The sequence below is a fragment of the Azorhizobium sp. AG788 genome, assembly GCF_004364705.1.
Classification (GTDB): domain Bacteria; phylum Pseudomonadota; class Alphaproteobacteria; order Rhizobiales; family Xanthobacteraceae; genus Azorhizobium; species Azorhizobium caulinodans.
Map to the genome: position 1 here is coordinate 1 of NZ_SOBM01000013.1, position 90,554 is coordinate 90,554.

General features: G+C 67.4%; 80 protein-coding genes, 1 tRNA gene and 2 pseudogenes. 37 read left to right on the forward strand and 46 right to left on the reverse strand.

Annotated elements, in window-relative coordinates:
• The 3 genes and pseudogenes from DFO45_RS24175 to DFO45_RS24185 form a co-directional block, all read right to left on the reverse strand.
• Window positions 1-668 (reverse strand): annotated as a pseudogene (locus tag DFO45_RS24175) (hypothetical protein); the annotation flags it as partial.
• Between the two features lie 62 nt (window positions 669-730).
• On the reverse strand, window positions 731-1,957 hold the full coding sequence (locus tag DFO45_RS24180; RefSeq protein WP_012169276.1) for an argininosuccinate synthase: 1,227 nt from the start codon (window positions 1,955-1,957) through the stop codon (window positions 731-733).
• Window positions 1,958-2,060: 103 nt separating this feature from the next.
• Window positions 2,061-2,888 (reverse strand): phosphatase PAP2 family protein, encoded by an 828-nt coding sequence (locus tag DFO45_RS24185; RefSeq protein WP_133866886.1) that lies wholly within the window; start codon window positions 2,886-2,888, stop codon window positions 2,061-2,063.
• Between the two features lie 121 nt (window positions 2,889-3,009).
• On the opposite strand from DFO45_RS24185, the gene DFO45_RS24190 reads away from it, so the two are divergent.
• Window positions 3,010-3,636, forward strand: coding sequence for a 2-hydroxychromene-2-carboxylate isomerase (locus DFO45_RS24190; RefSeq protein WP_012169278.1), 627 nt, complete (start codon window positions 3,010-3,012; stop codon window positions 3,634-3,636).
• Window positions 3,637-3,646: 10 nt separating this feature from the next.
• Here DFO45_RS24190 and DFO45_RS24195 read toward each other — a convergent pair whose 3' ends face one another.
• The 6 genes from DFO45_RS24195 to DFO45_RS24220 all read right to left on the reverse strand — a co-directional run bounded on the left by DFO45_RS24195 (window position 3,647) and on the right by DFO45_RS24220 (window position 7,639).
• The gene (locus DFO45_RS24195) at window positions 3,647-4,129 is read right to left on the reverse strand and encodes a hypothetical protein (protein WP_012169279.1); all 483 of its coding nucleotides are present in this window, start codon (window positions 4,127-4,129) and stop codon (window positions 3,647-3,649) included.
• A 176-nt stretch (window positions 4,130-4,305) separates the two neighbouring features.
• Window positions 4,306-4,794 carry a hypothetical protein gene (locus tag DFO45_RS24200; RefSeq protein WP_133866887.1) on the reverse strand — a complete coding sequence of 163 codons (489 nt, stop codon included), beginning with the start codon at window positions 4,792-4,794 and terminating at the stop codon, window positions 4,306-4,308.
• A gap of 89 nt (window positions 4,795-4,883) precedes the next feature.
• Complete coding sequence (locus tag DFO45_RS24205; RefSeq protein WP_133866888.1) at window positions 4,884-5,381, reverse strand: hypothetical protein; 498 nt, start codon at window positions 5,379-5,381, stop codon at window positions 4,884-4,886.
• A 4-nt stretch (window positions 5,382-5,385) separates the two neighbouring features.
• Window positions 5,386-5,772, reverse strand: a complete 387-nt coding sequence (locus tag DFO45_RS24210) for a VOC family protein (protein ID WP_133866889.1) — start codon at window positions 5,770-5,772, stop codon at window positions 5,386-5,388.
• Window positions 5,773-5,793: 21 nt separating this feature from the next.
• Complete coding sequence (gene rlmN, locus DFO45_RS24215) at window positions 5,794-7,002, reverse strand: 23S rRNA (adenine(2503)-C(2))-methyltransferase RlmN (protein ID WP_245518252.1); 1,209 nt, start codon at window positions 7,000-7,002, stop codon at window positions 5,794-5,796.
• Between the two features lie 100 nt (window positions 7,003-7,102).
• Window positions 7,103-7,639, reverse strand: coding sequence for an invasion associated locus B family protein (locus DFO45_RS24220; protein WP_133866891.1), 537 nt, complete (start codon window positions 7,637-7,639; stop codon window positions 7,103-7,105).
• Window positions 7,640-7,911: 272 nt separating this feature from the next.
• Here DFO45_RS24220 and DFO45_RS24225 point away from each other — a divergent pair, with 272 nt between their 5' ends.
• Complete coding sequence (locus DFO45_RS24225; RefSeq protein WP_133866892.1) at window positions 7,912-8,892, forward strand: NADPH:quinone oxidoreductase family protein; 981 nt, start codon at window positions 7,912-7,914, stop codon at window positions 8,890-8,892.
• Between the two features lie 6 nt (window positions 8,893-8,898).
• On the opposite strand, the gene DFO45_RS24230 is transcribed toward DFO45_RS24225, so the two are convergent.
• The 3 genes from DFO45_RS24230 to DFO45_RS24240 are packed head-to-tail and all read right to left on the reverse strand — an operon-like array spanning window position 8,899 to window position 15,641.
• Entirely contained in the window at window positions 8,899-9,288 is a 390-nt protein-coding gene (locus DFO45_RS24230; RefSeq protein ID WP_133866893.1) for a YkvA family protein, read from the reverse strand.
• Between the two features lie 60 nt (window positions 9,289-9,348).
• Window positions 9,349-13,653 (reverse strand): translocation/assembly module TamB domain-containing protein, encoded by a 4,305-nt coding sequence (locus DFO45_RS24235; protein WP_133866894.1) that lies wholly within the window; start codon window positions 13,651-13,653, stop codon window positions 9,349-9,351.
• Window positions 13,653-15,641 (reverse strand): autotransporter assembly complex family protein, encoded by a 1,989-nt coding sequence (locus DFO45_RS24240; RefSeq protein ID WP_245518250.1) that lies wholly within the window; start codon window positions 15,639-15,641, stop codon window positions 13,653-13,655. Before DFO45_RS24240 ends, DFO45_RS24235 begins: the two co-directional genes overlap by 1 nt.
• A gap of 389 nt (window positions 15,642-16,030) precedes the next feature.
• On the opposite strand from DFO45_RS24240, the gene DFO45_RS24245 reads away from it, so the two are divergent.
• Complete coding sequence (locus DFO45_RS24245) at window positions 16,031-16,945, forward strand: NAD(P)-dependent oxidoreductase (protein WP_133866895.1); 915 nt, start codon at window positions 16,031-16,033, stop codon at window positions 16,943-16,945.
• Window positions 16,946-16,960: 15 nt separating this feature from the next.
• Here DFO45_RS24245 and DFO45_RS24250 read toward each other — a convergent pair whose 3' ends face one another.
• On the reverse strand, window positions 16,961-18,895 hold the full coding sequence (locus tag DFO45_RS24250) for a sigma 54-interacting transcriptional regulator (protein ID WP_133866896.1): 1,935 nt from the start codon (window positions 18,893-18,895) through the stop codon (window positions 16,961-16,963).
• Window positions 18,896-19,069: 174 nt separating this feature from the next.
• Between DFO45_RS24250 and DFO45_RS24255 the strand changes: the two genes are divergently transcribed.
• The 4 genes from DFO45_RS24255 (at window position 19,070) to cynS (ending at window position 22,812) form a co-directional block, all read left to right on the forward strand.
• Entirely contained in the window at window positions 19,070-20,431 is a 1,362-nt protein-coding gene (locus DFO45_RS24255) for a CmpA/NrtA family ABC transporter substrate-binding protein (RefSeq protein ID WP_133866897.1), read from the forward strand.
• A gap of 4 nt (window positions 20,432-20,435) precedes the next feature.
• Window positions 20,436-21,290 carry a nitrate ABC transporter permease gene (ntrB, locus tag DFO45_RS24260; RefSeq protein ID WP_133866898.1) on the forward strand — a complete coding sequence of 285 codons (855 nt, stop codon included), beginning with the start codon at window positions 20,436-20,438 and terminating at the stop codon, window positions 21,288-21,290.
• Window positions 21,291-21,293: 3 nt separating this feature from the next.
• Window positions 21,294-22,181 carry an ABC transporter ATP-binding protein gene (locus tag DFO45_RS24265; RefSeq protein ID WP_133866899.1) on the forward strand — a complete coding sequence of 296 codons (888 nt, stop codon included), beginning with the start codon at window positions 21,294-21,296 and terminating at the stop codon, window positions 22,179-22,181.
• Window positions 22,182-22,329: 148 nt separating this feature from the next.
• Window positions 22,330-22,812 carry a cyanase gene (cynS, locus tag DFO45_RS24270; RefSeq protein WP_133866900.1) on the forward strand — a complete coding sequence of 161 codons (483 nt, stop codon included), beginning with the start codon at window positions 22,330-22,332 and terminating at the stop codon, window positions 22,810-22,812.
• Window positions 22,813-22,909: 97 nt separating this feature from the next.
• Here the strand turns inward: cynS and DFO45_RS24275 are convergent, their stop codons facing one another.
• Window positions 22,910-23,698, reverse strand: a complete 789-nt coding sequence (locus DFO45_RS24275) for an IclR family transcriptional regulator (protein ID WP_133866901.1) — start codon at window positions 23,696-23,698, stop codon at window positions 22,910-22,912.
• Window positions 23,699-23,795: 97 nt separating this feature from the next.
• Here DFO45_RS24275 and DFO45_RS24280 point away from each other — a divergent pair, with 97 nt between their 5' ends.
• The 3 genes from DFO45_RS24280 (at window position 23,796) to attM (ending at window position 27,485) form a co-directional block, all read left to right on the forward strand.
• Complete coding sequence (locus DFO45_RS24280; RefSeq protein ID WP_133866902.1) at window positions 23,796-25,250, forward strand: NAD-dependent succinate-semialdehyde dehydrogenase; 1,455 nt, start codon at window positions 23,796-23,798, stop codon at window positions 25,248-25,250.
• Between the two features lie 168 nt (window positions 25,251-25,418).
• The gene (locus DFO45_RS24285) at window positions 25,419-26,585 is read left to right on the forward strand and encodes an iron-containing alcohol dehydrogenase (protein ID WP_133866903.1); all 1,167 of its coding nucleotides are present in this window, start codon (window positions 25,419-25,421) and stop codon (window positions 26,583-26,585) included.
• Window positions 26,586-26,693: 108 nt separating this feature from the next.
• Window positions 26,694-27,485, forward strand: coding sequence for an N-acyl homoserine lactonase AttM (gene attM, locus DFO45_RS24290; RefSeq protein WP_166657246.1), 792 nt, complete (start codon window positions 26,694-26,696; stop codon window positions 27,483-27,485).
• 113 nt (window positions 27,486-27,598) lie between these two features.
• Here the strand turns inward: attM and DFO45_RS24295 are convergent, their stop codons facing one another.
• Window positions 27,599-29,005 carry an MFS transporter gene (locus DFO45_RS24295; protein ID WP_133866904.1) on the reverse strand — a complete coding sequence of 469 codons (1,407 nt, stop codon included), beginning with the start codon at window positions 29,003-29,005 and terminating at the stop codon, window positions 27,599-27,601.
• A gap of 170 nt (window positions 29,006-29,175) precedes the next feature.
• Window positions 29,176-30,024, reverse strand: a complete 849-nt coding sequence (locus DFO45_RS24300) for a fumarylacetoacetate hydrolase family protein (RefSeq protein WP_133866905.1) — start codon at window positions 30,022-30,024, stop codon at window positions 29,176-29,178.
• Between the two features lie 249 nt (window positions 30,025-30,273).
• On the opposite strand from DFO45_RS24300, the gene DFO45_RS24305 reads away from it, so the two are divergent.
• Complete coding sequence (locus DFO45_RS24305; protein WP_245518253.1) at window positions 30,274-31,011, forward strand: GntR family transcriptional regulator; 738 nt, start codon at window positions 30,274-30,276, stop codon at window positions 31,009-31,011.
• A gap of 87 nt (window positions 31,012-31,098) precedes the next feature.
• On the opposite strand, the gene ggt is transcribed toward DFO45_RS24305, so the two are convergent.
• The 7 genes from ggt to DFO45_RS24340 form a co-directional block, all read right to left on the reverse strand.
• A complete protein-coding gene (gene ggt, locus DFO45_RS24310) occupies window positions 31,099-32,685 on the reverse strand; it encodes a gamma-glutamyltransferase (protein ID WP_133866907.1) in 1,587 nt (528 codons plus the stop codon).
• A gap of 30 nt (window positions 32,686-32,715) precedes the next feature.
• Window positions 32,716-33,666: an ATP-binding cassette domain-containing protein gene (locus tag DFO45_RS24315; protein WP_133866908.1), complete on the reverse strand. Its 951-nt coding sequence runs from the start codon at window positions 33,664-33,666 to the stop codon at window positions 32,716-32,718.
• Window positions 33,663-34,694: an ABC transporter ATP-binding protein gene (locus DFO45_RS24320; RefSeq protein WP_133866909.1), complete on the reverse strand. Its 1,032-nt coding sequence runs from the start codon at window positions 34,692-34,694 to the stop codon at window positions 33,663-33,665. Before DFO45_RS24320 ends, DFO45_RS24315 begins: the two co-directional genes overlap by 4 nt.
• A gap of 10 nt (window positions 34,695-34,704) precedes the next feature.
• On the reverse strand, window positions 34,705-35,595 hold the full coding sequence (locus DFO45_RS24325; protein WP_133866910.1) for an ABC transporter permease: 891 nt from the start codon (window positions 35,593-35,595) through the stop codon (window positions 34,705-34,707).
• Entirely contained in the window at window positions 35,592-36,536 is a 945-nt protein-coding gene (locus tag DFO45_RS24330; RefSeq protein ID WP_012169306.1) for an ABC transporter permease, read from the reverse strand. Before DFO45_RS24330 ends, DFO45_RS24325 begins: the two co-directional genes overlap by 4 nt.
• A gap of 18 nt (window positions 36,537-36,554) precedes the next feature.
• Complete coding sequence (locus tag DFO45_RS24335; RefSeq protein ID WP_012169307.1) at window positions 36,555-38,069, reverse strand: ABC transporter substrate-binding protein; 1,515 nt, start codon at window positions 38,067-38,069, stop codon at window positions 36,555-36,557.
• Between the two features lie 81 nt (window positions 38,070-38,150).
• A complete protein-coding gene (locus DFO45_RS24340) occupies window positions 38,151-39,560 on the reverse strand; it encodes an ABC transporter substrate-binding protein (protein WP_245518254.1) in 1,410 nt (469 codons plus the stop codon).
• 378 nt (window positions 39,561-39,938) lie between these two features.
• On the opposite strand from DFO45_RS24340, the gene DFO45_RS24345 reads away from it, so the two are divergent.
• The 9 genes from DFO45_RS24345 to DFO45_RS24385 all read left to right on the forward strand — a co-directional run bounded on the left by DFO45_RS24345 (window position 39,939) and on the right by DFO45_RS24385 (window position 47,517).
• On the forward strand, window positions 39,939-40,244 hold the full coding sequence (locus DFO45_RS24345) for a hypothetical protein (RefSeq protein WP_133866912.1): 306 nt from the start codon (window positions 39,939-39,941) through the stop codon (window positions 40,242-40,244).
• 134 nt (window positions 40,245-40,378) lie between these two features.
• Window positions 40,379-40,798, forward strand: a complete 420-nt coding sequence (locus tag DFO45_RS24350) for a hypothetical protein (RefSeq protein ID WP_043879999.1) — start codon at window positions 40,379-40,381, stop codon at window positions 40,796-40,798.
• Between the two features lie 29 nt (window positions 40,799-40,827).
• Window positions 40,828-41,427 carry an OmpA family protein gene (locus tag DFO45_RS24355; RefSeq protein WP_012169311.1) on the forward strand — a complete coding sequence of 200 codons (600 nt, stop codon included), beginning with the start codon at window positions 40,828-40,830 and terminating at the stop codon, window positions 41,425-41,427.
• Window positions 41,428-41,585: 158 nt separating this feature from the next.
• Window positions 41,586-42,680 carry a substrate-binding domain-containing protein gene (locus tag DFO45_RS24360; protein ID WP_133866913.1) on the forward strand — a complete coding sequence of 365 codons (1,095 nt, stop codon included), beginning with the start codon at window positions 41,586-41,588 and terminating at the stop codon, window positions 42,678-42,680.
• Complete coding sequence (locus DFO45_RS24365) at window positions 42,677-43,684, forward strand: ABC transporter substrate-binding protein (RefSeq protein WP_133866914.1); 1,008 nt, start codon at window positions 42,677-42,679, stop codon at window positions 43,682-43,684. Before DFO45_RS24360 ends, DFO45_RS24365 begins: the two co-directional genes overlap by 4 nt.
• 321 nt (window positions 43,685-44,005) lie before the next feature.
• Window positions 44,006-44,824 (forward strand): ABC transporter permease, encoded by an 819-nt coding sequence (locus DFO45_RS24370; RefSeq protein WP_133866915.1) that lies wholly within the window; start codon window positions 44,006-44,008, stop codon window positions 44,822-44,824.
• 5 nt (window positions 44,825-44,829) lie between these two features.
• A complete protein-coding gene (locus DFO45_RS24375; RefSeq protein ID WP_133866916.1) occupies window positions 44,830-45,624 on the forward strand; it encodes an ABC transporter permease subunit in 795 nt (264 codons plus the stop codon).
• An 8-nt stretch (window positions 45,625-45,632) separates the two neighbouring features.
• Window positions 45,633-46,682, forward strand: a complete 1,050-nt coding sequence (locus tag DFO45_RS24380) for an ABC transporter ATP-binding protein (RefSeq protein ID WP_133866917.1) — start codon at window positions 45,633-45,635, stop codon at window positions 46,680-46,682.
• A 4-nt stretch (window positions 46,683-46,686) separates the two neighbouring features.
• Window positions 46,687-47,517 (forward strand): phosphodiesterase, encoded by an 831-nt coding sequence (locus DFO45_RS24385; RefSeq protein WP_012169317.1) that lies wholly within the window; start codon window positions 46,687-46,689, stop codon window positions 47,515-47,517.
• Window positions 47,518-47,527: 10 nt separating this feature from the next.
• Here the strand turns inward: DFO45_RS24385 and DFO45_RS24390 are convergent, their stop codons facing one another.
• From DFO45_RS24390 to uraH, 3 genes are read right to left on the reverse strand one after another with little or no spacing between them, the layout of a single operon-like run.
• The gene (locus DFO45_RS24390) at window positions 47,528-48,781 is read right to left on the reverse strand and encodes an allantoate amidohydrolase (RefSeq protein ID WP_133866918.1); all 1,254 of its coding nucleotides are present in this window, start codon (window positions 48,779-48,781) and stop codon (window positions 47,528-47,530) included.
• Window positions 48,781-50,220 (reverse strand): allantoinase PuuE, encoded by a 1,440-nt coding sequence (puuE, locus tag DFO45_RS24395; protein WP_133866919.1) that lies wholly within the window; start codon window positions 50,218-50,220, stop codon window positions 48,781-48,783. The genes DFO45_RS24390 and puuE overlap by 1 nt, the downstream gene beginning before the upstream one ends.
• 7 nt (window positions 50,221-50,227) lie before the next feature.
• A complete protein-coding gene (uraH, locus tag DFO45_RS24400) occupies window positions 50,228-50,581 on the reverse strand; it encodes a hydroxyisourate hydrolase (protein WP_012169320.1) in 354 nt (117 codons plus the stop codon).
• Window positions 50,582-50,792: 211 nt separating this feature from the next.
• Between uraH and DFO45_RS24405 the strand changes: the two genes are divergently transcribed.
• Window positions 50,793-52,178: a nucleobase:cation symporter-2 family protein gene (locus tag DFO45_RS24405; RefSeq protein ID WP_133866920.1), complete on the forward strand. Its 1,386-nt coding sequence runs from the start codon at window positions 50,793-50,795 to the stop codon at window positions 52,176-52,178.
• Window positions 52,179-52,417: 239 nt separating this feature from the next.
• Here the strand turns inward: DFO45_RS24405 and DFO45_RS24410 are convergent, their stop codons facing one another.
• Complete coding sequence (locus DFO45_RS24410) at window positions 52,418-53,344, reverse strand: LysR family transcriptional regulator (RefSeq protein WP_245518251.1); 927 nt, start codon at window positions 53,342-53,344, stop codon at window positions 52,418-52,420.
• Between the two features lie 122 nt (window positions 53,345-53,466).
• Here DFO45_RS24410 and DFO45_RS24415 point away from each other — a divergent pair, with 122 nt between their 5' ends.
• Together DFO45_RS24415 and DFO45_RS24420 are read left to right on the forward strand one after the other, a co-directional pair.
• Window positions 53,467-54,690, forward strand: a complete 1,224-nt coding sequence (locus DFO45_RS24415; RefSeq protein ID WP_133866922.1) for a urate hydroxylase PuuD — start codon at window positions 53,467-53,469, stop codon at window positions 54,688-54,690.
• A 94-nt stretch (window positions 54,691-54,784) separates the two neighbouring features.
• The gene (locus DFO45_RS24420) at window positions 54,785-56,014 is read left to right on the forward strand and encodes an ArgE/DapE family deacylase (protein ID WP_133866923.1); all 1,230 of its coding nucleotides are present in this window, start codon (window positions 54,785-54,787) and stop codon (window positions 56,012-56,014) included.
• A gap of 116 nt (window positions 56,015-56,130) precedes the next feature.
• Here the strand turns inward: DFO45_RS24420 and DFO45_RS24425 are convergent, their stop codons facing one another.
• The 4 genes from DFO45_RS24425 to def form a co-directional block, all read right to left on the reverse strand.
• Window positions 56,131-58,188, reverse strand: a complete 2,058-nt coding sequence (locus DFO45_RS24425) for a HAMP domain-containing methyl-accepting chemotaxis protein (protein WP_133866924.1) — start codon at window positions 58,186-58,188, stop codon at window positions 56,131-56,133.
• A gap of 292 nt (window positions 58,189-58,480) precedes the next feature.
• Entirely contained in the window at window positions 58,481-59,257 is a 777-nt protein-coding gene (gene truA / locus DFO45_RS24430; protein WP_133866925.1) for a tRNA pseudouridine(38-40) synthase TruA, read from the reverse strand.
• Window positions 59,258-59,279: 22 nt separating this feature from the next.
• The gene (gene fmt, locus DFO45_RS24435; RefSeq protein WP_133866926.1) at window positions 59,280-60,203 is read right to left on the reverse strand and encodes a methionyl-tRNA formyltransferase; all 924 of its coding nucleotides are present in this window, start codon (window positions 60,201-60,203) and stop codon (window positions 59,280-59,282) included.
• 34 nt (window positions 60,204-60,237) lie between these two features.
• Entirely contained in the window at window positions 60,238-60,756 is a 519-nt protein-coding gene (gene def, locus DFO45_RS24440; RefSeq protein ID WP_012169329.1) for a peptide deformylase, read from the reverse strand.
• 82 nt (window positions 60,757-60,838) lie between these two features.
• Between def and rmuC the strand changes: the two genes are divergently transcribed.
• From rmuC to DFO45_RS24465, 5 genes are all read left to right on the forward strand, one after another.
• Window positions 60,839-62,005: a DNA recombination protein RmuC gene (gene rmuC / locus DFO45_RS24445; protein ID WP_133866927.1), complete on the forward strand. Its 1,167-nt coding sequence runs from the start codon at window positions 60,839-60,841 to the stop codon at window positions 62,003-62,005.
• Between the two features lie 137 nt (window positions 62,006-62,142).
• Window positions 62,143-63,024: a bifunctional DNA-formamidopyrimidine glycosylase/DNA-(apurinic or apyrimidinic site) lyase gene (gene mutM / locus DFO45_RS24450; RefSeq protein ID WP_133866928.1), complete on the forward strand. Its 882-nt coding sequence runs from the start codon at window positions 62,143-62,145 to the stop codon at window positions 63,022-63,024.
• An 83-nt stretch (window positions 63,025-63,107) separates the two neighbouring features.
• Window positions 63,108-64,127, forward strand: a complete 1,020-nt coding sequence (locus tag DFO45_RS24455) for a hypothetical protein (protein WP_133866929.1) — start codon at window positions 63,108-63,110, stop codon at window positions 64,125-64,127.
• Between the two features lie 208 nt (window positions 64,128-64,335).
• The gene (locus DFO45_RS24460) at window positions 64,336-65,106 is read left to right on the forward strand and encodes an enoyl-CoA hydratase (protein WP_012169333.1); all 771 of its coding nucleotides are present in this window, start codon (window positions 64,336-64,338) and stop codon (window positions 65,104-65,106) included.
• Between the two features lie 170 nt (window positions 65,107-65,276).
• Window positions 65,277-65,361, forward strand: a tRNA-Leu gene (locus tag DFO45_RS24465).
• 119 nt (window positions 65,362-65,480) lie between these two features.
• Here DFO45_RS24465 and DFO45_RS25145 read toward each other — a convergent pair.
• Together DFO45_RS25145 and DFO45_RS25050 are read right to left on the reverse strand one after the other, a co-directional pair.
• Entirely contained in the window at window positions 65,481-65,804 is a 324-nt protein-coding gene (locus tag DFO45_RS25145; protein WP_208299865.1) for a hypothetical protein, read from the reverse strand.
• Window positions 65,805-65,806: 2 nt separating this feature from the next.
• On the reverse strand, window positions 65,807-65,974 hold the full coding sequence (locus DFO45_RS25050; RefSeq protein WP_166657248.1) for a hypothetical protein: 168 nt from the start codon (window positions 65,972-65,974) through the stop codon (window positions 65,807-65,809).
• 483 nt (window positions 65,975-66,457) lie between these two features.
• Here DFO45_RS25050 and DFO45_RS24475 point away from each other — a divergent pair, with 483 nt between their 5' ends.
• Entirely contained in the window at window positions 66,458-67,777 is a 1,320-nt protein-coding gene (locus tag DFO45_RS24475) for an NAD(P)/FAD-dependent oxidoreductase (RefSeq protein ID WP_133866930.1), read from the forward strand.
• Between the two features lie 8 nt (window positions 67,778-67,785).
• Here the strand turns inward: DFO45_RS24475 and DFO45_RS24480 are convergent, their stop codons facing one another.
• The 8 genes from DFO45_RS24480 to DFO45_RS24515 form a co-directional block, all read right to left on the reverse strand.
• Window positions 67,786-68,400: a YitT family protein gene (locus tag DFO45_RS24480; protein WP_133866931.1), complete on the reverse strand. Its 615-nt coding sequence runs from the start codon at window positions 68,398-68,400 to the stop codon at window positions 67,786-67,788.
• Window positions 68,401-68,471: 71 nt separating this feature from the next.
• On the reverse strand, window positions 68,472-69,653 hold the full coding sequence (locus DFO45_RS24485) for a M20 family metallopeptidase (RefSeq protein ID WP_133866932.1): 1,182 nt from the start codon (window positions 69,651-69,653) through the stop codon (window positions 68,472-68,474).
• Entirely contained in the window at window positions 69,650-71,059 is a 1,410-nt protein-coding gene (locus tag DFO45_RS24490; RefSeq protein WP_133866933.1) for a M20 family metallopeptidase, read from the reverse strand. The genes DFO45_RS24485 and DFO45_RS24490 overlap by 4 nt, the downstream gene beginning before the upstream one ends.
• 195 nt (window positions 71,060-71,254) lie before the next feature.
• Window positions 71,255-72,232 (reverse strand): oligopeptide/dipeptide ABC transporter ATP-binding protein, encoded by a 978-nt coding sequence (locus DFO45_RS24495; RefSeq protein WP_133866934.1) that lies wholly within the window; start codon window positions 72,230-72,232, stop codon window positions 71,255-71,257.
• Complete coding sequence (locus DFO45_RS24500; RefSeq protein WP_012169340.1) at window positions 72,229-73,209, reverse strand: ABC transporter ATP-binding protein; 981 nt, start codon at window positions 73,207-73,209, stop codon at window positions 72,229-72,231. The genes DFO45_RS24495 and DFO45_RS24500 overlap by 4 nt, the downstream gene beginning before the upstream one ends.
• Window positions 73,210-73,212: 3 nt before the next feature.
• On the reverse strand, window positions 73,213-74,058 hold the full coding sequence (locus tag DFO45_RS24505) for an ABC transporter permease (protein WP_245518255.1): 846 nt from the start codon (window positions 74,056-74,058) through the stop codon (window positions 73,213-73,215).
• 68 nt (window positions 74,059-74,126) lie between these two features.
• A complete protein-coding gene (locus tag DFO45_RS24510; protein WP_043878867.1) occupies window positions 74,127-75,044 on the reverse strand; it encodes an ABC transporter permease in 918 nt (305 codons plus the stop codon).
• 202 nt (window positions 75,045-75,246) lie between these two features.
• The gene (locus DFO45_RS24515) at window positions 75,247-76,731 is read right to left on the reverse strand and encodes an ABC transporter substrate-binding protein (protein WP_245518256.1); all 1,485 of its coding nucleotides are present in this window, start codon (window positions 76,729-76,731) and stop codon (window positions 75,247-75,249) included.
• A 203-nt stretch (window positions 76,732-76,934) separates the two neighbouring features.
• Here DFO45_RS24515 and DFO45_RS24520 point away from each other — a divergent pair, with 203 nt between their 5' ends.
• Window positions 76,935-77,864, forward strand: a complete 930-nt coding sequence (locus DFO45_RS24520; protein ID WP_133866937.1) for a LysR family transcriptional regulator — start codon at window positions 76,935-76,937, stop codon at window positions 77,862-77,864.
• A gap of 19 nt (window positions 77,865-77,883) precedes the next feature.
• Here the strand turns inward: DFO45_RS24520 and DFO45_RS25055 are convergent, their stop codons facing one another.
• Both DFO45_RS25055 and DFO45_RS24525 read right to left on the reverse strand, forming a co-directional pair.
• Window positions 77,884-78,027, reverse strand: coding sequence for a hypothetical protein (locus tag DFO45_RS25055; RefSeq protein ID WP_166657249.1), 144 nt, complete (start codon window positions 78,025-78,027; stop codon window positions 77,884-77,886).
• Between the two features lie 110 nt (window positions 78,028-78,137).
• Window positions 78,138-78,572: an Lrp/AsnC family transcriptional regulator gene (locus tag DFO45_RS24525; RefSeq protein ID WP_133866938.1), complete on the reverse strand. Its 435-nt coding sequence runs from the start codon at window positions 78,570-78,572 to the stop codon at window positions 78,138-78,140.
• A gap of 121 nt (window positions 78,573-78,693) precedes the next feature.
• On the opposite strand from DFO45_RS24525, the gene DFO45_RS24530 reads away from it, so the two are divergent.
• The 7 genes from DFO45_RS24530 (at window position 78,694) to DFO45_RS24560 (ending at window position 87,231) form a co-directional block, all read left to right on the forward strand.
• Window positions 78,694-79,839, forward strand: a complete 1,146-nt coding sequence (locus DFO45_RS24530; RefSeq protein ID WP_133866939.1) for a saccharopine dehydrogenase C-terminal domain-containing protein — start codon at window positions 78,694-78,696, stop codon at window positions 79,837-79,839.
• 85 nt (window positions 79,840-79,924) lie between these two features.
• Window positions 79,925-80,773, forward strand: coding sequence for a transporter substrate-binding domain-containing protein (locus DFO45_RS24535; RefSeq protein ID WP_012169347.1), 849 nt, complete (start codon window positions 79,925-79,927; stop codon window positions 80,771-80,773).
• A 69-nt stretch (window positions 80,774-80,842) separates the two neighbouring features.
• The gene (locus tag DFO45_RS24540; RefSeq protein WP_012169348.1) at window positions 80,843-81,505 is read left to right on the forward strand and encodes an amino acid ABC transporter permease; all 663 of its coding nucleotides are present in this window, start codon (window positions 80,843-80,845) and stop codon (window positions 81,503-81,505) included.
• Window positions 81,506-81,516: 11 nt separating this feature from the next.
• A complete protein-coding gene (locus DFO45_RS24545; RefSeq protein WP_133866940.1) occupies window positions 81,517-82,302 on the forward strand; it encodes an amino acid ABC transporter ATP-binding protein in 786 nt (261 codons plus the stop codon).
• Window positions 82,303-82,348: 46 nt separating this feature from the next.
• Complete coding sequence (locus tag DFO45_RS24550) at window positions 82,349-83,479, forward strand: enolase C-terminal domain-like protein (protein WP_133866941.1); 1,131 nt, start codon at window positions 82,349-82,351, stop codon at window positions 83,477-83,479.
• A 22-nt stretch (window positions 83,480-83,501) separates the two neighbouring features.
• Complete coding sequence (locus DFO45_RS24555; RefSeq protein ID WP_133866942.1) at window positions 83,502-84,767, forward strand: FAD-binding oxidoreductase; 1,266 nt, start codon at window positions 83,502-83,504, stop codon at window positions 84,765-84,767.
• Between the two features lie 322 nt (window positions 84,768-85,089).
• Window positions 85,090-87,231 (forward strand): methyl-accepting chemotaxis protein, encoded by a 2,142-nt coding sequence (locus DFO45_RS24560; protein ID WP_043878870.1) that lies wholly within the window; start codon window positions 85,090-85,092, stop codon window positions 87,229-87,231.
• A 58-nt stretch (window positions 87,232-87,289) separates the two neighbouring features.
• Here DFO45_RS24560 and lldD read toward each other — a convergent pair whose 3' ends face one another.
• The 3 genes and pseudogenes from lldD to DFO45_RS24575 form a co-directional block, all read right to left on the reverse strand.
• Entirely contained in the window at window positions 87,290-88,432 is a 1,143-nt protein-coding gene (gene lldD, locus DFO45_RS24565) for an FMN-dependent L-lactate dehydrogenase LldD (RefSeq protein ID WP_133866943.1), read from the reverse strand.
• Window positions 88,429-89,220 carry an FCD domain-containing protein gene (locus DFO45_RS24570; protein WP_133866944.1) on the reverse strand — a complete coding sequence of 264 codons (792 nt, stop codon included), beginning with the start codon at window positions 89,218-89,220 and terminating at the stop codon, window positions 88,429-88,431. The genes lldD and DFO45_RS24570 overlap by 4 nt, the downstream gene beginning before the upstream one ends.
• A 954-nt stretch (window positions 89,221-90,174) precedes the next feature.
• A pseudogene (locus DFO45_RS24575) lies at window positions 90,175-90,459 on the reverse strand (SDR family oxidoreductase); the annotation flags it as partial.
• Window positions 90,460-90,554: the final 95 nt, after the last annotated feature.

Here is a 90,554-nt window from a genome sequence, read left to right on the forward strand (position 1 = left end):
TCCATCAGCGCATCCAGCTCCTTCTGGGAGAGGGGCTTATCGGACTTCGGGGCGGGCGCGGGTTCCTCGGCCTTGGGCTCTGGCTTCTTGCGCGGGGGCGGCGAGAAGCCGCCATCCATCAGCGCATCCAGCTCCTTCTGGGAGAGGGGCTTATCGGACTTCGGGGCGGGCGCGGGTTCCTCGGCCTTGGGCTCTGGCTTCTTGCGCGGGGGCGGGGAGAAGCCGCCATCCATCAGCGCATCGAGCTCTTTCTGGCTGAGCGGCTTGTCGGATTTCGGGGCGGGCTTGGGCGCCGGCTTGGGCTTGGGTTCCGGTTCGAACTTGCGGCGCGGCGGCGGGCTGAAGCCCTCGTCCAGGAGCGCCTTCAGGCTCTTCTTGCTGAGCGGAACATAGTTCGAATCACCCTGATCGCCGCCGTCGCCCTCGTCGGGATCTTCCGGAGCGGTGCCGTCCGGCGACGCTGCGGTCGCGTCGGAGCCGGAGGCCTTGGTGTCGTCAACGGCGAAATGGCGGACCGGCCCTTCGGCACGGAGGGCGTCCATGGCGAGCGACATCGCTCGCTTGAGCCAGGAGGGCAGGCCAAAACGCGGCAGCCGGAGCGCAGGCTCCGGCAGCCAGAACGTGAACTGGTACTCCCTCAGCGAAGCGACGCTGGAGGTCACCGCCATGACATCCGCCCTTCTTCACGGGGATACCTCCCCCTGGAAGGATGGATATAGCGGCCCGAGCTTTATTGAGCCTTGCGTGCGCGGGCGGCGGTCGTCCGCAGGCGCAAGGCATTGAGCTTGATGAAGCCGGCAGCGTCGCGATGGTCGTAGGCGACGGCGCCTTCCTCGAACGTGACAAGCTCCTGATTGTAGAGCGAGTACGGGCTCTTGCGGCCGATCACCGTGGCATTGCCCTTGTAGAGCTTCACGGTCACTTCGCCGGTGACATAGGCCTGCGAGTGGTCGATGGCCGCCTGGAGCATCTCGCGCTCGGGGGAGAACCAGAAGCCGTTGTAGATGAGCTCCGCATAGCGCGGCATCAGCTCGTCCTTGAGGTGGGCGGCGCCGCGGTCGAGCGTGATGCTCTCGATGCCGCGATGGGCGGCGAGCAGGATGGTGCCGCCGGGGGTCTCGTAGACGCCGCGCGACTTCATGCCGACGAAGCGGTTCTCCACGAGGTCGAGGCGGCCGATGCCGTTGGCCTTGCCGAGCTCGTTGAGCTTCGCCAGCAGGGTGGCCGGGCTCAGGGCCTCGCCATTGATGGAGACCGCGTCACCCTTCTCGAAGCCGATGGTGATGACGGTGGCCACGTCCGGGGCGGCCTCGGGGGAAATGGTGCGCTGGTAGACATATTCCGGCGCGTCCTCGGCCGGGTCTTCCAGAACCTTGCCCTCGGAGGAGGAGTGCAGGAGGTTCGCGTCCACCGAGAAGGGGGCTTCGCCGCGCTTGTCCTTGGCGATCGGGATCTGGTGGGTCTCGGCGAATTCCAGCAGCTTGGTGCGGGAGGTCAGGTCCCACTCGCGCCACGGGGCGATGACGGTGATTTCCGGCTCCAGCGCGTAATAGCCGAGTTCGAAGCGCACCTGATCGTTGCCCTTGCCGGTGGCGCCGTGGGAGACGGCGTCGGCGCCGACCTTGCGGGCGATCTCGATCTGCTTCTTGGCGATCAGCGGGCGTGCGATGGAGGTGCCCAGCAGATACTGGCCCTCATAGACCGCATTGGCGCGGAACATCGGGAAGACGTAGTCGCGCACGAATTCCTCGCGCACGTCCTCGATGAAGATGTTCTCGGGCTTGATGCCGAGCAGTTCCGCCTTCTTGCGCGCCGGCTCCAGTTCCTCGCCCTGACCGAGGTCGGCGGTGAAGGTCACCACCTCGCACCGGTAGGTGGTCTGGAGCCACTTCAGGATCACCGAGGTGTCGAGCCCGCCGGAATAAGCGAGCACAACCTTCTTCACGTCGCGCGACATCTAATCACTCGAAGGCTTGAGCGGAGCCCGGCAAGGGCGCCCGCTGCGGTTGGGTCGAAGGCCACCCGCGCCATCCGGGGCGAGGGGCGAAAATCCGCGCGGACTATAGGCCCGCGCCGCGCCGTGGCAAGTAGCGTGCGGCAAGACGCGACGCCTGCCGCCACAGGAAGCGTGCCGTAGCGGCGCTCCACCGCCAGAGGCGGGCGGCGAGCCGGTGCAGGGCGACGCCGATCCGCGCCACCCAGGCCTCCGCCTCGGCATCCGTCGGCGCCCCGCGCCGGTCGAACAGCCACCAGCGCAGCAGCACGATTATCATCACCACCAGCACGCCGGAAAAGATGACGTCGGTGAAGAAATGCCCTCCAAAGGCGAGGCGCAGCCCGCCGGCGGCAAGTCCGAAGACCACCGCGGCCCCCAGCGCTACGGGGCCGAGGGGGCCGGGCACGAGGCTGGCCGGCGCTACCGTCCAGAAGCCGAGCGCGCCTTCGCCGGAGACAAAGGAGCAGTTGGCGGGGCAGGTGCCGGCGGTGGAGTACCAGGGCGTGAAGGCCTTCTGCCCCCCGAACTCCTCCACATGCACCGGGCGCGGCCGGCCCCACTTCTCTTTCAGGATGCCGTTCACCATGAGGCCGGGGCCGAGCGCCATGGCGAGCGCCAGCAGCAAGGCAGGACGGGCCGGCATGAACATGCGGCGCGCCGGGAACAGCAGCTTCAGGATCAGTGCGGCGAAGGCTGGGGCGGCGATGACCCAGGGCAGGACGTTGCCCGCCTGCCGCAGCATCTTGCCCCAGCCCGTGCCGGCCCAGGGGAAGCTGTTGGTCGTCTTGTCCCAGAACCAGGCGGTGATGGTGAGGTCGAGGCTCGGAAACAGCGTGAAGAGGATGAGAACGGCCGCACCCGCCAACAAGGTGAGGAACACCAGCCACCGCACGCCGCCCACTCCCGTCTTGCCGGCCGCCGCCGGCGGCGGGGACGATGGATTTTGATCTCGGTCGTTGCCGGATGCACGATCCGGCGCGACAGTCGGCCCGATGTAAGCGGAGGAAACGGCAATGAGAAGGCCAAGCCTGGATTTCTATTACGAGTTCTCCTCCCCCTATTCCTACCTCTCGGCGGTGCGCATCGGCCCCCTGGCCGAGGCGGCGGGCGTGCATGTGACGTGGAAGCCCTTCCTGCTCGGTCCCATCTTCGCCGAACTGGGCTATTCCTCCTCGCCCTTCGTGGACGTGCCGTTGAAGGGGGAGCACATGTGGCGAGACGTGCAGCGCCTCGCCGTCCATTACGGACTGCCGGACGTGGTGCGGCCGGACTTCTTCCCGCTGAACACGCTGCTCGCCGCCCGCGTGGCGCTCCATCTCAACGACGCCTCACGCCCGGGCTTCACGGTGGCCGCCTTCAAGGCGCTGTTCGCGAAGGGCCGGGACATTTCGGACCGGGAGGTGGTGCGGCAGGTACTGGCCGGCCTCGGACACTATTGCGATCACGTGATCGATGCGGCCGAGACGGCCGAGAACAAGGCGGCGCTCAAGGCGCGCGTGGAAGAGGCGCGCGCGGCGGGCGTCTTCGGCGCGCCGACCTTCATCACCGATGACGGGGAGCTGTTCTGGGGCAACGATCGGCTGGAGATGGCCATCGCCCATGCGGCGGCCGGCGGCGCGACGGCGGCCAAGGCCTCCTGAGCGGCGACGCTCAGGCGAAGGCGCGGGAGAAGCCCGAGGGGGCGCGCTGGAAGCCGGCATTCCAGCCCGCCACCGCCCAATAGGCGATGCCGCCCACGAGGCCTGCGGTCAGGAGGTTGTCGGCGCTGATCGCCGGCAGTCCGGCCGCCCAGCCCAGCGAGAAGAGCTGGCCGGTCAGCCAGCCACAGGTGGCGCCGTTGGCAGCGTGGAACATGAAGGAGCGGACGCCGAAATATTCGGACACGGCGATGCCGACGATTGCGAGCTTCCAGATGGTCACCACCTGCGTGGCGGCGCAGGCCAGCAGCAGCGAGAAGGGCAGCTTGCGCGAGGCGAAGATCTCGCTCGGGTCGCGCAGCCAGATGCTGTCCACAGGGGGCTTCGGGGTGATGAAGGCGCCGTAGGTCGCAACCAGCGCACCCGAGAGGGCGGCGAGGACGAGGCCGATGCTGATGACCAGCAGGCGCGTCAGAAGTGGGCTGTGCGACGGCAAGGCGATCCCCGCTTGAGCTGTCCGGACGACCCGGTCCCCGATGCCGCTGGCCGAAATCGGAGGCTCGGGATCAGCCCGGGACTCGATCCGTATCCAGTCGTGTCATCATAGGCCGCGCCCCAAGGCTGGCCAAGGCGCGTAAGGGCCGAGGCTTGGCTCAGGCTTGCATCCGTATCTCAGGCCGGCGGCGGGGGCCGGTCTCCGGGGCCTGTCTTATCGTCGTGTCCGATCTTGCGTCGGCTGCCGGCGCCGCGCCCCGCGATCAGCCAGTAGGCGAAGCCTCCGGCGGCTGCGGTGGCGAGGATGTCCATCGGGAATGGGCCGGCGGGGTTGCCGACGTCCAGCAAGGCGAGGAAGCCCGCGCTCGCGAGGCCTGCGGCCAGCCAGCATCCCATGTGAAAGAGGATGGAACTCTCGCCGCGCACCTCCGCCACCACCGCGCCCGCGACGCCCATCTGCCAGACCAGATACGTGTTCATGTAGGGCTGGACGGCAGTGAGCACGAGGCTGACGGGCAGCAGGATCGCGGCCACGATGACGTCGCTCGCGGTCCATTCCGCCGGCGTGGAGCCGGGCGGCGGGCCGAGCACATGCAGGGTCATGAAGTGCAGCGAGACGAACGCGCAGGCCGCCAGCGCCCCCGCGAGCCCCAGCACCACGACCACGATGCGTGGCAGGAAATCATCGAGCTTGGGCAGTGGATTCTCCCAGGGGCGTGGGGGAAGCCGGATGCGATGGCACCCGGCCGAGCCAATCAGGCCGCTGAGGCAGGGGGCTGCGGCGTGGAGGACGGGCGTGAGCGCACAGGCTTCCAGAAGCCCGCGCTCCAGCCGGCTACGAGCCAGTAGACGAGCCCGCCCGCGAGGCCGGCCGCGAGGATGTAGAAGGGATCGGCTGGGGCCGTGGCCTCTCCGCTGATGCGAGGGAAGAGCCGCGCGCCGACGAAGGCCGAGACGGCGCCGTTGGCCACGTGGAACAGCCACGAGCGGACCGCGAACACCTCGGCGAACAGCACGCCCACCAGTGCCACCAGCCACATCACGCTCACCAGGAAGGTGACGAGGAAGGTGCCCGTGAACAGCGCCTCCATGATCGCCACCCAGGTTTCCGGTGCCAGCCCGAGCGACTGGTTGGCGAGCGCCCCGATGCGCCACTGGCCGAACAGGATGACGGCCACGCCGGCGAGAATCGCGGCGAGCAGGCCGATGGGAATGACGAGGATGCGCAGCAGGAGGCGGAAGACAGAATCCAAGGGATCAGACCGGATGGTGACACACCGCCTCGACATTGTTCCCGTCGGGATCAAGGACGAAAGCGGCGTAGTAATTCGGATGATAGTGGAGGCGGAGGCCGGGCGCGCCGTTGTCGCGTCCGCCCGCCGCCAGCGCGGTCGCGTAAAAGGCATCCACCGATGCCCGGTCCGGGGCGGCGAAGGCCACGTGCAGCGGACCGCTCACCGGCCTGGCATCGCTGATCCAGAAGGAGGGCTTGCCCGCGGCGCCGAAGCCGATATGGGCGTGCCCGCCGGTCTCCTGCGCGCTCACCTGCATCTGCACCGTGGCGCCGAGCGGGCCGAGCGCTGCGAGATAAAAGGAGCGGGAGCGCTCAAGATCGCTGACGGCAAGGCCCAGATGGTCGATCATGCCAACTCCCTTGGCCGGGTGCTACTCCGCCGCGGCCGCCATGGCCCGGAGTGCGAGGCGCTCGCGGGCGGAGAGTTTCTCGGTCTCGCTCTTCAACTGGCCGCAGGCGGCGAGGATGTCGCGCCCGCGCGGGGTGCGCACCGGGCTCGCATAGCCGGCGCGGAAGACGATGTCCGAGAACTTCTCGATCGTCTCCCAGTCCGAGCACTCATACTTGGTGCCGGGCCAGGGGTTGAAGGGAATGAGGTTGATCTTGGCCGGCACGCCTTCCAGCAGCTTGACGAGCGCGCGGGCATCCGCCGGGCTGTCGTTCACGCCCTTCAGCATCACATATTCAAAGGTGATGCGCTTGGCGTTGGAGGCGGCCGGATAGGTGCGGCAGGCCTCCATCAGCTCGGCGATGGGATACTTCTTGTTGATGGGCACCAGCACGTCGCGCAGGTCGTCGCGCACCGCGTGCAGCGAGATGGCGAGCATGGGACCGACCTCGCGGCCGAGCTTCTCGATCTCCGGCACCACGCCCGATGTGGAGACGGTGATGCGCCGCTTGCCGAGGCCGAGCCCATCGCCATCCGACAGGATCTCGATGGCCTCCGCCACCGAATCATAGGCATAGAGCGGCTCGCCCATGCCCATGAAGACGATGTTGGTGACGAGCCGGTCGCCTTCCGTGGGCAGGCCGGGGCCGGTCGCGCGCTCGCGGCCGGGATAGTCGCCCAGCCGGTCGCGGGCGACCAGCACCTGCGCCACGATCTCGGCGGCGGTGAGATTGCGCACCAGCCGCTGGGTGCCGGTGTGGCAGAAGGCGCAGTTCAGCGTGCAGCCGACCTGGCTGGAGACGCACAGCGTGCCGCGATCCCGCTCGGGGATATAGACCGCCTCCACCTCGTGGGGGCGCTCGCCGGGCGTTTCCGCCGGCAGGCGCAGCAGCCACTTGCGGGTGCCGTCCTGCGACACCTGCTCCACCACGATCTCGGGCCGGGCGAGGGAATAATGCTCCGCCATCTGCGTTCGCAACGTCTTGGAGACGTTGGTCATTTCCGCAAAGTCGGTGGCGCCGCGCAGATAGATCCAGTGCCAGAGCTGGTTGACGCGCATCTTCCGCTCGCGTTCCGGCACGCCGATGGCGGCGAGCGCAAGCCCCAGCTTCTCCCGGTCGAGGCCGGCGAGGGAGGGCAGAACGGAAAGCGCCGCCACGGGGGCGGCCACGGCAGTCGGCGAAGGCATCATGGGCGCATACATAATGAATTCCCGCCCGTCCGGCTACCGCGCTTCAAGCATGAGGGGCCTGCCGGCGCAGCCGGCAGGCGGGTCGGGCCATTTCAGGCGGTCAGCGGCATTCCTGCGCCACGCGGTCGAGCGCCTGACCGATACCGTTCAGCGAGTATTTGTCGGTGGTCGGATTCCCACGCGAGGAGCTGGACACCACGATGGCATCGCGGCCCTTGCGCAGGGTGTCCACGAGACGCCCTTCGTCCGCCACGTTCCGGACCCAGGCGCCTTCGGACTTGGTGTAGAGCTCGAATGTGGTGCCGCCAACGGTGACCTTGGCCTCGCTGCCCTCCTTGAGCGGGAAGCCCATGGTGAAGCTCACCTCATTCTTCACATTCTCGCCGGGGCGGGTGCTGATGAAGAAATAGGCCGGATCACGCTTCAGGCCGCCGGGCTGGCGATCCTTCGGCTGGGAAATGGCGTAACAGACCTTCGGAGCACTCGTGCTCACATAGACGCTCCAGTCGCCGAACTGGGCGACGGCCTTGGACGAACCCTGGCCCTGGGCCGAAGCCGTGCCGGCCGCGCAGGCCATCAAAGCGGCGGCCATCAGGGTGAGGCGCGCCCGGTTGAAGCTGGCACGATGGTGAGCCATGGCATCTCCTGAACGAGGTATGCGGTCCGCGCGCATTGACGCAAACATGAAGTCCGTTGCGGGTAACGGTGCCTCCGTAATGGGGGAGGCGGCCGAAAAAATGGCACACACAACGTTTCCCTTTTGATTAATCTCGCGCAAAAGGCGCCGAAAAAGGACGCCGGTTACAGGTTTTTGATGGGAGCCGGTTCCAGGGTGTGGCGTGCCTGAGGCAGCGCCCGCGTCTGATGGATCAGGGGCGCTCATCCACGGAAGGGGAGACGAATCGTCCCATGAAGGCTGTCCTGTGCGTCCGCCACGCTCCGCCCGAGGCTCTTGAGATCGTGGACCTGCCCGATCCCGTGGCCGGGCCCGGCGAGGTGGTGGTGGAAGTGGCCGCCGTCGGCCTCAATTTCTTCGACACCCTCATCATCCGCAACCTTTATCAGCAGAAGCCCGATCTGCCCTTCTCGCCCGGTGGCGAGTTCGCCGGCCGTGTCCTAGCGCTGGGGCCGGGCGTGACCGGGCCGAAGGTCGGCACCCGCATCTGCGGCAACGTCGGTTATGGCGCCGCCCGCGAGCGCCTCGTGGTGCGCGCCGACCGGCTTGCGATCGTGCCGGACGATCTCGATCTCGTGCGCGCCGCCGGCCTCATCATCACCTATGGCACCAGCCTCTATGCCCTGCGCGACCGCGGCGAGCTGAAGGCCGGCGAGACGCTGGTGGTCCTGGGAGCCGCTGGCGGCGTCGGTCTCGCGGCGGTGGAACTGGGCAAGATCCTCGGCGCCCGCGTCATCGCCTGCGCCTCGTCCCCGGACAAGATCGCCTTTGCCCGCAGCCATGGTGCCGATATCGGCATCGATTACACCACGGAAAACCTGAAGCTGCGCCTCAAGGAACTCACCGGCGGTGAGGGCGCGGACGTGGTCTACGACCCGGTGGGCGGAGACCTCTCCGAACAGGCGCTGCGCTCGCTCGGCTGGTGCGGGCGGCTGCTGGTCATCGGTTTCGCGGCCGGGGAGATCCCTAAGCTGCCGCTGAACCTGCTGCTGCTCAAGAATTGCGACGCGCGCGGCGTCGCCTTCGGCACGCAGGCCATGCGCGATCCCGCCTGGCTGACGGCGACCATCACCGAACTCATGGGCTACGCCCGCTCGGGAGCCATCTCCGCCCATGTGGACGCCACCTTCCCGCTGGAGCGCTGCGCCGAGGCGCTGGGCGAGATCGCCGGCCGGAAGGTGAAGGGCAAGGTGGTGCTCACCACCGGCCTGTGACCGGCGTCAGCGCTCTCGGGCCCGCCGCAGGGCCTCATCGGCCGCTTCGCGATGGTGCGGCTTGATGTGGTTGGCGAGCAACTGGAGCGCGCCGAACAGCACCGCCGCATCGTCCCCGAAACCGACGATGGGGATGAAGTCGGGCACGGTGTCGATGGGCAGCACGAAATAGGCGAGGGCACCGAGGAGCGCAGCGCGCACGCGCAGGGGTGTCTCGCGGTCGAAGGCGGCGTAATAGGCCGCGATCGCGTCGCCCGCGAAGGGCACGCGCGCGGCACCGCCTTTCAGCTTCTGCCAGAAGCCCAAGCGGACCCGCGCTTCGTCTTCGGCCGCACGGCTGCGGTCATCGCCGGGAAGGTCGCCCCAGTCGGTGTCGGAGGTGTGGCTGGTGTTCATGACCGATCACATGGGAAAGGCCGGCCCGGCGCGCAAGACGGGTGCCACTGAAGGCCCGTCTCAATAATCCCACTGGGCACCGACGCCCACTTCGCCGGAGCCGTCCGCCCCGGCGCCGCCCTGGATGCGGATGTTCTTGGTCACGTCCACATCGATGGTGGCGCGGCTGGAGCCGGCCGTCGTGCCCTGCCGCACGCCGAGATAGACCTTGTCGTTGATGCGCCGGCCGAAGCCCACCTCGCCGCCATTGCCCTCGGCATTGGCACCGATGCTGAGGCTGTCGAGGCCGAACTGACGGCGCAACTGGTCGATCTGCGCGCCGCCGCCCGAATATTGCGCCAGCGCCTGTGCGAGCTGGAGGGCCTGGCCCGTGGAGAGCTGGCCCGTGGGCTTGCCGAACAGGAGGCGGGCGATCACCTCGTCCTCCGGCAGGCTGGGCGAGGAGGTGAAGGTGATGTCGGGGTCCGAGGCGCTGCCGGTCACGTTCACCCGCGCGGTCACGTCGGAGGCGCTGCTCTCGGCGGTGAAGTCGAGTTCCGGGTCTGTGGAGCCCCGGAAGGTCAGGATGCCGCGTGTGAAATCGAGCCGGCGGCCGAGGATGTCGAAGCTGCCGCGCCGCATCTGGAAGCCGCCGTTGGCGATGGGATCGGCATTGGTGCCGGAGAGTGCGATCTGACCGCCCAGCTCCGCATCGATGCCCATGCCGCGCACGAACACCCGGCTCGGTGCGGCCACCGTGAGATTGAGGCCCAGAACGAACGGACGGGGAGCGCTGGCGCGGGCGGTGCGCCGACCGCGATCATTGGCCCGCATGCCACGGGCCTGCGTCGCCCGCGGCTCGCTGACCTTAGTGCCGGGCGCCACATTCACGTGCCGCACGTTGATCTGCGCGCCGGCGGAGGTGAGGCGGTCGGGAATGTTCACGTCGAGGCTGCGCACGTCGATCCGCCCGCCGACGGTGGGACGGGTCGCGAGCGCGCCGGTCACATTCAGTCGGCCGTCCACAACGAGGCGCATGAGGTCGCTGTTCACGACGCCCGCATTCTGGAGCGTAATGTCCGCCTGTCCGGGGAAACCGGCGGCGGGGTCCAGCGCCACGCTGCCGCGCCCGGTGATGCTGCCGCCATTGAGGGTGCGGGCGCTGAAGGAGGAGAGCGTCACCGAGCGGTCGGTGCCGGTCAGCGTCGCCTCGATGCGGTCGATGGTGACGCCGTTAGGTGCGTCATCGTAGCGGCCGTTGGTGACGCGCACCGTGCCGCCCGCGCTCGGCGCCTCATAGGTGCCGCGCAGGGTCATGTCCACGGCGGCGTTGCCGCTCGCCCGTGCGCCGGAGACAGCAAGCACCGCATTGGCGATGCCGAGGCTCACCTGACCGCGCAGCACCAGATCCATATTCCCCGCGCCCATGGGCACCGAGCCGTTCAGCGTCACGCCCGAGAGCGAGGGGCCGCTGATGCTGGAGCGGATCGTTGCCCGCCCGTCCGCGAAGGTGCCGTCCGCCCGGATGTCGAGCTGGCTGACGCCAGCGCTCTGCATGTCCGGCTGGGTGATGCGGGCGATGATCAGGTTGTAGCGGCCGGTGGGCGCGCTGGCCGGGCCGGAGATTTGGGCCTGACCCGACAGCGTGCCGGCGAGGCCCTGCGTGGGCGTCGCGATCGCCAGCAGCGAGAGGGGCAGGTTGCGGATGTCCGCCGAGAGATTGAGCGTGTCGCCCACGCGACCCTGCACAACAGCCGAGCCGCCGCCGCTCTGGAGGGCGAAGCGGTCCACGGCGATCGCCCCATCCGCGGAGGTGAAGGTGGCGGGGGCGGTGAGGGTGGCAGTGGCTCCGCCATTGGCGAGCCGCAGCGTGTCGAGCCGCAGGGCATAGCGCGCCGGGTCGGTGGTGGCGCGGCCGGAGGCGGCGATGGTCGTGCCCTGCACCACGCCGTCGAGCCTCAGGTTCGTAGTGTTGGCGCCGGCCGGGCTGGCGTCGAGGGTCGCGCGGTCGATCCGGAAACCGTTGCTGTCGATGCCGGTCAGCACCGCACGTCCGGTGAGGCTCGGCGCCTTCGCGGGGTCGAGCAGGGTGAGATTGATGTCGCTGCGGTCGAGCCGCACGCCCGGCGCGGTCACATTGTTCGCATTGGCCTGAAGGGCGATGCGCTGGCGACCGGCATCCACATCAAGGACGAGGGTGGCATTCACCGCCCCGCCCATCTCCGTGAGGGCCAGAGCGGAGAGGTCCGCCACATTCGGAGCGGCGAGCTGAAGCCGACCGGTCATGAGGCCGGAGGCGGCGCGGGAGACGGCGCCCTGCGCGCGGGCGGTGCCGAGCGTGAGGTCGAGGCCGTTCAGGCTCTGGCCGCCGTCCGCCGTGGTGGCAAAGGCGCCCTTTCCGGTGAGCGCCTTGCCACCGATGGTCCCGGAGGCCGCCAGCGTGCCCGCAGGCAGATGGGTGAGGTCGCTGCCGGTGACATCAATGCGAAGGTCGCGCACCTCGCGGCCCATGGCCTTGCCCTGCGGCACGGCGAGCCGGGCGGTGACGCCGAGCTTTTCCAGCGAGCCGGAGAAAGCGGCGTCCGCCTCAAGCCGCCCGGCGACACGGCTGTCCACCTTGCCGATCTCGGCCAGCGACATGACGGCCCGAAGGTCGGCGGCGGTGCGGTCGATGCGGCCGTTCACGGCCACGTCGAGGCCGTTGGAATTGAGCTTGAGGTCGCGCACCGCCACTGCGCCGTCGGCGCCATAGGCGAGCGCGCCCGTGAGACGGGCGGTGCGGCCGAGCATGCCGTCGATGAGAGGCTCGGACGTGGTGATGCCGCGGCCGGAGCCGGAGATATCCGCCGCGAATCCGCCGCCGCTCGGCCGGCTCAGCTTGGCGGTCAGCATCATCTCGCCGGTCAGCGGCCGGCCCGCCAGCGGCGAGAAGGCGGCGAGGTCGAGGCGGGTGATGGAGAAGGTGCCGTCCAGCGCATCGCGGGCGGCCCGGCCATCGAAGGTCATCTCCAGCGGCAGCAGCGCGGCCTTGGCGGTGCGCACATAAGGCGCGCCGGTCTGCGGCAGGCCGCCGGCGGCGGAAATCGTGCCACCTGCCGGGCCGAGGGCCGCATTCACCTTGGGATCGGCGGCGCTGAGCCCCTCCACCGTCGCATCCACCATCCAGCCATAGCCGGCGGCGTCGGGCGTGAGGCGCAGCTTGGCCTTGGTGCTGCGCGCGCCATAGCCTTGGCCGCTCGCGCCGGTCACGGCCGCATGGGCGACGAGGCGGGGCGTCGCCAGCGCGCCGTCCAGCGTGCCGTTGAGGGTCAGAGCCTGGAAGGAGGCGTCCGGCAGCGCCGCTGAGAAGCGCGAGCCGTCCGGCACTTCGGCGGAAAAGGTGAGGGCGATCGTCCCCCCCTTCAGGTCCGCCGTGCCGCTGGCCCGCGCATTGCCGGCGGCGGCATAGGCCACCACGCGGGAGAGCGAGAGGGCGAGGTCCTGCGTGATGCGGGCATCGCCTTCGAGCGTGACACGATCCCCCGCCAGTGGCCGATAGGCTGGCGGCAGCGCCCGCGCGACATCGCCTTCGGCCGAGAACTGGAGGCGATGGGTTTCGTCCTCGCTCTTGATCCATGCGGTGGCCTGCACGCTGGCGAGCGTGCCGGCGCGCACCTGCAGATTGCCCTGCCATGCGTCGATGGGGCCAACACCACGAAGCTCCGCATCGAGTGCCGGCAAGCCTTCCAGCCCCAGGAGGCGCGCCACGAGGCCGCCCGGCGGCTCATGGGCCTGCATCTCCAGCATCAGGATGCGGGCATCCGGGGCGTAGCTCGCCTTGCCGCCCACCGTGCCGGACTGGTCCTTGCGCGTGAGGGTGAAGGCGAGGGAAAGGCCGCGCTGCGGCTCCATCAGCGAGGCGGAGCCGTCGAGCGCGAGCTGTGCGCTCTGCCCGGCAACCGGCTCGGCGAGGCGAATGTCCGCCGCCGCGAGGTGCTGGAGGACGATCCGCGGCAGGGGCGCGGAGCCGCCGCGTGCAGCGGGGCTCGGGGGCAGGTCGGGCCGGCGCAGCACATCCACCCTCTCCGCCGTCAGCGCATGCACCTTGACGGTGCCGGAGAGAAGGGCGGCCGGCGCCCAGGAGAGTGAGAGGCCCTCGATGCGGGCGAACGGTCCCTGCGGATCGGACAGGGCGATCTCGCCGATGCCGATGTTCCACGGCACACCGCCCGTGAGGTCGCGGATCTGGACCGTGAGGCCGTTGCCGGAGGCGAGACTGCCGGCAAGCTGGGCCAGCAGCGCCTTGCCGGGCGGCGTCTGCACCGCGCCGAAGAGCACGAGCACGAACAGGATGAGCCCGAGCACGGCACGGAACAGGACGCGGGCGAGAAGATCGAGCGCGCGCATCAGAAGGCCTGCCCCAGGCTGAGATAGACGCCGTACTTCGAGCCGCCCGGAATGGGATTGAGCGGCACCGCGAAATCGAGGCGCACCGGACCGACGGCCGTGTAGTACCGAAGGCCGAGGCCCACGGAATAATACATGGCACTGAAGTCGGGCACATCGGAGGCGAAGGCGGCGCCCATGTCGAAGAAGGGCACGACGCCGATGGTGTCCGTGATCTTCACCCTGAGTTCGGTGGAGGCCGTGAAATAGCTGAGACCGCCGACGATCAGCCCGGTGGGCGTGCGCGGGCTGGCGGACTGGTAGTCGAAGCCGCGCAGCGTGCCGCCGCCGCCCACATAGAAGCGCCGCTGGGCCGGCACGTCGAGAAGCTCCGGCCCGATGATGGAGCCGGCGGCCACCCGCCCGGCGAGGATCCAGCGCTTGTCCTCGTCGAAGGCGTGATAGGCGGAGAGCTGGGCCTTCAGCATCACCGGCCCGGCGCCGCTTTCGCCAAAGGCGACGAAGGGTTCGACGGTGGCGCTGAACTTGTAGCCTTTCGAGGCGTCGAGGGGATTGTCGGTGGTGTCGGCATTGAGGCCGAGCGGAATGCCGGCGATGAAGGGGTCGGTGGTGCCGAAGGCGTCCTGTACCGTCGATTGCTCGAGATCGACGCCGATCTGCCCGTTCCAGTCATCGTTGAAGCGGTGCTTCACGGCGGCGGTGAAGGTGCCGCCTTCCCGCACATAGGCGTCCGTCACTTCCCGCAAGGCGGCCGCCTCGGCCACAAGGTCCTCATTGGCGGTCAGGATGCCGGGCTTGGTGAAGGTGGCGGCCAGCCGGTAGCCGAAGGGATCGGCGGTGGGCACGGAGTCGGAGCCCTGCGCATACCAGGTGAGCTGAGCATCAAGGCGCAGCGTCTCGCCCCCGCCGAACAGGTTGCGGGCGCCCCAGAAGGCATTGGCAGAGGAGCCGTCGGTGTTGGAATATTTGGCGCCGAAGCCGACATAATGCTGCTCGCGCTCGGAGATCTCCACCTGGATGGGCAACTGGCCCTGCGCGTTCAGATGGTCCGCTTCCCGGAATCGCACCGAGCCGATGATTTCGTACGACGCGAGGCGGCGGCGTAGCGCGTCCAGCCGTTCGGGCGAATAGGGCTCGCCGGGACGGATATCGATGCGGTCCAGCACGAATTTCGGATCGACGGACTTCGTGCCCGAGACCGTGAAGGGGCCGAAGGTGGCGACCGGGCCGGGATCGACCTTGAAGGTCACGTCCAGCGTCTGGGAGGCGTGATCGGCCACCACGTCCTTGCCCAGAACCTTGGCGAAGGGGCGGGACTGCGCGCGCAGGCGATCCACGATGACGCGCTCGGCAGCCGTGATGGACGTGGCGCGGGCCCGCTCGCCGGGTATCACCCGCATCTCGCGCGGGGTGGGCGCCCCGGCCACGGGGCGGCCGGCGGGATCGATGACGCGCACCGCGCCGAAGGTGAAGGCGGGGCCGCTGTCCACATCCACGACAACCGGGACAGGGCCGGCTTTCCGGACCCGCTCCACCGTCTCGAAGACGGTCGGGGCATCCACAGGCACGCCCGCGACGGTGATGGTGATGCGGCCGCCGTAATAACCCTCGGCATAGAGGGCCGCGATGATGCGCTCGCGGTCCGCCAGCGCCCGGCGCACGAGACCGGCGGCGCCCGAGGGAGCCGTGTTCCGCAACCGCTGGAGGTTGGAGGCATCGGTGATGGCGCTGCGAACGGAACTGTCGCCCGTGACGCTCAGCGTCACCGTATAGGGCGTCGCGTCCGGCACCGGGGCGGCGGATTTCGCGCGGCTGGGATCGAACCAGGCGAGCGCCTTGTCGAAGAAGGCGGCGGCATCGTCGGCGGGAGAGGAAGTGCTCTGCGCGCGTGCGTCGGACGCGGCCAGGAGGGCTGCGGCAATGAGCGCGGGCGCGCAGGCGTGCGAGAGCGCGACGCGAGGGCCTCGAAGCCCGCGCGGTCGTCCCAACGCCTGTGACCGCCGCCGCTTCAGTCCCTGCCGCAAACCGCCCCCACTACGCAACGAGCCCTTATTATGGTCCAAACGCGCCAGGGATTTAACCCCATGGGCCGAATCAGCCGGACCGCTGCCGCGAGCGGCATTTGCTGAATTGAACCTTGCGCCAGGACAGCTAGGGACCTTCCGGCGCCCCCCGACAACCCCTGCCGCCGAACAAGGTTAAAGCTCCGGCGCGCAAGCCGGTTCCTCTGCACGCGGAAGGAGGTGGCGTGGTGAGGGCGGGCGTGGGTGTTCTGCCACACGAGGCGTCCGCATCGCTACCCAAGCGCAAGGCCTCGCTCTAGAACGGCTGACGGGCAGATGCCCGCCTTGAGGTTTTCTTCGCCGAGGAGTTGCCGATGCGTGCCGTATTCGTGGATGCCAGCCCGACCCTCGCCGGCGTAGCCGAGCGGCTGCACCGTGCCGACGACATTCCCCTCGGCATCCATCGCAATCCGGACGTGACGCCGGCCGAACTGCCCGCCGTGCTCGATGGCGCCGAGATCGCCATCATCGACCACACCGCCTTGCCCACCGACATCGCCCGCACCTGCAACGGGCTGAAGCATGTGGTCTTCCTCGGCACCGGCGCGCGCAGCTACATGAACCCGGAGGAACTGGCAGCGCTCGGCATCTCCGTCCACATCATCAAGGGCTATGGCGACACGGCGGTGGCCGAATGCGCCTTCGCCTTGATGTGGGCCGCGGCCAAGGGCTTCGCTTACATGGACCGTGGCGTGCGGGCCGGAAAATGGCTGCGGACCGACGGCGTGGAACTCACCGGCAAGACCATCGGCCTCATTGGCTATGGCGGTATCGGCGCCGAGATGGCGCGCCTCGCCAAGGGCGCGGGCATGCGCGTCATCGCCTGGAACCGCACGCCGAAGGACGAGCCGGGCGTGACTTTCGTCCCGCTGGAGACGCTGCTCGCCGAGAGCGACGTGGTGTCCCTGCATCTCCTGCTCAATGACGAGACGCGCGGCTTCCTTTCCCGCGAACGGCTCGCGCAGCTCAAGCCCGGCGTCATCCTCGTGAACACGGCGCGCGGCGCCCTGATCGACGAAGAGGCGCTGGTGGAGGCGCTGAAGTCCGGCCACGTGCGCCATGCGGGGCTCGACGTCTTTGTGACCGAGCCGCTGCCGGCGGATCACCCCTTCACGACGCTCGAGAACGTGACGCTCTCCGCCCATTCCGCCTTCCGCACGCCGGAGGCCAGCGATAACCTCATCGAAGCCGCGCTCAACCACTGCCGACGAATCGCTGCCGAAGGGTGAGCGTCTGCGACCGTTTCAGGCGCCGGAGCGTGAGGCACGCCCCGGCGCGATCCCGAGCGTCTTCATGCGGGAGGCGAGGGTCGTCGGCTTGAGGCCGAGGCGTTCGGCAGCCCCGCCGGGACCGGAGACCTTGCCGCCCGCCGCCTCAAGCGCCGCGAGGATGCTGGCCCGCAGCCGCAGGCGGCGGTCGGCCTCGGTTTCCAGTTCGGCGGACGGCGGCACCGGCTGCGCGGTGGCAGGGGCCTCGCGATCCGGCAGATCGATGTGCAGGCGGCCATTGCGCGCGAGGATGATGCCGCGCTCGATCACGTTCTGAAGCTCGCGGACATTGCCGGGCCAGTCATAGGTCTGGAGGCGGCGCATGTCGCCGGCGCTGAGCTGGAGCGGTCCATCGGCCGGCTTGCGCCGCACGCCGTCGAGGAAATGCGCCGCAAGGAGCGGGATGTCCTCCCGCCGCTCGCGCAGGGGCACGGATTCGATGGGCATGACGTCGAGCCGGTAGAACAGGTCCTCCCGGAAGCGCCCGGCCCGCACGGCGGCCTTCAGGTCGCGATTGGTGGCGGCGATGATGCGCACATCCACCTGCCGCGTGCGTTCCTCGCCGATGCGCTCGAACTGGCCCTCCTGAAGCACCCGCAGCAACTTGGACTGGAGCTCCAGCGGAATCTCGCCCACCTCATCGAGGAAGAGCGTGCCCCGGTCGGCCAGCTCGAACCGGCCGACGCGATCGCGCAGGGCACCGGTGAAGGCGCCGCGCACATGGCCGAAGAACTCGCTCTCGAACAGCTCGCGCGGGATGGCCGCGCAATTGACGCGGATGAGCGGGCGCTCCCGTCGCTCCGATGCATCGTGGATGGCGCGGGCGATCAGCTCCTTGCCGGTGCCGCTCTCGCCCGTGATGAGGACGGTGGCGTCGGTCGGGGCGACAAGGTCCACCTGCCTCAGCACCTTCTTGATGGCCTCCGAGCGGCCGATGATGCCGCGATGGCTGGTCTCGGCGCGGATTTCCTCCTGAAGGTAGGCATTCTCCATCTCCAGCCGCTCGCGCAGGCGATCCACCTCGGCCAGCGCGGCCCGAAGCTGCTCGTTGGCCTCCCGCTTCTGCGTCACATCGCGGAACACCACCACGGCACCGATGAGGCGGCCCCGGTCGCGCAGCGGGGTTGAGGTGTATTCCACCCACACCGGCCGGCCGGAGCGATGCCAGAACACCTCGTTCTCCACGTGGTGGACGGCGCCATCGCGGAAGGCCGCATAGATGGGGCATGCGGTGTTCGGATAGGCCGAGCCGTCGTGATGATGGTGATGCACCATGGCGTGCATGTCGCGGCCGATCATCTCCTCTGCCGTCCAGCCGAGGATCTGCTCGGCGGCGGGATTGACGAAGGTGGTGCGGCCTTCCGCATTCACCCCATAGATGCCTTCGCCCACCGCCCTCAGGATGAGCCGGTTCTCGCGCTCGATGTCCGCGAACAGCCGGTCGGCCCGCTGCCATTCCGCAAGACCTTCGTGCATGAAGGCCTCGGCCCGCGCCTCTAGATCGCGCCGGTGGCGGGCGTCGAGATCGCAGAGGGTGAGCAGGAGCAGCCGGCCCTCTGCGGTGGGCATAAGCGTGCCGGCACACTCTACGTCCAGCTGCCGGCCGTCGGCGTGCTGGGGCTGGAGCGTGCGGGTCCAGAAGCTGCCCCGTTCCAGCACCGCCTGCGTGAAGACGATGAGCGGCCCGGTCTGCTGCGGATGCAGGTCGAACACAGTCATCCCTTGCAGTGCGAGGCGCCAGTGGCCCAGCAGCCGACAGGCGGCGGCATTGGCGTCGCGGATGCGCGCGGTCTCGAGATCGACCACCAGCGCCGGTTCGGCGCCGTGCAGGAAGGCCGGGCCGAAAGGCGAGGGCGGCGTTGCTGTCTCCGGCAACTGCGCAGCGAGCAGTGCGGCCTGCGGGATCGTCATTACGAATTTTCGCCAGTGGGATCTGAAATATCGTAAATCACGAAAAATCGTAAATCCAGTCGCTGGCTTGAAATCCTTCGCGGTCCTTGATCGCACGGCTCGGTGGGCGCTGGCACGTCGCTTGCTTAGCGTAAGGACCCACTCCGGCATCTCCTTCTGCGAGCGAGGCGGTTCATGGCGAGCTTTGATCCTGTGCGGCGGTTTTCACGCCTGTTCTCCGGCTGCTCCTGCGGCCGGCATCGCTCCGCGGCCGAACATGACGGCGCGGCCGCCGCGCGTGACGCGGAAGCGCGTTATGCGGGTGCCGTCGAGAAGACCGTGCTTCAGGCCCTCTTTCCGCAGGCGGTGCAGCGCCGCGCCTTCCTCAAGGCCATCGGCGGCTCCTCGGTGGCGGCTGCGCTCGCGCCCTTCCTCAATCTCGGGGCGGTGACGGACGCATTCGCGCAGGGCGCCGGGGCCATTGAGAAAAAGGATCTCAAGATCGGCTTCATCCCGATCACCTGCGCCACGCCCATCATCATGGCCCACCCGCTCGGCTTCTATACCAAGCAGGGGCTCAATGTGGACGTGGTGAAGACCGCCGGCTGGGCGGTGGTGCGCGACAAGACCATCAACAAGGAATATGACGCCGCGCACATGCTCTCGCCCATGCCCATCGCCATCTCGATGGGCCTTGGCTCCAATCCCATTCCCTTCTCCGTCCCGGCCATCGAGAATGTGAACGGGCAGGCGATCACGCTCGCCATGAAGCACAAGGACAAGCGCAATCCGAAGGACTGGAAGGGCATGAAACTCGCCGTGCCCTTCGATTATTCCATGCACAATTACCTGCTGCGCTATTATCTGGCGGAGAACGGCATCGATCCCGACACGGATGTGCAGATCCGCTCCGTGCCGCCGCCGGAGATGGTCGCCAACCTGCGCGCGGACAATATCGACGGCTTCCTGGCGCCCGATAATGTGGCCCAGAGGGCGGTCTATGACGGTGTGGGCTTCATCCACATCCTCTCCAAGGAAATCTGGGACGGGCACCCCTGCTGCTCCTTCACCGCCAGCCAGGAGTTCGTGACCGCCAATCCGAACACCTATGCGGCGCTGCTGCGCGCCATCATCGACGCCAGCGCCTATGCGCAGAAGCCGGAGAACCGCAAGGAGATCGCCGACGCCATCGCCCCGGCCAATTATCTCAACGCGCCGCCCATCGTTCTGGAGCAGGTGCTCACCGGCACCTATGCGGACGGCCTCGGCAACATCAAGAAGGATCCCGACCGCATCTCATTCGATCCCTTCCCCTATGAGAGCTTCGCGGTGTGGATCCTCACCCAGATGAAGCGCTGGGGGCAGGTGAAGGGCGAGGTGGATTATCAGGGCATCGCGAAGAAGGTCTTCCTCGCCACCGAGGCCTCCAAGGTGATGAAGGAGATGGGTCTGACGCCGCCGGCTTCCGCGACCAAGACCTTCTCGGTGATGGGCAAGCCCTTCGATCCGGCCAAGCCCGAAGACTATGTGGCGAGCTTCGCCATCAAGCGGGCCTGACGCCATGGGGCTGCCGCTGCGTCTCAGGGCCGGGTTGCTGTCGGTCCTGATCCTTGCCGTCTTCCTGCTCGCCTGGCAGGCGGCCACCGCCGGTTTCGGCGGGGGCTCCGCCAGCCTGCCGGCGGGGATGGACCCGGAATATGCCAAGCTGATGGGGCTGACCGCCACTGCCGGCAAATCGGCCATGCCCAGCCCGGTGGAGGTGGGGCGGCAGCTCTGGACGCTGCTCTCCAACCCCTTCTATGACAAGGGACCGAACGACAAAGGCCTCGGCATCCAGCTCGCCTTCTCGCTGGCCCGGGTGCTTGGCGGCTATGGTCTTGCCGTGGCAGTGGCGATCCCGCTCGGCTTTGTCATCGGCATGTCGCCGCTCATGAGCCGGGCGCTCGATCCCTTCATCCAGGTTATGAAACCCATCTCGCCCCTCGCCTGGATGCCGCTCGCCCTCTATACCATCAAGGATTCCAGCATTTCGGCGGTGTTCGTCATCTTCATCTGCTCGGTGTGGCCGATGCTGATCAACACCGCCTTCGGTGTCGCCAGCGTGCGCAAGGAGTGGCTGAATGTCGCCCGCACGCTGGAGGTGGGGCCGCTGAAGCGCGCCTCCACCGTCATCCTGCCCGCCGCGGCGCCCACCATCCTCACCGGCATGCGGATCTCCATCGGCATCGCCTGGCTGGTGATCGTGGCGGCCGAGATGCTCGTGGGCGGCACCGGTATCGGCTATTTCGTCTGGAACGAGTGGAATAACCTCTCGATCACCAATGTCATCATTGCGATCCTGGTGATCGGTGTCGTCGGCATGATCCTCGATCAGATCCTTGCTGCGGTCGCGCGGCTCGTGACCTTCCCGGAGTAGGCCATGGGCGAGCGTTATCTCTCCATCGAGGGCATTGCCCGTCGCTTTCCCTCGGCAAAGGGCGAGACCACCGTGTTCGAGGACCTTTGGTTCTCCATGAACAAGGGCGAGTTCGCCTGCATCATTGGCCATTCCGGCTGCGGCAAGACCACGGTCCTCAACATCCTGTCCGGGCTCGAGGCGCCTGACGACGGCGCGGTCATCATGGATGGCCGGGCCATCGAGGGGCCCTCCCTCGACCGGGCGGTGATCTTCCAGAGTCATGCGCTGCTGCCCTGGAAAAGCGTCCTCGGCAATGTCGCCTATGCGGTGGCCTCCCGCCATCGCGACTGGTCGCGCGACAGGGTGCGCGCCCATGCGGAACGCTTCGTGGAACTCGTGGGCCTCAAGGGCTCGGAGCACAAGAAGCCCGCCGAACTCTCCGGCGGCATGAAGCAGCGCGTGGGCATCGCCCGCGCGCTCTCCATCGAGCCGAAGATGCTGCTCATGGACGAGCCCTTCTCCGCTCTCGATGCCCTGACGCGCGGCACGCTGCAGGACGAGGTGCGGCGCATCTGCCTTGAGAGCGGGCAGACGGTCTTCATGATCACCCATGATGTGGACGAGGCCATCTACCTTGCAGACCGCATCGTTCTGATGACCAACGGGCCGCAGGCCTGCATTGCCGAGATCGTGGACAATCCGCTGCCGCGCGAGCGCCGGCGGCTCGATCTGCACAAGCAGCCGGACTTCTACGCCGTGCGCAACCACCTCATCGACTTTCTGGTGGAGCGCTCGCGCACCTTCAAGAATAGCCTGCCAGCGGGCTACGACCGCCGCCGCCCGCCCGTGGTGCGGCCGTCGCTGGCGGGTGAGCCCGTCCTTCCGGCCACCCGGAGATCCGTCGTCTAGCGGGGCATCGTCGCGCTGGGCCGCCGGTGCCGGTCGCCGTGTCATCCTTCCCTCTCCTGTTTCCGGGAGCGGGCTTTTGCCGGCCCGTGTGCGCACGGGAGCCGATGTCGCATGAAGACCCCAAGAAACGACCATAGGAGCGCGTCACATGAAGCGTGAACAACTCACCGAGAAGATCCTCGACATCAAGCGCGAGAAGGGCTGGACCTGGAAATACATCACCGATGAGATCGGCGGCATGTCGCCGGTGCTCGTGGTGGGCGCGCTGCTCGGCCAGATGAAGCTGGTGAAGCCGCTCGCCCGGGCTGCGGCCGAGTTGTTCGGCCTCTCCGAGGTGGAGGAGCGCATGCTCAACGAGGTGCCTTATCGCGGCACGCCCATGCCCCCCACCGATCCGCTGATCTATCGCTTCTACGAGATGGTGATGGTGAACGGCCCGGCGTGGAAGGCCCTGATCGAGGAAGAGTTTGGCGACGGCATCATGTCGGCCATCGACTTCGACATCGATATCGGCCGTCTCGAAAATCCCAAGGGCGACCGGGTGAAGATCACCATGTCCGGCAAGTTCCTGCCCTACAAATACTATGGCGCGGAGCAGGGCACGCCGGAATACGGCTTCAAGGAAGCCTGAGCAGCAGGCGTCTCAAGGACCCGCCTCGCCTCGGCCTTCCTCTCCCCCGGTCGATGCGAGCAAGGGCGCGGCGTGCGGGCGCTGCGCCCCTTCCCTTTCAGGCGCCACGGTCGGCACCGAGCCGTGTGGACAGGGCCGAGGCGATCCGCTGCAGGCCGGCCCCCAGCTCGTCCATCCGCTCCCGCGAGGCCTCGGCTTCCAGCAGGCTGATGGCGATGCCCGCCACGGTGCCGCCCGTGTAATCGCGCACCGGGATGCCGATGCACACCATGCCTTCCCGGATCTGGCCGTCGTCGATGGAATAGCCGCGGGCGCGGGTCGCCTCCATCTCTTCGAGCAGGGCTGGCAGCGAGGGCGTGCTGTTGGAGGTGAGACGCTCGGGCCATGGTCCGGCGAGCAGGGCGCGCACCTTTTCCGGTGAGAAAGTGCTCAGCATGGCCTTTCCCGTGGCGGTGAATGGCGCCGGCAGGCGCATCCCGATGCGGAAGGTGAAGCCGAGCGGTGCCGCGCTGTTGCGGCACGCCAGATAGACCACGTCCGGCCCTTCGAGCCGCGTCAGGGTGATGGTGTAGTTCTCCAACGCCGGCACGTCGGCGAAGACACGTCTGAACTCTCCCACCAGATCCGATTGGCCCAGGAAGCCGCTTGCCCAGCGCATGATATGCGGTCCGAGGCGGTAGGTACCCTCGCTTGCCCGGTCGAGAAGCCCGAGGTCCAGCAGTGCCGAAATGAGCCCGTGCGCACTGCTCTTGGGCAGTGCAAGCGCGCGGGTGATTTCCGCTGCCGTCAGGGGCGCATTCGCACTGCCCACATGGTCGAGGATGCGCACGGCCCGCCGCAGCGCCGGCACGCTGTCCCCGGGAGAAGTCAAACCGTCAGTTGCCATGATCACACCCTTGACGAACGAGCTTGGTCGATAAATAGTTCATTACAAAGAACATAGTTCAACTAATTGAACTTGGGAAGCGTCAGGGAGAGACCGCGTGCTGCATCTCAAAAATCCGTCGCTGCATCAGGACGCCTGTCTCATCAACGGCGCGTGGCGCAAGGCGGCGAGCAACGCGCATATTGTCGTTCATAATCCGGCAAACGGGGCGTTGGTCGGTCATGTGCCGGACCTCTCTGCCTCCGAGGTGCGCGAGGCGGTCGATGCCGCCCAGGCGGCGTTCGGTCCGTGGTCGCGCAAGGCTGCGAAGGAGCGCTCCGCGCTGCTGCGCCGCTGGTTCGACCTCATCATCGCCAATGCCGATGACCTTGCGGCCCTCATGACCGCAGAGCAGGGCAAGCCGCTGGCGGAGGCGAAGGGCGAGGTCGTCTATGCCGCCTCCTTCATCGAATGGTTCGCGGAAGAGGGAAAGCGCGTCTATGGGGACGTGATCCCGGCTCCCACAACGGACAAGCGGCTCATCGTGCTGAAGCAGCCGGTGGGCGTCACCGCAGCCATCACGCCCTGGAATTTCCCTGCCGCCATGATTACCCGCAAGGCCGCGCCGGCGCTTGCGGCGGGTTGCGTCATGATCATCAAGCCGGCGGAACAGACCCCGCTCACCGCGCTGGCGCTGGGCGTTCTGGCGCAGGAGGCCGGCATTCCGGCCGGCGTCATCCAGGTGGTGACGGGCGATGCGCGGGAGGTGGGCGGCGTGCTCACCGGCAGCGATGTCGTGCGCAAGCTCTCCTTCACCGGCTCAACGGAAGTGGGCCGCATCTTGATGAGCCAGTGCGCCCCCACCATCAAGCGCCTGTCGCTGGAGCTCGGCGGCAACGCGCCCTTCATCGTGTTCGATGATGCGGACCTTGAGGCGGCCGTGGAAGGCGCCATCGCCTCGAAATATCGCAACGCCGGCCAGACCTGTGTCTGCGCCAACCGCTTTTATGTGCAGGCCGGCATCTATGACGCCTTCGCCGCCCGCCTCGCGGAGCGCGTGAAGCAGTTGCCCGTGGGCGTGGGCACCGAGCCCGGCGTCCTCATCGGCCCGCTCATCGATGAGGACGCCATCGCCAAGGTGAAGGCGCATGTGGCGGATGCGGTGGAGAAGGGCGCGACCATTGTGCTGGGCGGAAAGATGCACGCCCTCGGCGGCACCTTCTATGAGCCGACGGTGCTGACCGGCGTCACTTCCGACATGCGCGTCGCCCGCGAGGAGACTTTCGGCCCCGTCGCCCCGCTCTTCCGTTTCGAGACGGAGGAGGAGGCGATCTTCCTCGCCAACGATACGGAATTCGGTCTTGCGGCCTATTTCTTCACTGAGAACGCCCGCCGCGCCTGGCGGGTGGCGGAGGGGCTGGAATACGGCATGGTGGGGCACAACACGGGCCTCATCTCCAACGAGGTCGCGCCCTTCGGCGGCGTGAAGCAGTCCGGCATCGGCCGGGAAGGCTCGAAGTACGGCATCGAGGAATATCTCGAGATCAAATATCTCTGCTCGGCGGTGGGCTGAGACAGCGACCCCTGCTGGCCCCGCATGGGGCCGGCCGCGTGCCATGCGCCGTGGGAGACGGATCGTCTCGTCCCGGCCCCAGATCACCATTCCGCATTCATAAAGCGGCGGCGCGAAGCCGCCCCATCGTGCCGGTCAAGGCACGCCCTGTGAGGAAGGAGGACCCCCATGAGCGACGGTCTCAATCCGTTTGAATTCCGCACCGTTCCCGCCATCCAGCTTGAATGGTCGGGCGCCAAGCGCCTTGGCGAGGTGGTCGGCGCGCGCTTTGCTGCACGCAAGGTGCTGCTCGTCACCGACGGCGGGCTGGTGAAGGCCGGCATCATCGCGCCCATCGTCGCCAGCCTTGAGGCGAGCGGCTTTGCCGTGACGCTGTTCGACGAAGTGGTGGCGGACCCGCCGGAGCATGTGCTGCTCGCCTGCGTCGCCAAGGCGAAGGCGGCGGGCGTGGATATCGTCATCGGCCTCGGCGGCGGCTCCTCGCTGGACGTGGCGAAGCTCGCGGCCGTGCTCCTCGTCTCCGAGCAGCCGCTGGCCGACCTCTATGGCATCGGCAAGGTGCAGGGCTCGCGCCTGCCGCTCATCCAGGTGCCCACCACCGCCGGCACAGGCTCGGAGGTGACCAACATCACCATCCTCACCACTGGCGAGACCACCAAGATGGGCGTCGTCTCGCCCCAGCTCTATGCGGACTTCGTGCTGCTGGACGGCGAACTCACCGTGGGCCTGCCGGCGGTGCATACGGCGGCCACGGGCATCGACGCCATGGTGCACGCCATCGAGGCTTACACCAGCCGCCACAAGAAGAACCCGGTCTCCGACGCTCTGGCCCGCGAGGCGCTGCGCCTTCTCTCTGCCAACCTCATCGCCGCCTGCAAGGACGGCACGAACCGCAAGGCGCGCGAGGCCATGCTGCTGGGCGCCATGCTGGCGGGCCAGGCCTTCGCCAATTCGCCGGTGGCCGCCGTCCATGCGCTCGCCTATCCGCTGGGCGGGCACTATCACGTGCCGCACGGCCTCTCCAATGCGCTGATGCTCGGCCCGGTGCTGCGCTTCAACGCCAAGGCCGCCGCCCCGCTCTATGCGGAACTGGCGGACGTGATCGCCGGCCCCGGAGCGGGCGGCGCGGAGGCGCGGGCGGATGTGTTCGTCGCCACCATGCAGAAGCTCATGGACGAGAGCGGCGCGCCCCGCCGCCTGCGCGATGTGGGCGTGACCGACAACACCCTCGCCATGCTGGCCTCCGACGCCATGAAGCAGACGCGCCTGCTGGTGAACAATCCCGTCGAGGTGACGGAAGCCGACGCACTCGCGCTCTATCGCGAAGCGTTCTGAGCATCGATGGCCCCGGCGCGCGGCGCCGGCGCCTTCTCTCCTTCTCGGACAATCGAAATCCCCCCGCATTGGCCGCGTGCCGGTGACGGGGGACCATTGGAGGAAACCATGACCGACATCCGCCTCTATATGCTTCAGTCTGGCTCGCTGAAGTGCAAGGTTCACAACATCAAGATGAACCAGGGCAACGGCGCGGACTATGAGATCCCGGTGCCCTTCTTCCTCATCACCCACCCCAAGGGCCACACCATCATCGATGGCGGCAATGCGGTGGAAGTCGCCACCGACCCGCGCGGACACTGGGGCGGCGTCTGCGACGTCTACTGGCCGGTGATGCGCGAGGACGAGGGCTGCGAGGCGCAGGTGAAGGCGCTCGGCATCGATCCGGCGGATGTGAAGTATGTGGTGCAGTCGCACCTGCATCTCGACCACACCGGCGCCATCGGCCGCTTCCCGAACGCCACGCACATCGTGCAGCGGCGCGAATACGAATACGCCTTCACACCGGACTGGTTCGCCGGCGGCGGCTATATCCGCAAGGATTTCGATCGTCCCGGCCTGCGCTGGCAGTTCCTGAACGCCGACGTGGATGACTATTACGACATCTATGGTGACGGCACGCTCACCACGGTCTTCTCGCCCGGCCATGCACCGGGGCACCAGTCCTTCCTGGTGCGCCTGCCGAAGTCCGGCCCGCTGCTGCTGACCATCGACGCCGCCTATACGCTGGACCATTGGAACGAGCAAGCCCTGCCCGGCTTCCTCGCCTCCACCGTCGATACGGTTCGTTCGGTGCAGAAGCTGCGTACGCTGGCCGAGCGCACGGGCGCGCAGGTCGTGACGGGCCATGATCCGGATGCCTGGCCGTCCTTCAAGAAGGCCCCCGGCTATTACGACTGAGCCTCCGGTGGCCCATCGGGGCTACCAGTCCGACCGCAAGACATAAAAAGCCGGGACGGTCAGCGCCGTCCCGGCTTTCCTTTTGCGTGGGAGCCTCGTTCACCCCGTGCGGTTTAAGGAGAAAGCTCCTCCAGAACGCGCCCCTTGGTCTCCACGGCGAAGGCACCGACGAACCCGCCGGTCACCAGGATGAGCGCCGAGAAGATGACGAACACCCACTGGATGGCGCCGAAGCCCGAGAGCACCGCGCCCACCACCAGCGGACCCGCCGATGATCCAAGCCGCAGCCAGGCGCTGCCGAAGCCGGTGGCGATGGCGCGGATGCGGGTGGGATACAGCTCCGCCGAGTAGAGATAGAGCGAGAAGGTGACGCTCTGGGTGATGGCATAGGTGATGGCCGCGAAGACGAGCACCTGCGTGGCCGATGTGGCGCCCAGCCAGCCGAGCAGGCCCAGCGGCACCGCCGCGAGCAGCAGGGCGTAGGTGTACCAGCGCTTGCGACCCACCCTGTCGATGAACATGGCGCAGGTGAGCGCACCCACAACGCCGGCCCCCGATGTGGTGAAGCCGTAGGCGAGGCTGGTGGAGAGGGGCAGGTTGAACACCTGCCGGTACAGCGTGGGCAGCCACGTGGCCATGCCGTTGTTGACCACATGGGTGGCGAACCACAGGGGCCAGATCATGAGCGTGCGCTTCAGGTAGATGCCCCGGAACAGCTCCCGCCAGTCGCCCTTGCCGGCCTGCGCGGGGCGCAGCGCGAGGGGGCGGGGCTCTTCCAGCACATGGCCGGCAGCGGTGGCGCTGCGCTCCAGATCGGACACGATGCGGTCGGCCTCCGCATAGCGGCCACGGGAGGCCAGCCAGCGCGGGGATTCGGACAGGAACCAGCGCAGCGGGATCATGAGCACCGATGGCACGAGCCCGACGATGAACATGGCCCGCCAACCGTAAACCGGCACAAGGAAATAGCCGATGACTCCCGCGCCCACGAGGCCGAGCAGGAACATGACCTCATAGAGCAGGAAGAACCGCCCGCGCGTCCGCGCTCCGACATATTCGTTGATGTAAGCCGAGGCCACCGGCACCTCGCCGCCGGTTCCGATGCCCTGCAGGAAGCGGAACACGATCATGGAGGTGGCGCTCCATGCGGTGAGGCAGGCGATGTCCATGCTGACGAACAGCAAGATGGTGAGCAGAAGCACATGAAGCCGGCCAATCCGCTCCGCGAGCCAGCCGAAGAAGATCGCCCCCACCAACTGGCCGATGTAGCCCAGCGAGAGGATCATGCCGATTTCCTGCGGCGAGAGCCCCCATTCCTTCACCAGAACCGGCATGGCATAGGCGATGGCAATGACGGTGTAGCCATCGAAGAAGGTCGCTGCGCCGATGATGTTGCGGGTCCAGAAGACCTTCCGGGTCATCGGCAGGCGTTCGATCCGGGCGCTGATATCCGCCTGGCCATCGAAGGCTGGATGTAAGGGTGTGGCCGCATGGGACGCGGCAGAGGCTGGCGTCGACATTCCTCGCTCCTACAGAGTTGTTTATTGGCCGGCGCAGCCTTGAAGGGCCCCGGCGGACGGAATGTGGAGAAGCGGGCGCGCGCCGGCCTTCACGTCCGGCTGGAGAGCCGCGCGCCCGTCAGGTCTGCTTGGGGTTGCGGATGGGGCCTGCCATCCGCCGCCGTCATCGGTCAGGCTTCGTCGGCAACGCCATTGCGCAGGAGGCCGAGGCGATCGATCTCCACCTCGACGATGTCGCCGGGCTTCATCCAAAGCGGCGGCGTGCGCTTGGCACCGACGCCGCCCGGGGTTCCCGTGACGATCACGTCGCCGGGTTCGAGGTTGGTGAAGGTGGAGCAATATTCGATCTGGCAGGGGATATCGAAGATCATCTGCGAGATGAGCGCTTCCTGCACCACCGTCCCGTTCAGCCGCGTCTCCAGCTTCATGGTGGTGATGTCGCCCGCCTCGTCCGGCGTCATCATCCACGGGCCGAAGGCGCCGGTGCCGGGGAAGTTCTTGCCCGGTGCGAACTGGTGGGTGTGGCGCTGGAAATCGCGGATGCTGCCTTCATTGTAGCAGCTGTAGCCGGCGATGTGGCTCCAGGCGTTCTCGCGCGTGATGTAGCGGCCGGGCTTGCCGATGATGATCGCAAGCTCACCTTCGAAATCGAGGTGCTGGGACACGCGCGGTCGGATGATGTCCGCCAGATGGCCGATCTGGCTGTCGGCGAAGCGGGTGAACACCGTGGGGTGTTCCACCACGGCCCGCCCTGTCTCCAGCCGGTGCATCTCGTAATTGAGGCCGATGCAGAGCACCTTGTTGGAATCCGGGATGACCGGCAGCCAGGTGATCTGCGACAGGGGGTGGCGCGCGGCCTGCGGCATGGCCGCTTCCACCTGAGACAGCGCATCGGCTGCCAGAACGGCCTTCAGGCTTCCATAGCGGTCCTGAAGCACGGAGCCCACGTCGAGTGCTTCATCTCCCGCGATGACGCCCCAGGTCGGCTGGGCGCCGATTTTGAATGTTGCGAGCTTCATGTCTGTCCCTTCCGCGATCCCAAAACTGATCGTCTCGCCGTGTCGCGCTCCGCTCGATGGGCGGCGACGGCAGGACGAGACTATATCGCTAAAAATCCATTCAGCCAGATTTTATGTATAAAATTGATATGTGGCGCTTAAAAAATATATATTGACGCAGATCGGGTTCGCGAATATTTTTCGCGGCCCATGGCGTGTCCGTGCGGCACCGCACGTGCCGCTTTTCGGGTGGAGTTGAGTCTTTTGAAGATGGATCCCCGGCGCCGCAGCGACAGCGACAGCACGGAAAAAGGCGCTACTCCGGCCAATGATGTGGCGGCCCCCGTGTCTGCCGCGCCCGGCACGGTGACGATGCAGCTCTATCATCGGCTGCGGGAGGACATCATCCGTGGTGGGCTGGCGCCCGGGCAGAAGCTGAAGATCGACGAGCTGTGCCGCAGCTATGAGGTCGGCTCCAGCCCGCTTCGCGAGGCGCTCAACCTGCTCACCTCATTCGGCTTTGTGGAGCGGCTCGAACAGCGCGGCTTCCAGGTGAAGCCCATCAGCGCGGATGAGTATGACGACATCGTCAGATGCCGCTGCTGGATCGAGGAACGGGCGCTCCGGGAAGCCATCGCCCACGGCGATGGCGCATGGGAGGAAGATGTCACGCTGGCGCTTTTCCGGCTGGACCGGGCAGCCCGAACCCGGCAGGCCGCCATTGATCCCGAGTGGGAGAAGCTGCACCACGCCTTTCACAGGACGCTTCTGGCGCCCTGCGGCTCCAGCATCCTCATGGAATATTGCGAGCACCTGTTCACCCAGAGCATCCGCTACCGGCAGATCGCCGGTCTTCTGGAACTGTCCGTGCGCGATCCGCAGGCGGAGCACGCCGAGATTGCCAAGGCTGTTCTGGAGCGCGATGCCGATGCGGCGGTCGCCCTGCTGTGCGCGCACTACCGCCGCACGCAGGATGCCCTGAAGGCGAAGCTGTTCGCTGCCGGGTGAGCCGTCAGTGGAAGCGGCCGCAGGGGCGGCCGCTTCGCGATTCCGAGCAGGGCAGAGGCATCTGCCGCGCCTCGCCCGCCGGCGTCATCAGTAGCCGAGCGCCATGCCGTCCTTGCGGGGTTCCGAACCGGCGGCGAGGATGCCGGTCTCCTGGTCGATCCAGATCATCTGCGCGCCGCCCAGCGGGTCCGCCGACCACTTGGCCGCGTGGCCGCGCTTCAGCATCTCGTCGAGCAGGCCGGGTTCATATTCCGGCTCCAGTTCCAGCGCACCGTTGTAGGCAAAGCTGCGCGGCGCCTCCATGGCCTGCTGCACGTCCATGCCGCGATCGATGATGTTGGTCAGCAGTTCCACATGGCCCATGGTCTGGTACTGCCCGCCCATGACACCGAAGGGCGCGACGGTCTTGCCGTCCTTCATCACCATGCCCGGAATGATGGTGTGCAGCGGTCGCTTGGAGGGGCCGATGGCATTCGGGTGGCCCTTGATGAGGCGGAACTGCGCGCCGCGATTGTGCAGCAGGAAGCCGGACTTCGGTGCCGTGATGCAGCTGCCGAACTGGTGGAAGATGGAGTTGATGAGCGAGATGGCGTTGCCGTCCTTGTCCACCACGCAGAGATAGACGGTGTCCGTGTGCGCCACCTTCGGCCACACGATGGGATCGGCCGCCTTGGCCATGTCCACGCGCGAGCGGGCAAAGGCCGCCCATTCCGGCGACAGCAGTTCGGCGACCGGCACGGAGGCCTGAACCGGGTCCGCGAACAGATGGTCGCGGTGGTGATAGACCTGCTTGTTGATCTCCGCGAAGAGGTGGATGCGATCCGCCTCCCCAAGGGCGTCGGGCGAGAGGTCATAGCCCTCCAGCGCGTTCAGCATCATCAGCACGCCGAGGCCCTGGCCATTGGGCGGGCACTCATAGACGTCATAGCCGCGATAGTTGGTGGTGACGGGCGTCACATATTCCGCTTCGGCCGCAGCGAAATCCTCCAGCGTGTGGAGCCCGCCCAGTTCCTTCAGGCGGGCCACCGCATCCTCAGCCACCTCGCCCGTGTAGAAGGCATCGCGCCCGCCTTCCGCGATCCTGCGCAGCGTGGCGGCGAGCTTGGGCTGGCGGTGGACGTCGCCCTGGCCCGGCGCTTTGCCGCCCGGCAGGAAGATCTCGACGCTCACCGCGTCGCGCTGGAGGCGGTGGGCATATTGCGCCCAGTCGCGCGCCACGCGGGGCTGCACCACATAGCCCTCTTCCGCGAGGCGGATGGCGGGGGCGAGCACATCGGCCAGCGAGCGCGTGCCGTGGTCCGCCAGCAGCTTCGTCCAGGCGGCGATGGCGCCGGGAATGGTGACGGCATGGGGCGAATCGAGCGGGATCTCGGTGATGCCCTGCTCGATGAACCAGTCCACGTTCGCCGCCGCCGGCGCCTTGCCGGAGCCGTTGAGGGCGATGGGCGCGCTCGCGCCCTTCGGCGTGTAGAGCACAAAGCAGTCGCCGCCGATGCCGGTCATGTGCGGGTCCACCACGCACTGCACGGCCACGGCAGTGATGGCGGCATCCACCGCATTGCCGCCGGCGCGCAGCATGTCGAGCGCGGCAAGGCTGGAGAGCGGATGGGAGGTGGCCACCGCCGCACTGCGCGCGAACACGGTGGAGCGGCCGGTCTTGAAGAAATTACGCACGGGGACGTTTCCTTGGGGTTCTGCTGGCCATTAGCCGATGGCGGCCTGGGCGACGAAATGCCCGGGCGCGGCTTCCACGAGCGCGTGGCTCGCCTCGTCGTCGGGCAGGTTGGCGATGGCGGGCAGGCGCGTGCGCGCCCGCTCGACGGCGGGGTCCGGCACCGGAACGGCGGAGAGCAGCCGGCGCGTGTAAGGGTGGAGCGGATTGGCGTACAGCATCTCGCTCGGCGCGATCTCGACGATGCGCCCCTTCCAGATCACCGCGACCCGGTGGCAGAGGTAGCGCACCATCCGCAGGTCGTGGGAGATGAAGAGATAGGCGAGGCCGAGTTCCTCCTGCAGATCCTGCAACAGGTTTACCACCTGCGCCTGGATGGAGACGTCGAGCGCCGCGATGGGCTCGTCCGCCACGATGAAGGAGGGCTTCACCGCAATGGCCCGCGCGATGCAGATGCGCTGGCGCTGGCCTCCGGAGAACTGGTGCGGGAAGCGCGCCATATAGCGCGGATCGAGCCCTACCTTGGCGAACAGCTCCGCCACGATGTCCCGCCGCTCGGCGCTGCTCGGCGCGATGTCGTGGATCAGCAGGGGCTCGGCGACGAAATCGCCCACCGTCATGCGTGGGTTGAGCGCGGAATAGGGGTCCTGAAACACCATCTGCATGCGCTTGCGCATGGCCCGCATCTGCCGCTCGCTCTGCTGCGTCAGGTCCGTGCCCTCGAAGGCGACCACGCCGGAGGTGGGTGGGTTCAGCATGGTGACGGCGCGGCCGATGGTGCTCTTGCCCGAGCCGCTTTCGCCCACGAGCCCTAGCGTCTCGTTGGGCAGGATGTCGAACGAGACATTCTCCACCGCCTTGAAGGCGGTGGTCTTGAAGCCCCAGCCGCTGCGCAGGGGATAGTGCTTGCACAGGTTGCGCACGGAGATGAGCGGATAGCCGCTTGGGGCGGCGGTCTCGGGGGAGGGGGAGTGGGCGGTCATGGCGTCGCCTCCGCGGCGAGAAGCTTCGGCAGGTCATACCAGGCGGCCACAAGATGCCCGGCCTCGGCACCGGGCGCCTGTGCGAGCGGCGGGCGCTCGGTGAAGCAGCGCGGCGTCGCATAGCGGTTGCGCGGCGCGAAGGGGTCGCCCGGCGGGGGAAAGCGCATGTCCGGCAGCGTGCCGTCGATCTGGGTGAGGCGGCGCCTTTTGCCGGCGGGCGCGGTGAGATCGGGCAGCGAGCGCAGGAGGCCGAGCGTATAGGCGCTGCGGGGATCGTGGAACACGTCATCCACGGGCCCGCGTTCCATCACCCGGCCGGCATACATGACCTGCACCGTGTCGGCGATGCCGGCCACCACGCCGAGGTCGTGGGTGATCCAGATCACCGCCATGCCGATCTCGCGCTTCAGCTCCTTCACCAGCTCGATCACGTCCGCCTGCACGGTCACGTCGAGGGCGGTCGTGGCCTCGTCGGCGATCAGTAGCCGGGGACGGCAGGAGATGCCCATGGCGATCATGATGCGCTGGCGCTGGCCGCCGGAGAATTCGTGCGGAAACTGGTCCACGCGCCGGGCGGCATCGGGCAGACGCACCATGTCCATCAGCTCGATGGCGCGCTTGCGGGCGGCATCGGCGCCGAGGCCGAGATGCAGCATCAGGGGCTCCATGATCTGCCGCCCCACCGTCATGGACGGGTTGAGCGAACTCATGGGGTCCTGGAACACGAAGCCGATGGCGCCGCCCCGGATCTTGCGCAGCTCGGCGTCCGAGAGGGTGAGCAGGTCGCGCCCCTCGAACAGCACCTGCCCGCTGGCGATGCGGCCGGGCGGCATGGGGATGAGGCGCAGCATGGCGAGCACGTGCACGCTCTTGCCCGAGCCGCTCTCGCCCACGATGCCGAGGGTCTCGCCCTCCTTCAGCGTGTAGCTGACGCCGTTCACCGCATGGACGACGCTGTCCTTGTCGGCGAAGGCGACGCCGAGGTCGCGGATCTCCAGCAGCGGGGGCTTGGAGGAAAGATCGGTCATCGGTCTCTCCTCAGTTGCGGTGGCGCGGGTCGAGCGCATCGCGCAGACCATCGCCCAGCAGGTTGAAGGAGAGCACGGCGAGGAAGATGGACAGGCCGGGCCAGATGGCCATCCAGGGCGCCTGCGTGAGGAAGTTCTTCGCCGTGTTCAGCATGGAGCCCCAGGAAGGATCGGGCGGCTGCTGCCCGAGCCCGAGGAAGGACAGGCTCGCCTCCGCGATGATGGCGGCGGCGATGGTGAGCGTCGCCTGAACGAGGATGGCGGGGATGATGTTTGGCAGGATGTGCCGCAGCACGATGCGCAGCGGCGTCGCGCCGGCCGCGCGCGCGGCTTCCACATACTCTTCCACCTTGGTGGACTGCACTTGCGCCCGCGTGAGGCGGATGAAGATGGTGGTGGCGGACAGACCGATGGCGATCATCGCATTGGTGAGCGTCGGGCCGAGGAAGGCGGCGAGCGCGATGGCGAGGATAAGGAAGGGGATGGCGAGCAGCGCATCGGTGAGGCGCATCAGCGCCGCCTCGATCCAGCCGCCCGCATAGCCCGCAATCATGCCCACCGGCAGGCCGATGGCGACCGCGAGGGCCACCGAGACGAGCCCGGCGGAGAGCGAGGCGCGGGCGCCGAAGATGACGCGGGAGAGCACATCGCGGCCCACCTCGTCGGTGCCGAAGGGATGCTCCCATGTGGGCGGCTTGCGCACGGTGAGCCAGCTCGTGGCGGTCGGGTCATAGGGAGCGATATAGGGTGCGAACACCGCGATGATGATGAAGAACAGCACCACGGCGAGGCCGATCATGGCGCCGCGCCGGCGCACGAGGCGGCGCATGGCCTCCTCGAAGGGCGTGCGCTCGCGCGGCACCGCGGCGGTGGGGGCGGGGGAGGAGGACAGGGTGCTCATGACCGCCGCAGCTTCGGATTGACGAGGAAATAGGCGAGATCGGCCAGCAGGTTCAGCAGGATGTAGGTGGTGGCCGTGCACAGCACAACGCCCTGCACCACCGCATAGTCGCGGTTGAACACCGCATCCACCATCAGCTTGCCGAAGCCGGGCACGGAGAAGACCTGCTCGGTGAGCAGCGCGCCCGAGAGCAGCGCGCCGAACTCCAGTGCGCCCAGCGTGATCACCGGCACGGCGGCATTGCGCAGGCAGTGGCGGATGATGACCGAGCGCGGCGCGAGGCCCTTGGCGCGGGCCGTGCGCACGTAATCGGAGGAGAGCACCTGAAGCATGGCAGCGCGGGTGTGCCGCATCATCACCGCCGCGATGGAATTACCCAGCACGAAGGCGGGCAGGATCATTGCCCGGAGGTTCTCCAGGAGGTTCTCGGTGGGCGGCACATAGCCCGAGGCCGGCAGCCAGCCGAGCTGAACCGAGAACAGCAGGATGAGCATGATGCCCAGCCAGAAATTCGGCGTCGAAAGGCCCCACAAGGCAATGACGTTGGCGATGTAGTCCATTGCCTTGCCATTATGGACGGCGGAGAGGATGCCCATGGGCACGCCGATGAGCAAAGCGATGGCCATGGCCATGACCGCCAGTTGCAGCGTCACCGGAAACTTGGAGACGATGAGGCTCGCCACCGGCTGCTGCAGGCGGATGCTTTCGCCCAGATCCCCCCGGAGTACGCCGCTGATCCAGTAGCCATAGCGCACCGGCAGCGGTTCATTGAGATGGTACTTCTCGCGGATGAACTCGATGGCGGCCGGGTCCTTCTCCTCGCCGGAGAGGGCGATGGCAGGATCACCCGGCAGCAGTTGCTGCAGGGCGAAGATGATCATGGAGGCCAGGATCACCGTGGGGATGATCGTGGCCAGCCGTTTCAGGAAGAAGCGCAACATTGTGCGGGGTCGATCCCGTCAGTCGAGTTTCAGGCCGGTGAAGCGCACGAGGCCATCGGGATAGTCAGCCTCGGTGAAGCCCTTCAGCTTGGGCGTGTAGGCCCACATGAGCTTGCGGTGATAGAGATAGATGAGCGGATCCTCGGTCAGCACCACTTCCGCGAGATTCTTCCAGGCTGCCGCCCGCGCCGCCGGATCGCTGGTGGCGCGCTCGGCATCCAGAGCTGCCTGCGCTTTCTCGTTGCAGAAGCGCGTGTAGTTCAGTGGCGCCTTGCAGGCGAGGAAGTTGTAGGTGTTGCCGTCCGGATCGGGCCGGCCGCTCCAGGCATAGAGGAAAGCTTCGAAATTGCCCTGGTCTGCGGCATTGAGCGCAGTGCCGATGTCGGTGGTCACGAGCTTCACCTCAAAGCCTGACTCTTTCGTCATGGCCTGCACCACTTGTCCCACCTGCGCGGCCTCATTGGTGGAATAGACGATGAGGTTCACGGGCACCGGTGTCTTTACGCCCGCGTCCTTCAGCAGCGCCTTGGCTTTTGCCACGTCGCGCTTCGGGATGGGGAAGGCGGAGACATAGAAGGGGTTCTTCGGGCTCACCCACTGGTTTCCGGGCAGGTATTCGCCGTTGAAGACCACCTGGCTCAGGGCCTCGCGGTCGATGGAAAGCTCGAACGCCTTGCGCACGCGGGCGTCGCCGCCGATCACCGAATCCGCCTTGGCGGTGTTGAAGATGATGGACTGGAAGCCGAGCTCATACCCCGTTCCCACCTTCAGCTTGCCCTGGGACCGTACCTCCGGCAGGTCGGTCGGAGCGAGGCGCTCCAGCAGATCGAGCTGACCCGAGCGCAGGTTGGTGAGGCGGACCGTGCTGTCCGGAATGGTGCGGAAATCCACCTTCTGGAGGAAGATGTTGTCCTTGTTCCAGTAGCCGTCGAACTTCTCCAGCAGGATGTGGTCCTGCGCGACGCGCTCGACGAACTTGAACGGTCCGGCGCAGACCGGCGCGGTGGCGAACTTGTCGCCCAGCGCCTGTGCCGCCTTGGGGGAGACCATCATGCCCGCCCGGTCGGTGAGCTGAGAGAGGAAGGGAGCCGAAGGCGCCTTGAGATGCAGGCGTACCGTCACCGGGTCCACCACTTCCACCGTGTCGAGCGCGGCAAGCTCGGAGCGGCGCTGGCTGCCGGGCATCTTCTGGTGGCGTTCGAGATTGAACTTCACCGCTTCGGCGTCGAGCTTCTCGCCGTCATGGAAGGTGAGGCCGGGACGGATCTTCATGGTCAGGGTCTTCTGGTCGGCGGACCAGGACCATTCGCTCGCCAGCTGCGGTATGATGTTGAGCTTGGCGTCAATGTCCACGAGCTTGTCGCAGAGGGCGGCGAAGACCATCCGCGTCGTGTAGTTGCGGGACAGGGTCGGATCGAGCGCGTCCGGATCATCCATCAGGCCGAAGCGCAGCGTCTGGGCCTGCGCGCCGGCACCAACGGCTCCCGTGAGCCCTCCCACGATGGTGAGGGCCGCAAAAAACTGCTTCCACATGGCCTGTCCTCTGGAGGTTCTATTTTATTTCAGGATCAGCAGCGGCGCCCCCGCCGGCGTCGGGCGGGGGGGCGGTCACGGTCAGTTCAGCTTGAGTCCCGTGAAGCGCACAAGACCGTCCGGATAATCGCCGAAGCCCGTGAGCTTGGTGGAGTAGGCCCACAGCAGCTTGCGGTGGTAGAGATAGATCAGCGGACGATCGGCCAGCACCTGCGTGGCGAGATCCTTCCAGGCGGCCTTGCGGACTTCCGGATCATTATTCTGCCGTTCGGCCTGGAAGGCCGCATCCGCCTTCTCGTTGGAATAGCGCGGATAGTTCAGCGGTGCCTTGGTGGCCAGGAAGTTGTAGGTGTTGCCGTCCGGATCGGGCCGCCCGCTCCAGTTGTAGAGCATCAGGTCGTAATTGCCCTGATCAGCCAGATTGAGCGCGGTGCCGAAGTCGGTGGCCTGGATCTTCAGATCAAAGCCAGCCTCCTTGGCCATGGCCTGGATCACCTGCGCCGACTGCTGCGAGAGATTGTCGGAGAAGACGGTGAAGTTCACGACCAGCGGCGTGGTGACCCCCGCCTCCTTCAGCAGCGCCTTGGCTTTCGCGACGTCGCGCTTGGGGATGGGGAAGGCCGAGACATAGTTCGGGTTCTTGGGGTTCACCCACTGGTTGCCCGGCAGGAACTCGCCGTTGAACACCACCTGGTTGATGGCGTCGCGATCGATGGAGAGCTCCAGCGCCTCACGCACCTTGGGGTTCTTGGCGAGGGGGCCGTCCTTGGAAAGGTTGAGCAGCAGCGTCTGGTAGCCGAGCTCGTAGGCCATGCCGATCTTGAGCTTGCTGTCGCTCTGCACCTGCGGCAGGTCGGTGGGGGCGAGGCGCTCCAGAAGGTCGAGCTGGCCGGAGCGCAGGTTGGTCAGGCGCACGGTCGTGTCCGGGATGACCTTGAACTCGATGCGCTTGAGGAAGATGTTGTCCTTGTTCCAGTAATTGTCGAATTTCTCGACAACGATCCGGTCCTGCGCCACGCGCTCCACGAACTTGAACGGACCGGCGCAGACGGGCGCTGAGGCGAACTTGTCGCCGAGCGCCTGTGCCGCCTTGGGCGAGACCATCATGCCGGCGCGATCGGTGAACTGCGCGAGCAGCGGCGCGAAGGGCGTCTTCAGGTTGATCTTGACGGTCAGCGGGTCCACCACCTCGACGCTGTCGATGGCGGCGATTTCGCCGCGGCGCTGCGAGCCCTGCATCTTGAGGTGGCGTTCCAGATTGAACTTCACCGCCTCGGCGTCGAGCTTCTCGCCATCCTGGAACAGCACGCCGTCGCGGATCTTCATGGTCAGCGTCTTCTGGTCGGGCGACCAGGACCATTCGGTGGCGAGCTGCGGAATGATGTTCAGCTTGGCATCAATATCCACCAGCTTGTCGCACAGCGCCGCGAACACCATGCGGCCGCTGAAGGTGCGGGCGAGCGTGGGATCGAGGGCATCGGGATCTTCCATGAGGCCGAACCGGAGCGTCTGCGCCTCAACGCTCGCTGCCAGTCCCGTGGCCAGTCCCGTGCTCAGGACGAGGGTGGCCAGAGTCCGCTTCCACATGGGCAATGGATCCTTCTTGGGCCGAAATCGGGCCCGGTTGCAGGGAGATGGCGCGCACGCGCCGCGCTGCGGCCGATCAGGACGGCCCATCATAATGCCAAACATTGTATGCAATCCACGGGCCATCGCATATTCCCCGATGCCCGCTCCCAGGGTTTCTCTCCGGGAACAGGATCGTTTGCACGCCAATGCAGCGTCATGCTGTGGATTGTTGCATGGGAACGCCCAACGTGTGACCATTCCCTTCCGGCACGGGGGAGCCGGAAGCTAGGATTGGCGCCCATGCCGCAACTCGTCCGCTTCCTCATCCGGCACGCCCTCATCGGGTTTGCCGTGGCCATCGGCTTCGTCGCGCTCTTCCTCGCGTTCGACCTGCATGGCCTGCGCACCCTCATCGTGCAGTCGCCGGAAGGGCTTCTGGCCGCGGCGGTGCTCTCTTTTGCCATGTGCCTCACCTTCGGCAGCGTGCAGATGGGCGTCGCCGTCATGCTGCTGCCTCGCGAGGAGGACGACGAGGAGCCGCGCGGTGGCAAGGGCGAGAGATCCCGCCTCCGGCTGCGGCCGGCCCAGGTGCGCGTTCGGCGATGAGGTCGGCGCCATGCGGGCGCAACGGCCGTTAGCGAGATAGGGCCTGTTTTCAAGCGTTTGGGCAGCAGCGCTGCCCTATGTTCCTCTTCACGCATCTGTTACACCCATACCGTGTCCTTGACGCGGGGGTGTTCATGGTGAAGTTCAGAACTTGGCTCGTGGCCGGCCTTCTGGTCGCGGCGGCGAGCGGCGCGCAGGCTCAGACGATGAGCTACCAGCAGGCGGGCGCCCTGCTTGCGAAGAGCTGCGGCCCCGACATCATGAAATATTGCGCCGATGTGAACCTCGGCGGCGGCAAGCTGCTCGGCTGCCTCGATGCCAATGCCTCCAAGGTCGCGCCCAAGTGCAAGAGCGACTTTGCGGCGGCGAAGGCGTCCATCGGCAAGCGCATCGCGGCCCAGCAGGCCATCTTCAAGGTCTGCAATGCCGATGCCGCGCGCCTGTGCCAGGGCGTGGTGCCGGGTGACGGCAATCTCATCAATTGCCTGGTCGATGCCAGCAAAGCGGTGAGCAAGGCCTGCAACCAGACCATCACCGACGCCGGCTGGCGCTGAGCGCAACCGCAGAAAGAAGGACGACGCCCATGAAGTCGTTGATGCTCCGCGGCGCGCTTACGGCCGCCCTGCTCGTGTCCGCCGCCGCGCCTCTGGCCGCGCAGACGGACCTCTCCAACGCCCAGATCGTTCAGGGCCTGAACAATCTCACGCAGGACGCGCCGGTCGTCACCGCCGCCAGCCTGCGCCAGGCCGCGCTCGATCACGCCACCATGTATTCCGGTCCGCCCTCGCAGCGCCCGCCGCTGGCGATCCAGCTCGATAAGCTTGCGCAGATCAATGTGCAGATCCAGTTCAAGCTCAACTCGGCGATCATTCTGCCGGACAGCTACGCCACCATCGGCGCCATCGCCGACGCGCTGCACAATCCGGTGCTTCAGGGCTACCGCTTCATCGTGACGGGCAATACCGACACGACCGGCACGCGCGAGCACAACCTCAAGCTCAGCCAGGAGCGCGCCGATGCGGTGGTGGAGGCGCTGACCACCACCTTCAACGTGAATCCGGCGCGTCTTGAGGCCGTCGGCCTCGGCGAAGAGGCGCTGCAGGATACGAAGAATCCGGAATCGCCGGTGAACCGCCGGGTGCAGATCTTCAACGTCGGACCCCTGCCGCCCCGGCCGCGCTGAACCAAATCCGGTTTCCGGCGTTTCACTCACATGACCTCACCTTGGCGCCGCCCCACCGGGCGGCGCCTTTTTCTTTGCCGGGCAGGCATCGGCGCGTGTCACAGGGCTGTTGCAGAGGCGCGATAGGAGAGCCGTGAAAACGATTTCACGGACCCCTCGTGCCCCAGACCGTCACCATACGCACCGTCGCTGAACATGCCGGCTGCTCCATCGCGACCGTCAGCCGCGTGCTGAACGGGACCGCGCGGACCAGCACGGAGGTGGAGGCCCGCGTCCGGGCGGCGGTGGCGGAACTCGGCTTCCGGCCCAGCGAGATCGGGCGTTCCTTGAAGACGTTGCGCACGCGCACGCTCGGCGTCGTCATTCCGAGCCTCACCAATCCGGTTTTCGCGGGCTCGGTGGCGGGCATGGAGGCCGAAGCGCGCCACCGTGCCCACACCCTGCTGCTGACGGCCACCGACTATGATGCCGAGCGCGAATGGGAACTGGTCGGCACGCTGGTGGCCCAGCGGGTGGCGGGCCTCGTGCTCACCGTTGCCGATCCGGATAACAACGCCACGCTCGATTGGCTCGATGCGGAGCGCATCCCCTATGTGCTCGTCTATAACGAGCCACAGGGCGCGAGCCGCGCGTCGGTCACCGTGGACAATGCGGGTGCCAGCCGCGCGCTGACGCAGGCCTTCCTCGCCGCCGGCCACCGGCGCCTGCTCTTCATTGCCGGGCGCTTCTCCACCTCGGACCGCTCGCGCCTGCGCCATCAGGGCTATCTCGCCGCCATGGCCGCTGCGGGCCTCGAGCCCGAACCCGTGCTGGAACTCGACTATCTCGCCGACACTGCCGCCCACCGCGCCGCCCTGGCGGGCCTGCTCGCGGGGCCGGACCGGCCGACGGGCATCATCTGCTCCAACGATCTGCTCGCCCTTTCGGTGATCGCTGCCGTGCGCGAGATGGGGCTCGCCGTTCCGGAAGACATCTCGGTCGCCGGCTTCGACGGCATCGCCATCGGTCGCCTCGTCACGCCGGTGCTGGCGACCGTGGACCAACCCACCCGCCGCATGGGCGAGCGGGCTGTGGCGCGGCTGTTCGACCTGATTGAGGGCGAGCGCGCGCGCACCGTGGAGCATCTGCCGTTCGAACTGCGCGCCGCCGGCACGCTCGCCCCGGCGCCGCATCTGCCGCCGGCCGCCCCCAAGGGCCGGCGCGCCGCTATCCCTTCACCCCGCCAAACCGCCTCAGGAAAGGCACCGCGATGAAGTCCCTGCTCACGACCGTTCTGCTCGCCACCGGGCTTTCGCTCGGCGCGGCGTCGGCCGCTTCGGCCGCCGATGCCATCTGCTACAACTGCCCGCCCGAATGGGCCGACTGGGGCTCAATGCTCAAGGCCATCAAGGCCGACACGGGCGTCGAGGTGCCGCCGGACAACAAGAATTCCGGCCAGGCCATGGCCCAGATGATCGCCGAGAAGGCAAGCCCGGTGGCGGATGTCGCCTATCTCGGCGTCACCTTCGGCATCAAGGTGAAGGATGCCGGCCTCACGCAGGCTTACAAGCCCAAGGGCTTTGACGAGATCCCCGCCGGCCTCAAGGACGCGGACGGCCACTGGTTCACCATCCACTCCGGCACGCTCGGCCTGTTCGTGAACAAGGATGCCCTTGGTGGCGCGCCGGTCCCGGCCTGCTGGAGCGATCTCCTGAAGCCCGAATACAAGGGCATGGTGGGGTATCTCGACCCCTCCAGCGCCTTCGTGGGCTATGTGGGCGCGGTGGCGGTGAATACCGGCCTCGGCGGCTCGCTCGACAATTTCTCGCCGGCGATCGACTTCTTCAAGAAGCTTCAGGCCAACCAGCCGATCGTGCCGAAGCAGACCTCCTACGCGCGCGTCGTTTCGGGCGAGATGCCGATCCTGTTCGATTATGACTTCAACGCCTATCGCGCCAAGTACACGGAGAAGGGCAACTTCGCCTTCGTGATCCCGTGCGAGGGCACCGTGGTGGTGCCTTACGTGATGAGCATGGTGAAGAACGACCCGCATCCGGAGGCGGCGAAGAAGGTTCTCGACTACGTGCTCTCGGACAAGGGGCAGGCCATGTGGGCCAAGGCCTATCTGCGCCCCGCGCGCAACGTGGAACTGCCGAAGGAGGTCGCCGACCGCTTCCTCCCCGCCGCCGACTACGCCCGCGCCAAGGCGGTGGACTACGGCAAGATGGAGGCCGTGCAGAAGGGCTTCTCGGACAAGTATCTCTCCGAGGTGAAGTGAGGCGCGGGAGCGCATCCTGTCGCGAACTCCCTCCCCCCTTGTGGGGGAGGGCTGGGGAGGGGGGTAATGCCCTCTCCGACTATGCGTCTTTGGCTGCGGAGAAGGGATGCCCCGCCCGGTCGTACCCCCTCCCTATCCCTCCCCCTCAAGGGGGGAGGGGACATGTCGCGCGGTGGGCTGGGTTGGGTTTGACGCCATTCGCGCGGTCCCACTGTGGGCTGTCCAGCGTACCCGCGACCGCCTGCCGCCGCCTTCCCTTGAGCAAGCCTTCGACCCGTCCGCCGGCGTGCCGCGCGCCGGCACCTTCGCAAAGTGAAAGCCATGCCCAGCGCTGATCGTCTGGCCCGTCTGTTCCTCTTGCCGCTCGGCCTGTTCGTGCTGGCCTTCTTCCTGCTGCCCATGGCGCGGCTCGTGGCCGTCGCGGGCTCGGGTCCTAACGGGCTGGGCGAATATCTGGTGCTTGTCACCAGCCCGCGCCATTTCTCCACTCTCATCGCGACGCTGGTCCTTTCCGCCACCGCGACGCTGGCGACGCTCGCCATCGGCGTCGTGGTGGCCCTGTTTCTCGGACGCACAAGCTTTCCGGGGCAGAACATCCTGATCGCCATGCTCACCTTGCCGCTCGCCTTTCCCGGCGTGGTGGTGGGCTTCATGATCATCCTGCTCGCCGGCCGGCAGGGCCTCATCGGCGGCTGGACGCAGGCGCTCGGCATGGGGCGGCTGGTGTTTGCCTATTCCATGGCCGGCCTGTTCGCGGGCTATGTCTATTTCTCCCTGCCGCGGGTGATGGTGACGCTGCTGGCTGCCGTCGAGAAGCTCGATCCGGCGCTGGAGGAGGCCGCCCGCTCGCTCGGCGCGAGCCGCCTTCAGGTGCTGCGGGATGTGATCCTGCCTGGCATCGCGCCTTCGCTCATGGCCTCGGGCGCCATCGCCTTCGCCACCGCCATGGGTGCCTTCGGCACCGCTTTCACGCTCGCCACCCGCATCGATGTGCTGGCGATGACCATCTATACGGAGTTCACGCTCAACGCGAACATCGCCAGCGCGGCGGCGCTCTCCATCGCGCTCGGCCTCATCACCTGGGTGGTGCTGGCGGCGACACGCAATCTCGCGGGTGACCGCGTAGCGGCGGCGGGGTGAGGCCGATGAAACGTTCTCCCCTCGTTTTCGCCCTGCAACTCGTCATCACGCTGCTCGCCACGGCCTTCCTGGTGGTGCCAGCGGGCACCTCCATCCTCGCGGGCGTCACCGTCAATTATTTTCAGGGCGTGCGCTCCGGGCTCACGCTGGAGTGGGTGGCGCAGGTGTGGGGCCTATATGCGCCCACCATCTTTCGCTCCATCGCGCTGGCGCTGGGCACGCTCGTCGCCACCCTGCTGCTGGGCGTGCCGGCGGCCTGGGCGCTGGCCCGCAAGCCCGGCCGCGTGTCGCGCCTTGTGGAAGAGGTGGTGACGCTGCCCGTCGCCATTCCCGGCCTTGCACTCGCGCTCGCCCTCATCATCGCTTATGGCGGCATCCGCGAGTTCCGCGCCAGCATCCTGTTCATTCTCGTGGGCCACGTGCTCTACACGCTGCCCTTCATGCTGCGCTCGGTGATGGCGGTGCTCGCCGCCGTGGATGTGCGCACGCTGGAAGAGGGGGCTGCGAGCCTCGGCGCCACGCCCTGGCAGCGCTTCATTCAGGTGGTGGTGCCCAATGCCCGCGGCGGCATCATCGCCGGCTCGCTCATGGTGGTCACGCTCTCCATCGGCGAGTTCAACCTCACCTGGATGCTGCACACGCCGCTGACCCAGACCCTGCCCGTGGGCCTGGCCGACAGCTACGCCTCCATGCGGCTCGAAATCGCCAGCGCCTACACGCTGGTCTTCTTCATCATGATCGTGCCTTTGCTCGTGGCCATCCAGCTTCTGGGTGGCGAGCGGCGGGCCGCCAAGCGCTGAGTGATCCCGTGACCGAGAAACAAGCGCCCACCGGCGCCGCCATCACCCTTGAAGCCTGTGGCAAGACCTTCGCCGACGGCACGCGGGCGCTGGAGCCCGTGAACCTCGCCATCACGCCGGGCGAGACCATCGTCCTGCTCGGCCCCTCCGGCTGCGGCAAGACGACGACGCTGCGCATCATCGCCGGGCTGGAAAGCCCCGACAAAGGCGGCCGCGTGCTGTTTGACGGGCAGGACGTGACCCATCTGCCCATCGAGAAGCGCAACGTGGGCATGGTGTTCCAGTCCTACGCCCTGTTCCCCAACATGAGCGTCATCGAGAACGTCGCCTATGGCCTGCGTGTGCGCGGCGTCCCGAAGGCCGAGCGCCTCGCCCGTGCCCGCGAGGTGCTGGAGATGATGCGCATCGACCAGTTGGCCGACCGGCGCATCGACCAACTCTCCGGTGGGCAGCGCCAGCGCGTGGCGCTTGCCCGCGCGCTCGCCGTGCGGCCCCGCGTCATCCTGCTGGATGAGCCGCTCACCGCTCTTGATGCCGCGCTGCGCGAGCACCTGCGGGCGGAGATCGACGGCCTGCTGCGTCGCCTCGCCATCACCGCCATCTATGTGACGCACGATCAGGCCGAGGCGCTGGCGCTGGGCGACCGGATCGTCGTCATGCGCCATGGCGCCATCGCCCAGATCGGCAGCCCGCGCGACATCTATTTCCGCCCGGCGGACGAGTTCGTGGCCTCCTTCGTCGGCGTCACCAACCGCATCGAAGGCGCGGTGCGCAACGGCGTCTTCGAGAGCGCGGCGGGCCGCGTCCTGCTCACCGGCGGGGATCGCGATACGGCGACCCTCGCCTTCCGGCCGGAAACCGCCGAGCTGTGCGCGCCGGCGGAAGGCGCCTTGCGCTTGCGCGTCGATCAGGTTCACTTCCAGGGTGCGCGTCAGCGCGTCCAGCTCTCCGCTCCGGATGGCAGCCGCATCATCATCGAGGCGGCGGCAGAAACGGAACTTTCCTCGGGGCAGGATGTCGGCGTCCGGCTCGATCCTTCCCGCATTGCAGTGGTGTAAGCGTATGCTGATTGCCCAACTGACTGACACGCATATCCGCCTGCCGGGCCGTCTCGCCTATGGCGTGGTGGACACTGCCGCGTATCTGGAACGTGCCGTGGCCTATCTCAGGAGCCTGCCGCGCCAGCCGGACGTGGTCATCGTCACCGGCGATCTGACCGATTTCGACACGCCGGAGGAATACGCCCGCTTCCGGGCGATCACCGCTCCGCTGTCCATGCCGCTCTTGCCGGTGCCGGGCAATCACGACAGTTCCGCCGGGCTGCGCGCGGCTTTTCCGCAGATCGCCCGGCAGGCCGGCGGTGGGGCCAGCGACAAGCTGAACTATGTGGTGGACGGCCATCCGGTCCGCCTCGTTCTTCTGGACTCCTCCGTGCCCGGCAAGCCGCACGGGGAACTCGGGACGGCGACACTCGCCTGGCTCGACGCGCAGCTCGGCGCGGCGCCGGAGCGTCCGACGCTCATCGGCCTGCACCATCCGCCCTTCGTGACCGGCATCCGCCACATGGACGTGCAGAATTTGTTCGATGCAGCGGCGCTGGAAGAGGTTTTGCTGCGGCACCCGCAGGTGCTGGCCCTGACCTGCGGCCACATCCACCGCACGGTGGTGACGGGCTTTGCGGGACGCCCCGCCATGATCGCGCCCTCGCCGGCCCATGCGGTGAGCCTTGCCCTCGCCCCCGACGCGCCGCCCAGCTTCCACATGGAGCCGCCCGCCGTGGCGCTGCATCTGTTCGAGGGCGGCCGGATCGTCTCGCACACCAGCTTCGTCGGCCCCTTCGATGGGCCCTATCCCTTCTTCGACGCGCAGAACCGTCTCGTCGGGGCGGACTGAGCGGCGGGCGTCAGCCGCCCGGCGTATAGCCGCGCACGAAGCGGTTGAGCACGCGGGCGGCGGCGCCGATGTCCTCGGCGCTCGCATATTCGCGGGGATTGTGGCTGCCGTTGCGCGAGCGCACGAACAGCATGGCGATGGGCATGACGCCATTGAGCGACAGCCCGTCGTGTCCGGCGCCTGAAGGCAGGTGCAGGGCATCGATGCCCTCCGCCGCCACCGCCGCCGCAAGCGCCGCCTGAAGCGCGCCGTCGCAGGGGGCCGCGGGCGCGTCATAGGTCTCTTCAAGGGTGCTTGCGAGGCCCCGCGCGGCGGCGATCTCCGCGAGGGTCGCGCGCATGGCGTCGAGGGCGTCGAGGCGGGTCCGGTCGTCGGGCGCGCGCACGTCGAAGGAAAAGCGCACCCGGCCCGGCACCACATTCACCGCGCCGCCGGGAATGGTGAGCGTACCCACGGTCGCGACAAGGCCCGGCGTGGCCTTCGCGAGCCGTTCCAGTGCAAGGATCATGTCCGCCGCGCCGGCCAGCGCATCGTGGCGCATCTCCATGGGCAGGGTGCCGGAATGGCCGGCCTCGCCGGCGAGCTCAATGGTGCCACGGGTCGCCCCGGCGATAGCCGTCACGATGCCCACCGGCAGACCCTTCGCCTCCAGCACCGGCCCCTGCTCGATATGCACTTCCACATAGCCGAGCGCCCGTCCGGCGCGGCTGCAGGCGGCATAAGCGTCGGGATCAACGCCAAAGGCTTCAAGTGCCTCCCGGCGGGTGACGCCGTCCGCGTCCTGCGCATCCAGAGCTGCGGCATCGAAGCGGCCGGCGAGGGCGCGGGAGGAGGTGAGGGTGGAGGGAAAGCGCACGCCTTCCTCATCCGCAAAGGCATGCACCTCCAGCGCGAAGGGCAGGCGCACGCCGTCGGCATGCAATTGCTCCACCACCGCGAGGGCGACGACGACGCCGAGATTGCCGTCGAAGATGCCCGCATTGCGCACGGTGTCGATGTGCGAGCCGAGGATCAGGGCGGGCGCATCGGGCTGTGCGCCCTCATAGCGGCCGACGACCGAACCGGTAGCGTCGAGATGCACCGCCATGCCGGCCTGCGCGAACCAGCGCGCCACTTCCGCCGCCGCCGCCTTGTGGGCGGGCGAGAGGGTGAGGCGGGTCATCTCGCCCGGCACGTCTGTGAAGCGCGCGAGCGCTTCAAGGCGCGCTAGGAGCCGGCTGCCCTCCAGAACATCGGTGGCACTGCTTTCGGTGGCCACGGACATCACGCGGCGCCCCGCGACGGCAGGATCTGCTGGAGGCGCAGCAGGCAGATGCGCTCGATCTGGGCGAGGGCTTCCGCATGCTCGGCGGCAACGTCATGGGCCAGGCGCCGCTCGAAGGCCGCGAGGATCTCCGCCTTGGAGCGCCCGCGCACCGCCATGATGAAGACGATGCCGAATTTCTGCCGGTAAGCGTCATTCAGCGCCGTGAAGCGGGCCTTCTCCTCGGCGGTCAGGGCATCGAGGCCCGCGGATGCCTGCTCGTCCGTGGAATCCGGCGTGAGCAGCTTGGCGGCGGCGAGGCGGCCGGCGAGGTCCGGATGGGCATTGATGACGGCGAGCTGCCGGTCAGGCGATGCTGCGCGCAGCACGGCGACGAGCGCGGCCTGTAAGCCCTCCGCCGTATCGTGCGCGGGCGTGAGGCCGGTGTCATAGGCCGCTTCCGCGATCCAGGGCGAATGCTCGATGATGCTGCCGAAGCGCTCCACGAACAGCGGGCGGGAGAGACGCGAGGGCACATAGCCGCCCTTGGGCGGATGGTGCGCCACCCAGTGGCGGGCGATGTCGAGGCGTCGCGCCACCCACACCCGCTCATGGTCGGCGATGTAATCAAGGAAGCGGGCGAGCGCCTTCGCCCGGCCGGGACGCCCCACAAGGCGGCAATGCAGGCCCACCGACATCATGCGCGGGGCGGTCTCGCCTTCCGCATAGAGCAGGTCGAAGCTGTCGCGCAGATAGGCGAAGAAGTCGTCGCCCGAGGCATAGCCCTCGGGAATGGCGAAGCGCATGTCATTGGCTTCGAGCGTATAGGGCACCATCAGGAAGGGGCCGCGCTCGCTCTCGATCCAGTAGGGCAGTTCATCCGCATAGGTGTCGGCGGAATAGAGAAAGCCGCCCTCGGCGATGGTCAGGGGCAGCGTGTTCTCGCTGGTGCGGCCCTGATAGAGGCCGAGCGGCCGTTCGCCCGCCACTTCGGTCTGGATGCGCACCGCTTCCGCAATGTGCGCGCGCTCGGTCTCGGCGGAGAGGTTGCGATAGTCGATCCAGCGCAGGCCGTGGCTGGCGATCTCCCAGCCGGCCTCGTTCATGGCCGCGACTGCCTCCGGATTGCGCTCCAGCGCCTTGGCGACGCCGAAGATGGTGACCGGCATGTTGCGCGCCGTGAACAGGCGATGGAGCCGCCAGAAGCCGGCGCGGGCGCCGTATTCATAGATGGACTCCATGTTCATGTGCCGCTGGCCGGGCCAGGGCTGGGCGCCGGAGATGTCGGACAGGAACGCTTCCGATTCCGTGTCTCCATGCAGCAGGCAGCGCTCGGCGCCTTCCTCGTAATTGATGACGAACTGCACGCAGATCCGCGCCTCCCCCGGCCAGCGCGGATGCGGCGGGTTGCGGCCATAGCCGATGAGATCGCGGGGATAATCGGAGGCGGGAGCGGGCATCGGAACCTCAGGAGCCGCGATAGGTGGAATAGGCCCAGGGCGAGCAGAGCAGGGGCACGTGGTAATGCCCGTCCTCGCTCAGCGTGACGCGCAGGGGCACCTCGTCGAGGAAGGGGGGCTCCGCTACTGGCGCTCCGGAGGCGCGGAAATAGGCGCCCACGTGGAAGACCAGCTCATAGGTGCCCGCACGATAGTCCTCGCCGGCCATCAGTGGCGTGTCGGTGCGCCCGTCCGCATTGGTCTGCCGTTCCGCGACCCGTTGCCGCGTGCCGTCCCCGGTGATCGCGAACAGTTCCACGCGCACGCCGGCCGCCGGGCGGCCGAGCACGGTGTCGAGAACATGCGTGGACAGGCGCCCCATTGGGAATCTCCCTTGCATCTGCCGACGAGCATACATGCGGCGGCAGACAACCATTATACGAAAAAATTAGCAGATATTCTTATTTATCGGCCATATCGCATGGCGGAAAAATGCCGTTTGATGGACGGCAAACGCGCGGGAGCCTCGGCTCCAAGACGCGGGCCTCAAGAAGAACAAACCTTTCAGATGCTCACACAGGCTGGGGGACAGCATGGCTGTGGATGCGGTCGATGAATTCTTGCCGGCGCCGAAGATGGCGGCGCTGGGTTTGCAGCATGTTCTGGTGATGTATGCCGGGGCGGTCGCCGTGCCGCTCATCATCGGCCGGGCGCTCAAGCTTTCGCCTGAGGATGTCGCTTTTCTGATCAGCGCCGACCTCTTCACGTGCGGACTGGTGACGCTGGTGCAGTGCATCGGCTTTCCCGGCGTCGGCATCCGCCTGCCGGTGATGATGGGTGTCACCTTTGCCTCCGTCGGCCCGATGATGACCATGGCGGCCACCGCCGACATCGGCCTCCTTGGGATTTATGGCGCGGTGATCGCCTCCGGCATCTTCGCCATTCTCATCGCGCCCTTCATCTCCCGCATGCTGCCGCTGTTTCCGCCGGTGGTGACGGGCACCATCATCCTCGTCATCGGCATCTCGCTCATGCGGGTGGGCATCAACTGGGCCGGCGGCGGCCTGCCCATGCTGACCAAGGTGGTCAATGGCGAGGTCGTCACCGTGGCCAATCCCAATTACGGCCAGTTGCCGGGGCTCGGCCTCTCGCTCTTCGTTCTCCTCGTCATCCTCGCGCTCATCCGCTGGGGCAAGGGCTTCGTGGCGAATGTGGCGGTGCTGCTCGGCATCGTGGCGGGCGCGGTCCTCGCGAGCTTCACCGGCGTGATGCATTTCGAGAAGGTGGCGGCGGCGCCCTGGTTCGGGCTCGTGTTGCCGCTGCATTTTGGCTTGCCGCATTTCTCGCTCGTGCCCATCGCCACCATGTGCATCGTGATGGTGGTGGTGATGATCGAGAGCCTCGGCATGTTTCTGGCGCTCGGCGAGATGACCGGCCGCACGGTGGACCAGAAGGCGCTGGCGCGCGGCCTCAGGGCCGATGGTGTCGGCACGCTGCTGGGCGGCCTGTTCAACACCTTCCCCTACACCTCCTTCTCCCAGAATGTCGGTCTCGTGGGCGTTACGGGCGTCAAGTCCCGCTGGGTGACGGCGAACGGCGGTCTCATCATGCTGGCGCTCGGCCTGCTGCCGAAGATGGCGGCGCTGGTGGAGGCGGTGCCGCAGGTGGTGCTGGGCGGGGCGGGCCTCGTCATGTTCGGCATGGTGGCGGCCACCGGCGCGCGGATCCTGACGGCGGTGGATTTCAAGACCAACCGCTTCAACCTCTTCATCGTCGCCATTTCGGTGGGTTTCGGCATGATCCCGCTGGTGGCGCCGAACTTCTTCAAGGCACTCCCGCACGAACTGCACCCGCTGCTGGAATCCGGCATCCTGCTCGCCGCCATTTCGGCGGTGGCGCTCAACGTCTTCTTCAACGGCATGAAGGGCGCCAGCCTCGACGAGGTGGTCGCTGCCGCCAAGCAGGCGGACGCGCATTGAGCGGGAGCGAAGGCCGGTGTTGCGCGGGCGGAGGGGGCTCTACCCCTCTCCCCAGCCCTCCCCCGCAAGGGGGGAGGGGGCGCGTTGCATTGTCGTCGATCGCGGCACTCATTCTCTGGCGCACCGCCAACCCTCCCCCCTTGCGGGGGAGGGCAGGGAGGGGGGTGGAACGGCTGGGGCCGAACGCGCCGTCTGCGGGAAAGCGACGGCGCGGCGCCCACCCAAGACCCACCCGCCCTTCAGGCGGGCAGCTTCTCGCCGATCTTGGCCAGTTCCCGCGCCACATAGCGTCGGGCGTCGTCCACCAGCATGTCGGCGAATGTCTTCACCTTCAGCGGCACCAACTGGCGGGCCGGATAGAGCACGGCCAGAGTCATCGGGCGTGGCGGGTGGCGCTCCAGCACGGGCACCAACTGGCCCGCGGCCAGCGCGTCGGCCACCTCGAAGCGGGGCTTCACCACGATGCCGCGTCCTTCAACCGCCCAGACGGTGAGCACGTCGCCGTCGTCCGCCTCGAGATGGCCGGCGACCGGAACGGCAAGGTCCTTGCCTTTGTCGGTGAGCATCCAGCGCAGTTCGCGGGAGGTGGCGTGGCGCATCAGAAGGCACTGGTGGTTCAGAAGGTCGGCGGGCTTCTCCGGCACGCCATGCCGGTCCAGATAGGCGGGTGCGGCGCACAGGATGCGGTCCACCTCCGCCACCTTGCGCAGGATGGTGCTCGAATCCTCGAAGGTGGCGAGGCGCAGCGCCACGTCGATGGATTCGGCGATCAGGTCGGGCATGTGCTCGGAGAGGCGCAGGCGCACGTCGATCTGCGGATAGGCGTCCTGATAGCGCGCCGCCATGGGGGCGAGCAGCCGGCGGCCGAGATGCAGCGGCGCCGTCACCCTGAGCGCCCCGCGCGGCAGGGCGCCCAGCTCGGAAATGCTGGTTTCGGCCGTATCGATGAGGCGCAGCGCCTCGGTGACGGTCTCGTAATAGACGCGCCCCTGTTCCGTGAGACTCATGCGCCGCGTGGTACGGTTGAACAGGCGGCAGCCGAGGTGCTTTTCCAGAACCTGGATGCGGTGGCTGACCACATTGGGGGAGACGCGCAGCCGCCGTGCCGCCTCCGAGAAGCTGTCGCTTTCCACCGCCTGGGTGAAAGCCCGCATGTTTTCGAGCACGCCGTCGATCCTCTGGATTGCCGGCACTCTATCCAAGGCGCTCCCCGTGGCCAATGCCATCGGGCCGGGCGCCGCCGCAATTGCGCGCCGTCGGGCCGCGCGATCCGTCACTGAGGGCAGACATGGAACCCATCCTGCATGAATTCGGCAGCCTGCTGCTGCGCTGGGCCCACATCACCGCCGGCATGGCCTGGATCGGCGCCTCCTTCTATTTCATGCATCTCGACGCCTCGCTGAAGCCCTCGCCGGACATTCCGGCAGGCAAGGGCGGTGAGGCCTGGGAGGTCCATGGCGGCGGCTTCTATCAGGTGCGCAAATATCTCGTGGCGCCGGCCGCGCTGCCCGATCACCTGACTTGGCACAAGTGGCAATCCTATGCGACCTGGCTCTCCGGAGCGGCGCTGCTGATCTGGACCTATTACTACCAGGCCAGCCTCTATCTGATCGATCCCAGCGTCTATGCCATGTCCCCACTCATGGCGGCGGCCATCGGCATCATCGCCATCTTCGGCGGCTGGGTGTTCTATGATCTCGTCTGCCATTCGCCGCTGGGCAAGAGCGATCTGGCGGTGGGGCTGGTGATCTTCGTGTTCATCGTGGCCATGGCCTTCTTCTTCCAGAAGGTCTTCTCGCCGCGTGGCGCCTTCATCCATATCGGCGCGCTGATGGCCACCATCATGACCGCCAACGTCTTCTGCGTGATCATTCCGAACCAGCACAAGGTGGTTGCGGCGCTCAAGGCCGGCGAGGAGCCGGATCCGGCCTATGGCAAGGCGGGCAAGCTGCGTTCCTCCCACAACAACTATTTCACCCTGCCCGTCATCTTCCTGATGATGTCCAACCACTATCCCATCACCTATTCGACGCCTTATGCCTTCGTCATCGTGGCTCTGGCGCTGGTGGGCGGGGCCATCATCCGGGTCTTCTACAACAAGCGCCATGCCGGGCAGGGCAACTGGTGGTGGTGCTGGCTGGTGGCGGCGGCCTGTCTTGCGGCGGCGATCTCCATCTGCCTCACCACGACACCCGCCGGCCGCACCGCGCTCGGCTGGCCGCCGCTCGTCACCACGGCCGAGGCCGCCGCGCTGCCGGCGGTGGACGTGCCGGAGGATGTGCAGAATGTGGTTCTCGGCCGCTGCTCCATGTGCCATGCGGCCCAGCCCTTGTGGGACGGTATCGCCATCGCCCCGCGCGGCATTCTCCTCGACACGCCCGAGGCCATCGCCCGCAACAAGCCGCTGATCCTCATGCAGGCGGCCCTGACCCACGCCATGCCGCCCAACAACATCACCGACATCACCCCCGACGAGCGGGCGCTGCTGAAGGCCTGGGCCACTGCGCCCTGAGCCGCCGCCCGAACCTTGCCGCTTGACCTCGCCGACGCGGCGGGCCACCCACCCCTGACGAACATCCCGTTCCAGACGAAAGAGACCTCGACCCATGTCCAGCCTTGACCCGGCCCGCCTGCGCACGCTCCTTGCCGAGACCGCCGACGCCCAGCAGGCCTTCCTCGCCGAGCTGGTGAAGGTGCCCTCCGACAATCCGCCGGGCGACTGCGCGCCCCACGCCCGGCGCGCAGCCGAGCTGTTGGAGGGCCTCGGCTTCGAGGTGGAGCGCCATGTGGTGCCGCAGGACAAGGTGACCGCTGCCGGCATGGTGAGCGTGACCAATCTCATCGTGCGCCACCGTTTCGGCGATGGCCCGGTGATCGCGCTCAACGCCCATGGCGACGTGGTGCCCCCCGGCGAGGGCTGGTCGCAGGATCCCTATGGCGCGGCGGTGGTGGACGGCGTGATGTACGGGCGTGGCGTTGCCGTCTCCAAGTCGGATTTCGCCACCTACACCTTCGCCCTCGATGCGCTGAAGCGCTCCGGCCTGCCGCTCAAGGGCACGGTGGAACTGCATTTCACCTATGACGAGGAAATCGGGGGCGAGGTCGGTCCCGGCTGGATCATCTCCGAGAAGCTGACGAAGCCCGATGCGGTGATCTCCGCCGGCTTCGCGTACGCCGTGGTGGTGGCGCACAACGGCTGTTTGCACCTTGAGGTGGAGGTGAAGGGCAAGTCCGCCCACGCGGCGCTGCCGCACACGGGCGTCGATGCGCTGGCGGCCACCACCAAGGTTCTTGAGGCCATCTACGCCTATCGCGACACGCTGAAGGCCACCGTCTCCCCCACCAAGGGCATCGGCTCGCCGCAGATCACGGTGGGGCTCATCTCGGGCGGCATCAACACCAATGTGGTGCCCGACCGCATCACCCTGCGCCTCGACCGCCGCATCATTCCGCAGGAGCAGCCGGAGGCGGTGGAAGCGGAAGTGAAGACGCTGATCGAGAAGGCCGTCGCGTCCTACCCCGGCGCGTCCGTCGATATCCGCCGCATCCTGCTTGCCCGGCCGCTGGTGCCGGATGCGGAGAGCGAGCGCATCGCCGGCATCCTCTGCCGCAACGCTTCCGAGGTGGTGGGCGAGTCGGTCCTGACCAACGGCGTGCCGCTCTATACCGATGCGCGGCTTTATGCCGAGGCGGGCATTCCGGTGGTGCTCTATGGCGCCGGCCCCCGCACCATCGAGGAAGCCAACGGCCACCGCGCCGACGAGAAGCTGCGCCTCTCGGACCTGCGCCTCGCCACCGAGGTGGTGACGCGCACGCTGGCCGAACTGCTCGCCTGAGCCCTTCCGGGCGGAGCGCGTCTCCGCCCTGTGTGCGCGGAGTCAGTCCCAAAATTGCAAACGCCCCGGATCGGCCGATCCGGGGCGTTTTTATTGGCGTGATTGCGAAACCGGGATCAGGCGCTCTTGCGGGTCCAGAGCGTCTCGATCTGGTTCACGAAGTCCGAGGTCACGCCCTGGAGCCGGACGGCCTGGTCCTTGAGCGTATCGGCCGCCGTGCGGCTGCTGCGGGCAGCGTCCAGCGTCGCTTCCGCCTCGGTGAACACGGTGTCGAGCCGGGTGCGCGCCACATCCGCATGCTCCGAGGTGCGCTGGGCATTCTCGGCGACGATGGTGGTGGACGAACTCTGCTCTTCCACGCTCGCCGAGATGCCGGTGACGTGGCCCTTGATGGCCTCCACCTGATCGGAGATCTGGCGGATGAAGTCCGCCGCGCCATTGGCCGCCTGTTCGATGGCGCCGATCTGGGCGCCGATCTGCTGGGTGGCGCTGGCGGTCTGCTGGGCCAGCGACTTCACCTCCGTCGCCACCACCGTGAAGCCCCGTCCGGCCTCGCCCGCGCGCGCCGCCTCGATGGTCGCATTGAGGGCCAGCAGGTTCGTCTGCTCGGCGATCTGCTGGATGATGCGGGTGATGTCGCTGATCCGGGAGGCGGAGACGGCCAGTTCGCCGATCACCGTGTCCGTCTGGCGCGCCCGCTCCACGGCGTCGAGGGTGAGGCGCACGCTCTCGTCCACGCGCTCGGCAATCTCGCGGATGGAGGACGCGAACTGGGTGGACGTGGAGGCGACCTCGGAGATGCCGCCGCTGGTGGCTTCCACCGCATTGCGGGCCTCGCGGGCGCTTTCCTTGGTGCTGTCGGAGATCTGGAGCAGGCTCTCGGAATGCTTGCCCACCCGCTCCACGTCGCGGATCACGTCCGTGACGATGGAGGAGACGCTCTCGCGGAAGTTTGCGGAAAGCTGCTGCGACAGCCGCTGGCGCTCTTCTTCCTCGCGCCGGGCGCGCTCGGCATTCTCCGCTTCCATCGCCTTGACCGCGATGAGGTTGCCCTTGAACACCTCCAGCGCGCGGGCGAGGAGGCCGATCTCGCTCTTCTCGTGACGGCTCGGAATGTCCACGTCCGTATTGCCCTGCGCCACCTCCTGTACGGCGGCGGCGAGCCGGTGCAGCGGACGGGCGATGGAGATGGCGACGAGGAGCGCCACGAGCACGCCGACGATCATGGCGCCGATGGACACGCCCAGGATGGCGGTCTTTGTCCAGGAGCCCAGCTCGAGGGCATTGTCCACGGTGGAGCGCTGGAGGGCGGCCTGCTGGTCGCTCACCTCGTTCACGAGATTGACCAGCTGGGTGTGCGCCACATTGACGGTGTCATGCAGGATGCGCGCGCGGTCCAGCAGCGCCGGAAGCAGGCTGTTGACGCCGGCCGCATAAGCGGTGACGGGCTTGAGGCCCGCCTCATAGGCTTCCTTGTCCGCCGGGTCCGACGAGGACTTGATGAGGTCCTCGAACTGTGCGGCGATGGCTGCCCATTCCTTGCGGCTGGCATCGGCGGACTTCGCCAGTTCCGGCGGATTGATGGTCTCTATGCTGGTTGAGGCCTCGTTCATGAGACGCGTCAGGTTGAGGCGGCCGGCATTCACCTTGGCCTGCAGCGTCGCCACCAGCGCCGCGCCATCCGCATCGAACACCAGCTTCTTGCGCTCGATCAGCGCCTCGAAGGCCTTGTCGATCTCCGGCACGACCGCGACGAGCTTGCTGCGGTCCTGGATCGTAGCCGTGGTCTTGGTGGTCGCGTCCCGCATGCCGGCGGCATAGCGGGCATAGATGCCCTCCGCCGCCGTCTGGCCGCTGGCCGCAATGAAGCCGGAGCCCTGCTGGATCGCGGTGTCGAGATCGCCGGTCTTGCCACCGAGCATCGCCGCTTCGGCGCGCGGCCAGACCTCATTGAGGCGGCGCTCCAGCAAGGTGGCGGCGGCGGTGCGGTCCATCGCGTTGCGCATGGCGGAAAGATCACCGCCCAGGCGCGAGAGGGTCATATAAGCGTACAGGCCGACCGACAGGATCAGCAGGATCAGGAAGCCGAAGCCCACCGAAATCCGCGCGACGACGGACATGTTGCGCAGCAGCCCGCCGCTGCGCTCCCCTTCCTGCAATGACGTCGTTGCCATGTGTCCATGCCTCGCAACCAGAATTACAGGAAAATAATGATTATTTTTTCCTCAATCCTAGAAACTGGGCAATGAAGGTGTCCAATTATGAAACCTGATCACGTCCGATCATCTGAATTTATCGGAGGTACGCAAATGCACATTTGCGCATCTGCGGTTGCAGTTTTGCGCTTCAGGGCTGTGGCCGCTGGAAAAAGCGCGGGTCGATTTCCGGTGGGCTGAGGGCGCGCGGCCACAGATGGCGCAGTTTTGAGCGCATCTTGTGCGGCTGCTTCTCAGGCACAGGCGCCCTTCAGAGGTGGTCCGGCGCCCCAGCCTCCACAATCGGTTCGGGATAGCTCACCGCGGCGAGATAAAGACCGCAGGCGGGCGCCATGGGGCCGCAGCGGCGGCGGTCGCGGGCGGCGAGCGCATCGGCCAGATCGTCCGCACTCCAGCGGCCTTCCCCGACCCGGATCAACGATCCAACCATGGAGCGCACCTGATGGTGCAGGAAGGATCGGGCCGAGGTGACGATGCGGATGTCATCGCCGATGCGGGTAACGTCCAACTGGTCGAGCGTCTTTTCCGGCGAGGCGGCCTGGCATTCGGCGGCGCGGAAGGTGGTGAAGTCGTGCTTGCCCAGCAGGCGCTGGGCCGCCACGTGCATGGCGGATGCATCCAGCTTCTGCGGCACACGCCACGCCCGGTCGCGGTCCAGCGCGAGGTCCGGCCGCCGGTTGACGATCCGATAGAGATAATGGCGCTTAACCGCCGAGAAGCGGGCGTCGAAATCATCCGCCACGCGCTCCACGGCGACCACCGCCACGGGATGGGGGCGCAGGTGGGCGGTCATGGCGTCGCGCACCTGATCCGGCCGCCAGTGCCGCGCGAGGTGGATATGGGCGACCTGTCCCGTGGCATGGACGCCCGCATCCGTGCGCCCGGCGCCGGCCACATGGGCCTCCTCGCCGGAGAAGCCCTTCACCGCCGCCGCCAGCACTCCCTGCACGGTCGGCAGCTCCGCCTGGATCTGCCAGCCGGCGAAGGGGGTGCCGTCATATTCGATGGTGAGCTTGTAGCGGGGCATGGTGGGGGCGGAACCGGCCGGCTCAGGCCAGCCGCGTGCCCTCGGGCACGTCATTGCCATTGAGGAAGGTGGCGGCGCTCATGGGCTGCTTGCCGGCCTTCTGGAGCTCCGTCAGCCGTACGGCGCCGGTGCCGCAGGCGATGGTGAGCTGATCGTCGAGCGCCGTCCCCGGCGCGCCCGTGCCGTCCGCAAGAGTGGAGCGCAGCACCTTCACCCGCGCCTCGTCGGCCCCGAAGGGGAACCAGGCGCCGGGGAAAGGGGAGAGGCCGCGAATGGTGTTGTGCACCTCCGCCGCCGGCCGGTTCCAGTCGATGCGGGCTTCCGCCTTCTCGATCTTGGACGCATAGACGATGCCCTCGTCCGGCTGCGGCGTGAAATCGAGCCCGCCCCGTTCCAGCGCCGAGAGCGCGCGGCCCATGAGGTCGGCGCCGATATAGCTCAGGCGATCGTGCAGTTCGCCGGCCGTCATGTCGGAGCCGATGGTGACGCGCTCCAGCAGGCCCACCGGGCCCGTGTCGAGCCCGGCTTCCATCTTCATGACGGCGATGCCGGTTTCCTTGTCCCCCGCCATGATGGCCCGCTGGATGGGCGCGGCGCCGCGCCAGCGGGGCAGCAGCGAAGCATGGAGGTTCAGGCAGCCGAGCGCCGGAATGTCGAGGATGCTGGTCGGCAGGATGAGGCCATAGGCCACCACCACCGCCACCTCCGCGCCGAGTTCCCGGAACTGCGCGGCAGCCTCCTCGCCCTTCAGCGATTTCGGCGTGAAGACCGGGATGCCGAAGCGCTCCGCCACCGTGTGGACGGGCGAGGGGACGAGTTCGAGGCCGCGGCGGCCCGAGGGTGCGGGTGCGCGGGTATAGACCCCCACCACCTCGTGCCCGCGGCCGACGATCTCGCTCAGGGTGGGCACCGAGAAATCGGGCGTGCCCATGAAGACGATGCGCATGGCGCGAAACCTGTTCAGAGGAGAGGAGGGCGCGTCAGGCGCCGGCTTCGCGGCGGGCGGCCTTGGTGAATTTCTTGATGACCCGCTCTCGCTTCAGCCGCGAGAGATGGTCGATGAAGAGCACGCCGTTGAGATGGTCGATCTCGTGCTGGAGGCAGGTGGCGAGCAGACCGTCCGCCGCGATCTCGTGGGTCGCGCCCTTCAGGTCCTGATAGCGCACGGTGACCTGCGCCGGACGCTCCACTTCCTCGTAGTATTCGGGAATGGAGAGGCAGCCTTCATTGTAGAAGGAGGTCTCCTCCGAGGCCGAGACAACCTCCGGATTGATCAGGACAATCGGGTTCTTCGGCGCATCCTCGCGCGCGATGTCGATGGTGATGACGCGCTTGTGGACGCCCACCTGAATGGCGGCGAGCCCGATCCCCGGCGCGTCATACATGGTTTCCAGCATGTCGGCGGCAAGCTTCTCGATCTCCTTGTCGATCCTCGGGACCGGCGCGGAGATCTGCCGCAACTGCGGCTCGGGAATGATGAGGATCGGGAGAATGGCCATGTCCGCCAGATAGGCGAAGGTTAGGAATTGGTCAACATGTTCGCTGTTTGTTCAAGGTGGTGAAACTTGCTACAGATCCGCCATGACGAACACGCTGCTTCCTGCCGCCGGCTCGGGCTGGGCGTCCGGTGATCTGATCGCCGGGGCGCTGGTCTGCCTCGCCCTGCTGATGGCGGGTCTGCTGGTCGTCGTCTGGCGGCTTGCCGGCGCGCGCGGGCAGGAGGGCGACGAAAGCGCGGCGCGGTCCGATCTTCTGGAAGCGGGCCTGCGCGATCTCGCGCGCCACCAGTCCGAGACCGCCGGCCGGGTGCAGGCGATGGCCGAGGTGCTGGCCCAGCGCCAGAGCGACATGGCGCGGGCGGTGTCCGAGCGGCTCGATTCCACCTCCTACCGTCTCGGCGAGAGCTTCAACACGGCGGCCCGCGCCACCCATGAGAGCCTGACGACGCTCGCCGAGCGCCTCGCCATGGTGGAGCGGGCGGAAAAGAGCCTCAGCGATCTGTCCTCGCAGGTGATGTCCCTGCGCGAGACGCTGGCCAACAAGCAGGCGCGCGGCGCCTTCGGGCAGGCGCGCATGGAGGCCATCGTCTCCGACGGCCTGCCACGCGACAGCTTCGCCTTCCAGTACACCCTCTCCAACGGCCGGCGGCCCGACTGCGTGATCTTCCTGCCCGGCGATCCGCGCCCGCTGGTGGTGGACGCCAAGTTCCCGCTGGAGGCCGTGACCGCCTTCCGCGAGGCGCAGAGCGCAGAGGCCCGCAAGGCGGCCGGCAACCGCCTCGCGCAGGACATGATGAAGCACGTCAATGACGTGGCCGAGCGCTATCTGCTGCCTGGCGAGACGCAGGACGTGGCCATCATCTTCGTGCCTTCCGAGAGCGTCCATGCTGAACTGCACGAGCATTTCGACGCCGTGATCCAGCGCGCCTACCGCGCCCGGGTGATCCTCGTCTCGCCCTCGCTGCTGATGCTGGCGATTCAGGTGGTGCAGGCCATTGCCAAGGATGCGCGCATGCGCGAGCAGGCGGACGCGATCCGCCGCGAGGTGGGCCTGCTGGTGGAGGATGTGGCCCGTCTGCGCGAGCGGGTGGGCGATCTCTCCAAGCATTTCGCCCTCGTGGGCGACGACGTCTCGCGGGTTCTGGTCTCGGCCGACAAGATCGCCCGGCGGGGCCTGCGGCTGGAGCAGCTCGATTTCACGCCCGCCCCGCCGCCTTCCGGCATCGCCGCACCCGGACCTGTGGAATAGGCGTTTCGGCGCCCGGTGCGGTGTGCGGCTGCGCTTTGGTGCTTGCGCTCCTGCGTCGCACCGATAGCCTGAGGGGGAATGCACGATTCAAGCTGCCGCGCCGTTTTTTGGGCGATGGGCAGGAGGTGATTGAGGAAATGCCTGAACTCCCAGAGGTGGAGACTGTCCGCCGGGGGCTGCTCCCCGTTTTGCAAGGGGCTGTGATCGAGAGTGCCGAAGCCCGCAGGCCGGACCTGCGCTGGCCGCTGCCGGAGGGGTTCGCGGAGCGGCTGACCGGGCGCCGGGTCGAGGCGGTGGGGCGGCGGGCGAAATATCTGCTGGCGGATCTCGACGGCGGCGAGGTGCTGATCGTGCATCTCGGCATGTCCGGCTCCATCCGCATCGAGGGTGCGCAGGTGAAAGGCCGGCCCGCGGGCTTCTATCATCCGCGCGGGGAGCCCGGGACCCACGACCATGTGGTGTTCCATCTCGCCGGCGGCGCCACCGTGACCTTCAATGACCCCCGCCGCTTCGGCGCCATGCTGCTGGTGCCCTATGACCAGCTCGACAGTCATCCGCTCCTGAGCAGCCTCGGGCCGGAGCCGCTCGGCAACACCTTCCACGCCGACTATCTGGCGCAGGCCTGTGCCGGCCGGCGCACCAACCTCAAGGCCGCGCTGCTGGACCAGAAGGTGGTCGCCGGGCTGGGCAACATCTATGTGAGCGAGGCCCTGCATCGGGCGGGCCTCTCGCCGCGCCGGATGGCCTCGACCCTCGCCTCCGTGTCCGGCGCGCCCAATGTGCGCACCGAGCGCCTTGTAATCGCCATCCGGGACGTGCTGCGCGAAGCCATCCAGGCGGGTGGTTCTAGCCTGAAGGACCATCGTCAGGTGAATGGCGAACTGGGCTATTTCCAGCACAATTTCAAGGTCTATGACCGCGAGGGTGAGCCATGCCCGACCCTCAGGTGCAAGGGGCATGTGCAGCGCATCGTGCAGGCGGGCCGCTCCACCTTCTTCTGCGCCACCTGCCAGCGCTGAGGCGGCGCCTCGACTGCGGTTTCCCGCTGGCCGTGGCGCACCCGCCCCGGCTATGAGGGGGCAGCGGGAGAGGGGATATCCAGATGCATGAGGCCGAGGCGGGGGACGTGGGGGAAGCGGCGGCGCCCGACGCGCCGCGCAAGACCCGCAAGCCTTATGTGTGGAACCCGCCCCCTGTGCCAGACTGGGCGGACCTGCGCGCCGGCGGGGAGCGGCGGGCCACTTTCCTGCGCTACTGGCGCACGGCGGGCCTCAAGGACCTCGGCGATTTCGCCTTCCATTATGCCTTCCGCTTCATGCCCATCGACCTGTGTTCGGCCATCGGCGCCGCCATGGGCCGCCTTGCCGGCCGCTTCGGCTACAAGGAGAACGCCGTCCGCGCGCGGGCCAATCTGCGCCGCATCGACCCCACGCTCTCGGAGGTCGAGATCGAGGCCAGGGTGCGCAGCCATTTCGAGAATGTCGGACGGGTCATGGCCGAGTTCTCCATCCTGCACCGTCTGGTGAAGGCCGGGCGCATCACGGTGGAGAATGACGGACCGGCGCTCAAATGGAGCAAGGACGGCCCGCTCATCTTCATCTCCTGCCATACGGGCAACTGGGAGGCGACCGGTGCGCTGATGCATGCCGTGGGGATCGACTGGTCGGCCATCTACACGCCGCCCGGCCGTCCGGCCCAACATGTCATCGCCAATCGCGTGCGGGCCCGCTTCGGCGTCCATCTGCTGCCGCCGGGGGCGCCGGGCATCCGCCCGACCATCCGCCTGCTGCAGGAGGGCGGCACGCTCTCCATGTTCTGCGACGAGGTGCACCACGGCAGGGTGATGGCGCCCCTCTTCGGCCGTCCGGCCCATGTGGACGGCAACCTTGCCATCGCCGTGCGCTTTGCCCGGATGACCGGCGCGAAGATCATCGTCGGCCACTGTACGCGGCTGAAGGGCGCCCGCTTCCATGTCCACTGTTCGGACCCGGTGGACCTGCCCTCGCACACCGACCCCGACGTGCCGCTGATCGAGGACGTGAAGGTCCTCGATGCGATGCTGGAGCCCATCATCCGCAAGAATTGCGGGCAATGGTATTTCCTCGACAATAGCTTCGACTGAGCGCGCCGGAAGGGCACATTCCCACGGCTCGCGTTCGGCTCTACTCGATAGGCGAGCGGGCGATTCACCGACCGGATGGAACCGGGATGCGGTTCCATCCGGTCGGATCGCGTTCTAGACAGGCGGGACGCCGCTCAGCGGTGACATCCGGTTCATAGGGCCGATGAACCGGACGGCGAACAGCGGCCCTGGCTTCATGGAGACGCGCATGGCTTACGAGACGATCCTGGTCGAAACCCACGGCAAGGTGGGGCTCATCCGCCTGAACCGGCCGCAGGCGCTCAACGCGCTCAATCGCCAGATCATCACCGAGCTGAATGCCGCCCTCGATGCCTTCGAGGCCGACACGGGCATCGGCTGCATCATCCTCACCGGCTCGGAAAAGGCCTTCGCCGCCGGCGCCGACATCAAGGAGATGCAGGACTTCACCTATCCCCAGACCTATCTGGACGACTTCATCGCCTCCTGGGAGCGCCTATCGCGCACCCGCAAGCCGGTGATCGCGGCGGTGGCGGGCTTCGCGCTCGGCGGCGGCTGCGAACTCGCCATGATGTGCGACTTCATCCTCGCCGCGGACACGGCGAAGTTCGGCCAGCCGGAGATCAAGCTCGGCGTGATGCCCGGCGCCGGGGGCACCCAGCGCCTGACGCGCTTCGTCGGCAAGTCCAAGGCCATGGAGATGTGCCTCACCGGCCGCTTCATGGATGCGGCGGAGGCCGAGCGCGCCGGGCTCGTCTCCCGCGTCATTCCCGCTGCCGATCTGGTGGACGAGGCGCTGAAGGTGGCGGCGGTCATTGCCGACATGTCGCGCCCCGTCGCCATGATGACCAAGGAGAGCGTGAACCGCTCGTACGAGACCACGCTCACCGAAGGCATCCGCTTCGAGCGGCGGGTCTTCCATTCCATGTTCGCACTGGCGGATCAGAAGGAAGGCATGAGCGCCTTCGTCGAGAAGCGGAAGCCGAATTTCGGCGGCTGATGGCCCGATAATCCTTGCGGCGCCTCGCTTCCGGTGTGGCGCCGTGAGGGGGCTGGCCGGTGTTACCCACAGGCTCTCCATCTTTCCTTGGCCGGCTCGCTGTGGCCCGTTGACAAGGCGCAGGCCGAACCCTAGAACGGCCTCCTCTCGACGGCCTCGCGGCCCGAGGGGCCCAGGTGGCGGAATTGGTAGACGCGCTGGTTTCAGGTACCAGTAGTGAAAGCTGTGGAGGTTCGAGTCCTCTCCTGGGCACCATCCCTTTCAGGGTGTGCCTTCCCGCTCAAGTCGGAACACTCCCATCGGCAGCAGGATCGTATGATCCGCGCCTCATGTTTCAAGCGCCCGCATCCGATATCGGATGCGGGCGTTTTGCGTTATGGGCTTTCGTTTGTCCGTGTCGCGCCGCCGGCACGGGGCGCATTCTCATCCCGCACGGGCGGCGGCACTTCGGGGGATGGCGGCCTCGGCAACACCTGCGTCTGCGCGGCCTCGTCATAGCCGCGGCGGCTGGAGATGAAGAGCAGCGCCATCAGTCCGCATCCGATGACGACGGACAGGATGACGCCGAGCACCAGCGGCACATAATCGCCTCCGGCGAAAGGCGCGTCGGCCGCGGCTTGCCAGGTGGAGGTCATCCACCAAAGGGACAGGCCCAGAATGGCCAGCAGCGGCACCAGTATCAGCAGGCTCCGCCCCATCATCATCTCCTCTCGTGGGAGGGAGGCACGGTGGGCGGTGGATCGGTGCGGACCGAAGCGCTCTCCGGCACGATGCCGGTCGTCTGCCGCTCGCCCTGCATATCTGACAGATAGGAGAAGCCGACGACCGACATCAGGACGACGGCTGCGAGTGCAAAGCCCTTGCTCATGCTGACCTCCTTTTTCAAAGGTCAATTCCGGGCGCGCGGAGCTGTTCCCCATAATGCCGTCGTGGGACAGACGGGTGGAGCGAGCGCTCGCTGTCACCGTCCGTCGAGTGGAACGGTCGCTATCGGGATCGCCCGCAGAGCCGTCCACTGTCGTGGGCGGGCTCTGGCGCCTCCGCAGGCGCCTCCCCATATCTGTGACATCCAGAACGACAGCAGTAGCGGCGCCCGGCGCAGGGGATTGCATCATGCGCCTTGAGGTGTCGGCTGTGCAGATATCTCAAAGTAACGACGCTACACGAGATGTGAAGTCAACGGCCGTTCCGCAGCAGACGGTGGCCGTGCTATAGATGTTGCAATGCAGCATCCGTCCGACGGATCCCGTAACGGGAGTGCGCGTTGAACGGGTGAATGTCCTGTTTCTTGAAAGAACGGCCGACCGCGCATCGCGGCCCGTCCGCGCGGAGCGCGGGGGAAAGGTTGAACATGCAGAACACAAACGTCGATCAGGCAATCGCCCGGCCGCGCGTCGTCATCGTGGGCGGCGGCTTTGGTGGGATCGAGGCAGCCAAGGGGCTCGCCGGTGCGCCGGTCGAGGTGACGCTGCTCGACCGCCAGAACCACCACTGCTTCCAGCCTCTGCTCTATCAGGTGGCCACCGCCAGCCTCTCGCCGGCGGAGGTGGCCTGGCCCATTCGCGGCATTCTGTCGGAGCAGACCAATGCCACGGTCCTCATGGCCGAGGTGACGGGCGTGGACACGGAGCGGCGCGAGGTCGTCGCCTCCGGCACGCGCGTACCCTACGACTATCTCGTGCTGGCAAGCGGGGCGAGCCATGCTTATTTCGGCCATGACGAATGGGCGCCGTTCGCGCCCGGCCTGAAGCGTATCGAGGACGCGACGGAAATCCGCCGTCGCGTGCTCCTCGCCTTCGAGCGGGCGGAGCTCGCCCGCGACGAGGAGGAGCGGCGGCGTCTGCTCACCTTCGTGGTGGTGGGCGGCGGGCCGACGGGGGTGGAAATGGCAGGCGCCATTTCGGAACTCGCCCGCCACGCGCTCCCGCTCGATTTCCGCCGGTTCGACCCGCGCGATGCCCGGATCATCCTCGTGGAGGCGGGGCCGCGCGTGCTGCCGGTCTTCCCCGAGCATCTCTCCGAATATACCCGCAAGAGCCTGGAACGCATCGGGGTGGAGGTGCGCACGGGCACCATGGTCACGGGGTGCGATGCCGAGGGCGTGAGCCTTGCGGAAGGCCGCATCGAAGCCTCGACCATCATCTGGGCGGCGGGCGTCGTTGCTTCCGATGCGGGCGCCTGGGTGGGCGCGGCCATGGACCGGGCGAAGCGCGTGGAGGTTGGACCGGATCTCAGCATCGCCGGCCATCCGGACATCTTCGCCGTGGGCGATACCGCCCTTGCGAAGCAGGCAGACGGCCGCCCGGTGCCCGGCATCGCGCCGGCCGCCAAGCAGATGGGCCATTATGTGGCGGGCGTGATCGCCGCGCGCGTCTCAGGCGCGCCGGCGCCCCCGCCCTTCCGCTACAGGCACCAGGGCGATCTCGCCACCATCGGCCGAAAGGCGGCGGTGGTGAAGCTGAAGCATCTGGAACTCACCGGCCTCCTCGGCTGGGCCTTCTGGGGGCTCGTCCACGTCTACTTCCTTATCAGCCCGCGCAACCGCTTCGCGGTCGCCTTCAACTGGCTGTGGGACTATGTGACGTTCCAGCGCGGCGCGCGGCTGATCACCCAGCGCAGGCCCATCGAGAGCGGCGCGGACACCATGCGCGTGAAGAAGGTAGGCGGCTGAAGGGCCGCTCACCAGCTCCAGCCGGCATAGCGGCCCGGCTTGTGGTTGAGGGCGATGATGAGATTGACGATGGCGATGCCGAGCACCGACAGCGCCAGCCTGTCCAGCGGGATGACGAAATAGGCGGCCGCCATGATGCAAAGGTCGACGGCGAGCTGGAAATAGCCCGCCCGCAGGCCGAAGCGCTCCTGCAGGAACAGGGCCAGGATGTTGATGCCGCCAAGGCTGGTGCGGTGTCGGAACAGCATCAGGAGCCCCGTGCCCACCAGCCCGCCGCCGATGACCGTGGCGTAGATGGGGTCGATGCGGGAGATGTCGATGACATCTCCCGTGAAGCGCGAGAAGGCCGAGACGAGGGCCACCGCGACCACCGTGCGGGCGGTGAAGGGCCAGCCCATGCGCCTCACGGCGAGGATGTAGAAGGGCACGTTGATGAGGAAGAAGATCGGTGCAAAGCCGTAGCTGCTCACATAGCTCAGCAGCAGCGACAGGCCCGCAAGGCTGCCCACCAGCAGCGTGACCTTCGCATACATGTACATGCCCAGCGAAACGAACAGCGTGCCGAGCACGAGGGCCATGGCGTCTTCATAGAGCCGGTGGCGTTCCTGGGTGTTCTTTTCCATGCGTCGAACCGCCGGCCGGTGGAGGAGGGACCCTCCTTACCACCGGCCGGGCGCAGAGGCGAAGCGTCGTCTCAGGCGAGGCGGCAGAGCGTCGCGGCCAGCGCCTGCGTGCGCGGCACGAGGCTGTCCAGCTCGCAGAACTCGTCATCTGTGTGGGCCTTGCCGCCGATGGGGCCGAGGCCGCACAGGGTGGGCACGCCCAGCGAGGCGGTGAAGCCGGAATCGGCGCAGCCGCCGGTGAACTCGCCGCCCACCTCGAAGCCCACATCCTTTGCCGCCGCGTCCCGATAGAGCGCGAAGAGACCGGCGGAATGCCGTTCCTCCAGCGGGAGGAACATGGACTTGGGGGCGACGGTGGCGCTGGTGCCGGGCACTTCCGGCTCGGCGACGATGCGTTCGATCTCCGCCGTCACCGCCTTGTGCTGGTCCAGCGTCACGAAGCGCAGGTCCAGTTCGGCCTCCGCCCACGGGGCGACCGTATTGTGGGTGTTGCCGCCCTTGATGACGCCCACATTGGTGGTGATGCCGGCCTCATAATCCGTGAGGGCGTGCAGCTTCACGATCTTGCGGGCGAGCGTCTCGATGGCGCTCGCGCCGTCCTTGTGGTTGACGCCGGAATGGGCCGCCTTGCCGGTGACCTTGATCAGGAAAGAGCCGCCGCCCTTGCGGCCGGTCACCACATTGCCGGAGACCCGGCCGGGCTCGGTGTTGAGGACCGCCCGGGCGCCGTGTGCCGCCCGCTCGATCTCCGGGCGGCCGGTGCCGGACCCGATCTCCTCATCCCCCGTGAAGAGCGCCACCACGGGGAAGGAGAGGCCGCCCACCGCCTTGATGGCGCGCAGGGTGAAGATGTTGGTGACGAGCCCGGCCTTCATGTCGCAGACGCCGGGGCCGAAGGCGAGCTTGTCCTTCCGGGAATAGGGCCGGTTCGCCACCGTGCCCTTGGCGAACACCGTGTCGCGGTGGCCCAGCAGCAGTGCGTGGGCGCCGCCGGCGCGGCCATGCACCTCGGCCCGGAACACGTCGCCATAGCCTTGCTGCGGCAGGCGGGTGACGAGGATGCCCTCGGCGGTGAGGATCTCGGCGATCACCTCGCCCACCTTGTCGGTGCCCTCCTTGTCGAAGCTGCTCGACTCCATGTTGACGAGGCGCTTCAGCAGCGCCTCCATCTCGTCGAACCGGGGTGCGAGCCAGGCGACGACCTTTTCGGCCAGCGCGGCATCAAGGCCGGTGGGGGTAGGCAGGGTGCTCATGCGGCGCGCGCCTTCAGGATCGAGGAACCATCTTCTCCGAGGTCGTAGAACAGGCCGGCCATGAGTTGAAGAGCCTCCCGCGCGACGGAGGCGAGCAGATGCTCGTTTGGCGCGTGCTGCGAGCAGGCGGGATAGGAATGCGGCACCCACACGGTGGGCATGCCGAGGATGAGCGCAAACACGTCGTTCGGCAGCGAGCCGCCGAGGTTCGGCAGCAGGGCGGGCTTCTTGGCGGTGGTGGTCTCGATGGAGGCGAGCGCCCACTTCACCCACGCATCCTCGGGATCGACGCGGGTGGCCTCGAAGGTCGCCATGCGAGAGGGGCGCGCCCGCACCTGCGAGAGGCCGGCGGCGTCCAGATGCGCCTGCACCAGCGGGATGATGGTGTTCGGATCGGTGCCCACGACGAAGCGCAACTGCATGGTCGCACGCGCCGAGGGCGGCACGGCATTGGCGGGGGCTTCCGGCGCGCCGGTCTTGAAGGCCAGCACTTCCAGCGTGTTCCAGGCGAAGATCTTCTCCGCCTGCGTCAGGCCCGGCTCGCCCCAGTCGGGATCGATCTCCGGGTCGCCCATGCCCTGTTCGAGCTGGATGTCGGTGAGGGCCGCACGGACGGAGGCGGGAATCTCCTTCGGGGTCAGGCCATCGACGAGGATGCGGCCCTTCTGGTCCACGAGCTTCGTGATCGCGTGGGCGAGGAGCGTACCGGCATTGGCGAGCACGCCGCCCCAGTTGCCGGAGTGATGCCCGCCCTCGCGCAGGTTCACCTCCAGCTCGAAGTTGAAGGCGCCACGCGAGCCGAGGAAGACGGTGGGACGCACGGCGGAGAGGCGCGGGCCGTCCGAGCCGATGAGAAGGTCGGCGGAGAGCGCTTCGCGCTCGATCCTTGCGATGTCGCGCAGGCCCGGCGAGCCGGCTTCCTCGCCCATCTCGATGAGCATCTTGCAGTTGAAGCCGAGCTTGCCGCCGCGCGCCGCCATCACCTGCTCCAGCGCGGCGATGTTGATGGAGTGCTGGCCCTTGTTGTCGGCGGTCCCGCGGCCGTACCAGCGGTCGCCCTGCTCCACCAGCGTCCAGGGGGCAAGCCCCTCGCGCCAGCTGCCTTCCTGGCCGAAGATCACATCGCCATGGCCATAGGTAAGCACGGTGGGCAGGCCATCGGCCTCATGCCGCTCGGCGATCAGGAACGGGCCATAGCCGGGCACGGGATTCTCGACGATGCGGGAGGAGAAGCCGAGCTTCTCCAGCGTCGGAATCATCTCGTCGGTGAGATAGGCGCGCAGGGCCTCGAGGCTTTCGCCTGTCTGGCTCTCGGTGGCCATGGCGACGCGGCGAGCGAGGTCCGAGCGAAAGTCTCCGCGGTCGAAATATTCCGCAGCGCGGGCGACGGCATCTTGGCGGCTCATGGGATCAGCTTCTTCTGTGGGGAGGGTTTTTAGGGGGAAGGCAGGGCAAGGGCGCTCGGGTTGAGAGGGCCTTACCCCCCTCCCCAGCCTCCCCCTCAAGGGGGGAGGGAGCGGATCTAGCGGGAGGAAACCCCTCCCCCCTTGTGGGGGAGGGCAGGGAGGGGGGTGGGACGGCCGGGCAGACGCGGCCCGTCCTCAAGCCGCGCTCTGGGTCAGCGCGGGCGTGGCGAAATGGCAGGTGGCGAAGCCATCCGGCAGATCGACCACCGGCGGCGCCGTGCTGCGGCAGAGATCGGTGGCGCGGGGGCAGCGGGGATTGAAGGCGCAGCCGGGCACCGGCGTCAGCGGGTTCGGGAAGGCGGTGCCGAGATGGGTGTCCGGCACGCCGAGGTCCGGGTCCGGCGTGAGCACGGACTCAAGGAGGGCGCGGCCATAGGGATGCTCCGGCCCCGCGAAGAGGCCGGCGCGGGAACGCTCTTCCACGAAGCGGCCGAGATACATCACCGCCACCCGGTCTGCGAGATGCTCCACCACCGCGAGATTGTGGCTGATGAAGAAATAGGTGAGCCCCAGCTCCCGCTTCAGCTCCAGCAGCAGGTTCAGGATCTGCGCCTGCACGGAGACGTCCAGCGCCGAGGTGGGCTCGTCGCAGATCACCACCTCCGGCCGCATCACCAGCGCGCGGGCGATGGCAACGCGCTGGCGCTGGCCGCCGGAGAGCTGGCTGGGCGAGGCGTCCAGCAGACGGCGGGGCAGGCCCACCACGTCCAGCATCTCCATCACCTTCTGCTGCCGCTCGGCGGCGGTCCCGATCTTGTGCACCACCAGCGGCAGAGCGATGAGCTGGGCGATGGACTTGCGCGGATTGAGCGAAGAATAGGGGTCCTGAAAGATCGGCTGGATGCGCCTTGCCACCGCGATGCGGTCGGCGGCGTTGATGGGCTTGCCGTTGATCAGGATTTCGCCCGACGAAGCCGGCAGCAGGCCCAGCAGCATCTTGGCGAGGGTGGACTTGCCCGAGCCGCTCTCGCCCACCAGCGCATAGACCTCGCCGCGCTTCACCTTCAGCGAGACGCCGGCCACGGCGGTGAGGGTCGCCCGGCCGTTGAACATGCCTTGCGACACACCGAAGGTGCGCGTGACATTGCGGAGTTCGAGGACGGTGTCGGTCATGCGCTGGCCTCCAGCACCGGCATCCGCACGCAGCGCACGTCATGCTCGGGCTCGGGATGGGCGATGGCGATCTCGCCGGCGCATTCCGGCCCGGCGAAATCGCAGCGATTGCGGAAGGCGCAGCCTTCGAGCTTGCCGATGAGGTTCGGCACCTGCCCGCGGATGGCGCCGAGCGGCATGCCCGGCACGGTGCGGCCCGGAACCGGGATGCAGTCCAAGAGGCCGCGCGTATAGGGATGGCGCGGATGCTTGAACACCGCGCGGGCAGCGCCCGTCTCCACGAGGCGGCCGGCATACATGACGCCCACCTTGTCGGCGACGCGGGCCACCACGCCCAGATCGTGGGTGATGAGGATCACCGCCATGCCGAACTCCTTCTGGAGATCGGCGATCAGGTGCAGGATCTGCGCCTGAATGGTCACGTCGAGCGCGGTGGTGGGCTCGTCGGCGATGATGAGGTCCGGCCCGCACATGAGCGCCATGGCGATCATCACGCGCTGGCGCAGGCCGCCGGAGAGCTGGTGGGGATACTGGCCGAGGCGGCGGTCGGCGGCGGTGATGCCCACCTTCTCCAGCAGGTGGATGGCCCGGTCCCGCGCCTCCTTCGCGCTCACCTTGCGATGGCAGGTGAGGGCTTCCATCAGCTGGTCGCCGATGGTGTAGGCGGGGTTCAGCGAGGTCATGGGTTCCTGGAAGATCATCGCCATGCGGTTGCCGCGCAGCTTGCGCATGCCACCCGCGGAAATGGTCATCAGGTCGGCCCCGTCGAAGCTGATCTTCGCCGCCTTGCGCTGGGCGCGCTTGGGCAGCAGGTCCATCAGGGCCAGCGAGGTCAGCGACTTGCCCGATCCGCTCTCGCCCACGATGGCCAGCGTCTCGCCCCGCTCCAGCGAGAAGGAAATGCCGCTCACCGCGTGCAGCACGCCGGCTTCGGTCGGAATGTCGATGACGAGGTCTTTCACCTCCAGCAAAGCCATGGCTCAGTTCCTGTTCTCGGGCGCGGTGACGTCACGCAGGCCGTCGCCGAGGAGGTTGATGGCGAGGACCAGGAACACCAGAGCGGTGGCCGGCACGGCGATGACCCAGGGGCTGAAGAACATGTACTGCTTGCCCTCGGCGATCATCAGGCCCCACGAGGGGAGCGGCGGCTGCACGCCGAGGCCGAGGAAGGAGAGCGCGGCTTCCAGCAGGATGGCGTGGGCCATTTCCAGCGTCGCCACGACGATCAGCGGATTGAGGATGTTGGGCAGGATTTCCGAGAGGATGATGCGCGGCGTCGAGCAGCCGATGGCCTTGGCGGCCCCGATATAGTCGCTGCCGGCGATCTGCTGCGTGGCCGAGCGTGTCACCACCGCGAAGCGGTCCCACAACAGCAGGCCGAGCACGATGATGACGCCTTGCAACGAGGAGCCGACGAGGGCGGCGGAGGCCAGCGCCACCAGCACCACGGGCAGGGCAAGGCGCGTGGTGACGATGTAGCTCAGCACCGCATCCACCCGGCCGCCGAAATAGCCGGCGCAGACGCCGAGCAGCGTGCCGATGGTGCCGGAGATGAGCACCGTCACCACGCCGATCAGCAGCGAGATGCGCGCGCCGAACAGCAGGCGGCTCAGATAATCGCGGCCCAGCTTGTCGGTGCCGAGGATGTGCTCCCACGTGCCCTTGGCCTGCCAAACCGGTGGCATCATGCGGCGGGAGAGATCCTGCGCATAGGGATCGTGCGGGGCGATCAGCGGCGCCAGCAGGGCAAGGGCGATGATGAGGAAAAGGATGACGGCGCCGGCCATCAGCCCGCCATGGCGCAGGCTCCGGCGCAGCAGCGCCATGCCTGGGGAGCGGCGCGGCGGCGCCGTATCAAGGCGCGAGGCCTCGGTGGCGGAAGGGGCAAGGTCAGTCATGCGACGCGCATCCGGGGATCGAGCAAGGCGTTGACCACATCCGCGAGGAAGGTGAGCGTGATGTAGATGGCAGCGAGGATGAGCACGACCGCCTGCACCACCGGGAAGTCGTTGCGGGCGATGGCCTCCCAGGCGAGATGGCCGATGCCGTGCATGGAGAAGACCGCCTCCACCACGATGGAGCCGCCCAGCATGAAGCCGAACTGCACGGCGGCCAGCGCCACCACCGGGATGATGGCGTTGCGCAGCGCGTGCTTGAGGACGACTTTCGCGGGCGAGAGGCCCTTGGCGCGGGCGGTGCGGATGTAATCCGCCGAGAGCACTTCCAGCATGCCATTGCGCGACAGGCGCATCACCGCCGGCACGGCGTACCAGCCGAGCGCGATGGAGGGGAGCACGAAGTTCTGCCAGGAGGCGTTTCCGGACACCGGCAGCCAGCGCAGGTTCACCGCGAAGATGATGATGAGGCCGAGGCCGAGGCAGAAGGTGGGAATAGCCTGCCCGAGCACGCAGAAGGTGAGGGCGAGGCGGTCGATGATGGTGCCCCGGAACACCGCCGCCAGCACGCCCAGCGGCACGGCGATGACCAGCGAGATGAAGAGGGAGATGGCGCCGAGCTCAAGGGTGACCGGCATCCGCTCCGCGATCAGCGAGACGACGCTGGAGCGGAAATAGAAGGACTGGCCGAAGTCGAGATGCAGCGCGCTCCAGAGCCAGTCGAGATATTGCGCCGTCAGCGGCCGGTCGAGGCCGTACTGCGCGCGCACCTCCGCCACCTGGGCCGGGGAGGCTTCCGGCCCGGCGATGGTGGTGGCGAGGTCGCCCGAGAGGTGCAGGAGCGCGAAGGCCACCACCGATACGGTGAACGCCACCGAGAGCGCGACGACGAGGCGTCGAAGGGTGAAGGCGAGCATCGAGGCTTCCTCAATGGCTTCTCACGCCGCCTTGACAAGACGGCTGGAAGACGTCGGATCGCTTGCGAACGGACCGGCGCGGTGTCGCCGGAAAGGGTGTCGACGCCGGGCGCATGAGCGCCATCGCGGCGGACGGGCCGGGCGGGCCTTTAGGCACGCCACGGTTGGCGGACGGCGCGCCCAAGGCGCGCCGTCCATGAGGTCACTGCCAGCGGGCCTTGAAGAAGCGCGGCAGCTCGTCGGGCTGGGCGTTGAAGTTCAGGTCGCTGGTGAAGGCGTAGTTGGACGAATAGGAGAAGAGCGGCAGCAGGTAGGCGCGCTCGGCGATGAGCTTCAAAGCCTCGGAATAGGCGGCAAGCCGCGCTTCCGTCTCCACCGTCGTATCCGCCTTCTTGAGCATGTCCGTGACCTGCTGGTCGCGCGTCATGTCGTCCTCGTCGCCCTTGAACCACACGCCGGTGAAGGCGGAGGCATCGGCCACCGAGAAGGAGCCCCAGGTCTGGAAGTAGATCGGAACCTTGCCGGAGCGGGACAGCTCGCGCAGGGCCGCATACTTCATGAAGTTCAGCTTCGCCTTGATGCCGACGGCGCCGAGATAGCCGACCACCGCTTCCGCATATTCGCGCTCGCGATAGGCGTAGAGGTCGATGGAGAAGCCGTTGGGATAGCCGGCGTCGGCCAGCAGCTTCTTGGCCTTGGCGGGATCATAATCATAGCGCGGCACGCCCTTGTCGGTGCAGCCGAACTGATCGATGAAGCAGGCCGAGTTCATGACGCGGGCGCCGCCGCGCACCAGATTGTCCACCATGGCCTTGCGGTCGATGGCATAGGAGATGGCCTGGCGGACGCGGGGATCCTTCAGCGGCTCGGAGCCGGGGGCGCGGCCCTGCGAGTCGAACTGGAGGAAGCCGACGCGCATGGTTTCGGCCGAGAGCACGGTGAGGTTGGGCACGGCGCCCAGCTGCTTGGCCTGGTCGGCCTGCACGCGCCAGATCCAGTCCACACCGCCGGTCATCAGCTCGGCCACCTGGGTCTCCGGATCGGGGATGATGCGGAATTCCAGCTTGCCGATCTTCGGCTGGCCGAGCGGGCTGTCCTTCCAGTAACTGGTGTTCTTTTCCATCTTCACGCCCTTGCCGGGCGTGACCGAGGTCACCTTGTAGGGGCCGGAGCCGATGGGGGCCTTGGCGAAGCCGTCGAGGCCGACCTTCTTGAAGTACTTCTCCGGATAGATGACCACCGGGCCGGCGAGATATTCGATGGCCGCCGGGAACGGGCCCACGAGGTGGATGCGGACCTTGTCGTCGCCGATCTTCTCGGCGCTCTTGATCCAGTTGACGTTCTGCTTGGTCACCACCTTGGAGTCCGGCGACACCACGTAGTTGAGCGTGAACACCACGTCGTCGGCAGTCAGCGGGTCGCCATTGTGGAAGGTGACGCCCTTGCGGATGGTGAGGTCCAGCGTCTGCGGATCCACCCAGGTCCAGTTGGTGGCGAGCTGCGGCTCGTATTTGCCGGTGGCCAGATCGTGGAAGATCAGGTTGTCGAACACGTGGCGGGCGATGATGACGCCTTCCCGCACGTTGTTATGATAGGGGCTGACATTCTCCGGCTCGGAATCCGAGGCATAGACGAGCGTGTCGTTGGCCTTGCCCGCGTGAGCGGCCGCCGGAGCGATGGCGAACATGGCCACCGCGAGAGCACGTGAGAGACGGGACTGAAGGAAAGCCATGTTCTCTCTCTGGGTTTGATATTGGATGCCGGTGCTGTTCGCCCAACATCTAGGCATGGCAGCTTATTGAGCCTTTCGGATATCGCAATTAGAATATTTCGTGATTATCGTTGCCGTTTCGGCAATGAAGCCCTGTCGCGCTGCACCCGGGGGTTACGTTGGGCGACGCCGCACTGCGGTACTTCCTTGAAGTTGTTCGCTCCGGCTCCATTGCCGAGGCGTCCGTGCGGCTGAACGTGGCCGCCTCCGCCATCAGCCGGCAGATCGCAAAACTGGAAGCCGAGCTGGGCTCGCCTCTGTTCGAGCGGCGCTCGCGCGGCATGGTGCCGAGCGCGGCGGGCGAACTTCTGGCCCAGCATGCCCGGCGCACGCTGCTGGGCGAGGAGCAGGTGGTAAGCGAAATCCGCCGCCTGCGCGGCCTCGAGCGCGGTCTCGTGCGGGTGGGCTGCACGGAAGGGTTTGCCACCGATTTCATGCCGGAGGCCATCGGCATGTTCCGGCATACCTATCCCGGCATCGCCTTCGACATGCGGGTGGCCGCGCCGCAGGGGGTGACGCGCATGGTCCGCGAGGGCGAGATCGATATCGGCCTCACCTTCGGCTTCATGCCGGACGCCAGCGTCCAGGTGGAGTTCGGCGGCAGCGCGCCGCTGATGGCGCTGGTGGGGCTCGACCATCCGCTGGCCAACCGGCCGTGGGTGACGATCGCGGACATCGCCGCCTTTCCCCTCGGCCTGCCGGCCAAGGACACGACCGCACGCCAGCTGTTCGATCTGGTGTGCGGTGCGGAGGGGATCGCCGTTGAGCCCATGCTCACGACCAACTACATGTCCGGCCTGTGGCGGTTCGCGGAGACGGGCGGTGGCGTGACGGTGACGGGGCGCATCACCGTGCTCTCGCGCATCTGGCGCTTCCACGTGGTGGCCCTGCCGCTCAGGAGCAAGACGTCAAACGAACGGCGCTACGAGATCCAGTCCATGCTGGGACGCACCTTGCCGGACGCGGCGCGGGCCTTCGTCTTTCACCTGCGGCGCCATCTGGAACAACTGGACCGCCCCGGCGACCAGCCTCTGGGCCTGCGGTCCTAGGGCTGTTTCGTCCGAAAAATCAGTTCTGCGCGGCGGCTTCTGTGCCAGCCCCATGGCTCATGGCATCGAAAAGCGCGGCGACGCTTTCGATCCGCGACAGGGCGTCATCGGCGGTCAGCCCCTGCTCGTGGCTTTCGGCGCCCAGCTGATCCGTTTCGTTCATGCGCCTCTCCCTCGGGGCACCAGACCACAGCCCGCGAATCACGGCTGCCTCGACACTATAAGCCGATGAAGCTTGCGGCGGGCTAGGTTGTTAGAGGTATTATGAGGGGGTTAGCGGTCGATGCGCGTGGAGAGGATGACCGAGGTCAGGGTCCGCTCCACGCCTTCCAACTGGCCGATCTGATCGACGATCTCGTCCAGTTGCTTCACGGACGGCGCCACCACCACCGCGATGAGGTCGAACGCGCCGCTCACCGAATGCAGGGTGCGCACGGCCGGCAGGGCGCGCAATTCCCCCTCCACGCGGCGGGCGAGCTTGGGAGCGGCGGTTATAAGGACGTGGGCCTTGATGAGCCCCTGCTCGTAGGCATCGGCGATCCGCACGCCATAGCCCGTGATGACCCCCCGCCGTTCCAGCCGCTCGATCCGGCTCTGCACGGTGGTGCGGGAGAGCCCGAGCTGGCGGGCGAGGTCGGCGGTGGGAGCGCGGGCATTCTCCCGCAGCAGGGTCAGCAGGGCTTGGTCCGTGGCGTCGATCGGCAACATGCCGAAAAGCTACGGCAGATCGTCTTTATGCGCCATTTATATCGTCAGGCTCACGGTTTCTTCCGCCGAACGATGGCCGCACCATGGCCGGGACTTCTTTCCTGTTCCGGAGGCCGAACCCATGTCTGCTCCCTTCAAGCGCATCGCCGTCCTCGGTGCCGGCCAGATCGGCTCCGTCATTGCCGCCATGCTGGCGGAACAGGGGCATGCCGTGACCCTCGCCGATGCCAATCCCGTCCAGCTCGCCCCCTTCGCCGGGGGCGCTTTCGAGGTCGCACCGCTGGATGTGGCGGACGAGGCGGCGCTCACGGTGTTTCTCACCCGCCAGGACATCGTGGTGAGTGCCTGTCCCTATTTCCTCAACAAGACCATCGCCCGCGTCGCCGTGGCGACGGGCACGCACTATTTCGATCTCACGGAGGATGTGGAGACCACCGCCTTCATCAAGGCGCTGGGCGAGACCGCCGACGTGGCTTTGGTGCCGCAATGCGGGCTCGCGCCCGGCTTCATCTGCATCCTCGGCGCCGACATGGCGGCGCGCTTCGAGCGGGTGAAATCAGTGAAGATGCGCGTCGGCGCCCTGCCGCTCTATCCCACCAACGCGCTCAGCTACAACGTCACCTGGTCGGTGGACGGGCTCATCAATGAATATTGCAACCCCTGCGAGATCGTCTTCGAGGGGCGTGCCACCCTCGTGCCGGCGCTGGAGGGTCTGGAGCACGTGATGATCGATGGCGTCTCCTACGAGGCGTTCAACACCTCCGGCGGGCTGGGCACGCTGACAGAGACGCTCGACGGGCGGGTGAGCGATCTCAGCTACAAGACGCTGCGCTATCCGGGACACGCGGAGATCATGAAGCTGCTCCTGCGCGGCCTCGAACTTGCCGACGATCGCGAGACTCTCCGCCGCATCCTCAACCGCGCGGCGCCTTTCACCCGCAAGGATGTGGTGGTGGTGTTCGTGACCGGGGTGGGCGAGCGCAACGGGCGGCTGGAGGAGGACAGCACGGTGCTGCGCTATTACGGCGCCCCGGAGATGAGCGCCATCCAGCTCACCACCGCGGCGGGCTGCGTCTCCATGGTGGAGCTCTTCCTCACCGGCAAACTGCCTCAGAAGGGATTCGTCCGGCAGGAGGATGCGAGCCTTCCCGCCTTCCTCTCCACCACCGCAGGTCTGCGCCTCGCGCAAGGCTCGGGTGTCGCGCCCCGCGCCGGACATGGGGGTGACATCGCAAGCGATGAAATTCCCCTGCGAAAGGCGGGATGAGGGCGCGCCTCAACGGTTCTGCCCATTTGACAACGGAAGCGAAACAAGCTCCGAAAGGATCAAATCATAACCGAAGAGGGGACCGATGATCTCGCGTAGGAACCTTGCCACCCTGCTCGGCGCCGGGGCCACGGCCGCCGCCGCCATGGGCGGGCTCATCACGCCCGCCGCCGCCCAGAGCGCCGACGAGAGCACCTTCGACCGCATCCGCCGCACCAAGAAGCTGCGCATCGGCGCGGTCGCCGGCGGCGCGCCCTATTACAACAAGGACCTCGCCACCGGTCAGTGGAAGGGCTTCTATATCGACATCTCCAAGGCGCTGGCCGACGAGCTGGAGTGCCAGCTGGAGATCACCGAGACCACCTGGGGCAATTCGGTGCTCGATCTTCAGGCCAACAAGATCGACATCTTCTTCGGCCTCAACCCGACGCCGAAGCGCGCGCTGGTGGTGGACTTCTCCGTCCCCGTCTTCTCCAACGCCTTCACCATGCTCACCAGGAAGGACTTCGCGCCGAAGACCTGGGCCGAGCTGAACGACCCGAACGTCAAGATCGCGGTGGATGTGGGCTCCTCCCACGATCAGGTGGTCTCGCGCCTGTGCCCGAAGGCGCAGATCGTGCGCCTGAAGACGGCGGACGAGGCCACAATGGCACTCGTCTCCGGCCGCGTGGATGCCCAGTGCATCATCCTCATGCTCGCCCTCACCGTGCGCAAGAAGAACCCCAATGTGGGTCAGCTTCTGGTGCCGACCCCGGTCTTCTCCACCACCTCCAACGCCGGCTTCCGGCGTGAGAACGACAAGACCTGGCGCGATTACGTGAACACCTGGATCGAATACAACAAGGGCCTCGGCTTCATCCGCTCCGCCATCGTCACGAACATGGAGCTGGTGGGCGTCACGGAAGCGGACATGCCGGCTGGCATCCAGCTCTGACGCACTCATACCGGGCGGCGGTGGGTCACCTCACGCCGCCCGGTGTTCGTCGTCGATTGAGGACCTTCGATGTATCACTGGGATTTCGGGCTCGTCTGGTCCTATCGCTGGCTGTTGCTGGACGGCCTCGGGGTTACGGTTGCCTTCACCATCGCCATCGTCGTGCTGGGGCTGGCCATCGGCCTGCTGGCGGGCCTCGCCAAGCTCTCCCCCTTCCGCCCGGTGGGCTGGCTGGCCTCGGCCTATATCGAGGTGTTCCGCTGCACGCCGGTCCTCGTGCAGCTCATCTGGTTCTATTACGCCATGCCCATCCTGACGGGCATCGAGATGTCCGCCTTCACGGCCGGCATCCTCGCGCTCTCGCTTTATGGCGGCTCCTTCTATGCGGAGATCATCCGCGGCGGCATCGTCTCCATCGACCGCGGCCAGACGGAAGCCGGCGAGGCGCTCGGTATGGTGCCGTCCCAGATCATGCGTCGTGTCGTGCTGCCGCAGGCGCTGAAGCGCATGGTGCCGCCGCTGATGAACCAGTCCATCATCCAGTTCAAGAACACCTCGCTGGTCTCCGTGCTGGCGGTGCCGGACCTGCTCTATCAGGGGCAGGTGGCCGCCCATGACAGCTACCGCCCGCTGGAGCTCTACACGGTGATCGCGATCATCTATTTCCTCGCGCTCTTCCCGCTCACCGTGCTGGTGCGCCGGGGCGAGGCGCGGCTCGCCGTGACCGATTGAGGACCGGACCCATGCCCGAACCCAAGATCGAGGTCGCGGCCCTGCGCAAGCGCTTCGGTGATCTCGAAGTGCTGAAGGACATCAATCTGCGTGTGGACGCGGGGGGCGTGGTGGCCCTCATCGGGCCCTCCGGTTCCGGCAAGTCCACGCTTCTGCGCTGCATGAACCTGCTGGTGCTGCCCGATGGCGGGCGCGTGCGGGTGGGCGGCGACAGCTTCGCCTTCGGCTCCGGCGACAGGTTGCCGGGCGTGAAGGAGATCGCCCGCTTCCGGGCCAACACCGGCATGGTGTTCCAGCACTTCAACCTGTTCCCGCACATGAGCGTGCTCGCCAACGTGATGGAAGGCCCGCTCACCGTGCGCGGCATGAAGAAAGCGGATGCCGAGCCGTTGGCCCGGCGCCTGCTCTCCAAGGTGGGCCTCGCGGACAAGGCGGACGCCTATCCGAGCAAGCTCTCCGGCGGTCAGAAGCAGCGCGTAGCCATCGCCCGTGCGCTCGCCATGGAGCCGGAGGTCATGCTGTTCGACGAGGCCACCTCCGCCCTCGACCCCGAACTGGTGGGCGAGGTGCTGAACGTCATGCGCGGACTCGCCGCCGAGGGCATGACCATGGTCATCGTGACCCACGAGATCGCCTTCGCCCGCGAGGTGGCCGACCGCGTGGTCTTCATGCGCGACGGCGTGGTGGTGGAGGAGGGGCCGGCCCGCGAGGTGATCGACACCCCTCGCGAAGCCGCGACCCGAGCCTTCCTGTCCCACTTCCACAAGCGCGGCGAGGCACCGGCGCCGAGCGCCTGATCCTCGGCCTCCCGCCGCACCGATATCTGCCTGAAAGGACCCCGCGATGAGCTGGGACAGCGTCGTCGAGCGTATCCGCATCTTCCTCGTGGAGAGCCCCATCAAGATGGCCCGCCTTCAGGGCGTCGGCAATGTGAAGGGCTCGGTGAAGCGCGTGTTGCTGGAAGTCACCAGCGCCGACGGCATCGTGGGCTGGGGCGAGGCGGCCCCGTGGGAGGTGTTCACCGGCACGCCGGAAGCCGCCTTCTCCGCCCTCGACATCTATCTGCGCCCGCTCATCCTCGGCGCGCCCATCAAGCGCGTGCGCGAGCTGATGGCGCGCATGGACAAGGTGCTGGTGGGCCATGGCGAGGCCAAAGCGGCGGTGGAAATGGCGCTGCTGGACATCCTTGGCAAGGCGACGGGCCTCTCCGTGGCGGACCTGCTGGGCGGACGGGTGCGCGATCGCATCCCGCTGTCCTTTTCCATCGCGGACCCGGACTTCGACGCGGATCTCGAGCGGATGCGCGCCATGGTCCCGGCCGGGCACACGGTCTTCAAGATGAAGACCGGCGTGAAGCCGCACGCGGAAGAGCTGCGCATCCTGGAAGTGATGCGCGGCGAGTTCGGCGAGCGCATCGACCTGCGGCTCGATTTCAATCAGGCCCTGACGCCGTTCGGCGCCATGAAGATCCTGCGGGATGTGGACGCCTTCCGCCCGACCTTCATCGAACAGCCGGTGCCGCGCCGCCATCTCGACGCCATGGCCGGATTTGCCGCCGCGCTCGACACGCCGATCCTCGCGGATGAAAGCTGCTTCGATGCGGTGGACCTCATGGAGGTGGTGCGCCGGCAGGCGGCGGATGCCATCTCGGTCAAGATCATGAAGTGCGGCGGCCTCATGAAGGCGCAGGCCCTCATGGCCATTGCCGACACCGCCGGCCTGCCGGGCTATGGCGGCACGCTCTGGGAAGGCGGCATCGCGCTCGCCGCCGGCACGCAACTCATCGCCGCGACGCCGGGCATCTCGCTCGGCTGCGAATTCTACATGCCCCACCATGTGCTCACCGAGGACGTGCTGGAAGAGCGCATCGCTAACAGCGAGGGTCATGTGATCGTGCCCGATGGTCCCGGCCTCGGCATTTCCATCAGCGAGGCCTCGCTGCGCGGCAACGCCAAGATCCTCGCCGAGCGCTGAAGCCTGTTTCCGGACCAGACCCATGAGCCTCCATATCGTCGTCATCGGTGCCGGCATCGTCGGCGCCTCAACCGCGCTTGAACTCCAGCGGGACGGCCATCGCGTCACGCTCGTGGAGCCGGGGCAGCCCGGCGGTCCGCAGGCGGCGAGCTTCGGCAATGGCGCATGGCTCAGCCCGGCCTCCGTTGTGCCCATGTCCATGCCCGGCCTCTGGAAGAAGGTGCCGGGCTATCTGATGGACCCGCTGGGGCCGCTCACCATCCGCTGGACGGCGCTGCCGGCGCTCGCCCCCTGGCTGCTGCGCTTCATCGCCGCCGGCGCGACCGTGCCGAAGGTGGAGGCCACCGCCCGCGCCCTCAAGGCGCTGCTCGCGGACGCTCCTGAACGCCATATGGCGCTGGCGGGGGAGACCGGGCTGTCCGATCTCGTGGAGCGCAAGGGGCTGCTCTATGCCTATCCGGACCGTGCGGCCTTCGAGGCCGAAGCGCTGGCCTGGCGGCTGCGGCGGGACAACGGCATCGTCTGGCGCGAGCTGGACGGCCAGGCGCTCAAGGCCTTGGAGCCGACGCTGCACCCCCGCTACAGCTTCGGCGCGCTGGTGGAAGCGGGCGCGCACTGCGTGGATCCCGGTGCTTACGTCGCGGGCCTTGTGGCCTTCGCCGAAAGCCGGGGCCTGACCCGCATCGAGGCGGCCGCGACCGGGTTTGACATCGTGGGCGGGCGGCTTCAGGTGGTCCGCACCGCGAAGGGCTCCGTGCCCTGCGACCGCGCCGTCATCGCCGCCGGCGTCCACTCGAAGGCATTGGCTGCCGAAGCCGGCGACAAGGTGAGCCTCGCCAGCGAGCGGGGCTATCACGTGGTCGTCGCAGCACCCGAGAGCGGCCCGCACCTGCCGGTGATGCCCAGCGACGGCAAGATGGCCAATACGCCCACCCGTGCCGGACTTCGGGCGTCGGGGCAGGTGGAACTTGCCGCCGTCACCGCGGCGCCCAACTGGAAGCGGGCCGACGTTCTGCTGGACCATCTGCTGAACACCTATCCCGGCCTGCCGCGACAGGTTCCGGAAGCCCGTCTCTCGCGCTGGCTCGGCCACCGGCCCTCGACGCCGGACGGCGTGCCGGTAATCGGTCAAGCCTCGGCCTGCACGGATATCGTCCATGCCTTCGGTCATGGCCATGTGGGGCTCGCCAGCGGACCGATCACCGGCCGGCTGGTGGCGGACATCATCGCGGGCCGTCCGCCCGAGCGGGACATCCGCCCCTACGCGGCGGCCCGCTTTCGGCGGTAATCCATTGCTGGCAAATGCCTGTCCGCGCATGGCCGCGACGCCGCATGCGGCAATTTGGCTGCGAATATGATCTTCCGCAAAGCGCCGGCCATCGTCTGCCGTCAGGTTTCGCCCAACGGAAGTTGATGCGCCGAAATGGCGGTCGGGGCTAGGGAGGCGCGCCGCACAGCGGGCGCATTCTGACGGGGGTCGAGCGGAGCGGCGCATTGCCGTCTCCGTTCAAGCCTGAAGCCGGCATGTACGGATACTCAACTCCATGCGCCGGGGTCTTTTCGGACTCCGGAAGGCGAGCCGCGTGCTCGTTGGAAGGCGAGGGAGTTCTATGCGTATTTCCGATCTGCCTATTCGTACCAAGCTCGTCGGCTTCGCCGGGGCCCTTTTCGGCATCGGCCTCATGGTGGTTGGCGCCATCGGCCTCTACACCATGACCTCGGCGGTCCAGCTCGATGCCGAGCGTCGGGGCCAGGCGCTGGCCAAGGACTCCGCGCGCACCATCGCCGCGCAGGTGGAGGAGGCCGCGCTCACCGCCCGTGCTGCGGCCACCGCCATCGAGGGCTTCATCGGCGAGAAGGGCGGTGATCGGGATCGTCTGGGCTTCGTTCTCTCCGGCCTCGTTGCCGAGAATCCGGCGCTGGCCGGCATGACGCTGGCCTTCGAGAGCGGCAAGCTCGACGGGCAGGACAAGGATTTCGCCGGCCACGCCCTTGCGGATTCGACGGGTCGCTTCTCCGCCCGCTTCTATCGCGATGCGGGCGGCTCAGTGGCCCGCGAGGCGGTCAATGTCTCTCAGGATGGGGCGGCGCAGCGCTGGTATCCATCCGCCGTCCAGCAGGGGCGGGCGGTCGCGACGCCCGCCTATGCGGCGGTCTTCGGCGGGCGCCCGGTGAAGGTCGTGACCGTGGCGGTCCCCGTCCGCCGCGCGGGCACCCCCATCGGCGTCGTCGCGGTGGACCTGCCGCTGGAGCGGATCGCCCGCACCGTCGCGGACCTGAAGCCCTTCGGCACCGGTGTTGCGGCCGTCGTGGGCTCGGACGGCAACTGGCTCGCTGGCGCCGAGGCCGAGCGCGTTGGCGGCGCCGTGACGGACCCCGCCCTGACCGCGCTCGTCAAGGACGCTGCTGGCGGCAAGCCCGTGCAGCGCATCATCTATACGGATGAGGGCAAGACCTTCTGCGGCGTGTGCACCACGCTGATCCGCCTCGCCTTCACCCTTACCGGCACCTATGACAGCGCCACCTTCTATGCCTTCGCGAGCCAGGTGCAGATCGCTGGCGTCGGCGAGCGCTGGACGCTGATCCTCACCGTGCCGAAGGCCGATGCGCTCCAGACCGTGACGGACGCCCGCAACATGATGGGCGGCATCGCCGCCATCGTGCTCGTGCTCGTGCTCGTGCTGGTCTGGGTCGGCGCCCAGCTTCTCACGCAGCCGATCACGGATATCACCGACAAGATGCGGGCGCTCGCCGGCGACGACACCTCCATCCGGCTCGACGGGCTGGAGCGCAAGGACGAGATCGGCGACATGGCCCGCGCTGTTGAGGTGTTCCGCCAGAATGCCATCGAGCGGCACGAGCTTGAGGCTGCTCGCGCCGAGGCCCAGGCGGCGCAGGAGGCACGGCAGAAGGCCATCGACAGCCTGATCGCCCGCTTCCGCGAGGCCGCCGCCGCCATGATCGGCGAGGCCACGACTGCCTCCACGGATCTGGAAGCGGTGTCCTCGCAGCTCTCGCACTCGGCCACCGAGAGCAAGGAGCGCGCGCATTCGGCCAGCGAGGCCTCGGCCCGCGCGTCCGCCGACATGCAATCGGTGGCAGCCGCCGCCGAGCAGATGGCGAGCTCCATCGGCGAGATTTCCCGTCAGGTGGCCTCCACCTCCGAGATGATCGGCCATGCGGCGGCGGATGCCCGCTCGACCAATGAGAAGATCGCCAGCCTCGCCAATGCCGCGAACCGCATCGGCGACGTGGTGAGCCTCATCGAGGCCATCGCCGGACAGACCAATCTCCTCGCCCTCAACGCCACCATCGAGGCGGCGCGCGCCGGCGAGGCGGGCCGGGGCTTTGCCGTGGTCGCCGCCGAGGTGAAGGAGCTGGCCGCCCAGACCTCCAAGGCTACCAGCGAGATCATCTCGCAGGTTTCGGCCATTCAGGCCGAGACGCAGCATGCTGTGGAAGCCATCCGCACCATCTCGGGCACCATCGAGAATGTGGACAGCTTCGCCAGCTCCATTGCCGCCGCGGTGGAGCAGCAGAGCGCGACCACGAACCAGATCGGCAACAACATCGATAGCGCGGCCAACGGCACCGGCGCGGTGGCGGACGACATCCAGCAGCTCAATTCGGCGGTGCAGGGCACGGATGCCTCCGCTTCGCGGGTGCTGAACGCCTCGCGTTCGGTGAAGGAGGCGACGAGCCGGCTGCAATCGGAGATCGACGGCTTCCTGCGCTCGGTGGCGGCCGCCTGAGCCTTCTGGCAGGACACGATGGCGCCGGGCGGGGACACCGCCCGGCGCCATCGCCATTTCAGCGCGGCAGGCCGACGAGGCTGTCCCGCGAGATTTCCGCGATGGAGCGGGCGCCGGTGAGCGCCATGGCCACCCGCATTTCCTTCTCGATGAGGTCCAGCAGGTTGGCGACGCCCGCCTGTCCATGCGTGGCGAGGGCATAGGCGAACGCCCGGCCCAGCAGCACGCCCTTGGCCCCCAGCGCCAGCATGCGCACCACGTCGAGCCCGGTGCGAATGCCGGAATCCGCCAGCACCGTCAGATCATCGCCCACCGCATCCGCGATGGCGGGCAGGGCGCGGGCCGAGGAGAGCACGCCATCGAGCTGCCGGCCCCCGTGGTTCGACACCACGATGCCGTCGGCGCCGAAGGACACCGCATCGCGCGCATCCACCGGATCAAGGATGCCCTTGATGATCATGGGCCCCTTCCAGAAGGAGCGGATCCATTCGAGATCCTTCCAACTGATGGAGGGATCGAAATTGGCGGCCAGCCAGCCGATGTAGTCGGCCAGGTTCGTGGGCTTGCCGCGATAGGTGGAGATGTTGCCGAGATCGTGCGGCTTGCCCAGCAGGCCCACATCCAGCGCCCAGCGCGGATGCACCATGGCCTGAAGGACGCGGCGGGTCGGCCCGCTGCGGCCGGACATGCCCGAATGGGCATCGCGATAGCGCGCGCCGGGCACCGGCATGTCCACGGTGAAGATCAGCGTGGTGATGCCCGCCGCCTGCGCCCGCTCCAGCGCGTTGCGCATGAAGCCGCGGTCCTTCAGCACATAGAGCTGGAACCAGATGGGCTTGGCGCACTGACTCTGTACCTCCTCGATGGGGCAGACGGAAACGGTGGAGAGGGTGAAGGGCACGCCCTTGGCCTGTGCGGCCTTCGCCGCCTGTACCTCGCCTCGGCGCGCCAGCATGCCCGTCAGCCCCACGGGCGCGAGCGCCACGGGCATGGTGAGCTTCTGGCCGAACAACTCGGTCTCGAGGCTGAGGTCCGCCACATTGCGCAGCACCTGCTGGCGCAGGGCGATGTGGCTGAGATCCTCCACGTTCCGCCGCAGCGTGTATTCGGCATAGGCACCGCCATCCACATAATGGAAGAGGAAGGGCGGCAGCCGGCTCTTGGCGGCGGCGCGATAGTCGTTCGGTGACGAGATGATCATCGGGCGTTTCCTTTTTGGCGTAAGGGCATGGAGGCCCGCCGCAGGCGCGCGGCGTCCTCTTCGATCTGGCGGAGCGTCTGTTCGACGAAGTCGAGATGCTGAAGCGCGGCGTCCCGCGCCGTCTCTGGCGTGCCGGCGAGGATGGCCTCCGCCAGCACGCGATGCTGGCGCTCCAGCGTCTCGAAGGTGCGCGGCACGGAATAAAGCTTGGCGAGGCTCTGGGAAATGCTGGCCTGGAGCAGGTCCAGCAGCCCGGCCATCACATGGCGCAGCACAAGATTGTGCGAGGCATCCGCCACGGCCATGTGGAATGCCACATCCGCCCGCGCATCCTCTTCCGGATCGCCGGGGCTGTGGCGCGCACTCATCTGGGCGAGGCAGGCTTCCAGCCGCGCCTTGTCTTCCGCCGTGGCACGGGTGGCGGCGAAGAAGGCGGCGCTGGCATCCAGAGAGCGGCGGATCTCGATCACATCGCGCCAGTAGGCGGGATCGTCCCGCACCAGCGGGGCGAGCGGCGCGATGAGCCCGCCCCCGGTCCAGGCGTGATCCGGCTCCTGCACGAAGGTGCCGCCGCCCTGCCGCGCCACAAGGCGCCCGCGGCTCACGAGTTGCTGGATGGCCTCGCGGATGCTCGATCGCGAAACGCCGAGCTCCTGCGCCAGCACCCGCTCCGCCGGCAGCCGGTCGCCCGCGCCGAGGGCCGCGATCCGCGCCTCCAACGCCTCCACCAGCCGCACCGCCAAAGCCCGCCCGTCATGGGAGCCGGAAGAGGGGTGGTGCGTGCGCATGAGTGGTCGGACCAAATGGTATCGAGTGGAACGATTTCGCTTCTATAGGAGCAGAGGGGATGCGATGTAAAGGATGTATGTTCGTAATTGGTATGACCAAATGCGCGCATGCGATCTTGTTATCGCGTCGTCGTCTGCCCGACTTCGAGGCGGCCTTGAGACGTCTCGGCAGCCCGGCAGGTAGAACGCTCTGCCGGGGGAAGAGCGAGGGGTCTGGCGAGCCGGGCGCGCGGGTCATGTTGGTATCGAGGCGACCCGAGCCGGTCGGTGGCTTGTGGCGGGCCTTCCTGGTGAGGCCTCGCCGACCCACCAGCGGGGACAGCTCGATGCGACGTGAGCGCCGATGTTCGCCCGCAGCCGGGAGGTATCGACGCGCGCGATGAAGCCGTTGATGACGGGCGAAGGCGGGCATGGCGGGGCTGTGGGACGGGCGTCCATATCTCCGACGGGCTGCCGGCGAGCACAACGTTCCGGGTCAGAAGACGATTTTCCGGGAGGGACGGCACGGCGCTGAGGCCGAGGAGCAGAATGTCGACGGTTCGAAAACTCACCTGATAAGTGAAAGGTCAGTAAGCGAACACGTTCCAAGCACCGTACGGACACATCCGCCCGGCGCTGTTCAGGATCGCCAGATCGTCCAGGCGACGCCGCACAGGCAGGCGAGAAAGATCCCCAGGATCGTGCCCATCACCGTAAATTCCATGCGTCCTCCTTGAGAGAGGGTGCACGGTGCCGATGAACGGCACATGAAGCAAAAGCACCGCAGTTCACGCACAAGCGCGAGCGCTGCCGAAGACGGAAGCGTAGCTCATGCTGATTTCATGAAGGAATATGGAAGACGCTCGGCCTGAAAGCGCTCCGGGATTTATTTTCCCGAGCTCCGGCGGAGAGGGGCGGAGGCTCCTCCAAGCCGAGATCAGGTCGCCAGGGTATCGGACCGCCTCCCGCAGGCGTTCAGAGAAACGGCTTGCCACCCGTGACAGCGATGGTCGCCCCGGAGACATAGCTCGACTTCGGGTCCGCCAGCATCACATAGGCCGTGGCGAGTTCCGCCGGCTGGCCGGGGCGCCCCATGGGCACGTATTTCCCGAAATTCTTCACGGCATCTTCCGACATGGTGGAGGGGATGAGCGGCGTCCAGATGGGACCCGGCGCCACCGCGTTCACCCGCACGTTGCGGTCGGCCAGCGCCTGGGCCAGCCCGGCCGTGAGGTTGTGAATGGCGCCCTTGGTGGTGGCCTAGGCAGTGGCCCCATAAATTTGTCTGCCGGCTAGGAGCGTGATTCAAGCTCTCTCGATAGGGGAGAGAGCGATGCGCCGACACGAATTGACGG

What these genes read in the sequence shown, in the direction of transcription:
- DFO45_RS24180 (WP_012169276.1), bottom strand. Translation starts at nt 1,957, where the DNA reads ATGTCGCGCGACGTGAAGAAGGTTGTGCTCGCTTATTCCGGCGGGCTC.
- DFO45_RS24190 (WP_012169278.1), top strand. Translation starts at nt 3,010, where the DNA reads ATGAGAAGGCCAAGCCTGGATTTCTATTACGAGTTCTCCTCCCCCTAT.
- DFO45_RS24210 (WP_133866889.1), bottom strand. Translation starts at nt 5,772, where the DNA reads ATGATCGACCATCTGGGCCTTGCCGTCAGCGATCTTGAGCGCTCCCGC.
- rlmN (WP_245518252.1), bottom strand. Translation starts at nt 7,002, where the DNA reads ATGATGCCTTCGCCGACTGCCGTGGCCGCCCCCGTGGCGGCGCTTTCC.
- DFO45_RS24220 (WP_133866891.1), bottom strand. Translation starts at nt 7,639, where the DNA reads ATGGCTCACCATCGTGCCAGCTTCAACCGGGCGCGCCTCACCCTGATG.
- DFO45_RS24225 (WP_133866892.1), top strand. Translation starts at nt 7,912, where the DNA reads ATGAAGGCTGTCCTGTGCGTCCGCCACGCTCCGCCCGAGGCTCTTGAG.
- DFO45_RS24230 (WP_133866893.1), bottom strand. Translation starts at nt 9,288, where the DNA reads ATGAACACCAGCCACACCTCCGACACCGACTGGGGCGACCTTCCCGGC.
- DFO45_RS24235 (WP_133866894.1), bottom strand. Translation starts at nt 13,653, where the DNA reads ATGCGCGCGCTCGATCTTCTCGCCCGCGTCCTGTTCCGTGCCGTGCTC.
- DFO45_RS24245 (WP_133866895.1), top strand. Translation starts at nt 16,031, where the DNA reads ATGCGTGCCGTATTCGTGGATGCCAGCCCGACCCTCGCCGGCGTAGCC.
- DFO45_RS24250 (WP_133866896.1), bottom strand. Translation starts at nt 18,895, where the DNA reads ATGACGATCCCGCAGGCCGCACTGCTCGCTGCGCAGTTGCCGGAGACA.
- DFO45_RS24255 (WP_133866897.1), top strand. Translation starts at nt 19,070, where the DNA reads ATGGCGAGCTTTGATCCTGTGCGGCGGTTTTCACGCCTGTTCTCCGGC.
- ntrB (WP_133866898.1), top strand. Translation starts at nt 20,436, where the DNA reads ATGGGGCTGCCGCTGCGTCTCAGGGCCGGGTTGCTGTCGGTCCTGATC.
- DFO45_RS24265 (WP_133866899.1), top strand. Translation starts at nt 21,294, where the DNA reads ATGGGCGAGCGTTATCTCTCCATCGAGGGCATTGCCCGTCGCTTTCCC.
- cynS (WP_133866900.1), top strand. Translation starts at nt 22,330, where the DNA reads ATGAAGCGTGAACAACTCACCGAGAAGATCCTCGACATCAAGCGCGAG.
- DFO45_RS24275 (WP_133866901.1), bottom strand. Translation starts at nt 23,698, where the DNA reads ATGGCAACTGACGGTTTGACTTCTCCCGGGGACAGCGTGCCGGCGCTG.
- DFO45_RS24285 (WP_133866903.1), top strand. Translation starts at nt 25,419, where the DNA reads ATGAGCGACGGTCTCAATCCGTTTGAATTCCGCACCGTTCCCGCCATC.
- attM (WP_166657246.1), top strand. Translation starts at nt 26,694, where the DNA reads ATGACCGACATCCGCCTCTATATGCTTCAGTCTGGCTCGCTGAAGTGC.
- DFO45_RS24295 (WP_133866904.1), bottom strand. Translation starts at nt 29,005, where the DNA reads ATGTCGACGCCAGCCTCTGCCGCGTCCCATGCGGCCACACCCTTACAT.
- DFO45_RS24300 (WP_133866905.1), bottom strand. Translation starts at nt 30,024, where the DNA reads ATGAAGCTCGCAACATTCAAAATCGGCGCCCAGCCGACCTGGGGCGTC.
- DFO45_RS24305 (WP_245518253.1), top strand. Translation starts at nt 30,274, where the DNA reads ATGGATCCCCGGCGCCGCAGCGACAGCGACAGCACGGAAAAAGGCGCT.
- DFO45_RS24315 (WP_133866908.1), bottom strand. Translation starts at nt 33,666, where the DNA reads ATGACCGCCCACTCCCCCTCCCCCGAGACCGCCGCCCCAAGCGGCTAT.
- DFO45_RS24320 (WP_133866909.1), bottom strand. Translation starts at nt 34,694, where the DNA reads ATGACCGATCTTTCCTCCAAGCCCCCGCTGCTGGAGATCCGCGACCTC.
- DFO45_RS24325 (WP_133866910.1), bottom strand. Translation starts at nt 35,595, where the DNA reads ATGAGCACCCTGTCCTCCTCCCCCGCCCCCACCGCCGCGGTGCCGCGC.
- DFO45_RS24330 (WP_012169306.1), bottom strand. Translation starts at nt 36,536, where the DNA reads ATGTTGCGCTTCTTCCTGAAACGGCTGGCCACGATCATCCCCACGGTG.
- DFO45_RS24335 (WP_012169307.1), bottom strand. Translation starts at nt 38,069, where the DNA reads ATGTGGAAGCAGTTTTTTGCGGCCCTCACCATCGTGGGAGGGCTCACG.
- DFO45_RS24340 (WP_245518254.1), bottom strand. Translation starts at nt 39,560, where the DNA reads ATGGAAGATCCCGATGCCCTCGATCCCACGCTCGCCCGCACCTTCAGC.
- DFO45_RS24345 (WP_133866912.1), top strand. Translation starts at nt 39,939, where the DNA reads ATGCCGCAACTCGTCCGCTTCCTCATCCGGCACGCCCTCATCGGGTTT.
- DFO45_RS24350 (WP_043879999.1), top strand. Translation starts at nt 40,379, where the DNA reads ATGGTGAAGTTCAGAACTTGGCTCGTGGCCGGCCTTCTGGTCGCGGCG.
- DFO45_RS24355 (WP_012169311.1), top strand. Translation starts at nt 40,828, where the DNA reads ATGAAGTCGTTGATGCTCCGCGGCGCGCTTACGGCCGCCCTGCTCGTG.
- DFO45_RS24365 (WP_133866914.1), top strand. Translation starts at nt 42,677, where the DNA reads ATGAAGTCCCTGCTCACGACCGTTCTGCTCGCCACCGGGCTTTCGCTC.
- DFO45_RS24370 (WP_133866915.1), top strand. Translation starts at nt 44,006, where the DNA reads ATGCCCAGCGCTGATCGTCTGGCCCGTCTGTTCCTCTTGCCGCTCGGC.
- DFO45_RS24375 (WP_133866916.1), top strand. Translation starts at nt 44,830, where the DNA reads ATGAAACGTTCTCCCCTCGTTTTCGCCCTGCAACTCGTCATCACGCTG.
- DFO45_RS24385 (WP_012169317.1), top strand. Translation starts at nt 46,687, where the DNA reads ATGCTGATTGCCCAACTGACTGACACGCATATCCGCCTGCCGGGCCGT.
- DFO45_RS24390 (WP_133866918.1), bottom strand. Translation starts at nt 48,781, where the DNA reads ATGTCCGTGGCCACCGAAAGCAGTGCCACCGATGTTCTGGAGGGCAGC.
- puuE (WP_133866919.1), bottom strand. Translation starts at nt 50,220, where the DNA reads ATGCCCGCTCCCGCCTCCGATTATCCCCGCGATCTCATCGGCTATGGC.
- uraH (WP_012169320.1), bottom strand. Translation starts at nt 50,581, where the DNA reads ATGGGGCGCCTGTCCACGCATGTTCTCGACACCGTGCTCGGCCGCCCG.
- DFO45_RS24405 (WP_133866920.1), top strand. Translation starts at nt 50,793, where the DNA reads ATGGCTGTGGATGCGGTCGATGAATTCTTGCCGGCGCCGAAGATGGCG.
- DFO45_RS24415 (WP_133866922.1), top strand. Translation starts at nt 53,467, where the DNA reads ATGGAACCCATCCTGCATGAATTCGGCAGCCTGCTGCTGCGCTGGGCC.
- DFO45_RS24420 (WP_133866923.1), top strand. Translation starts at nt 54,785, where the DNA reads ATGTCCAGCCTTGACCCGGCCCGCCTGCGCACGCTCCTTGCCGAGACC.
- DFO45_RS24425 (WP_133866924.1), bottom strand. Translation starts at nt 58,188, where the DNA reads ATGGCAACGACGTCATTGCAGGAAGGGGAGCGCAGCGGCGGGCTGCTG.
- truA (WP_133866925.1), bottom strand. Translation starts at nt 59,257, where the DNA reads ATGCCCCGCTACAAGCTCACCATCGAATATGACGGCACCCCCTTCGCC.
- fmt (WP_133866926.1), bottom strand. Translation starts at nt 60,203, where the DNA reads ATGCGCATCGTCTTCATGGGCACGCCCGATTTCTCGGTGCCCACCCTG.
- def (WP_012169329.1), bottom strand. Translation starts at nt 60,756, where the DNA reads ATGGCCATTCTCCCGATCCTCATCATTCCCGAGCCGCAGTTGCGGCAG.
- rmuC (WP_133866927.1), top strand. Translation starts at nt 60,839, where the DNA reads ATGACGAACACGCTGCTTCCTGCCGCCGGCTCGGGCTGGGCGTCCGGT.
- mutM (WP_133866928.1), top strand. Translation starts at nt 62,143, where the DNA reads ATGCCTGAACTCCCAGAGGTGGAGACTGTCCGCCGGGGGCTGCTCCCC.
- DFO45_RS24455 (WP_133866929.1), top strand. Translation starts at nt 63,108, where the DNA reads ATGCATGAGGCCGAGGCGGGGGACGTGGGGGAAGCGGCGGCGCCCGAC.
- DFO45_RS24460 (WP_012169333.1), top strand. Translation starts at nt 64,336, where the DNA reads ATGGCTTACGAGACGATCCTGGTCGAAACCCACGGCAAGGTGGGGCTC.
- DFO45_RS25145 (WP_208299865.1), bottom strand. Translation starts at nt 65,804, where the DNA reads ATGGGGCGGAGCCTGCTGATACTGGTGCCGCTGCTGGCCATTCTGGGC.
- DFO45_RS25050 (WP_166657248.1), bottom strand. Translation starts at nt 65,974, where the DNA reads ATGAGCAAGGGCTTTGCACTCGCAGCCGTCGTCCTGATGTCGGTCGTC.
- DFO45_RS24475 (WP_133866930.1), top strand. Translation starts at nt 66,458, where the DNA reads ATGCAGAACACAAACGTCGATCAGGCAATCGCCCGGCCGCGCGTCGTC.
- DFO45_RS24480 (WP_133866931.1), bottom strand. Translation starts at nt 68,400, where the DNA reads ATGGAAAAGAACACCCAGGAACGCCACCGGCTCTATGAAGACGCCATG.
- DFO45_RS24485 (WP_133866932.1), bottom strand. Translation starts at nt 69,653, where the DNA reads ATGAGCACCCTGCCTACCCCCACCGGCCTTGATGCCGCGCTGGCCGAA.
- DFO45_RS24490 (WP_133866933.1), bottom strand. Translation starts at nt 71,059, where the DNA reads ATGAGCCGCCAAGATGCCGTCGCCCGCGCTGCGGAATATTTCGACCGC.
- DFO45_RS24495 (WP_133866934.1), bottom strand. Translation starts at nt 72,232, where the DNA reads ATGACCGACACCGTCCTCGAACTCCGCAATGTCACGCGCACCTTCGGT.
- DFO45_RS24500 (WP_012169340.1), bottom strand. Translation starts at nt 73,209, where the DNA reads ATGGCTTTGCTGGAGGTGAAAGACCTCGTCATCGACATTCCGACCGAA.
- DFO45_RS24505 (WP_245518255.1), bottom strand. Translation starts at nt 74,058, where the DNA reads ATGGCGCTGCTGCGCCGGAGCCTGCGCCATGGCGGGCTGATGGCCGGC.
- DFO45_RS24510 (WP_043878867.1), bottom strand. Translation starts at nt 75,044, where the DNA reads ATGCTCGCCTTCACCCTTCGACGCCTCGTCGTCGCGCTCTCGGTGGCG.
- DFO45_RS24515 (WP_245518256.1), bottom strand. Translation starts at nt 76,731, where the DNA reads ATGTTCGCCATCGCTCCGGCGGCCGCTCACGCGGGCAAGGCCAACGAC.
- DFO45_RS25055 (WP_166657249.1), bottom strand. Translation starts at nt 78,027, where the DNA reads ATGAACGAAACGGATCAGCTGGGCGCCGAAAGCCACGAGCAGGGGCTG.
- DFO45_RS24525 (WP_133866938.1), bottom strand. Translation starts at nt 78,572, where the DNA reads ATGTTGCCGATCGACGCCACGGACCAAGCCCTGCTGACCCTGCTGCGG.
- DFO45_RS24530 (WP_133866939.1), top strand. Translation starts at nt 78,694, where the DNA reads ATGTCTGCTCCCTTCAAGCGCATCGCCGTCCTCGGTGCCGGCCAGATC.
- DFO45_RS24535 (WP_012169347.1), top strand. Translation starts at nt 79,925, where the DNA reads ATGATCTCGCGTAGGAACCTTGCCACCCTGCTCGGCGCCGGGGCCACG.
- DFO45_RS24540 (WP_012169348.1), top strand. Translation starts at nt 80,843, where the DNA reads ATGTATCACTGGGATTTCGGGCTCGTCTGGTCCTATCGCTGGCTGTTG.
- DFO45_RS24545 (WP_133866940.1), top strand. Translation starts at nt 81,517, where the DNA reads ATGCCCGAACCCAAGATCGAGGTCGCGGCCCTGCGCAAGCGCTTCGGT.
- DFO45_RS24550 (WP_133866941.1), top strand. Translation starts at nt 82,349, where the DNA reads ATGAGCTGGGACAGCGTCGTCGAGCGTATCCGCATCTTCCTCGTGGAG.
- DFO45_RS24555 (WP_133866942.1), top strand. Translation starts at nt 83,502, where the DNA reads ATGAGCCTCCATATCGTCGTCATCGGTGCCGGCATCGTCGGCGCCTCA.
- DFO45_RS24560 (WP_043878870.1), top strand. Translation starts at nt 85,090, where the DNA reads ATGCGTATTTCCGATCTGCCTATTCGTACCAAGCTCGTCGGCTTCGCC.
- lldD (WP_133866943.1), bottom strand. Translation starts at nt 88,432, where the DNA reads ATGATCATCTCGTCACCGAACGACTATCGCGCCGCCGCCAAGAGCCGG.
- DFO45_RS24570 (WP_133866944.1), bottom strand. Translation starts at nt 89,220, where the DNA reads ATGCGCACGCACCACCCCTCTTCCGGCTCCCATGACGGGCGGGCTTTG.